General features: G+C 63.6%; 102 protein-coding genes, 1 tRNA gene and 1 pseudogene (1 of these 104 cut by a window edge). 54 read left to right on the plus strand and 50 right to left on the minus strand.

Annotated elements, in window-relative coordinates:
* Positions 1-1,576, plus strand: partial view of a helicase-related protein gene (locus I4X03_RS03395; protein WP_223465629.1) — the 3' portion only. It extends 434 nt beyond the left edge of the window; only the last 1,576 of its 2,010 coding nucleotides appear in the window; its start codon lies off the left edge, out of view; the stop codon is at positions 1,574-1,576.
* 32 nt (positions 1,577-1,608) lie between these two features.
* The gene (locus I4X03_RS03400) at positions 1,609-2,031 is read left to right on the plus strand and encodes a PaaI family thioesterase (RefSeq protein ID WP_223465631.1); all 423 of its coding nucleotides are present in this window, start codon (positions 1,609-1,611) and stop codon (positions 2,029-2,031) included.
* 15 nt (positions 2,032-2,046) lie between these two features.
* Here the strand turns inward: I4X03_RS03400 and I4X03_RS03405 are convergent, their stop codons facing one another.
* Genes I4X03_RS03405 through I4X03_RS03425 form a run of 5 tightly spaced genes read right to left on the minus strand, consistent with a single transcriptional unit; the run spans position 2,047 to position 5,465 of the window.
* Positions 2,047-2,562: a peroxiredoxin family protein gene (locus tag I4X03_RS03405; protein ID WP_223465633.1), complete on the minus strand. Its 516-nt coding sequence runs from the start codon at positions 2,560-2,562 to the stop codon at positions 2,047-2,049.
* 10 nt (positions 2,563-2,572) lie between these two features.
* Entirely contained in the window at positions 2,573-3,211 is a 639-nt protein-coding gene (locus I4X03_RS03410; protein ID WP_223465635.1) for a BON domain-containing protein, read from the minus strand.
* Complete coding sequence (locus I4X03_RS03415; RefSeq protein ID WP_223465637.1) at positions 3,204-3,800, minus strand: phosphoheptose isomerase; 597 nt, start codon at positions 3,798-3,800, stop codon at positions 3,204-3,206. Before I4X03_RS03415 ends, I4X03_RS03410 begins: the two co-directional genes overlap by 8 nt.
* Before the next feature lie 56 nt (positions 3,801-3,856).
* Positions 3,857-4,216 (minus strand): YraN family protein, encoded by a 360-nt coding sequence (locus tag I4X03_RS03420; RefSeq protein WP_223465639.1) that lies wholly within the window; start codon positions 4,214-4,216, stop codon positions 3,857-3,859.
* A 1-nt stretch (position 4,217) separates the two neighbouring features.
* Positions 4,218-5,465, minus strand: coding sequence for a penicillin-binding protein activator (locus tag I4X03_RS03425; protein WP_223465641.1), 1,248 nt, complete (start codon positions 5,463-5,465; stop codon positions 4,218-4,220).
* A gap of 11 nt (positions 5,466-5,476) precedes the next feature.
* Between I4X03_RS03425 and rsmI the strand changes: the two genes are divergently transcribed.
* Positions 5,477-6,388, plus strand: a complete 912-nt coding sequence (rsmI, locus tag I4X03_RS03430; RefSeq protein ID WP_223465651.1) for a 16S rRNA (cytidine(1402)-2'-O)-methyltransferase — start codon at positions 5,477-5,479, stop codon at positions 6,386-6,388.
* A gap of 127 nt (positions 6,389-6,515) precedes the next feature.
* Here the strand turns inward: rsmI and I4X03_RS03435 are convergent, their stop codons facing one another.
* Entirely contained in the window at positions 6,516-7,163 is a 648-nt protein-coding gene (locus tag I4X03_RS03435) for a hypothetical protein (protein ID WP_223465653.1), read from the minus strand.
* Positions 7,164-7,346: 183 nt separating this feature from the next.
* Here I4X03_RS03435 and I4X03_RS03440 point away from each other — a divergent pair.
* Positions 7,347-7,423 (plus strand) — tRNA-Pro (locus I4X03_RS03440).
* A 249-nt stretch (positions 7,424-7,672) separates the two neighbouring features.
* The gene (locus I4X03_RS03445) at positions 7,673-8,293 is read left to right on the plus strand and encodes a PEP-CTERM sorting domain-containing protein (RefSeq protein WP_223465655.1); all 621 of its coding nucleotides are present in this window, start codon (positions 7,673-7,675) and stop codon (positions 8,291-8,293) included.
* Here the strand turns inward: I4X03_RS03445 and I4X03_RS03450 are convergent, their stop codons facing one another.
* The 13 genes from I4X03_RS03450 to I4X03_RS03510 form a co-directional block, all read right to left on the minus strand.
* Complete coding sequence (locus tag I4X03_RS03450) at positions 8,294-9,214, minus strand: hydroxymethylglutaryl-CoA lyase (protein ID WP_223465657.1); 921 nt, start codon at positions 9,212-9,214, stop codon at positions 8,294-8,296.
* Between the two features lie 13 nt (positions 9,215-9,227).
* A complete protein-coding gene (locus I4X03_RS03455) occupies positions 9,228-10,157 on the minus strand; it encodes a 2-hydroxyacid dehydrogenase (RefSeq protein ID WP_223465659.1) in 930 nt (309 codons plus the stop codon).
* A 5-nt stretch (positions 10,158-10,162) separates the two neighbouring features.
* Positions 10,163-12,205: an acetyl/propionyl/methylcrotonyl-CoA carboxylase subunit alpha gene (locus I4X03_RS03460; RefSeq protein WP_223465660.1), complete on the minus strand. Its 2,043-nt coding sequence runs from the start codon at positions 12,203-12,205 to the stop codon at positions 10,163-10,165.
* Positions 12,206-12,239: 34 nt separating this feature from the next.
* Positions 12,240-13,274 carry a biotin synthase BioB gene (gene bioB, locus I4X03_RS03465; protein ID WP_223465662.1) on the minus strand — a complete coding sequence of 345 codons (1,035 nt, stop codon included), beginning with the start codon at positions 13,272-13,274 and terminating at the stop codon, positions 12,240-12,242.
* A gap of 20 nt (positions 13,275-13,294) precedes the next feature.
* Positions 13,295-14,086, minus strand: coding sequence for a dethiobiotin synthase (bioD, locus tag I4X03_RS03470; protein ID WP_223465663.1), 792 nt, complete (start codon positions 14,084-14,086; stop codon positions 13,295-13,297).
* Positions 14,073-15,269: an 8-amino-7-oxononanoate synthase gene (bioF, locus tag I4X03_RS03475; RefSeq protein WP_223465664.1), complete on the minus strand. Its 1,197-nt coding sequence runs from the start codon at positions 15,267-15,269 to the stop codon at positions 14,073-14,075. The genes bioD and bioF overlap by 14 nt, the downstream gene beginning before the upstream one ends.
* A gap of 2 nt (positions 15,270-15,271) precedes the next feature.
* Positions 15,272-16,600: an adenosylmethionine--8-amino-7-oxononanoate transaminase gene (gene bioA / locus I4X03_RS03480; RefSeq protein WP_223465665.1), complete on the minus strand. Its 1,329-nt coding sequence runs from the start codon at positions 16,598-16,600 to the stop codon at positions 15,272-15,274.
* A 12-nt stretch (positions 16,601-16,612) separates the two neighbouring features.
* Positions 16,613-17,401: an enoyl-CoA hydratase/isomerase family protein gene (locus tag I4X03_RS03485; protein ID WP_223465666.1), complete on the minus strand. Its 789-nt coding sequence runs from the start codon at positions 17,399-17,401 to the stop codon at positions 16,613-16,615.
* Positions 17,402-17,411: 10 nt separating this feature from the next.
* Positions 17,412-19,019: a carboxyl transferase domain-containing protein gene (locus tag I4X03_RS03490; RefSeq protein ID WP_223465667.1), complete on the minus strand. Its 1,608-nt coding sequence runs from the start codon at positions 19,017-19,019 to the stop codon at positions 17,412-17,414.
* A 24-nt stretch (positions 19,020-19,043) separates the two neighbouring features.
* Complete coding sequence (locus I4X03_RS03495) at positions 19,044-19,484, minus strand: YchJ family protein (RefSeq protein ID WP_370660477.1); 441 nt, start codon at positions 19,482-19,484, stop codon at positions 19,044-19,046.
* A gap of 27 nt (positions 19,485-19,511) precedes the next feature.
* Positions 19,512-20,909 (minus strand): APC family permease, encoded by a 1,398-nt coding sequence (locus tag I4X03_RS03500; RefSeq protein ID WP_223465669.1) that lies wholly within the window; start codon positions 20,907-20,909, stop codon positions 19,512-19,514.
* Positions 20,910-21,164: 255 nt separating this feature from the next.
* On the minus strand, positions 21,165-22,403 hold the full coding sequence (locus I4X03_RS03505) for a D-amino acid dehydrogenase (protein WP_223465670.1): 1,239 nt from the start codon (positions 22,401-22,403) through the stop codon (positions 21,165-21,167).
* 119 nt (positions 22,404-22,522) lie between these two features.
* Positions 22,523-23,869 (minus strand): serine hydrolase domain-containing protein, encoded by a 1,347-nt coding sequence (locus I4X03_RS03510; protein ID WP_223465671.1) that lies wholly within the window; start codon positions 23,867-23,869, stop codon positions 22,523-22,525.
* Positions 23,870-24,068: 199 nt separating this feature from the next.
* Between I4X03_RS03510 and I4X03_RS03515 the strand changes: the two genes are divergently transcribed.
* From I4X03_RS03515 to I4X03_RS03555, 9 genes are all read left to right on the plus strand, one after another.
* Entirely contained in the window at positions 24,069-24,809 is a 741-nt protein-coding gene (locus tag I4X03_RS03515) for a GntR family transcriptional regulator (RefSeq protein ID WP_223465680.1), read from the plus strand.
* Between the two features lie 119 nt (positions 24,810-24,928).
* On the plus strand, positions 24,929-25,828 hold the full coding sequence (murQ, locus tag I4X03_RS03520) for an N-acetylmuramic acid 6-phosphate etherase (RefSeq protein WP_223465690.1): 900 nt from the start codon (positions 24,929-24,931) through the stop codon (positions 25,826-25,828).
* A 39-nt stretch (positions 25,829-25,867) separates the two neighbouring features.
* Positions 25,868-27,136, plus strand: a complete 1,269-nt coding sequence (locus I4X03_RS03525; protein ID WP_223465692.1) for an AmpG family muropeptide MFS transporter — start codon at positions 25,868-25,870, stop codon at positions 27,134-27,136.
* A 3-nt stretch (positions 27,137-27,139) separates the two neighbouring features.
* Entirely contained in the window at positions 27,140-28,279 is a 1,140-nt protein-coding gene (locus I4X03_RS03530) for an acyltransferase family protein (protein ID WP_223465695.1), read from the plus strand.
* A gap of 38 nt (positions 28,280-28,317) precedes the next feature.
* Positions 28,318-29,961, plus strand: a complete 1,644-nt coding sequence (locus tag I4X03_RS03535; RefSeq protein WP_307735330.1) for a glycoside hydrolase family 10-like protein — start codon at positions 28,318-28,320, stop codon at positions 29,959-29,961.
* Positions 29,962-30,034: 73 nt separating this feature from the next.
* The gene (locus tag I4X03_RS03540; RefSeq protein ID WP_223465697.1) at positions 30,035-30,934 is read left to right on the plus strand and encodes an N-acetylglucosamine kinase; all 900 of its coding nucleotides are present in this window, start codon (positions 30,035-30,037) and stop codon (positions 30,932-30,934) included.
* Between the two features lie 17 nt (positions 30,935-30,951).
* Positions 30,952-31,809: an N-acetylmuramoyl-L-alanine amidase gene (locus I4X03_RS03545; protein ID WP_223465698.1), complete on the plus strand. Its 858-nt coding sequence runs from the start codon at positions 30,952-30,954 to the stop codon at positions 31,807-31,809.
* A gap of 21 nt (positions 31,810-31,830) precedes the next feature.
* Positions 31,831-32,733: a LysR family transcriptional regulator gene (locus I4X03_RS03550; protein ID WP_223465700.1), complete on the plus strand. Its 903-nt coding sequence runs from the start codon at positions 31,831-31,833 to the stop codon at positions 32,731-32,733.
* Positions 32,730-33,341 (plus strand): M15 family metallopeptidase, encoded by a 612-nt coding sequence (locus I4X03_RS03555; protein ID WP_370660478.1) that lies wholly within the window; start codon positions 32,730-32,732, stop codon positions 33,339-33,341. Before I4X03_RS03550 ends, I4X03_RS03555 begins: the two co-directional genes overlap by 4 nt.
* A 4-nt stretch (positions 33,342-33,345) precedes the next feature.
* Here I4X03_RS03555 and I4X03_RS03560 read toward each other — a convergent pair whose 3' ends face one another.
* The 9 genes from I4X03_RS03560 to I4X03_RS03600 form a co-directional block, all read right to left on the minus strand.
* A complete protein-coding gene (locus I4X03_RS03560; RefSeq protein WP_223465713.1) occupies positions 33,346-33,687 on the minus strand; it encodes a YciI family protein in 342 nt (113 codons plus the stop codon).
* Positions 33,684-34,094, minus strand: coding sequence for an NUDIX domain-containing protein (locus I4X03_RS03565; RefSeq protein ID WP_223465715.1), 411 nt, complete (start codon positions 34,092-34,094; stop codon positions 33,684-33,686). The genes I4X03_RS03560 and I4X03_RS03565 overlap by 4 nt, the downstream gene beginning before the upstream one ends.
* Before the next feature lies 1 nt (position 34,095).
* Positions 34,096-34,605, minus strand: a complete 510-nt coding sequence (locus I4X03_RS03570) for a DUF1697 domain-containing protein (RefSeq protein ID WP_223465717.1) — start codon at positions 34,603-34,605, stop codon at positions 34,096-34,098.
* Positions 34,602-35,096, minus strand: a complete 495-nt coding sequence (locus I4X03_RS03575; RefSeq protein WP_223465720.1) for a GNAT family N-acetyltransferase — start codon at positions 35,094-35,096, stop codon at positions 34,602-34,604. The genes I4X03_RS03570 and I4X03_RS03575 overlap by 4 nt, the downstream gene beginning before the upstream one ends.
* A gap of 82 nt (positions 35,097-35,178) precedes the next feature.
* Positions 35,179-36,606: an efflux transporter outer membrane subunit gene (locus I4X03_RS03580; protein WP_223465722.1), complete on the minus strand. Its 1,428-nt coding sequence runs from the start codon at positions 36,604-36,606 to the stop codon at positions 35,179-35,181.
* On the minus strand, positions 36,606-39,785 hold the full coding sequence (locus tag I4X03_RS03585; protein WP_223465724.1) for an efflux RND transporter permease subunit: 3,180 nt from the start codon (positions 39,783-39,785) through the stop codon (positions 36,606-36,608). The genes I4X03_RS03580 and I4X03_RS03585 overlap by 1 nt, the downstream gene beginning before the upstream one ends.
* 3 nt (positions 39,786-39,788) lie before the next feature.
* Positions 39,789-40,991, minus strand: coding sequence for an efflux RND transporter periplasmic adaptor subunit (locus I4X03_RS03590; protein WP_223465726.1), 1,203 nt, complete (start codon positions 40,989-40,991; stop codon positions 39,789-39,791).
* Between the two features lie 128 nt (positions 40,992-41,119).
* A complete protein-coding gene (locus tag I4X03_RS03595) occupies positions 41,120-41,965 on the minus strand; it encodes an alpha/beta hydrolase (protein ID WP_223465728.1) in 846 nt (281 codons plus the stop codon).
* Positions 41,965-42,159: a hypothetical protein gene (locus I4X03_RS03600; RefSeq protein WP_223465730.1), complete on the minus strand. Its 195-nt coding sequence runs from the start codon at positions 42,157-42,159 to the stop codon at positions 41,965-41,967. The genes I4X03_RS03595 and I4X03_RS03600 overlap by 1 nt, the downstream gene beginning before the upstream one ends.
* A gap of 130 nt (positions 42,160-42,289) precedes the next feature.
* Between I4X03_RS03600 and I4X03_RS03605 the strand changes: the two genes are divergently transcribed.
* The gene (locus I4X03_RS03605) at positions 42,290-43,201 is read left to right on the plus strand and encodes a LysR family transcriptional regulator (RefSeq protein WP_223465732.1); all 912 of its coding nucleotides are present in this window, start codon (positions 42,290-42,292) and stop codon (positions 43,199-43,201) included.
* Here the strand turns inward: I4X03_RS03605 and I4X03_RS03610 are convergent.
* The 3 genes from I4X03_RS03610 to I4X03_RS03620 are packed head-to-tail and all read right to left on the minus strand — an operon-like array spanning position 43,198 to position 46,251.
* Positions 43,198-43,554 (minus strand): translation initiation factor Sui1, encoded by a 357-nt coding sequence (locus tag I4X03_RS03610; protein WP_223465734.1) that lies wholly within the window; start codon positions 43,552-43,554, stop codon positions 43,198-43,200. The genes I4X03_RS03605 and I4X03_RS03610 overlap by 4 nt on opposite strands.
* Positions 43,544-45,007 (minus strand): D-alanyl-D-alanine carboxypeptidase/D-alanyl-D-alanine endopeptidase, encoded by a 1,464-nt coding sequence (dacB, locus tag I4X03_RS03615; protein WP_223465739.1) that lies wholly within the window; start codon positions 45,005-45,007, stop codon positions 43,544-43,546. Before dacB ends, I4X03_RS03610 begins: the two co-directional genes overlap by 11 nt.
* A gap of 8 nt (positions 45,008-45,015) precedes the next feature.
* Positions 45,016-46,251 carry a spore maturation protein gene (locus tag I4X03_RS03620; RefSeq protein ID WP_223465740.1) on the minus strand — a complete coding sequence of 412 codons (1,236 nt, stop codon included), beginning with the start codon at positions 46,249-46,251 and terminating at the stop codon, positions 45,016-45,018.
* Positions 46,252-46,446: 195 nt separating this feature from the next.
* Between I4X03_RS03620 and I4X03_RS03625 the strand changes: the two genes are divergently transcribed.
* The 3 genes from I4X03_RS03625 to I4X03_RS03635 all read left to right on the plus strand — a co-directional run bounded on the left by I4X03_RS03625 (position 46,447) and on the right by I4X03_RS03635 (position 52,400).
* A complete protein-coding gene (locus tag I4X03_RS03625) occupies positions 46,447-48,237 on the plus strand; it encodes an ABC transporter substrate-binding protein (RefSeq protein ID WP_223465743.1) in 1,791 nt (596 codons plus the stop codon).
* 169 nt (positions 48,238-48,406) lie between these two features.
* Positions 48,407-51,250, plus strand: a complete 2,844-nt coding sequence (locus I4X03_RS03630; protein WP_223465748.1) for a TonB-dependent receptor domain-containing protein — start codon at positions 48,407-48,409, stop codon at positions 51,248-51,250.
* A gap of 190 nt (positions 51,251-51,440) precedes the next feature.
* Positions 51,441-52,400 carry a S66 peptidase family protein gene (locus I4X03_RS03635; RefSeq protein ID WP_223465750.1) on the plus strand — a complete coding sequence of 320 codons (960 nt, stop codon included), beginning with the start codon at positions 51,441-51,443 and terminating at the stop codon, positions 52,398-52,400.
* Here I4X03_RS03635 and I4X03_RS03640 read toward each other — a convergent pair whose 3' ends face one another.
* Positions 52,401-53,060 carry a hypothetical protein gene (locus I4X03_RS03640; RefSeq protein ID WP_223465752.1) on the minus strand — a complete coding sequence of 220 codons (660 nt, stop codon included), beginning with the start codon at positions 53,058-53,060 and terminating at the stop codon, positions 52,401-52,403. It lies immediately after the preceding gene.
* 350 nt (positions 53,061-53,410) lie between these two features.
* Here I4X03_RS03640 and I4X03_RS03645 point away from each other — a divergent pair, with 350 nt between their 5' ends.
* The gene (locus I4X03_RS03645) at positions 53,411-53,803 is read left to right on the plus strand and encodes a YciI family protein (RefSeq protein WP_223465760.1); all 393 of its coding nucleotides are present in this window, start codon (positions 53,411-53,413) and stop codon (positions 53,801-53,803) included.
* Between the two features lie 3 nt (positions 53,804-53,806).
* On the opposite strand, the gene I4X03_RS03650 is transcribed toward I4X03_RS03645, so the two are convergent.
* The 7 genes from I4X03_RS03650 to I4X03_RS03680 form a co-directional block, all read right to left on the minus strand.
* Complete coding sequence (locus tag I4X03_RS03650; protein WP_223465762.1) at positions 53,807-54,346, minus strand: GNAT family N-acetyltransferase; 540 nt, start codon at positions 54,344-54,346, stop codon at positions 53,807-53,809.
* Entirely contained in the window at positions 54,346-55,473 is a 1,128-nt protein-coding gene (locus I4X03_RS03655) for an acyl-CoA dehydrogenase family protein (RefSeq protein ID WP_223465769.1), read from the minus strand. The genes I4X03_RS03650 and I4X03_RS03655 overlap by 1 nt, the downstream gene beginning before the upstream one ends.
* A 21-nt stretch (positions 55,474-55,494) precedes the next feature.
* Entirely contained in the window at positions 55,495-56,163 is a 669-nt protein-coding gene (locus tag I4X03_RS03660) for an SDR family oxidoreductase (RefSeq protein ID WP_223465771.1), read from the minus strand.
* Positions 56,164-56,221: 58 nt separating this feature from the next.
* Positions 56,222-57,421: an acetyl-CoA C-acyltransferase gene (locus I4X03_RS03665; RefSeq protein WP_223465773.1), complete on the minus strand. Its 1,200-nt coding sequence runs from the start codon at positions 57,419-57,421 to the stop codon at positions 56,222-56,224.
* Complete coding sequence (gene aceK / locus I4X03_RS03670; RefSeq protein WP_223465776.1) at positions 57,414-59,237, minus strand: bifunctional isocitrate dehydrogenase kinase/phosphatase; 1,824 nt, start codon at positions 59,235-59,237, stop codon at positions 57,414-57,416. The genes I4X03_RS03665 and aceK overlap by 8 nt, the downstream gene beginning before the upstream one ends.
* A gap of 105 nt (positions 59,238-59,342) precedes the next feature.
* On the minus strand, positions 59,343-60,527 hold the full coding sequence (locus I4X03_RS03675; RefSeq protein ID WP_223465778.1) for an isovaleryl-CoA dehydrogenase: 1,185 nt from the start codon (positions 60,525-60,527) through the stop codon (positions 59,343-59,345).
* A gap of 81 nt (positions 60,528-60,608) precedes the next feature.
* Entirely contained in the window at positions 60,609-61,001 is a 393-nt protein-coding gene (locus I4X03_RS03680) for a MerR family transcriptional regulator (protein WP_223465780.1), read from the minus strand.
* 127 nt (positions 61,002-61,128) lie between these two features.
* On the opposite strand from I4X03_RS03680, the gene I4X03_RS03685 reads away from it, so the two are divergent.
* From I4X03_RS03685 to I4X03_RS03695, 3 genes are all read left to right on the plus strand, one after another.
* A complete protein-coding gene (locus I4X03_RS03685) occupies positions 61,129-62,181 on the plus strand; it encodes an MBL fold metallo-hydrolase (protein WP_223465790.1) in 1,053 nt (350 codons plus the stop codon).
* Between the two features lie 261 nt (positions 62,182-62,442).
* Entirely contained in the window at positions 62,443-62,853 is a 411-nt protein-coding gene (locus I4X03_RS03690) for a hypothetical protein (RefSeq protein ID WP_223465792.1), read from the plus strand.
* A 324-nt stretch (positions 62,854-63,177) separates the two neighbouring features.
* Positions 63,178-63,348, plus strand: coding sequence for a hypothetical protein (locus I4X03_RS03695; RefSeq protein ID WP_223465794.1), 171 nt, complete (start codon positions 63,178-63,180; stop codon positions 63,346-63,348).
* Between the two features lie 236 nt (positions 63,349-63,584).
* Here the strand turns inward: I4X03_RS03695 and grxD are convergent, their stop codons facing one another.
* Positions 63,585-63,896 carry a Grx4 family monothiol glutaredoxin gene (gene grxD, locus I4X03_RS03700; protein ID WP_223465796.1) on the minus strand — a complete coding sequence of 104 codons (312 nt, stop codon included), beginning with the start codon at positions 63,894-63,896 and terminating at the stop codon, positions 63,585-63,587.
* A 155-nt stretch (positions 63,897-64,051) separates the two neighbouring features.
* Entirely contained in the window at positions 64,052-66,394 is a 2,343-nt protein-coding gene (locus tag I4X03_RS03705) for a Tex family protein (RefSeq protein ID WP_223465798.1), read from the minus strand.
* A 267-nt stretch (positions 66,395-66,661) separates the two neighbouring features.
* Here I4X03_RS03705 and I4X03_RS03710 point away from each other — a divergent pair, with 267 nt between their 5' ends.
* The 7 genes from I4X03_RS03710 (at position 66,662) to I4X03_RS03740 (ending at position 80,317) form a co-directional block, all read left to right on the plus strand.
* Positions 66,662-69,769 (plus strand): DEAD/DEAH box helicase, encoded by a 3,108-nt coding sequence (locus I4X03_RS03710; protein WP_223465801.1) that lies wholly within the window; start codon positions 66,662-66,664, stop codon positions 69,767-69,769.
* An 84-nt stretch (positions 69,770-69,853) separates the two neighbouring features.
* The gene (locus I4X03_RS03715; protein WP_223465802.1) at positions 69,854-70,948 is read left to right on the plus strand and encodes a PAS domain-containing sensor histidine kinase; all 1,095 of its coding nucleotides are present in this window, start codon (positions 69,854-69,856) and stop codon (positions 70,946-70,948) included.
* A gap of 94 nt (positions 70,949-71,042) precedes the next feature.
* Positions 71,043-71,732: a response regulator transcription factor gene (locus I4X03_RS03720; protein ID WP_223465803.1), complete on the plus strand. Its 690-nt coding sequence runs from the start codon at positions 71,043-71,045 to the stop codon at positions 71,730-71,732.
* A gap of 146 nt (positions 71,733-71,878) precedes the next feature.
* Positions 71,879-72,577, plus strand: coding sequence for a transposase (locus I4X03_RS03725; RefSeq protein WP_223465807.1), 699 nt, complete (start codon positions 71,879-71,881; stop codon positions 72,575-72,577).
* Between the two features lie 111 nt (positions 72,578-72,688).
* The gene (locus I4X03_RS03730; RefSeq protein WP_223465809.1) at positions 72,689-73,834 is read left to right on the plus strand and encodes a sensor histidine kinase; all 1,146 of its coding nucleotides are present in this window, start codon (positions 72,689-72,691) and stop codon (positions 73,832-73,834) included.
* 227 nt (positions 73,835-74,061) lie between these two features.
* Positions 74,062-78,777 (plus strand): glutamate synthase-related protein, encoded by a 4,716-nt coding sequence (locus tag I4X03_RS03735; RefSeq protein ID WP_223465811.1) that lies wholly within the window; start codon positions 74,062-74,064, stop codon positions 78,775-78,777.
* Positions 78,778-78,853: 76 nt separating this feature from the next.
* A complete protein-coding gene (locus I4X03_RS03740; protein WP_223465813.1) occupies positions 78,854-80,317 on the plus strand; it encodes a glutamate synthase subunit beta in 1,464 nt (487 codons plus the stop codon).
* Positions 80,318-80,421: 104 nt separating this feature from the next.
* Here the strand turns inward: I4X03_RS03740 and I4X03_RS23255 are convergent.
* From I4X03_RS23255 to I4X03_RS03760, 4 genes and pseudogenes are all read right to left on the minus strand, one after another.
* Positions 80,422-80,598: pseudogene (locus I4X03_RS23255) on the minus strand (hypothetical protein); the annotation flags it as partial.
* A 269-nt stretch (positions 80,599-80,867) separates the two neighbouring features.
* Positions 80,868-81,314, minus strand: a complete 447-nt coding sequence (locus I4X03_RS03750) for a hypothetical protein (protein ID WP_223465815.1) — start codon at positions 81,312-81,314, stop codon at positions 80,868-80,870.
* Entirely contained in the window at positions 81,311-82,861 is a 1,551-nt protein-coding gene (locus I4X03_RS03755; RefSeq protein ID WP_223465817.1) for an RHS repeat-associated core domain-containing protein, read from the minus strand. Before I4X03_RS03755 ends, I4X03_RS03750 begins: the two co-directional genes overlap by 4 nt.
* Positions 82,862-83,224: 363 nt before the next feature.
* Entirely contained in the window at positions 83,225-83,590 is a 366-nt protein-coding gene (locus I4X03_RS03760) for a DUF1493 family protein (protein WP_223465818.1), read from the minus strand.
* Positions 83,591-84,350: 760 nt separating this feature from the next.
* Here I4X03_RS03760 and I4X03_RS03765 point away from each other — a divergent pair.
* From I4X03_RS03765 to tatC, 24 genes are all read left to right on the plus strand, one after another.
* On the plus strand, positions 84,351-85,154 hold the full coding sequence (locus I4X03_RS03765; RefSeq protein ID WP_223465819.1) for an ABC transporter ATP-binding protein: 804 nt from the start codon (positions 84,351-84,353) through the stop codon (positions 85,152-85,154).
* An 8-nt stretch (positions 85,155-85,162) separates the two neighbouring features.
* Positions 85,163-85,951 (plus strand): lipid asymmetry maintenance ABC transporter permease subunit MlaE, encoded by a 789-nt coding sequence (gene mlaE, locus I4X03_RS03770; RefSeq protein WP_370660486.1) that lies wholly within the window; start codon positions 85,163-85,165, stop codon positions 85,949-85,951.
* A 53-nt stretch (positions 85,952-86,004) separates the two neighbouring features.
* A complete protein-coding gene (gene mlaD / locus I4X03_RS03775; protein ID WP_223465820.1) occupies positions 86,005-86,481 on the plus strand; it encodes an outer membrane lipid asymmetry maintenance protein MlaD in 477 nt (158 codons plus the stop codon).
* A complete protein-coding gene (locus I4X03_RS03780; RefSeq protein WP_223465821.1) occupies positions 86,478-87,323 on the plus strand; it encodes an MlaA family lipoprotein in 846 nt (281 codons plus the stop codon). The genes mlaD and I4X03_RS03780 overlap by 4 nt, the downstream gene beginning before the upstream one ends.
* Positions 87,324-87,404: 81 nt before the next feature.
* Positions 87,405-88,037: an MlaC/ttg2D family ABC transporter substrate-binding protein gene (locus I4X03_RS03785; RefSeq protein ID WP_223465822.1), complete on the plus strand. Its 633-nt coding sequence runs from the start codon at positions 87,405-87,407 to the stop codon at positions 88,035-88,037.
* Positions 88,038-88,056: 19 nt separating this feature from the next.
* Positions 88,057-88,335 (plus strand): STAS domain-containing protein, encoded by a 279-nt coding sequence (locus tag I4X03_RS03790; protein ID WP_223465824.1) that lies wholly within the window; start codon positions 88,057-88,059, stop codon positions 88,333-88,335.
* Positions 88,336-88,505: 170 nt separating this feature from the next.
* Positions 88,506-89,417 carry an ABC transporter ATP-binding protein gene (locus I4X03_RS03795; RefSeq protein ID WP_223465826.1) on the plus strand — a complete coding sequence of 304 codons (912 nt, stop codon included), beginning with the start codon at positions 88,506-88,508 and terminating at the stop codon, positions 89,415-89,417.
* The gene (locus I4X03_RS03800) at positions 89,414-90,181 is read left to right on the plus strand and encodes an ABC transporter permease (protein WP_223465828.1); all 768 of its coding nucleotides are present in this window, start codon (positions 89,414-89,416) and stop codon (positions 90,179-90,181) included. The genes I4X03_RS03795 and I4X03_RS03800 overlap by 4 nt, the downstream gene beginning before the upstream one ends.
* A 17-nt stretch (positions 90,182-90,198) precedes the next feature.
* Positions 90,199-90,435, plus strand: coding sequence for a BolA family protein (locus I4X03_RS03805; protein ID WP_223465830.1), 237 nt, complete (start codon positions 90,199-90,201; stop codon positions 90,433-90,435).
* A gap of 4 nt (positions 90,436-90,439) precedes the next feature.
* Positions 90,440-91,690 (plus strand): UDP-N-acetylglucosamine 1-carboxyvinyltransferase, encoded by a 1,251-nt coding sequence (gene murA, locus I4X03_RS03810; protein WP_223465838.1) that lies wholly within the window; start codon positions 90,440-90,442, stop codon positions 91,688-91,690.
* Positions 91,691-92,365 carry an ATP phosphoribosyltransferase gene (gene hisG, locus I4X03_RS03815; RefSeq protein ID WP_223465848.1) on the plus strand — a complete coding sequence of 225 codons (675 nt, stop codon included), beginning with the start codon at positions 91,691-91,693 and terminating at the stop codon, positions 92,363-92,365.
* A 2-nt stretch (positions 92,366-92,367) separates the two neighbouring features.
* Complete coding sequence (gene hisD / locus I4X03_RS03820; RefSeq protein ID WP_223465850.1) at positions 92,368-93,684, plus strand: histidinol dehydrogenase; 1,317 nt, start codon at positions 92,368-92,370, stop codon at positions 93,682-93,684.
* Complete coding sequence (locus tag I4X03_RS03825) at positions 93,681-94,505, plus strand: DNA-methyltransferase (RefSeq protein ID WP_223465852.1); 825 nt, start codon at positions 93,681-93,683, stop codon at positions 94,503-94,505. Before hisD ends, I4X03_RS03825 begins: the two co-directional genes overlap by 4 nt.
* On the plus strand, positions 94,502-95,593 hold the full coding sequence (gene hisC / locus I4X03_RS03830; protein ID WP_223465854.1) for a histidinol-phosphate transaminase: 1,092 nt from the start codon (positions 94,502-94,504) through the stop codon (positions 95,591-95,593). Before I4X03_RS03825 ends, hisC begins: the two co-directional genes overlap by 4 nt.
* 45 nt (positions 95,594-95,638) lie before the next feature.
* Positions 95,639-96,229, plus strand: coding sequence for an imidazoleglycerol-phosphate dehydratase HisB (gene hisB / locus I4X03_RS03835; RefSeq protein ID WP_223465856.1), 591 nt, complete (start codon positions 95,639-95,641; stop codon positions 96,227-96,229).
* A 20-nt stretch (positions 96,230-96,249) separates the two neighbouring features.
* Positions 96,250-96,888: an imidazole glycerol phosphate synthase subunit HisH gene (gene hisH, locus I4X03_RS03840; protein WP_223465866.1), complete on the plus strand. Its 639-nt coding sequence runs from the start codon at positions 96,250-96,252 to the stop codon at positions 96,886-96,888.
* A 30-nt stretch (positions 96,889-96,918) separates the two neighbouring features.
* Positions 96,919-97,698, plus strand: coding sequence for a 1-(5-phosphoribosyl)-5-[(5-phosphoribosylamino)methylideneamino]imidazole-4-carboxamide isomerase (gene hisA / locus I4X03_RS03845; protein WP_223465868.1), 780 nt, complete (start codon positions 96,919-96,921; stop codon positions 97,696-97,698).
* Positions 97,688-98,449, plus strand: a complete 762-nt coding sequence (gene hisF / locus I4X03_RS03850; RefSeq protein WP_223465873.1) for an imidazole glycerol phosphate synthase subunit HisF — start codon at positions 97,688-97,690, stop codon at positions 98,447-98,449. Before hisA ends, hisF begins: the two co-directional genes overlap by 11 nt.
* A 26-nt stretch (positions 98,450-98,475) precedes the next feature.
* On the plus strand, positions 98,476-98,910 hold the full coding sequence (hisI, locus tag I4X03_RS03855; protein WP_223465875.1) for a phosphoribosyl-AMP cyclohydrolase: 435 nt from the start codon (positions 98,476-98,478) through the stop codon (positions 98,908-98,910).
* A 4-nt stretch (positions 98,911-98,914) separates the two neighbouring features.
* On the plus strand, positions 98,915-99,253 hold the full coding sequence (locus I4X03_RS03860; RefSeq protein WP_223465877.1) for a phosphoribosyl-ATP diphosphatase: 339 nt from the start codon (positions 98,915-98,917) through the stop codon (positions 99,251-99,253).
* Between the two features lie 107 nt (positions 99,254-99,360).
* Positions 99,361-99,732 carry a histidine triad nucleotide-binding protein gene (locus tag I4X03_RS03865; RefSeq protein WP_223465879.1) on the plus strand — a complete coding sequence of 124 codons (372 nt, stop codon included), beginning with the start codon at positions 99,361-99,363 and terminating at the stop codon, positions 99,730-99,732.
* A gap of 81 nt (positions 99,733-99,813) precedes the next feature.
* Complete coding sequence (tatA, locus tag I4X03_RS03870) at positions 99,814-100,038, plus strand: Sec-independent protein translocase subunit TatA (protein ID WP_223465884.1); 225 nt, start codon at positions 99,814-99,816, stop codon at positions 100,036-100,038.
* 51 nt (positions 100,039-100,089) lie between these two features.
* Complete coding sequence (tatB, locus tag I4X03_RS03875) at positions 100,090-100,575, plus strand: Sec-independent protein translocase protein TatB (protein WP_223465890.1); 486 nt, start codon at positions 100,090-100,092, stop codon at positions 100,573-100,575.
* Entirely contained in the window at positions 100,576-101,331 is a 756-nt protein-coding gene (gene tatC, locus I4X03_RS03880; protein ID WP_223465898.1) for a twin-arginine translocase subunit TatC, read from the plus strand.
* 1 nt (position 101,332) lies between these two features.
* Here tatC and I4X03_RS03885 read toward each other — a convergent pair whose 3' ends face one another.
* The 5 genes from I4X03_RS03885 to I4X03_RS03905 all read right to left on the minus strand — a co-directional run bounded on the left by I4X03_RS03885 (position 101,333) and on the right by I4X03_RS03905 (position 112,362).
* Positions 101,333-103,075 carry an extracellular catalytic domain type 1 short-chain-length polyhydroxyalkanoate depolymerase gene (locus I4X03_RS03885; RefSeq protein WP_370660479.1) on the minus strand — a complete coding sequence of 581 codons (1,743 nt, stop codon included), beginning with the start codon at positions 103,073-103,075 and terminating at the stop codon, positions 101,333-101,335.
* 271 nt (positions 103,076-103,346) lie between these two features.
* Positions 103,347-104,147, minus strand: a complete 801-nt coding sequence (locus tag I4X03_RS03890) for a CsgG/HfaB family protein (RefSeq protein WP_223465900.1) — start codon at positions 104,145-104,147, stop codon at positions 103,347-103,349.
* 197 nt (positions 104,148-104,344) lie between these two features.
* On the minus strand, positions 104,345-106,210 hold the full coding sequence (locus I4X03_RS03895; protein WP_223465902.1) for a DUF885 domain-containing protein: 1,866 nt from the start codon (positions 106,208-106,210) through the stop codon (positions 104,345-104,347).
* Positions 106,211-106,324: 114 nt separating this feature from the next.
* Entirely contained in the window at positions 106,325-110,428 is a 4,104-nt protein-coding gene (locus tag I4X03_RS03900; protein WP_223465904.1) for a DEAD/DEAH box helicase, read from the minus strand.
* Positions 110,425-112,362 (minus strand): prolyl oligopeptidase family serine peptidase, encoded by a 1,938-nt coding sequence (locus I4X03_RS03905; protein WP_223465905.1) that lies wholly within the window; start codon positions 112,360-112,362, stop codon positions 110,425-110,427. Before I4X03_RS03905 ends, I4X03_RS03900 begins: the two co-directional genes overlap by 4 nt.
* A 135-nt stretch (positions 112,363-112,497) precedes the next feature.
* Here I4X03_RS03905 and hemE point away from each other — a divergent pair, with 135 nt between their 5' ends.
* The gene (hemE, locus tag I4X03_RS03910) at positions 112,498-113,577 is read left to right on the plus strand and encodes a uroporphyrinogen decarboxylase (protein ID WP_223465906.1); all 1,080 of its coding nucleotides are present in this window, start codon (positions 112,498-112,500) and stop codon (positions 113,575-113,577) included.
* Positions 113,578-114,054 lie beyond the last annotated feature (477 nt).

Raw genomic sequence — 114,054 nt, forward strand, 5'->3', positions numbered from 1 at the left:
CCTGGCCCACGCGGTCGAGCGCGAGCAGGAAGAACGCCACGCCGCGCGCACCAAGGAAAGCATCAACCTGGCCGAGTATCCGGCCACGTTTGAGGTGGCCAGCCGCATGCGGCGCCGCTTCATCGCCCTGCTCGGGCCGACCAATTCGGGCAAGACCCACAAGGCGATGGAAGCGCTGGCCAAGGCCCGAAGCGGCGTGTACCTGGCGCCCCTGCGCCTGCTGGCGCTGGAAAACTACGAGCGCCTGCTGGGTGTCGAACAGGCGGGCGAAGACCTCAAGGTCAGCCTGATCACCGGCGAGGAGCGGCGCGTGGTCGAAGGCGCGACCCACGTCGCCAGCACGGTCGAAATGCTCGATACCCGCAACGCGGTCGATGTGGCGGTCATCGACGAGATCCAGATGCTGGCCGACCGCGACCGCGGCGCGGCCTGGACGGCGGCCGTGTGCGGAGCGCCTGCCAATGTGGTGTACCTGGTCGGCGCGCCGGAAGCGCGGCGCGCGATCGAAGCGCTGGCCGAGCGCCTCGAATGCGAGCTGGAAGTGCATGTCCTGAAGCGCAAGGCGCCGCTGTCGATGGAGCCGGGCGCGGTGCGCAAGCTGCGCAACCTGCAGCGCGGCGACGCCGTGATCGCGTTCTCGCGCCGCGAAGTGCTGAAATGGCGCGACATGATCACCGACATGGGCCTGTCGGTCGCCACCGTCTACGGCAACCTGTCGCCGGAGGTGCGGCGCGCGCAGGCCGAGCGCTTTCGCGATGGCAGCGCCGACGTGGTGGTCGGCACCGACGCGCTGGCGATGGGCCTGAACCTGCCGATCTCGCGCATCGTGATGACCACCACGGTCAAGTTCAACGGCGTCGACGAAGAAGAAATTCCGGCCGCGCTGGCGCGCCAGATCGCCGGCCGCGCCGGCCGCTACGGCGTGCACGAGGAAGGCTTCGTGGCCGGCTACGACGACGAGACCCACGAGGTGATGCGCTCGCTGCTGAAGGAGAAGATCCCGCAGGTTGGCACCAGCGGTTTCGCGGTGGCGCCGTCGATCGAGCACCTGCACCGCATCGCTTCGGTCACCGGCGAGACCTCGCTGGTCAAGCTGCTCAAGCGCTTCGTGCACAACATCGACGTGCCGGACGGCTTCTTCTACCCGCGCATCACCGAGGAGCAGTCCGAGCGCGCGCTGTGGCTCGACACGCTGACCCTGTCGCTGGCCGAAAAATTCATGCTGTCGCTGGTGCCGGTCTCGACCAAGGTGCCGACGCTGCAAAGCGCATGGGAACACTGGTCGTATTCGCTGGCCAAGAAGAAGGTCTGCAAGCTGCAGCCGCATCCGAACGACCTGCTGGTCCAGAACCTGCAGGAGGTCGAGGACACCTGCCGCATGTATTCGGCATACGCGTGGCTCAGCTACCGGGTGCCCGAGTATTTCCCGAGTATCGCCCTGGCGCAGGACCTGGCGCGCGCGGCCTCGGAGCGGGTCGACTCGATCCTGCATGCGCAGAACGCGGCGGCGCGCAAGAAGCACAGCGGCGCCGTGAAACCGGGGGCGCACAAGCACGGTGGCGGCAAGCGGCGTTAAAATGCTGGCAATTCATCTACTCGGACCACGCCATGACCGCATCAGCCTTCACCGTCGACTTCGCCAACAAATTCGGCGCCAAGCGCCTGCCTGGCTACCTGGGCATCGAAATCACCCGCGTTGAAGGCGGCGAAGTCGGCGCCCGCATCGAGATCGGGCCGCATCACCTGGCGCCGAACGAGTTCCTGCACGCCGGCACCGTGGTCACGCTGGCCGATACCGCCGCCGGCTACGCCTGCATGGCCAACCTGCCGGAAGGCGCCAACAGCTTCACCACCATCGAACTGAAATCGAACCACCTGGGCACCGCGCGCGACGGCGCGATCGCGGCCCTGGCCAAGCCAGTGCACCTCGGCAGGACAACGCAGGTATGGGATGTGGTGGTGACGAATGAGGCGAACGGCAAGACGATCGCCTTGTTCCGTTGCACCCAGATGATTCTGTACCCGAAGTAAGCAACAAGCCGGCGCTTAGCCGGCCAGTTCTTTCTCCAGCAGCTTGTGGAGGTCGGCAAACTTCGGCTCGCCGACGTAGCGCTTGATGATCTTGCCGCTCTTGTCGATGACGAAGGTGGTCGGGGTCAGGGTGACGTCGCCGAACGACTTGGCGATATCGCCGCCCGAATCGAGCGCCACCGTGAACGGCAGCTTGCGCGTCTCGGTGAAGTTGACGACGTAGTCGGCGCGGTCATACTGCATCGCCACGGCCACGAATTCCAGCCCCTGTCCCTTGTACTTGTTGTACGTGTCGACCATCTGCGGCATTTCCTTGACGCAGGTGACGCAGGACGTCGCCCAGAAATTGACCATCACGACCTTGCCGCGCAGGCTTTCGGTGCTGACCTTCTGCCCCTTGAGGTCGATGAAGGTCACATCCGGCGCCGGCGTGGTCCGGGTCATGGCGACATAGCCGGCGACGGCCAGCGCGCCGATCAGCGCGCCAATGATCGGTGCCTTGCTGAAGCGGCGGGAACTGGTGTTGGCCATTGGCGGTGCCTTAAGAGCCAGTCGCGTTGGTGACCGGCGGCAATGCGCGCAGGTCGACGTCGTTGATGTACTCGAACACCTTGACGACTTTCAGGACGCCCGACACGCCGCGTGCGACATCGGTGCCGATCTGCGCTTCGCGCGGGGTGACGATGCCCATCAGGTAGACATTGCCGCGCTCGGTGACAACCTTGAACGAGTTGGCCGAAATGGTTTGCATGTCGACCAGGCTGGCCTTGACCTTGGCGGTGATCAGCGCGTCATTCGAGCGGGTGGTGTACTTGGTTGGCGCAGCGATTTCCAGTTCGTTGACCAGGCTGGTGACGCCGCCGACCGCGCGCACTTCGCGCTCGACCGCAGCCTTCATGCCTTCATCGCGCACTTCGCCCGACAGCAGTACCTTGCGGTTGAAGCTGCTGACGTTGACGTGGCCTTGTTCGCCGACGATGCTGCGGGCACGCGATTCGCCCTTCAGTGCGATCGCCTTGTCTTCGGTCTGCGCGCCGAGGGTACGGCGGTCGTTGGCGGAGACCGCCGTCATGACGGCGCCGCCGGCCACCAGGCCGACGCAACCGCTCAGTGTGGACAACAGCGCGACGCAGGCAAGGGCTTTCGCCACCGGACGCATCAGGGAACCAGGCTTATTCATTTACATCTCCTCCAAACAGGGCGACATCGATACCGTCGCAAATACAGTGAATCGTGAGCAGGTGGACTTCCTGCACGCGACAGGTACGGGAGTGCGACACGTTGATGTGCACGTCCGCGTCGGTGAGCATCTTGGCCAGTGCGCCGCCGTCCTTGCCGGTCATGGCAACGACACGCATTTCGCGCTCCAGCGCCGCTTCGACGGCGGCCAGCACGTTGGCCGAATTGCCCGAGGTCGAAATGGCCAGCAGCACGTCGCCGGCCTGGCCGAAGGCCTGCACCTGCTTGGAAAAGATTTCCTTGTAGCTGTAATCATTGCCGACGGCGGTCATGATCGAGGTGTCGGTGGTCAAGGCCAGTGCCGGCAGCGGGAAGCGTTCGCGCTCGAAACGGCCAACCAGTTCGGCCGCGAAGTGCTGGCAGTCGGCGGCCGAGCCGCCATTGCCGCAGGCGAGAATCTTGTTGCCGTTCGACAAAGCGCCGAACATCAGTTCGACGGCCTGCGAGATCGGTTGGGCGAGGGTGGTTGCCGATTGGAGCTTCAGGTCGGCGCTTTCCTGGAAGTGTGCAAGGATGCGTTGAGTATTCATAAGTGCCGATTATAGTGCAGCTAGAAAAAAAACCGGGCAAGTGCGGTTAAAAATGCTTACACCTCTATGGCGTCAGGCAACCATTCCAGGACCTCGCCATCGATGGTCACAACATCGATGCGGCACGCGGGCATGCGCGCAAAGCGCGTTAAATACAGCTGGGCCGCGCGGATGATGCGGCGTTTCTTGGCGGGCGTGATGCTTTCGGCGGCAGCGCCCGGCACCACGCCGCTGCGCTTGCGCACTTCGACGAACACCAGCGTGTCGCGCTCGCGCATGATCAGGTCGATTTCGCCAGCCTTGCAGCTGAAATTGGTATCGACCAGCGCCAGCCCCTGCTGCTGCAGGTAAGCGAGCGCTTGCTGTTCGCCCACCCGGCCCTGCTGCTGCTTCGCGCTGAGCCGGGCGGAGCACATGTTACTGGGTCAGGATGGCGCGGGTGGTGCCGGCCTGGAACACGGCGGCTGGGATGACTCGGGTGAACTGGGTGCTGCCGTCGCCGAACCTGGCCTTGAGCCTGCCGGTGACGCCGTCCAGTTCAAACGCGGTGCGGCCCAGGGCAACTTCCTTGGCTACACGGAAGGCATCGATGCCGAGGGCGTACAGGCGCTCCATGTCCAGTCCCAGCGGGGCGCCGGTCCAGCGCGGATACGCCATGACCGTGGCATTGTCGCTTTGCACGACCCATGGCAGGTCGAGCATGCGCATGCCGTCCAGTTCGGGCAGCGTATCGCCGGCCGCGACGCGCGAATTGACCGACGAGGCGCCGTAGAACGGCACGTGATTGCCGATGACACCGCGCACCTGGCGGGTCTGGAACGGATCGAGCGCGGCAAAAATCAGGCTCGGCGACTCGTTCTGGACCTTTGCGTTGAGCTTGCCGACGGCCATTTCGGTGTCGTAGGCGCTGCCCGACGCAAGTTCCACCAGCTGCGATTCGTGCCCAAGCTTGGCCCACGCGTCGGCAAACGCGGTGGCGATGCGGCGCTGCCATGCCGAGGCGCCTGACACGATCAGGGCGTTGGCGCCGGGCTGCTCCCTGCTGACCCAGGCTGCGGCCTGGCGCGCTTCGTCTTCGATCGACAGGCCGATGACCAGCATGTTGGGCGGTACCGGCGTGCCGGCATCGGGGTGGTTCAGCGCAATGGTCGGCTTGCGCGCGGCGGCGCTGCCGGCCACCGCATTGACGGCCGGGCGCGACAGCGGTCCGACGATGATGTCGCTATCCTGCGCCGCGCGCAGGTAGTCGTCGAGCGCTTCCTGGGCCCCGCCGTCGCCGGTTTCGATCAGGTTGACGGCGAAGCCGGCGCCCTCGAGCGCATGGGCGGCCATGAAGCCGGCGCGCAGGATCTCGGCCGGCTGCGCCAGCGTTGCCGAGCGCAGCGGCAGCATCAATCCCAGCGTGACCTGCCTGCCGGACGGCAGCGCCGGCTGGAGCGGCTGCGCGGACTGGCTGTCGGGCGAATCGATCGGCATGGTCTGCACGTCCGCTTCCTGGACTGCGGGCTGGACAGGTGGCGCAACGGCCGGCTGGGCCAGCGGCGCCCTTGTATTTGAATCAATTGGCGCGCACAATCGCCCCGACACGTCGCAAGGCGTACTGCAGGCGCCCAGCAGCGTCACGGCCATGGCGGCCAGCACGCCTTTCAGACTTTTTATTAGCATTTCATCCCCAAATGACAGAACCTCACGCAAGCAAGATTGCACAACTTCCAGTTTTCGCCGAAGCGGCTTTACAGTCCTATCCTACCGCAACCCTGTATGTCGTGGCGACACCGATTGGCAATGTCACCGACATAACGCTGCGCGCGCTGCACCTGCTGTCGATTGCCGACGTGATCGCCTGCGAAGATACCCGCAACAGTTCAAAACTGATGAGCCGGTTCGGCTTGTCGGTGCCGATGATCGCCGCCCACCAGCACAACGAGCGCGAAGTGGCCGACAAGCTGATCGCGCGCCTGCTCAAGGGCGAGCGGGTGGCGCTGATCTCCGACGCCGGCACGCCGGCCGTGTCCGACCCGGGCGCGCGCATCGTCGACGCGGTGCTGGCGGCCGGCCTGCGCGTGCTGCCGCTGCCGGGCCCGTCGGCCGCGATCACCGCCTTGTCTGCCAGCGGCCTGGTCAATGACCGGTTCTCGTTCATCGGTTTCTTGCCAGCCAAGGCCAAGCAGCGCGAGAACATGCTGCGCGGCCTGCTGACCGAAAGCGCCACCATGGTGTTCTACGAGGCGCCGCACCGCATTCTCGACTGCGTCGGCGCGCTGGCGGAGGTGTTCGAGCCGACCCGGCAGGTGGTGTTCGCGCGCGAGCTGACCAAGCTGTTCGAAGAAATCCACCGCTGCCCGTTGTCGGACGCGATTGCCTGGGTGAAGGCCGATGCCAACCGCGAGCGCGGCGAATTCGTCGTGCTGCTCGAAGGCGCGGCCGAGAGCAGCGACGCCCAGCAAGTCGAAGCCGAGCGCGTGTTGAACATCCTGCTGTCCGAATGCACGGTCAAGCAGGCGGCCAGCCTTGCCGCCCAGATCACCGGCATGAAGAAAAACGCGCTGTACGACCGCGCGCTGGAAATCAAGGGCCAGCAGGACTGACGGCAAGCCGCACTGTCGCCGCCTTGCACGGTCTAACCGAGGCGCAGGCGGCGGCGGGAAGCCCGGCAGCAGTGGCAAAATCGGGGGCCACGGTTGCAGGCGTCCGGGCGCCACCTGCGTACCTGCATTACCACTTGCAGCCGCTGTCCTTCTTGTCCATCAGCAGGATCAGCGGCGCCAGCAGGCCTCCCGGTATCCCATCCTTGCAGTCGCGCCGCTTGGCGCCGGCGATGGCGCGCGCCATCTTGGTCTCGGTTGCGTACGGTTTGGGCGGAATCTGGCCAACCGCGGTGCCGGCCTTGGCGGGATCGGGGTCGTCCGCCATCTCGCGCGCCATGCGCAGCGCGGCGTCGCGGTCGAAGCGCTTGCCGCCGGCCGGGTCCTTCCGGGGCTCGACCGAAAACACAGCGTCTGGTTCGGCTTGCGCTGGGCTTGGATCGGGGATCGCGATCAGTTCGGTGGCGCGGGCAGGCTTGTCGCGCCCGGCGGTACTGGCCGTTTGTGGCCTCTCCTTGACTGGTTTTGGACGCGCCTTGCTGGTTTCGGGCGCGGGTTGCGGCGTTGGCTTGGGCTCGGGCGACGGCGGGCGCAGCCACACGGCAATGGTGGTGCTGGCGGGTTGGCTGTCCAGCACAGGGCTGGCAGGCTGCTGGTGACGCCAGGCGAACAGCAACGCCGCATGCAGGGCCAGCGAGACCCCGATGCCTACGGCGAGCCGGTACGGGCGCTTCGGCGCCCAACTGCCGGCTGGATTCGGTGCTGTATTCGCGTTCACTGGCTTCCCATTCGTCGCAGCGTCATATGGTGCCATGGATGCTTTTCTGCCAATAGCGCGCTTACAAATTCTTATATTTGCGGCTTGGGCAAGGCCCGGCGTTGGCGTCGTCCCCGCGTCGGGGAGCTATATTTTCATACCCCCTTGACGGCTGCTGAGCCAACCGTTATTATCTTGCCTCTTCGGAGTGTGGCGCAGTCCGGTAGCGCACCTGGTTTGGGACCAGGGGGTCCAAGGTTCGAATCCTTGTACTCCGACCAGTTTTCAGCATGCAGGCTGACGAGTTTATTCTCGTCGGCCTGTTTTGTTTTGTGCGGCAACTTCTTATATCGCCTGCCAGCCGCGCACGCCGCCCGCGACGCGGAACGATTGCTGCGGCGCACTCATTCGTGACAAGCCTGAGCAAGTGCAAGCCGTGCTCCCCCGCCGCTTGATCTATCTCGGCGTCAACTTTCTTCGCGGCAAATATCATCACCCTGCGTGATTCGCCAACCGCTTGCGAGGAAACCATGATCCAGACAGCACGACACTTCGCCGCCGCCGCCGTCCTGTGCCTGATGGCGCTGCCGGCGGCGGCAACGCCGATCAACATCGTCCGCAACCCGGGGTTCGAGCAAGGAACGGCGTTCTGGAACTCCGCCTTTTTCGTCATCGGCAACGATCCGCTGTGGGCCCATACCGACCCCGGCATGGCGCGCACCAGCTGCACCGGGCTGCACTGCGTCGATTCGCTGATGTCAGGCGCTTATATCAGCCAGCTGCTGCCCACGGTCGCGGGAGCCGAGTACGATCTCAGCTTCTGGATCCGCAGCTTCAAGGGCAAGGGCCAGTATTCGGTGTTCTGGGATGGGGTGCTGCTGGACGATATTTTGCTGGCGGCGAACGGCCCGATGTCGCAGGCGACGTTTTCCGGCCTGTACGCGAGCGCCAACGCGACGCTGCTGGAGATCCACGGCCGCAATGACGCGCACTCGATCTCATTTGACGACTTCAACGTCGTCACGGCGAAGCTGTCCGATATCCCGGCCAGCGTGCCGCCGCCGGACCAGGTTTTTCAAGTCAATGAACCGGCCACGTTCGCGCTGGTGCTGGCCGGCCTCGCGCTCGCTGGCCTGTCGCGCCGGCGCTAGTTATCCGGCGCGCTTGGCGATCAGCGCATTGCCCGCGCGGCTGGCGCCCTTGCGGCCGAGGTGCTGCGAGATGAAATGGCCGGCGTCGACCACCATGTCGATGTCGATGCCGGTCTCGATCCCCAGCCCGTTCATCAGGAACAGCACATCCTCGGTAGCCACGTTGCCGGTGGCGCCCTTGGCGTACGGACAGCCGCCCAACCCAGAGACCGAGGAGTGGAAGATCGACACGCCCACTTCAAGGCTGGCGTAGATGTTGGCCAGCGCCTGGCCGTAGGTATCGTGGAAGTGGCCGGAGATGCGGTCGACATGGAACTCCTGCGCCGCCACCTGCATCACCGCCTGGGTCTTGCGCGCGGTCGACACGCCGATGGTGTCGGCGATGTCGATCTCGTCGCAGCCCAGGTCGCGCATGCGCCGCACCACGTCGGCCACCGCGTCGAGCGGCACCTCGCCCTGGTATGGGCAGCCGAACGCGCAGCTGATGCTGCCGCGCAGGCGCAGGCCGTTATCCTTGGCTGCTTTGGCGACGCTTTCAAAGCGCGCGATCGATTCCGCGATCGAGCAGTTGATGTTCTTTTGCGAGAACGCCTCGGATGCCGATCCGAAGATCACCACCTCGTCGGCGCGGCTGGCCAGCGCGGCCTCGAAGCCCTGCATGTTGGGCGTCAGCGCGGAGTAGATGGTGCCCTCGCGGCGCGTGATATTGGCCATCACCTCGGCGCTGGTCGCCATCTGCGGCACCCATTTCGGCGACACGAACGACGCCGCCTCGATATTGCTGAAGCCTGCGCGCGACAGGCGGTTCACCAGCTCGACCTTGACGTCGGCCGGCACAGCTTCCTTTTCGTTCTGCAGGCCGTCGCGCGGACCGACTTCAATGATCTTTACCTTCTTCGGCAGTTCTGGCTGGGTGCTCATATTCGTCCTCGTCTCAATAACCTCGGGTGCGGTCGACTACGTCGGCCACAGGCTCGCCGTTCTCCAGCGCGCGGATCTTGCCGGCCATCTGGCGGATGCTTTCGGTACGGATCGTCAGCGCCGAGATGTGCGGCGTGATGCCGATGCGCGGCTCATCCCAGAACGGATGAGCTGCCGGCAGCGGCTCTTCGCTAAACACATCGAGCGCGGCGCCGGCGATATGCCCCGATCTTACCAGTGCCAGCAAATCGGGCTCGGCCACGTGGCCGCCGCGCGCGACGTTGATCAGGTAAGCGCCCTGCGGCAGCAGCGACAGGCGCGCACGGTCCAGCAGATTGTGGGTGTCGGGCGTCAGCGGCAGCATGCACACCAGCACCCGCGTCCCGGACAGGAACTCGCCCAGACTCTCGGCGCCGCTGAAGCACTGCACGCCATCGACCTGCTTGGGCGAGCGGCTCCAGCCCCGCACCGGGAAGCCGAACGGCAGCAACGCATCGATGACGCCCATGCCCAGCACGCCCATGCCCATCACACCGATTGAAAAATCCTCCTTGCGGTGCTGAGCGAGCTGCGCCCAGGTGCCGCTGCGGGCCTGTTGTTCATAGTCGTCGAAACGGCGGAAATAGCGCAGGACGAAGTACGTCACGTACTCCGCCATTTGTATCGCCATGCCGGCGTCGCCCAGGCGGATGATCGGCACAGGCGGCAGCGCGTCGCCGTATTTGAGGATGGCGTCGGCGCCGGCGCCGGTCAGGAAGATCGCCTTGACCTGCGCCAGTTCGGCCAGCAGGGCTTCGGGCGGCATCCACAGCACCGCGTAATCGCACGGTGCGATGCTGGCGCCTTCCTGCCACACCACGACTTCCGCTTCCGGAAGCAGCTCGGCGAAGTCGCGAACCCAGGGCTCGGTGACGCCGTCGGCGCGGTGCAGAAGGATGCGCATGGCGCTTACGCGGCCTTGAAGGCCAGCAGCGGCGCGCCGTCGGAGACCTGGTCGCCGACCGCGTACAGCACTTCCTCGACCAGCCCGTCGGATGGCGCGGCGATGGTGTGCTCCATCTTCATCGCTTCCATGATCACCAGCGCGTCGCCCTTCTTGACTTCCTGGCCGGCCTTGGCCAGCACCGCGACCACCTTGCCTGGCATCGGCGCGGTCAGGCGGCCGCCGGTGGCTTCGGTTTCGCCGGCATGCGCCATCGGGTCGTTGTAGGCCAGCGTGAAGTGGCGCCCGCCGGTGAAGACGTGGAATACGTCGCCGTCGCGGCGCACGTTGCCGTGGATCGAGGTGGCGCCGAGCTTGATCGACACTTCCGAGCCCGCGCGGGCGGTGACGGAGAGGTCGGCGTCGACACCGCCCACGTCAAGGTGCCAGCCGCCCGGATGGTAGGTCAGGCCGACCGCGTAGGCCTTGGTGTCGGTGGCGGCGCTGTAGTCGTCGCTGAACGAGAGCTGGCGCTGGTAGGCGCTGTTCAGGCGCCAGCCGCGTGCATTGCCCCAAGGGTCGTCCGGGTTGGCCGATGCGGCCGCCGACTTGTGGGTTTCTTCGCCGATCAGCGCCACGGCCGCAAGTGCCAGCGCGCCCACTGGGGCGGCGCGCGAACGCGGGAACAAAGTGTCGGCATTACGTTCGATCAGGCCGGTATCGAGGTCGGCGCTGGAAAACGCCGCGCCTTCGACCAGCCGCTTGAGGAAGGCAATGTTGGTCGCCAGGCCGACGATCTGGAATTCCGCCAGCGCCTGCGACATGCGTGCCAGCGCCTGGTTGCGGTCCGCTCCCCAGACGATCAGCTTGGCGATCATCGGATCGTAGAACGGCGAAATCGCATCGCCCTCGCGTACGCCCGAATCGATACGCACCGCCGCTGGCGCGCCTCCCGGCGTACCGCCAAGCTCAAACGACACGGCGCCCGGCGTATCCATGTGGCGCAGCGTGCCGATCGACGGCAGGAAGCCCTTCTCAGGGTTCTCCGCATAGATGCGCGCTTCGATCGAGTGGCCGTTGATCGCCAGTTCGTCCTGGGTTTTCGGCAGCGGCTGGCCGGCTGCCACGCGCAGCTGCCATTCCACCAGGTCGGTACCGGTGATCATTTCGGTGACCGGGTGCTCGACCTGCAGGCGGGTGTTCATCTCCATGAAGTAGAACGAACCGTCCTGGTTGGCGATGAATTCAACGGTACCGGCACCGACGTAGCCTACCGCCTTCGCCGCGGCTACCGCGGCCTCGCCCATTTCGTTGCGGCGCTTGGCCGACATGCCCGGCGCAGGCGCTTCTTCCAGCACTTTCTGGTGGCGGCGCTGCACCGAGCAGTCGCGCTCGTGCAGGTAGACGCAATTGCCATGGGTATCGGCGAACACCTGGATCTCGATGTGGCGCGGGCGGGTCAGGTATTTTTCAGCCAGCACCTTGTCGTCGCCGAAGGAGCTGATCGCCTCGCGCTTGCACGAGTCCAGTGCCGCCTTGAAGTCTTCCGCGCGCTCGATCACGCGCATGCCCTTGCCGCCGCCGCCGGCGCTGGCCTTGAGCAGCACCGGGTAGCCGATGCGGTCGGCCTGTTCCTGCAAGAAGTCCGCTTCCTGGCGCTCGCCATGGTAGCCCGGCACCAGCGGCACATTCGCCGTTTCCATCAGCGACTTGGCGGCCGACTTCGATCCCATCGCGCGCATCGCCGAGCCCGGAGGGCCGATGAACACCAGGCCCGCTTCGGCACAGGCGTCGGCGAATTCGGCGTTCTCCGACAGGAAGCCGTAGCCCGGGTGGATCGCCTGCGCGCCGGTCGCCATCGCGACGGCGATGATGCGCTCGCCCACCAGGTAGCTTTCCTTGGCCGCCGCGGGCCCGATCAGCACGGCCTCATCGCATACCGCCACGTGCTTCGAGTTGGCATCGGCCTCCGAATACACGGCGACTGTCTTGATGCCCATGCGGCGCGCGGTCGCGGCAACCCGGCAAGCGATTTCGCCGCGGTTGGCGATGAGGATTTTTGTGAACATGTGGTATCCGATCGGTTTTTATACAGTTATTGGATTAGCCGCCGCAGCTTGCCTTCGGCGCGGAGTCGAGGGTAGCGGCGCGGGTTACCAGGCCAAGCTTGTTCAGCAGCGCGCGGTCGTCCTCGGCTTCCGGGTTGTCGGTCGTGAGCAGCTTGTCGCCGTAGAAGATCGAATTGGCGCCAGCCAGGAAGCACATCGACTGCACCGCTTCGCCCATCTGGCGACGGCCTGCGGACAGGCGCACGCGCGCCTGCGGCATGGTGATGCGCGCAACGGCGATGGTGCGCACAAATTCAAACGGGTCCAGCGGGTCGAGGCCGTGCAGCGGCGTGCCTTCCACCTGCACCAGGTGGTTGACCGGCACCGATTCCGGATACGGGTTCAGGTTGGCCAGCTGGGCGATCAGGCCGGCGCGCTGCTGGCGCGATTCGCCCATGCCGACGATGCCGCCGCAGCAGACCTTCAGGCCCGCGTTGCGCACCTGGCCCAGCGTGTCCAGGCGGTCCTGGTATTCGCGGGTCGAGATCACGTTGTTGTAGAACTCTGGCGCGGTGTCGAGGTTGTGGTTGTAGAAGTCGAGGCCGGCCTTCTTCAGGCGTTGGGCCTGGCCTTCTTCGAGCATGCCGAGGGTCGCGCAGGTTTCGAGGCCAAGCGCCTTTACTTCGCGCACCATCTCTTCGACCTTCTCCATGTCGCGCTCTTTCGGGCTGCGCCATGCGGCGCCCATGCAGAATCGGGTGGCGCCGTTGGCCTTGGCCTGGCGCGCCGCGTCGAGCACCGTCTCGATGCCGAGGATTTTCTTGGCTTCGACGCCGGTGTCGTAGCGTGCCGCCTGCGGGCAGTAGCTGCAGTCTTCCTCGCAGCCGCCGGTCTTGATCGACAACAGCGTCGCCAGTTCGACATCGCCAGCCGGGAAGTTCGCGCGGTGCACGGTCTGGGCGCGGAACATCAGGTCGTTGAACGGCAGCTCGAACAGCGCCAGCACGTCGGCCAGCGGCCAGGTTGCTTCTTTTGGCAGGCCGATCGGGTCCGCTGGCGGATGGAAGGAGACGGCGGTTACTTGGGTCATTGTGATTCCTTGTTCGTGGTTCAGTCGCGCACGGGCGGCCAGCCTGGCATGCCCGCGAGTTCGATAAAATCAGCGGCCGCTGCGGCCGTCGGATTCGATAGGTGAGGCACGCACCCCAGCATTGGCGCTGGAATACGTCGTGCAAGTGCTTCAAGATTCTCGTCAAAGTACGCCATGTCGGGATCGACCTCGTTGGCCACCCAGCCCGCCAGCACCAGGCCGCGCGCGACGATCGCTTCGATCGTCAGCAGCGTGTGGCTGATGCAGCCAAGGCGCATGCCCACCACCAGGATCACCGGCAGGTTGAGCTGTTGGGCCATGTCGGCGCTGTCGAAATCATCCGAAAACGGGACGACGAAACCGCCGACCCCTTCCACCACGACGGCATCGGCGGCAGCGGCGATTTCGGCATACGCGGCGATGATCGGCACCGGCGTGATGTCGACGCCGTCGAGCTTTGCCGCAATGTGCGGTGCGCACGCTTCGCGCAGCAGGAACGGGGTGGTGATGCTCGATAACAGGTGCACGTTGCCGGCCGCTGCCAGCATGTCGGCGTCGTCGTTATGCAGTTCGCCGTCGCGCATCTCGGCGCCCGCCGCCACCGGCTTCATGCCGCAGGCGCGCACGCCGTTCGACACCAGCTTGTGCAGCAGGGCTGCCGATACCAGCGTTTTGCCGATCTCGGTATCGGTGCCGGTAACGAAGCAGCAGAAGCGCGACGGCAACCGCTCATGTGCGGGCGCCGGTTCGGCTTCGGCCACCAGCACCGGTTTGGTGGAAGCTACCGTTTCAAGCGGATCATTGAGACTCATCCCATGTCCTTTCCATTTCGTTGAGCGCACCGGCCAGCAGCGCGACTTCGTCGAGCGTGTGGGCTGCCGACAGCGTGATGCGCAGGCGCGCGGTATCCACAGGCACGGTGGGCGGGCGGATCGCAGCCACCCACAGTCCGCGCTGGTACAAGCCTGCGCCAATGCGCATGGCTTCGTCGTTCCTGCCGATGATAACTGGCTGGATGGCGGTCGTCGACACGGGACGTTCCCAGCGCGACAGCCGCAGATCGGCGTCGAGCCGGGCAATCAGCGCTTGCAGGTGGGCGCGGCGCTCGGCGCCCTCGCCGCCACCGATGATATCCAGGCTGGCAAGCAGCGCATGCGCCAGCGCCGGCGGGGCGGCGGTGGTGAAGATGTAAGGGCGGGCCTTCTGGATCATCAGCTCGATGACGCTGGCGTGGGCAGCGACGAATGCGCCGCCGACGCCGGCCGCCTTGCCGAGCGTGCCCATATAAACCAGGTTGGGCGACTTCAGGCCGAAGTGTTCGAGCGCGCCGCGTCCGTGCTGGCCGAGCGTGCCGAAACCGTGCGCGTCGTCGATCACCAGCCATGCGCCGTGCTTCTCGCACAGCGCCAGCATCTGCGGCAGCGGCGCCAGGTCGCCATCCATGCTGAAGACGCTGTCGGTGACCACCAGCTTGGTGCTGGCGCGGCTGGCCTCCAGCAGCGCGGCGAGCGCTTCGACGTCAGCATGCTGATATACCTTGACGCTGGCGCGTGCAAGGCGGGCGCCGTCGATCAGCGACGCATGGTTCAGCGACTCCGAAAAAATCTCGGCATCGGCATCGGCGCCCAGCGCAGTGAGCATCGCCAGGTTGGCCATGTAGCCGGTGCAGAACGACAGCGCGCGTGCCGATTCAAGGTGCGGGCTGAGGAAGTCGGCCAGGCGCTCTTCAAGCACGTCATGCGCGCGGGTGTGACCGCTGATCAGGTGCGATGCCCCGCTGCCGGCGCCGTAAAGCGATGCGCCTTCGCGCAGTGCTTCGATCACCAGCGGATGCGCCGCCAGGCCAAGATAGTCGTTGCTGCAGAACGCCAGCATCGGGCGGCCATCGACCACCAGCCTCGGTGCCGACGGCGTATCGACGACGCGGCGGCGGCGCGTCAGGCTCTGCTCGTCGAGCGCCTTCAGCTTCCGGTCAAGGGATGCGATCAGTTCCATGGTCAGCCTGCAATCACGGACTCGAACACGGTACGCGTGCGCGCCGCCAGTCCGTCGATCTCGCCGTCGTTCAGCACGTACGGCGGCATCAGGTACACGGTGCCGCCGATCGGGCGCAGCAGCAGTTCGTTTTCCACCGCGCTGGCAAAGAAGCGGCGCGAGAAGGTGGAAGCGCGCCCGGCGTCCGGCTCGATCGCGTCAAACGCCCAGATCATTCCGCGCTGGCGGAAGTTCTTCACGCGCTCATGGTTGGCGAGCGGCGCCAGCGCGGCCGTCAGGCGTTCGGCGCGAACGCGGTTGCGGTTCAATACGTCGTCTTCGCTGAAGATCGCCAAGGTCGCCAGCGCAGCGCGGCAGGCCAGCGGATTGCCGGTGTACGAGTGCGAGTGCAAGAAGCCGCGGCGCACATCGGTACTGTAGAAGGCCTGGTAGACCTGTTCGCGGGTCAGTACCAGCGACAACGGCAGGTAGCCGCCGCTGATGCCTTTGGAAAGGCACAGGAAGTCGGGCCAGATGCCAGCCTGTTCGCAGGCGAAGAAGGTGCCGGTGCGCCCGCAGCCCACGGCGATTTCGTCGAGGATCATGTGCACCTGGTGGCGGTCGCACAGCTCGCGCACCAGCGTCAGGTACAGCGGGTCGTGCATTGCCATGCCGCCGGCGCACTGCACCAGCGGCTCGATGATGATGGCGGCGATCTTGCCGGCGCGTTCTTCGAACAGGCGCTGCACGTCCGCGGCCGCGCGCCTCGCCACGTCCTGCGCGGTTTCGCCTTCGCGGGCGTTGCGCGCATCCGGCGAAGCGACGGTGCGGGCGGCGCGCAGCAGCGGGCCGTAGGCGTCCTTGAACAGCGCGACATCGGTAACGGCCAGCGCGCCGATGGTCTCGCCGTGGTAGCTGCCTTCCAGGCAGACGAACTCCTGCTTGTCGGCCTGGCCTCCGTTGCGCCAGGCGTGGAAGCTCATCTTCAGCGCGATCTCCACCGCCGATGCGCCGTCCGAGGCATAGAACGCGTGGCCGAGCACATTGCCGGTCATGTCGGAGAGCTGCTCCGACAACTGGACCACAGGTTCGTGCGTAAACCCGGCCAGCATCGCGTGCTCCAGCATGTCCAGCTGGTCTTTCAATGCGGCGTTGATGCGCGGGTTGGCGTGGCCGAACAGGTTGACCCACCAGGAGCTGATCGCATCGAGATAGCGCTTGCCGTCATGGTCGTACAGCCACGCGCCGCGGCCGTGGCTGACCGGGATCAGTGGCACGGTTTCGTGGTGCTGCATCTGGGTGCATGGGTGCCAGACACTCTTCAGGCTACGGGCGACCCAATCTTGTGACATGCGTGATTCCAATCAGTTCAGCCAGGACGGTTTGCGTTTGTCGAGGAACGACGCGACGCCCTCGCGGCCTTCCGGCGACGAGCGGATCTGCGCGATGCGCTCGGCGGTATCAAGCACCAGCGCGTCGGTGACCGGCTTGCCGGCGATATCGCGCACCAGCACCTTGGCCTCGGCAACCGCGTTCGGGCTGTTGGTGACGAGCGCCTTGACGATGGCGGCGACCTGCTCATCGAGCTTGTCGGCGGCCACCACCTGGTGCGCGAAGCCGATGCGGTGCGCTTCCTGCGCGCCGAAGCGTTCCGCGGTCAGGAAGTAGCGGCGCGCGGCGTTCTCGCCCATCGCCTTGATCACGTAGGGAGAAATGGTTGCCGGGATCAGGCCAAGCTTCACTTCGGACAGGCAGAAGTTTGCTTCCTCGACCGCGACGACGATGTCGCATGCGGCCACCAGGCCCATGCCACCGGCGTAGCAGTCGCCCTGCACCTTGGCGACGACCGGCTTCGGGCACAGGTAGATCGTGCGCAGCATGTCGGCCAGGCGGGTGGCGTCATCGAGGTTTTCGGCGTGCGAATAGCCCGCCATCTTCTTCATCCAGTTCAGGTCAGCGCCAGCGCAGAAAGCCACGCCATTGGCGGCGAGGACAATCGCGCGCACGTCGTCGCGGCGGCCCAGTTCATCGAAGGCCAGCGCCAGCTCGGTGATGGTGGTCTCGTTGAACGCGTTGCGCACGTCCGGGCGGTTAAGCGTGACGGTGGCGACGCGGTTGTCGACCGCGACGTCGAGGGTTTGATGCGTATTCAAGGTGCTCTCCTTACATCCGGAAGACGCCGAACTTCGTCTCCGGGATTTCGGCGTTCAGCGCTGCCGACAGGCCCAGGCCCAGCACCATGCGGGTGTCGGCCGGATCGATCACGCCGTCGTCCCACAGGCGCGCGGTGGCGTAGTAAGGGTGGCCCTGGTGCTCGTACTGGTCCTTGATCGGCTGCTTGAACGCCGCTTCTTCCTCGGCGCTCCACTGGCCGCCCTTGCCTTCGATGCCGTCGCGCTTGACGGTAGCGAGCACCGACGCGGCCTGGTCGCCACCCATCACCGAGATGCGCGCGTTTGGCCACATCCACATGAAGCGCGGCGAAAACGCGCGGCCGCACATGCCGTAGTTACCGGCGCCGAAGCTGCCGCCGATGATGACGGTGAACTTCGGCACGGCAGCGGTGGCCACTGCCGTCACCATCTTGGCGCCGTTGCGGGCGATGCCCTCGTTTTCGTATTTGCGCCCGACCATGAAGCCGGTGATATTTTGCAGGAACACCAGCGGGATCTTGCGCTGGCAGCACAGCTCGATGAAGTGGGTGCCCTTGAGCGCCGATTCCGAGAACAGGATGCCGTTGTTGGCGATGATGCCGACCTTGACCCCGTAGATATGGGCGAAGCCGCACACCAGCGTGGTGCCGTAGCGCGCCTTGAACTCGTCGAACTCGCTGCCGTCGACGATGCGCGCGATGACTTCGCGGACATCGAAAGGCTTGCGGGTGTCGACCGGGATCACGCCATACAGTTCTTCGGCGGCGTACTTCGGCTCGCTTGACTCGCGCAGCGCCATCTGCTGCGGCTTGGTGCGGTTCAGGTTGGAGACGATGGTGCGCGCCAGCGACAGCGCGTGCAGGTCGTTCTGGGCCAGGTGGTCGACCACGCCGGACAGGCGCGTGTGGACGTCGCCGCCGCCCAGGTCTTCGGCCGTGACCACTTCGCCGGTAGCCGCCTTCACCAGTGGCGGGCCGCCCAGGAAGATGGTGCCCTGTTCCTTGACGATGATCGACTCGTCGCTCATGGCCGGCACGTAGGCGCCGCCGGCGGTGCACGACCCCATCACCACGGCGATCTGCGGGATGCCCTTGGCCGACAGATTGGCCTGGTTGTAGAAGATGCGGCCGAAGTGGTCGCGGTCGGGGAACACGTCGTCCTGGTTCGGCAGGTTGGCGCCGCCCGAATCGACCAGGTAGATGCACGGCAGGTTGTTCTGGTCGGCGATCTCCTGCGCGCGCAGGTGCTTCTTGACCGTCATCGGGTAGTAGGTGCCGCCCTTGACGGTGGCGTCGTTACAGACGATCACGCACTCCTGGCCGGCCACCCGGCCGATGCCGGTGATGATGCCGGCCGCAGGGGCGGCGTTGTCGTACATCTCGTAGGCCGCCAGTTGCGACAGCTCGAGGAAGGGCGTGCCGGGATCAAGCAGCATCTGCACGCGGTCGCGCGGCAGCAATTTGCCGCGTGCGACGTGCTTGGCGCTGGCGGCAGCGCCGCCGCCAGCGGACGCCGCCGCCACTTTGGCGCGCAGGTCGTCGACGATGCGCTGCATCGCAGCGGCGTTCGCTTTGAAGTCGTCACCGCGCGGATTGAGTTTGCTGTCGATATGGGGCATTGCGATCCTTTTCTGACCTGCGTCTTATTCGGGGAAACTGCCGTCAAGGTAATACCAGCGCGGCACATCGCCGCCGGCGGCCTCGCGCACGAAGCGGCTGACCTCATGCAAGCGGTGGGCGCGCCCGCCGATCTTGTAGCGGGCGACAAATTCCACAGTGTCGGCCTGTTCTGTATTTACTTTACGTTGACGTAAACGTAAAGCAGATTTTACCTCAAGTCCCAGCCAGTGCAATCTTTCGTTTTCATTGACGATGGGTTCCGCGGGGCGGGTGCTGGGGTGCCAGGTCGCGCGCAGATAGCTCTCGTTGCCGAGGGTATAGGCGGTGTAGCGCGAGCGCATCAGTGCTTCAGCGGTCTGGGGGACCGCCGCACCGGACAGATACGGCCCGCAGCAGCTGGCAAATGACGGGCCGCCGCAGGGGCAGGACGCTGATATTTTTGGCATGGCGACATTATCCGCCATTACGTCAGTGTTGACACCCGGTACGACTCATTCGGGCGGCGCCGGCACGATGATGGGTTCGGCTGGCTTCTGGCCGGTAGCGCGGTTGAGCAGGACGGTGACGAGCCACAGCGCCACGCCGATGCCCAGCAGGACGCCGGCAACCTTGTACTGGACCTGATCGCGCCCGGTCCATGGACCCGCGAGAAAAGCGCAGCACAGCGCGCCGAGCAAGGGCAGGAAGACCGGGGTCTTGAAATGCTGATGCGCGACTGGATCGCGCCGCAGCACCAGCACGGCGACGTTTACCACGGCGAACACGCACAGCAACAGCAAGGCGGTGGTGCCGCCCAGCGCGGGTACCTCGCCGACAAAGGTGATCAGGCCGAACGCCAGCAGCGTTGTGAACAGGATTGCAATATAGGGCGTGCGCCGCTTGAGATGGACCTTGCCGAAGAGCGGTGGCAGCACGTGCACATTGCTCATGCCATACAACAGGCGGCTGGCCATCAGCATATTGATCAGGGCGCTGTTGGCGACCGCGAACATGGTGATGATGCCAAACACCCACAGCGGAAAGTCGGGCGCCCCGGCGGCAACCACCTGCAGCAGGGGAGTCTCGCCCTCGCCGAGCTTATCGGCGGGCACGAGGGTGATGGCGGCCACCGACACGGCGACATAGATCACGCCGGTGATCACCAGTCCGGCCAGCAGCACTTTCGGGAAGTGGCGCACCGGGTCCTTGCACTCCTCGGCCATGTTAACGGAATCCTCGAAGCCGACCATGGCGAAGAACGCCAGCGTGGTACCGGCGATCACCGGCCAGAACATACCGCCGTCGTCGGCCCGTTTGAACTCGAGGGCGCGCGCGACGTCGCCTTCGCCGGCGGAGATCGCCATCAGGCCGATGACGACGATGATCAGCAGGCCGCTCAGTTCGACGCAGGTGAGGACGACATTGAACTTGACGCTCTCGCTCACCCCGCGAAAGTTAATCGCGGCCACCGCGGCCATGAAGACCAGCCCGGCCACGGTGATGCCGATGCCGGCCAGGTTCAGATCGAAGGCGTTCGACATGTTTGCCGCGAACGCCCGCGACGCCGTCGACGCCGAGGTAATGCCCGAGCACATGACGGCGAAGGCGACGATGAAGGTAATAAAGTGGACGCCGAAGGCTTTGTGGGTGTACAACGCGGCGCCGGCCGCCCGCGGGTACTTGGTCACCAGTTCGAGATAGCTGAACGCGGTCATCAGCGCGACGGCGAACGCCACGAGGAAAGGCAGCCACACCACACCGCCGACTTGCTTGGCGACCTGGCCGGTGAGTGCGTAGATGCCGGTGCCGAGAATGTCGCCGACGATAAACAGCAACAGCAGCCCGGGGCCCATGACGCGGCGAAGACTCGGCTGGCCCGGCTGAGCTTCGGCAGAGGAAGGAGTACTCACTAAGGCTCCCGGCATCAATTGATCAAGTACAGAATACGTTTAGCCGCCGTCGCATTCAATCAGCCGAATCTGAACCACCGCAGCCCAAAGTTGACCGCATGAATTCTTCCAAAATCGGGGACAGACCGGGGCGCGCAGACCACCATTTTGTGAAGTCTTCCAAAATCGGGGACAGACCACCATTTTGGAATGTTCCAAAATGGTGGTCTGTCCCCGATTTTGGAACATTGGATTTGGAACATCTCTCTTTTCTTGTTAGAGCGTCAGGCCGGCGAGGGGGATCGGGGCGGGTTTGCCGCTGATCAGGTCGGCCAGGATGCTGGCGGTGCCGCAGGCGAACGTGAAGCCAAGCGGGCCGTGGCCGACGTTGAGCCAGAGGTTCGGATATTTGGTCGCGCCGACGATCGGGGCGCTGTTCGGCGTGGCCGGCCGCAGGCCTGCCCAGGTTTCAATGTGGTCGTAGTCGGCCGCGCGCGGCATCGTCGCGCGTACTTGCCGCGTCAGCCCGGCAATGCGCCTGGCGTTGATCGTGGTGTCTTCGCCGACCATGTCGACCATCGCCGCCACCCGCAGCTTGTCGCCGATGCGCGCGTACAGTACCTTGCGCTCGAAGTCGGTCACGCTTACTTCCGGGGCGCGGTCGGTGGCGCGGATCGGCGCCGTCAGGCTGTAGCCCTTGAGCGGGTACAGCGGCAGGTAGATGCCGGCGCTGTCGGCCAGCGTGCGGCTCTGGATGCCGGCGGCCAGCACGTAGCTGTCGGCCGAGAGCTTGCCGGCGGTGGTGTCGAGCCCGGTCACCTTGCCGTTTTCAATCATGAAGCCGTTCGCCGCGCCGTGGATCACGCCGCGAAAGCGCGGGCTGGCGGCGAGCCGGTCTTCGAGCGCACGGCAGAAGGCGTGGCAGTCGGCCACCGCTTCGCCACTGTTGAAGATGCCGCCGGCCAGCACGCCTTCGGCGTCGGCCAGCGCCGGTTCGCGCGCCACGCATTCGGCCGGCGAGAGCACCTGGCGCGATTCTTCCGAGTCGGGACGGCCGACCGCGGCGTCGAACACGCCGCGCGAGCGGTACACCACCAGCTTGCCGGCGTCGCGCCAGGAAAAATCGTCCAGCGGCAGCGCGACTTCGAGCTCGCCCATCTTCTTGCGGCTCAGCTCTCCGAGCTTGAGCAGCCGGGCGGTGGTTGTGGCGTTGGCGCCGGCCGTGCAGTTGGCCAGGAAGCTGGCCAGCCAGCGCCATTGGCGCAGGTCGGCTTCGGGACGGAAGCGCAGCGGGCCGTCGTCTTGCATCAGCCATTGCAGCGCCTTGAGCGGCACACCGGCATCGGCCAGCGGGGCGACGTAACGGTAGCTGAGCTGGCCGCCATTGCGGTAGCTCGCGGCGGTGCCGACCGCATTTTCGCGTTCCAGCAGCGTGACGGCATAGCCGGCCTCCAGCAGCCACCAGGCTGACGTGAGGCCAACGACACCGCCACCGATTACGATCACATGCTGCATTTCCGGCCCAGTAGTTACAATTTAGTGCATGAGCTTAGGCGCTGGCCCTTGTTCGAGCCAATGAATGTAGATCGAAGGGCCATAACCACCACTCATGCACCGCCAGGGAGCGTCGGCCATCAGTTTTCCTTGCCAACAATGACGTGGCGGTGCATGGCGGTGAGGATCTGTTCCTCGAAGCGCGCCATGGCCGACGACTTGCTCTTGTAGGCGGCCGGGTCGGATGATACCCCGCCGACCAGCACGATCATGCCGTTTTTGGCGGCCAGGTCGGCCGCGAACACCGACATCAGCCCATACGCTTCGCCGAGGTGGCCGACGCCGGCAAACCCGCCGCCTTCGACCATTTGCATGCCCGGCTGGTCGACGAAGTGCTGGTTGCCCAGCCCCCAGTAGTTGAACAGCCCCTTGTCGGTGTCGCCATTACTGCCGTCGAACGACCACTGGCGCGAGAACATCGTGGCCAGGGTGTCGGCGCGCAGGATCTGGCGCCCTTCGTGCTTGCCCTCGTTCATCAGCATCAGCATGACCTTGCCCATGCCGCGCGCCGACATGCGCATGCCGCCCGTCGGGCTGAACGGGGTGGCGTTGGTGCCGATGACATAGCTGTCGATGCCAGCCGGCTTGGCCGGCGGCCGCTTGCTGTAGTCGTCGACCTGGGCGATCCACGGGCCGGCAGAATGCCAGATCTCGGTGTCGGTGGTGCGCTTGCGGTACAGCGTGGCCAGGTTGGACAGGTCTTCGGCCGAGAATTCCGACGGGTTATAGCCGCCGTGCAGGCCCATCGGGTCGAGCAGCAGGCGCTTCATCAGGCGGTCGAAACGCTCGCCCGACACCCGTTCCATGATCGTGCCGATGACGCCCCAGTTCAGGTTCGAATAAGTGAAATAGCGGCCGGGCGGCGCAGTGGGCGCCCACATCGCGCCATTTCCATACAGTTCGCCGCCAGCCAGCAGCAGCGATTTCAGCGAGGTGGCCGCGGGGAAGGAATAGCCGAGGTCGTCGCGCAGCGTCGACGTGTGGTTCAGCAGGGTGCGCAGCGTGATGGGCTGGTTCGGGAAGTGCGGATTGCGCAGCGGATAGCCCAGATAGTCGCCGGCGTCGGCGTCGAGCGCCAGCTTGCCGTCTTCCACCAGGCGCATCACGCCCAGCGTCGTCATCATCTTGGAAATCGACGCCATCCGGTACAGGGTGCGCTCGTTGGCCGCTTTCGAGGGCGCGCCGTGGACCCCGATGGAGCGCATGCCGGTCTGGAATTCGTAGGCGATCTTGCCGTCGCGGATCGCCAGCACCGACATGCTCGCCAGCTGCAGTGCCGGCGCCCGCGAGATCGCCGTCAGCGCGGTATCGAGTTCGCCGTATGGCGCCGGCGGCACCGCCACCGAGGTCTTGGCCGAACCGCCGAACACCTGGCCTACGCCGCCCAGCAACGCCATGCCCAGTACCGCCCGTCTGCCTTGTTTCATGCTGTCTCCGTCATTTGTTGTTCACCGAGCATAGTTTGGCGCCCTCGCCGCTGCCAATGAAATGTACATCGCGCGCCATAACCTTTTAGTATATTCGTGGGCCTTTCTTTCATGCGCCGCGAATATTCAGCGTTAAATATTGCAATTACACTGGGCTCGCAGCACCATTACCGGACTCGTCAGCATAAGCGGAATCGCAATGAGCAACAGCATCACCGACTTCAGGGTCGACCTGAACGACAATTCACCCTTGTATATGCAGGTCGCGCGCAAGCTGATCCAGGATGTGCGCGAGGGCCGCTATCGGGTCGACCAGGCGCTGCCGTCCGAGCGCCTGCTGTCGGACCAGCTCGATATTTCCCGCGTCACCGCGCGCAAGGCGATCGACCAGCTGGTCGAGCAGGGCCTGGTGGTGCGCCGCCGCGGCTCCGGCAATTATGTCGCGCCGCGCATCGAGCAGCCGCTGTCGAACCTGTCCAGTTTCTCCGAGCAGCTGGAGCTGCGCGGCTACCGTGCCGGCTCGCGCTGGCTCAAGCGCGCCATCGCCATCGCCGCCGCCGACGAGCAGCTGAGCCTCGGATTGCCGTCGAACACCCGGGTGGCGCGGCTGGAACGCCTGCGCCTGGCGGACGACATCGTGATGGCCTATGAGGTGAGCGTGATTCCCGCTACCGTCCTGCCGCGCCCGGAAAGCGTCGGCGACTCCCTGTATGCGCACCTGGACAAGACCGGCCACATGCCGGTGCGCGCCCTGCAGCACATCCGCGCGATGAACGCGCCGGCTACCCTGGCCGAGCAGCTCGGCATCCCGGAAGGCAAGGCCGTGCTGTTCATCACCCGCGTCGGCTACCTCGACTCGGGCCAGGCGGTCGAGCTGACCCATTCGTATTGCCGCAGCGATCATTACGATTTCGTGGCCGAGATGAGGCGTGTTTCATAACTTTTCGGAATAACTACGGGCAATCCTTTCATGGGGCGCCCCGCAAATTTGGTATTACACTGGTTTTATCGGATTGCTATCGGGCGGTAGTCGCTTGCGCAGTCCCTCCGACGAATGCGATGCGCAGCGAGCCCCAGATGCTAAAAACCGAAACCCCCGACCAGCAGCACGCCGAACTCGACCAGTATCCGACCGTTGAGCTGGTCAATACCCTGGTCGATGACCAGATCAACGCCGTCAACGCGGTCCGTGCGGCCGCGCCGCGCATTGCCGCGGCGGTCACCGCCGCGCTGCCGCGTATCGAAGCGGGCGGACGGCTGATTTATGTGGGCGCCGGCACCTCGGGCCGCCTTGGCGTGCTCGACAGCGTCGAACTGTACCCGACCTTCTCATGGCCGACCGAGCGCGCCGTCGCGCTGCTGGCCGGCGGCCACAAGGCGATGTTCGTCGCGGTCGAGGGCGCCGAAGACGACGTGGCCCAGGGCGAAGCCGACTTGCTCGCCGTCAACGCCGGACCGAACGACGTGGTGTTGCTGATCGCGGCATCGGGCGGCACCCCGTATGTACTGGGCGCGCTGCGCGCCGCGCGCCGGCTTGGCGCGCTGACGGTCGGCTTTGCCAACAACACCGACGCGCCGGTCGCCAACGAAGCGGAGATCGGCGTCACGCTCGATACCGGATCGGAGATCATTTCCGGCAGCACGCGCCTGAAGGCGGGCACCTCGCAAAAGATCGCGCTGAACACGTTCTCCAGCGCTTTAATGGTGCGTTTGAACAAGGTTTACGGCAACCTGATGGTAGACTTGAAGCCCACCAACGCCAAGCTGATCCGGCGCGCGGTCCGCCTGACCATGATTGCCACAGGCGCCGACGAAACGGCAGCGCGGGCGGTGCTGGAACAATGCGATTTCCATGTCAAGGTTGCCGTCGTGGCCCTGAAGCGGAACACCGATGTACCACAGGCCAGGGCCTTGCTCGATACGGCGCGCGGCAGCGTGCGCCGGGCACTCGCCGCATAAGATGCGGGGGGCCTCCGCCTCCCTCGTTCAGAAAGAATTATGCAAAACGCGCAAGTGAGAAATCCGTGGGCATGGATTCCGACGCTGTATTTCGGCCAGGCCATCCCCTACGTTGTTGTGATGACCTTGTCGGTCACCATGTACAAGAACCTCGGCATTTCGAATGCCGACATTGCGCTGTATACCAGCTGGCTGTACCTGCCATGGGTCATCAAGCCGCTGTGGTCTCCCTTCATCGACATGTTCCGCACCAAGCGCTGGTGGGTGGTCGGCCTGCAAGGCCTGATTGCCGCGTCGCTGGCGCTGGTGGCATTCACGATCGAGATGCCGTCGTTCTTCCAGATCAGCCTTGCCGTGCTGTGGCTGATGGCGTTCAGTTCCGCCACCCATGACATTGCCGCCGACGGCTTCTACATGCTTGGGCTCAAGCAGCACGAGCAGGCCGCGTTCGTCGGCGTGCGCAGCACCTTCTACCGGCTGGCCAATATCGCCGGCCAGGGCTTGCTGGTCTATCTCGCAGGCGAACTGATCAAGTCGACCGGCGACGTCGCCTACGCCTGGTCGGCGGTGTTCTTCGTGCTGGCCGCGATGTTCATCGCGCTGTTCGTGTACCACCATTTCATCCTGCCGCGTCCGCCATCGGACCACGCCGTGGTGCAAGGCGACAATTACCTGAAAGAGTTCTTCGCCACCTTCGCCAGCTTCTTCCGGCGCAAGGATATCTGGATGATCCTCGGCTTCATCCTGACGTACCGGCTGGGCGAGGCGCAGCTGATCAAGCTGGTGACGCCGTTCCTGATGGACCCGGTCACCGAGGGCGGCCTCGGCCTGACCACCTCGCAGGTCGGCATCGCCTACGGCACCGTCGGCGTCACCGCGCTGACCCTCGGCGGCCTGGCCGGCGGCTTCCTGATCTCGCGCCTGGGCCTGAAGCGCTGCCTGTGGCTGATGGTGTTCTCGGTGCACTTGCCCGACCTGGTGTTCGTCTACCTCGCCAGCGAGCAGCCGCAAAGCATCTATGTGGTGTCGGCGGCGCTGGCGATCGAGCAGTTCGGCTACGGCTTCGGCTTCACCGCCATGCTGCTGTACATGATCATGGTGTCGGAAGGCGCCCACAAGACCGCGCACTACGCGATCTGCACCGGCCTGATGGCGCTCGGAATGATGGTGCCGGGCATGTTCAGCGGCCGTATCCAGGAATACCTGGGCTACCAAAACTTCTTCATCTGGGTTTGCGTGGCGACGATTCCGGCATTCATCATGGCAGCCTTGGTCAAGATCGATCCGGAATTCGGGAAGAAGCAATAAGGGATGGCACCGGCAGGCAGGCTCACGTCGCTCGACGCATTCCGCGGTTTCACCATCGCCGCCATGGTGCTGGTGAATAACCCGGGCGACTGGTCCAGCCTGTATCCGCAACTGGCGCATGCCAAGTGGCACGGCTGGACCTTCACCGACCTGATCTTCCCGTTTTTCCTGTTCATCGGCGGCGTCTCGATGGCGCTGTCGCTGGGGCGGCTCGCCGCCGCCGGCGCCGACAAGCCGCAGCTGCTGGCCAAGCTGGCCAGGCGGGCCGCGCTGATCTTCCTGATCGGCTTCCTGCTCAACCTGATTCCCAATTTTAATTTCGACACCGTGCGGATTCCTGGCGTGCTGCAGCGCATTGCCCTGTGCACCCTGCTGGCCGCGCCGATCGTCGTGTATTTCAGCTGGCGCGCCCAGCTGGTGTGGATCGCCGGATTGTATGCGTTCTACAGCGTGCTGATGCTGGCCGTGCCGGTACCCGGCATTGGCGCCGGCGTGCTCGAACCCGGGCAGGACTTCGGCGCCTATCTCGACCGCATGCTGCTCGACGGCCACATGTGGGTGCAATCCAGGACCTGGGATCCGGAAGGCATGCTCAGCACCCTCCCTGCCGTCGCCAGCCAGCTGCTGGGCGTGCTTGTGGGGCGCTGGTTGCTGGCGCGCCAGCCGCGCACCGACCAGACCGTCTGGATGCTGCTCGGCGGCCTGTTGCTGGTGTGGCTGGGGCTGATCTTCGACAGCATTCTCATGCCGATCAACAAAAGCCTGTGGACACCGTCGTACAGCCTGCTGGCGGCCGGCTGGGCCACCGTGCTGTTCGCCGCGTTCTACTGGCTGCTCGATGTCAATCCGCATGCCGCCGTGCGCGCGGCGGCAGCGCGCTGGACCAAGCCGTTCGTCATCTACGGCATGAACGCGCTGTTCATTTTCGCGTTCTCCGGCCTGGTGGCAAAGATGTTTGGCTTCATCAAATTCGCCCAAGCCGACGGCACCACTGTGTCGCTCGGCAAGAGCCTGTATGCACCGATTCGCGCACTGCCGATCGCGCCGGTGAACACGTCTTTGCTTTATGCTTTGCTGTTTAACGCAGGCATGTTCGCGCTCGCATGGTGCATGTGGCGCAAGAAGTGGTTTGTAAAAGTTTAATAAATAGAATATTGAGGGGAACGATAGTGCAGCCTGATTTGAAAAAACGCGCCTTTGCGCTTGCGGGAATTGCCGGCGCGATGGCGATGGGCGGACTGCTCACCAGCTGCACCTCGGTGCGCCCGGCAGCGCCGGGCGTCGCCACGCCGGGCGCCGACATGCCGGTCGCCAAAGCGCCGCTGACGGTGCCGGCGGTGGGCAAGCAGAGCGAACCGCCAGCGGCGCCGCGCGAATTCCGAGCGGCATGGGTGTCGACGGTGGCCAATATCGACTGGCCGACAAAACAAAACCTGAGCGCCGCGCAGCAGCAGGCTGAAGCCATCGCCATCCTCGACCGCGCCAAGGCCATGAACATGAACGCGATCGTGCTGCAGGTGCGTCCGAGCGCCGACGCGATCTACCCGTCGAAGCTGGAGCCATGGACCGAGTACCTGAACGGTGCGCAAGGCGAAGCGCCGAAACCGTGGTACGACCCGCTCAAGTTCTGGGTGACCGAAGCGCATGCCCGCGGCCTCGAGCTGCATGCCTGGTTCAACCCCTACCGCGCGCGCCATGCGACCGCCAAATCGCCCAATGTCGCTTCGCACATTTCGCGCAGCAACCCAACCGCGGTAAAAACCTACGGCAAGTTCCTGTGGATGGATCCGGCCGAGGAATCGGCCTCGAAGCAGACACTCGACGTCATTCTCGACGTGGTGCGCCGCTACGACATCGACGGCGTGCATCTCGACGACTATTTCTATCCGTACCCGATCGAAGCGCCCGGCCAGACCGGCGCCGAAGCGGCTGCGCTGGATGGCTCCGCGCCGAAGACCGAACTCGATTTCCCGGACCAGCCGGCCTGGGACCGCTATGTGCGCGGCGGCGGCAAGCTCGACCGCGCCCACTGGCGCCGCGACAACGTCAACCGCCTGATCAAGGAGATCTACGCGGGCGTGCACCGCGAGAAGAGCTGGGTTCGCTTCGGCATCAGCCCGTTCGGCATCGCCCGTCCGGACCGCCGCCCACCGACGATTTCCGGCTTCAGCCAGTACGACAAGCTGTACGCCGACGCCGAGCTGTGGCTCGAAAACGGCTGGGTCGATTATTTCGTGCCGCAGCTGTACTGGCCGATTTCGCAAACGCCGCAGGCGTATGACACGCTGCTTGACTATTGGCTGGCGCAAAATCCGAAAGGCCGCCACGTCTGGCCAGGCCTGTTCACCAGCCGGATTGGCGCGGCGACACGGTCGTATGCGCCGGCCGAGGTGCTCAAGCAGATCCAGGTCACGCGCGAGCGCCCTGCCGCCACCGGCCACGTGCATTTCAGCATGGCCGCGATCATGCAGAACCGCGAAGGCATTGCCGACCAATTGCACGCGGTGCACTACACGGTGCCTGCGCTGGTGCCGGCGACGCCATGGCTGGGTAACATGGCCCCTGGCACGCCAACCGTGCGCGCCACCCGCGCCGCTGGCGGCGTCAAGCTGAAGATGGCCCCGGGAAAGGCCGCCGCCCAGTATGCAATCTGGTCGCGCCATGGCGACCAGTGGAAATTCGCGGTCGCGCCAGGCGCGGCAACGGAGTTCACGGTGGCTGATGATGCGACGTTGGGACCAGCGAGCGCCGTCTTCGTGAGCGCGGTGGACCGCCTCGGCAATGAAGGCAAGCGCGTGTCGGTGTCCGGCATCGCAGCGAAATGATGCAGCGCCGATGCGCCCATGGGCGTAACCGCCCTACCTATAGTTGATGTTGAGATTTAAAGCGGAACAAAAGATGAATAAGCTCGGCCTTGGCATCGATGCAGGCGGGACGCAGACGCGTTGGGCCTTGGCACGTCGCGACGGCAGCATCGTTGCCGAAGGCCAGGTCGCGGGCCTGTCCGCCCTGCAGATGGGCAGCACCGACGGCCGCGACCGCGTGCACGCCAGTTTCAGCGAACTGGCCGCCGCCGCGCTGGCGCACGGCCGTCCCGGCCGCGTGTCCGCCGGCCTGACCGGCTTCGGCGGCGATGGCGCGGTGCTGCAAGCCTGGCTCGGCGACCTGTTCGGCATCGCGCCGTCCGCAGTGACCCTCTGCAACGACATCGAAATCGCTTATCTCGACAGTTTCAAGCCCGGCGAAGGCTACCTGGTCTACGCCGGCACCGGCTCGATTGGGGCCTGGATCGACGGCGCCGGCGAGTTCCACCGCGCCGGCGGGCGCGGCGTGATGCTCGACGACGGCGGCGGCGGTTTCTGGATCGCCCGCGAAGCGCTGCGCCACATCTGGCGCGCCGAGGACGAAGACCCGGGCTGCTGGGAAAAATCGCCAATGGCGCGCGCCGCCTTCGACCACATCGGCGGCAGCGACTGGTCGCTGTCGCGCCAGTTCATCTACGGCCAGGAACGCGGCGAGGTCGGCAAGCTGGCGCTGGCGGTCGCCGCGACCGCCGGGCAAGACCCGGTTGCCGCCCGCATCCTTGACGAAGCTGGCCGCGAACTGGCCCGCCTGGCCAGCGCACTGACGCGCCGCTTCGGCCCGCGCCCGGTGGTGCTGGCCGGCCGCGCCTCGGCACTGCACCCGTCGATCGCCGCGTCGATGCGCGCGGCATTGCCGGCCAACATACAAATGACCCACACGGTCGGGCGCGCGCACCACGCCGCTGCCCGCATCGCCGCACGCGCCAACGATTAACTTTACGGAATCGACACATGAAGAAGCTGCTCTCCCTCTCCCTGATTGCCCTGCTCGCGGGCTGCGCCACCGGGCCGCGCATCGACAAGTCGCTGACGGCCAAAGGCCAGAGCAGCCGGGTCAAGTTTGTCGTACTGCACTACACCGTGGCCAACCTGCCAAGCTCGATCAAGATCCTGACCCAACAGGTGGTCAGCAGCCACTACCTGCTGACCGACGAGAAAAAGCCGGTCATCTACGGCTTGGTCGACGAAACGCGCCAGGCCAACCACGCCGGCGTGTCGAACTGGAAGAACTACAGCTTGCTCAACACCAGCTCGATCGGCATTGAAATCGTGAACCCGGGCTTTACCGAGACCGCCGATGGCAAGCGCATCTGGTACCCGTTCCCGAAAGAACAGATCGACGAGCTGATCCCGCTGCTGAAAAAAATCGTCAAGGACCACAATATCCCGCCGGAAAACATCATCGGCCACGCCGACATCGCGCCGCAGCGTAAGCAGGACCCGGGCCCGATGTTCCCATGGCATGAACTGGCGAAGCACGGCCTGACCGTATGGCCGGACGCCGCCAAGGTCGCCGCCGCCAAGCCTGGCTTCGAGCAGTTGCTGCCCGACGCGCTGTGGTTCCAGGAAAAGCTCGGTACCTTCGGCTACGCGGTGGCGCGCACCGGCCTGCTCGACAAGGAAACACGCAACGTGATCACGGCGTTCCAGATGCGCTTCCGTCCGATGACCATCGACGGCAACCCGGACGCCGAAACCGCGGCAATGCTGGAAGCGCTGGTGCCATCGCCGCCTGTTGCGGCGCCTGCGCCAGTGCCCGTGCCGGCGGTTCCTGCGGTGCCAGAGCCGGTCGTTCCGCCCCAAACCTGATATCGACACGAGGATCACGCCATGCGGCTGCGCCATATAGAAGTATTCCACGCCATCATGCAGGTCGGCACCATCAGTGGCGCCGCCCAGGTCCTGCACATCTCGCAACCGGCGGTGACCAAGGTGCTGCAGCATGCCGAACTCCAGCTCGGCATGCCGCTGTTCGAACGGGTGCGCGGCAAGCTGTACCCGAAGCCGGAAGCGCACCGCCTGTTCGTCGAAACCGAAAAGCTTCACCGCGACCTGCAGGGCATTCGCCGCCTCGCCGCCAGCCTCAAGGGCCGCGCGCTCGAAACCGTGCGGCTGGTATCGACGCCGACCATCGCGATCAGCGTGCTGCCCGAGGCGATGACCATGTGGCGGCGCGAGTATCCGGAAACCCGCTGCGAGCTTGGCACCCACCACACCAGCGAGATCGTCAACACCTTGCGCCTTGGCGAAGCCGACCTCGCGCTGTCGTTGCAAGACCCGCGCCACCCGGGTATCGTGGCCGAACCGATCGCCCAGGGCGTGCTGACCGTGATCGCGCCCGCGCGCACCTGGACTGACGAAGAATGCCTTCAGCCGCTCTCGGCTGAAGGGCTCACAGGTGAGCTGATCGGCATGACCGACAACGACCCGCTCGGCGAGCTGCTGGTTGCCTCTTGCGAAGCGCAGGGCATCCACCCGGTGTTCAACACCGTGGTGCAGACTTACCAGATCGCCCGCTCGCTGGTCGAGGCCGGCGCGGGCATGGCGGTGGTCGACCCGTTCACCGCTGCTTCTGCCAGCGACAAGCTGCAGCGCCGCGCGTGGGCGCCGGCGATTCCGGTGCAGCTTTATCTGCTGACCGCCAGCCATTCGCCGCTGTCGCACGTCGCGCGCGAACTGGCCAACAGTATCGGCGCGACCGCGCGCAAATGTATTGAGAGGGGATGTTCGTGATTCAAGGTATTGCCAGCGAAGATATCGAAAGCAGCCAGGAGTTCCGCCACCTGTCGACGATTGAAGGAATCGCTGTTGAACTACGTTATGGCACGCCGAACAATTTCGTCGGCCGTGATTTGTATTCGCCGTTCGACTGTGCATGGCTGCACCGCGACGCCGCGGCCGGGCTGGAAAAAGTGGTCGCATGGCTGGCCGGCAGGCGGCCGGGATACAAGCCGCTGATCCTCGACGCGTTGCGCCCGCAGCGCGTACAGCAGCAGCTGTGGGACGCGCTCGACGGCACCGACCTGCGCATGTACCTGGCCAATCCCGAACGCGGCTCGATTCATTCGTTCGGCATGGCGCTGGACCTGACGATTCTCGACGAGCAAGGCCGCGAGCTGGATATGGGGACCGGTTTCGATGACCTGAGCGAAAAATCGCATCCGGCGCTGGAAGCGCAGCTGCTGGAACGCGGCGAGCTCACGGCCGAGCAGATCGCCAACCGCCAGCTGCTGCGCGACGCGATGGCCCACGCCGGGTTCATGGGGATCAACAGCGAATGGTGGCATTTCGATTGCGGCGACCGCGAACAAGTGCGCCGCACCTTCAGGCGCGTGCTCTAACGACTCAGCTTTCGGGATCGTAGCCGAATTCCCGGAGCTCTTGCGCGCAGCGGCAGGCTGCGGCAATCTTTGCGGCCCATTCAATCGCAGCTTCCCTCGATGGAAGCTCGAGCACACAGAAGCCTCCGTCAAGCTCCCTGGTTTCGCGGTATGTCTCGGCGGTGCAGCGTCGATCCGCTGCGACCATGGCTGGCGCGACGTCGCTGTTGATTCCTCCGCCAAACACATACACGCCAGCGGCCTTCGCCTGTCGAATCACCGCATGCGCGGCTTCGCTGACCGCAGGCAGGTCCTCAGCAGTCACATCCATCGCGCTGGCAGGGAAAGAAATGAGAAACTTAGTCATAAGTCGTTGCTCCTTAGTGAACGGTGAGTGCGTCGTTTACCCCACGCCGATATTGACGATCGGTACCCAGTCGGAAGCTGATCAGGCAGGGCGTCGGGCATGAACAAACCGATCCGCACATGCTCTTCGCTTATGCGCGGCACAAAGTCGCTGGTCAGCACGCATGCATAGGTCTCGATGAACACATGCTTTCCCGGTATGACCTCAAACAGGTAACTGTCCAATAATTCGCCGGCCTTCACGGCGACATCAAGTTCCTCGCGCACCTCGCGCTCGACGCATTGGCGCGGCGTCTCGCCGATTTCGATCCGTCCGCCCGGAAGCTCCCATTCGTCGCGTTCGTTCATCAGCAGCACCACTTCACCAGATGGCGTCGCGAAAACGCCTTTGATCGAGACCGTAAACATCCTATGCGCCCGCCATCTCGGCCAGCTTGGCGATGGTATTCATGTTGCGCGCGGTGCCGCTTGCCGCAGCCGGGATCTTGAGCTTGGACGTGCCACTGCCGCCCGGATACGTGACATAGATCTCGCGCTTGCCCAGGGCCAGCAATTCGTCCCGCTGCCCGCGTGTGGCGTCGATGGCGTCGGCGGGCGGGGCGGCATCGAGAAAGATCGCGAACGTCAGATTGGGAGCGCACTCCCTGAACGGATTGCCGTTGAGCACTGCGGCCATTTCCGGCCCGGTGCGGATCATGACACCGACCGGCTTCCCGGCATAGTCTTCGAGGCTGGCCGCGAGCTTTTTCGCGACCGCTTTCTCGCTCAAGGCGCTGTCGAAAACCACGTTGCCGCTTGCGATATAGGTGCGCACATTGGTCAATCCGGCCGCTTCGCACATCGTGGTCAATTCGCTCATCGGCAGTTTTCCGGTTCCGCCGACATTCACGGCGCGCAGCAGGGCGATATAGGTGGTCATGCGTGTGCCTTGTCGAGTTCTTTGAGATAGATGCCGTAGCTGACGCCATGGATATCCGGTGCCGCGGCGAGCCAGGTGAAATCCATGCGCTGGTACATCGGCAGCGCCACCTTCATCAGTTCACTGGTGTGCAGGGCAAAGCTGCGTGCGCCATCGCGCCGCGCGCGCGCCAGGCATTCCTCGGCTAGCGCCCTGCCCACACCATGCCCGCGTGCCGCCGGCGCCACCACCAGCATGCGCATGACGGGCCATTCAGGACGGAAGAAAGGGGCCTTTTGCTTGAAGGGGCCGAGATAGGCGACTGCACCGACGATGTCGCCGGCCAGTTCGGCCACGATGATTTCGCCGGTTTCGGACAGGTCCGACATAGTGGAGATTTTGGCGGAGAAAACCGGCCAATCGGTGTAGGCGTCCCGGAATTGCGAAAACGCCGAGACGGCGAGTTCGTCGATGCGCCGGGCATCGCCGGGATGGTAATTCCGAAGGTTCAACGCAGGCCCCTTTTTAGCCGATTTGGTATGTCAGGTTAACATACTGCGGCGGCTAAAAGGGGGGAGCCAATGTCGTGGGAGATTACTCCCAGCCGCCGCCCAGCGAGCGAATCAGCGCCACGGTGGTGACGGCGCGGTCGCCGCGCAGCAGCACCGCGTTGCGTTCGACGGCCGACAGGTTGCGCTGCGCATCGAGCAGGTCGAGGTAGCTCGAACGTCCGGCGTCGTACAGCTTTTGCGCCAGGTCCGCCGAGCGGCGCGCCGATACCACGGCGGCGTCGATCTGCGCGGCCTGTCCGGCCAGGATGCGCAGGCCGGCCAGATTGTCTTCGACCTCCGCGAACGCCACCAGCACGCTCTGGCGATACGAGGCCACCGACTCTTCCAGCACCGCCTCGCTGCGCGCGATGTTGGCCTTGTTGCGGCCACCGTCGAGGATTGGCGCCGACAGCAGCGCGCCAACCACCCACGAACGGCTGCTCCACTTGAAGACATCGGACAGGCTGGCCGACTCGCCGCCGCCGCTGCCGGTCAGCGCCAGTACCGGGAACATCGCCGACTTGGCGACGCCGATGCGGGCGTTCGATGCGATCATCGCGCGCTGCGCGGCGGTGATGTCGGGACGGCGCTCCAGCAGCTTCGATGGCAGGCCAGCTGGAATCGAAGGCAGTCCGGCGTCGGCCAGCGGCTTGTCTTCCGCCGTAAAGGACGACGCAGGCTTGCCCAGCAAGACAGCCAGCGCGTGCTCGTTCTGCGTGCGCTTGCGCTGCACGCCAATGGCTTCGGCCTTCGCAGTGGCCAGCTCGGTCCTGGCGCGGGCCAGGTCGAATTCACCGATGTCGCCGTTGTCGTAGCGGCTCTGGTTGACCTTGACGCTTTGCGTGCGCAGTTCCACCGCCCGGTTCAAGGTCGCCAGCTCGGCGTTCGCGGCCTGCAGCCTGAACCAGGTTTGCGCCACGTCCGCCTGCAGTGCCAGCAGCACCGATTTGTAGGTCGCTTCGGATGCCTGCGCATCGGCCTGCGATGCGCTGCTGCCGGCGGCGAGGCGGCCGAACAGGTCAACCTCGTAGCTGGCGGTCAGCGCCGCCTGGTACGAGGTGCTTGCTGCCACCGGCGTGCCTTCGGGCAGGCCGAGCGATACTGCCGATGGGCGGCCGCGCTGGCCGCCGACACCCACGCCCAGCTGGAAGCCGCGTTCCGCATCGGTGATGCCGGCGATGGCGCGCGCCTGCTTCACGCGCGCCGCCGCCACCGCCAGGCTGGCGTTGGCGCGGGTGGCTTCGTCGATCATGCTGGTGAGCGTCTGGTCGTCGAAGGCGAGCCACCACTGGCCGCGCGCCTGCGCTTCGGCCGGCTGCGCCGGCTTCCACTGGGTGCCATCGGGCGCTTGTACTTCTTTGAACGCCTGCGGAACATCCACCTGCGGCTGTTTCAGTTCCGGCACCGTGGAACACGCAACCAGCAGCAGGGCGAGCAGCAGCGGCGAGAGTCGTCGAGTGAGCTTGTTCATTACACGGTTCCTTCCAGTTTCGCGGCGACTGCCACAGGTGTTTTCTTCTTGCCCAGGCCATCGGCGAAGGTACGCAGGATGACGTAGAACACCGGCGTCAGGAACAGGCCGAAGAAGGTCACGCCAAGCATGCCGCCAAATACCGCGACACCCATCGCATGGCGCATTTCCGAACCGGCACCGGTGGAGAACACCAGCGGCACGACGCCCATGATGAAAGCGATCGATGTCATCAGGATTGGACGCAGGCGCAGGCGGCAGGCTTCCAGCGCGGCTTCGACGATGGTACGGCCATGGTCTTCCAGTTCACGCGCAAATTCGACGATCAGGATCGCGTTTTTCGACGCCAGTCCCACCAGGACGAACAGGGCAATCTGGGTGAAGATGTTGTTGTCGCCGCCAGTCAGCTTCACGCCGATCAGCGCGCACAAGATCGACATCGGCACGATCAGGATCACCGCCAGCGGCAGGGTCCAGCTTTCGTATTGGGCAGCCAGTACCAGGAACACCAGCAGCACGCACAGCGGGAACACCAGGACCATCGTGTTACCGGACAAAATCTCCTGGTAGGTCAGTTCGGTCCATTCGAAGCTCACGCCTTTCGGCAGCACTTCAGCGGCGATCTTCTCGAGCGCGGCTTGCGCCTGTCCGGACGACACGCCAGGGGCCGGGCCGCCGTTGATGTCAGCCGATACGTAAGCGTTGTAGCGCTGTACGCGGTCCGGGCCATAGCTGTCTTTCACCGTCATCAGGGACGACAGCGGAATCATCTCGCCCTTGTCGTTGCGGACTTTCAGCTGGGCGATCTGCTCCGGCTGCGAGCGGAACTGCGCGTCGGCCTGCACCCGCACCTGGTAGGTGCGGCCGAACTGGTTGAAGTCGTTCACGTACAGCGAGCCGAGGTTGATCTGCAAGGTCTGGTAGATCGTCGCCAGCGGCACGCCGAGCTGCTTGGCCTTGACGCGGTCGACATCGGCGAACAGCTGCGGCACGTTGATCTGGAAGCTCGAGAACACGCCTGCCAGCTGCGGGTCCTGCCAGGCCTTGCCCTGCAGCGCCTGTACCGATTTATACAGCTCGTCGTAACCGACGTTGCCGCGGTCCTCGACCATCATCTTGAAGCCGCCGATGGTGCCAAGGCCGTTTACTGGCGGCGGCGGGAACACCATGATGAAGGCGTCCTGGATCTCGCCCATGCGCTTGTTGATCTCCTGCGCGATCTCCGGGCCGGACAGGCCTTTGCCGGTGCGCTGGTCGAACGGCTTGAGCGCGGTGAACACGATGCCGGCGTTTGGCGCGTTGGTAAAGCCGTTGATCGACAGGCCCGGGAAGGCAATCGAGGACTCGACGCCAGGTACCGTCGCGGCGATGTCGGACATGCGGCGGATGACCGCTTCCGTACGGTCCAGCGAGGCCGCGTCAGGCAGCTGGGCGAAGCCGACCAGGTACTGCTTGTCCTGCGCCGGAACGAAGCCGCTTGGCACAGCCTTGAACATGAATACCGCGGCGACGGTCAGCAGCACGTACACCGCCACCGAGATGCCTTTGCGCTTCAGGACCACATTGACGCCGCCTTCGTAGCGGGTCGATGCGCGCCCGAAGAAGCGGTTGAACCAGGCGAAGAAGCGGCCAAATACCTTGTCCATGCCACGGGTCAGCGCGTCTTTCGGCGCACCGTGCGGCTTGAGCAGGGCGGCGGCCAGTGCCGGCGACAGGGTCAGCGAGCTGAATGCCGAGATCACGGTCGAAATTGCAATGGTCAGTGCGAACTGGCGGTAGAACTGGCCGGTGAGGCCGGCGACGAAGGCAATCGGCACGAACACGGCGCACAGGACCAGCGCGATGGCGATGATCGGGCCGCTGACTTCCTTCATTGCCTGTACCGTCGCTTCACGCGGGGTCAGGCCGGCTTCGATATTACGTTCAACGTTTTCGACCACCACGATCGCATCATCGACCACGATACCGATGGCCAGCACAAGGCCGAACAGCGACAGCGTGTTAATCGAGAAGCCAAGGCCCAGCATCACCGCGAAGGTGCCGACGATGGATACCGGCACTGCCAGCAGTGGAATAATCGATGCGCGCCACGTCTGCAGGAAAACGATCACCACCAGCACCACCAGCGCGACGGCTTCAAGCAAGGTGATGATGACCGCGTTGATCGATTCACGCACGAATTGGGTAGGATCGTAGACGACGCTGTAGTCCACGCCTTCCGGGAAGTTCTTCTTCAGTTCGGCCATGGTGGCGCGCACGTCTGCCGAGAGCTGCAGTGCGTTGGCGCCAGGGGCTTCGAACACCGCGATTGCGGCTGCCGATTTGTTATTGAGCAGCGAGCGCAGTGCGTACGAGTTCGAGCCCAGCTCGAGGCGGGCGACATCCTTCAGGTAGGTGATCGCGCCATCGGTGCCGGTACGGACCACGATCGCACCGAATTCTTCGACCGAGGTAAGGCGGCCCTGGGTGTTCACGGTGAGCTGGAAGTCGGCATCTTTCGATGGCGACGCGCCGATCACACCGGCGGCGACCTGCACGTTCTGTTCGCGGATCGCGCCAACGACATCGGACGCGGTCATGCCGCGCGCGGCGACTTTCTGCGGATCGAGCCAGACGCGCATGGCGTAGTCGCCGGCGCCGAACAGCTGGACTTCGCCCATGCCGTTGATGCGCGCCATCTGGTCTTTGACGTTCAGCACCGCGTAGTTGCGCAGGTAGACGTCGTCGTAGCGGCCGTTTGGCGAAACAAGGTGGACCACCATCGTCAGGTTGGGCGAGCTCTTGACCGCGGTGACGCCGATCTGGCGCACCTCTTCGGGCAAGCGAGGCAGGGCGCGCTGGATGCGGTTCTGCACCTGCGACTCGGCCTGCTCGACGTCGGTGCCGACCTTGAAGGTGACGGTCAGCGCCAGCGAACCGTCGGAGGTCGACTGCGACGACATGTACAGCATGTTTTCGATGCCGTTGATCTGCTCTTCGAGTGGATTGGCGACGGTTTCGGCGATCACCTTCGGGTTCGCGCCAGGGAACTGCGCGCGCACCACCACCGATGGCGGCACCACGTCGGGGTATTCCGAGATTGGCAGGTTGAAGATCGACAGCAGGCCGGCGACGAAAATGATGATCGACAGGACGGCCGCGAAAATCGGCCGGTCGATGAAGAATCTGGAAAAGTTCATGATTTATTCCTTGGCTGCGGCAGCCGTTGCGGCCACTTTCAGTTCTGTCTTGCGGCTCGCTTCCATGGTCACCAGCTGCGCATTGACGGTCGCACCTGGCATCACGCGCTGCAGGCCGTTGACCACGATCTTCTCGCCTGGCTTGACGCCGCTACGGACGATACGCAGGCCGTCAATCGTCGGACCCAGCACCACAGGGCGGTATTCAGCCTTGTTGGCGGCGCTGATCACGTAGACGAACTTGCGGTTCTGGTCGGTGCCCACCGCGCGGTCGTTGATCAGGATCGCGTTCGACTGGCTGCCGGCGCTGCCGCCCAGCTGGACGCGTGCGAACAGGCCCGGCACCAGAAGGTTGTCGTCGTTGTTGAACGTGGCGCGCATGCGTACGCTGCCGGTTTCGGAGTCGAGGCGGTTGTCGACGAATTCAAGCTTGCCTTCATGCGGGAAACCGGTTTCGTTGGCCAGGCCGACCTTGACCGCTACCGGCGCGCCTTTGTGGGCGTCGCGGCCGACCCGCAGGTAGGTCGCTTCATCGCCGTCGAAGGTCGCGTAGATCGGATTGTTCGAGACGACCGAAGTCAGGATCGCGGTCGGATCAACCAGGTTACCGGTGGTGATCTCGGCTTTCGATACACGCCCGGTGATCGGCGACTGCACCTTGGTGTAGGCGATATTCAGGCGCGCGGCTTGCAGCGATGCCTGGGCGGCGCGCACATTGGCGTCCAGTTCCTTCAGCGACGAGGCCTTCTCGTCGAACTCGCGCTGCGCGATGGCCCTGTCGGCCAGCAGGCGCTCGGCGCGGTCAAGTTCAAGCTTGGCCAGGTCGGCGCGCGCCTTCGCCGAATTGGCGGCAGCTTCGGCGCGGCTGGCTTCAGCCTGGAATGGGCGCGGATCGATTTCAAACAGCAGGTCGCCTTTCTTGACCAGGCTGCCCGGCTTGAAATAGACCTGGGTGATGAAGCCGCCGACGCGGGCGCGGATGTCGACGCGCTCGACCGCTTCCAGGCGGCCGGAGAACTCCTGCGTTTCGGTGACCGGCTTTTCGATGACCAGGGCGGCAGTGATTGGCGGGGCCGCCGGTGCCGCGCCAGCGGTGTTGGCGGTTGCGTTGTCGCAGCCGGAAAGCACCGCGGCTGCCAGGCCGGCGATGGCCAGGGCGGCAGTCAGCGGCTTGGCAAGGACGGAGATTCGATGCGCTGGTTTCATGATGTTTCCTTTTTTTAGTCGAAAAGTGGCCCCGGCCCGGCCGTGTGAAGGGCTGAACGCAAAGTCGAAGGTAAAGCGGTCCCCGGACGCCTTGATAAAGGCGTCGCAGGGGTGAAAGTGGAGTTACGTCAGGAGGTGCTCAGGGGGCCGTCGAGGGTTCCCAGGAAGCGTGATATTTCGGTAAGCGCGGCGCCCTCGCACGCGCACTCGTTACGGGCGGCTGCGTCCTGGACCGATACCGGCACCAGCCGCTTCATCGTGGTCGACACGCCGCAGCTGGTGAGCTTGGCGCCGTATTGTTCAGCCTCGTCGCGCAATGGGTCGTCTTCGGCGGACAGGATCAACGCCGGCGGCAGGTTGCGCAGGCGGCTCGACTGCAGCGGCGACGCGTATGGGTGGCTGCGGTCTGCCGCATTCGGCAGGTAGCCGCGGTAGCTGGCGGCGCAGCTGTTGGCCACGTCGAGCGTGTCGGCGCCGGGCGCCACTTCGCGCATCGAGCAGGTCGACAGGCCAGGGTCAAGCATCGGCATCACGAGCACCTGGCCGACCAAGGCCGGCGCGCCGCGGTCGCGCGACATCAGCGTGCAGACGGCTGCCAGGTTGGCGCCTGCTTCGATACCGGCGACCACCATGCTCTTGCCGGTCCAGCCGATACTGCTCTTGTTCTTTTTTGCCCACTTCAGCACCGCATGCGCATCTTCGACCGCGGCCGGGAATGGCTTTTCGCCTGCCAGCGTGTAGCGCGATGCCAGTACGGCATAGTCAGGCACGCATTCCACCAGGCGGCAGAGGAACTGATCGCTCTCATCGAGATCGCCTTCGACAAAGCCGCCGCTATGGAAAAACACCATCAGCCGGTCGACCTTCTTGCGCGCGCCGCTCGAATACACGCGCGCTTCGAGCGGACCCTCGGCGCCCTGCACCTGGATTTCGCGGCGCGCGACGTTGATGCAGGCTTCAACTGGCTTGTTCATTACAGTGCCTTCTTGTTGTTGCTGCCCTGCTCGGCGGCGGGCGCGACAGCGAACAGGTCATGTGCGAGTGCATCAAATCCGATCGCCTCGGCGCGTGTCGCCTGTGGGAAATGGCCGGTGAACAAAGTACCAGTCAACATCAATACGCCCAACAGGACGGTTGCTACAGCAACGATTCCATTTTGATAACGCATGATCATATTCCTTCGGCTTGGATTTATCTGGATCAACTGACACAGTACGTACACTGTATATTCAGATTAGAATCTGATAAAGATGGCAAAACCGAATTGATTGTTCAGAAATCGGAACAATGAGGGATTTATGAATAAATTGCAGGCGATGGAAGTGTTTGTACAGGTGGTCGATGCGGGCGGATTCACGCGTGCCGCGGAGAACCTCCAGATGCCGAAAGCGACCGTTTCAACCTTGGTTCAAGGGTTGGAGCAAGCGCTGGCCGTCAAGTTGTTGCACCGCACAACGCGACAGGTGCATGTCACGACCGATGGTGCCGCATATTATGAACGATGCCTGCGAATCTTGTCGGACGTGAAGGAAGCGGAGGAGTCGCTGTCGCGCAACCGCGCCAGTCCCAGTGGACGGCTGCGCATCGACGTGTCGACCGGCATGGCCAGCCAGCTGCTGATTCCCGCGCTGCCGTCGTTTTTCGAGCGCTATCCCGACATCCTCCTCGACATGGGCTGCAGCGACCGCCCGGTGGACCTGATCGAAGAAAACGTCGATTGCGCGATCCGCGGCGGCGAGTTGCCCGATTCCGGTCTGATCGCGCGCCGGCTCGGCCTGATGGAGTTTGTCACCTGCGCCAGCCCCGCCTACCTCGAGCGGTTCGGACGCCCGCTTCATCCGCAGGACCTGGTCGCGCATCGCTGCGTCAATTACTTCTCGTCCAAGACCGGCAAGGTGTTCGAGTGGGATTTCATCCGCGACGGAGAAACCGTCAAGATTGCCGGGCAGGGCAACCTGGCGGTCAACGATTCGACCGCTTACCACAGCGCCGGCATGGCGGGGCTGGGCATCGTACAGATGGGAACCTTCACCGCCGAGCCTTACCTTGCATCCGGCCAGCTCGAACTTGTCTTGCCAGGCTGGACGACTGCGCCACTGCCGATCAGCGCGGTGTATCCGCAAAACCGCCATTTGTCGGCCAAGGTGCGCGTGTTTGTCGAGTGGGCCGCCGACCTGTTCCTCACGATGCCGACTCTGGCGCCGCGCTAGCCGCCGGCGCGTTTGGGCTTGAAGCCGCGGGTTTCGAGCTCGGCCACGATGCGCTCGCAGTGGTCGCCCTGCACTTCCAGCACGCCATCCTTGACGGTGCCGCCCGAGCCGCAGGCCGAGCGCAGTTGCTTGCCCAGCGCGTTCAGGGCGCCGGCATCGAGCGCCAGGCCTTTTACGAGCGTGACGGCCTTGCCGCCACGGCCTTTGGTTTGCAGCATCACGCGCACCTGGCCGTCGCCCACGGGCTTTGATGCCGCCTTGCAGGTGCAGTCGGCGAGCGGCTTGCGGCATGCCGGGCACATGCGGCCGGTTTCCGTCGAATAGACCAGGCCGCCAATCGCGCTACGTGCCATTCGCCGCGCCCGAACGTGCCACCCAGTCGACCAGCGCGTCAAGCGCGGCGCGGCCCTTGCCGTCCTTGACTTCGTCGCTGTTGATCATCGCCACCACGATGCACAGCTGGCCTGTGGCGTCGGGCACGTAGCCCGCCAGCGCGACGACATCGCGCAGGGTGCCGGTCTTCATGCGCGCGCGGGTGGCGGCCGGGCTGTCCGGCAGGCGCCGGCGCAGGGTGCCGTCGACCGCGGCGATCGGCAGGCTGGCCTGGAACTCGGGCGCCCATTTGCTGCGCAGGCCCGCTTGCAGCAAGCCGGCCATTTGCTGCGGCGTGATGCGCTCCAGGCGCGACAGGCCGGAGCCATTTTCCATCACCAGCCCGGTATCGTTGATGCCTTGCCCGCGCATCCAGTCGCGCACCGCCAGGTCGGAACGGACGAACGTGGTCTGGGTGTTGACGCCGGCGATCGGGCGGCTGCCGAGCACGGTGTCGGCTTGCAGCGTGCCCAGGCTCAGGAACACCGTGCGCGCCAGCGCGTTGTCGGACGGCTTGTTGATGTCGCGAATCACTTCCGGCAGCGCGCGCGAGAGGTGCGCGGCCAATACCTTGGCGTCAAGGGGCGCGCTGCCTTCGATGACCGGCCCTTTCAGGCCGCCGCCCAGCTGCTTCCAGGTGAGGCGGAACAGGCGCTCGACGTAATCCTGGCGGTCGAGCACATTGATGCTGTTGGTGCGCGCGCAGTCTTTCGGGAAAGTGCCATTGAGTACGATGCGGATGCGCCCGTCGTTGTCCTTCTTTACTTCCGGCTGCTTCCAGCCATCTTCCCACTTGGCGCAGTCGCCGTCGATCAAGGTCATCGCCGATTCGATGCCGACCCGGTCGAGCGCCGGTTCCATCGCCAGCTTGATGCCCTTGGCGGTGGAGCGCATGTCGATTTGCAGCATGTTCTTGTTGACCAGCAGCGCGTCGGGAATGACGTTGTAATACGCTTCGGGCGATTCGTCGAACGGCGGCACGCCGACATCCAGGCGCGATGGATTGAACAGGCTGCGGTCGAGGATGACTTTGCCGTCGATCTTGCGGATGCCCTGGTTGCGCAGCGCCTGCAGCATGCGGCGCAGCACGTCGCCATCAAGGTCGGCGTCGGCGCCGCCGCGCAGCACCAGGTCGCCCTTCAGGTGGCCCGCGACGATCTCGCCGTTGCTGAGCAGTTCGGTGCGGCCCCGGAACACCGGGCCCAGCTGTTCCAGTCCGACCAGCGTGGTTACCAGCTTCATCGTCGAGGCCGGGGCCATCGGGCGTTCAGGCTGCTGCGACACCATGATGGTGTTGCCGCGGATGACCAGCGCGCTCATCGCGCTTTCCGGAATGCCGTTGGTGGCAAGCACGCTGCTGACCGGTTGCGGCAGTTGGGCGTGGGCGGCAACGCTCCACGCGAGCAGGGTAACGAAGGCGGTGCGACGCAGCATGGGGCTCCTTAACCGAAGAAGAGATAGGCGACGAATACGGCGGCGACCATGCCGGCGACATCGGCGATCATGCCGGCCGAGATCGCATAGCGGGTCTTGCGGATGCCGACCGAGCCGAAGTACAGGGCGATGATGTAGAAGGTCGTGTCGGCCGCGCCTTGCATGATGCTGGACAGGCGGCCGACGAAGGAGTCGACGCCGTAGGTTTTCATCGCATCGATCATCATGGCGCGCGAACCGCTGCCCGACAGCGGCTTCATCAGTGCAGTCGGCAGCGCGCCGGTCCAGTCGTTGCGCAGGCCGAGCGAGGCGAGTACCCAGTTGACGCCGTCGACGATCATGCCCAGCACACCGGAATTGCGCACCACGCTGATGGCGACGAGCATGCCGACCAGGTAGGGAATGATGTTCAGCGAGGTCTGGATGCCGCCCTTGGCGCCTTCGATGAAAGCCTCGTACACATTGACCCGCTTGCGCAGCGCAGCGAAAATGAACGTGACGATGATCGAGAACAGGATCAGGTTGGCCGTGACCTTCGAGAACAGTTCGATTTCAGGCTTGGTCATGAATTCGGCGATGTACCAGACCAGCGCGCCGATGAGCGCGGTGCCGCCGCCCAGCCAGCCAAGCACCACCGGATGGAGCAGGTTGAGGCGCTGGCGCAGGCCGACCGTGATGATGCCGACCAGGGTGGCCACATAGGTCGCGATCAGGCAGGGAATAAAGATGTCGGACGGGTCGGCGGCGCCGAGGATGGCGCGCTGGGCCATGATCGACAGCGGAATCACGGTCAGGCCCGAGGTCTGGATCACCAGGAACATGATCTGCGCGTCGCTGGCTTCGTCCTTTTGCGGGTTGATTTCCTGCAGGCTCTCCATCGCCTTGAGGCCGAACGGCGTTGCCGCATTATCGAGGCCAAGCATGTTCGCCGAGAAATTCATTACCATGTGGCCGGTGGCCGGATGGTCTTTCGGCACCCCGGGGAAGATGCGCGAGAAGAAGGGGGCGATGATGCGCGCGATGAAACCGACCGCGCCGGCTTTTTCGCCGATGTTCATGATGCCCAGCCACAGGGTCATGATGCCGGCCAGGGGCAAGGCAATGTCCATCACGCTGCTCTTGGCCGAGTCGAACGTGCCGTCGATGACACGCTTGAAGATCTCCGTGTCGCCCATGAAAATCCACTGGGCCAATGCAGCAAGGAAACCTACAAGAAAAAATCCGGACCAGATGTAATTCAGCATGAGTACTCTTCTTGCGTGTGGGATAGATGAAGATTGTGCAGCGAGAGTATAGGCGCAGGCCGGGGCGAAATGATGAAAGAATGCACCATGACTATGCAAAAAAGTTATGCAGCAAGCAGCGCATTTCATTGACGCGGGCGATCACGGTGGCGCTGGCTCGCATATGATACGCATCGACCAACCCGGACTATCCCGATGAAATTGCGCAAAACCGTCGTCGCCGCCCTGCTTGCAGCCTGCTGTGCCGGCGCCCCGGCCACCGCGGCGCCGCAGCCCCAGGTGCTGCATACCTTCCTGTCCACCAGCGAGACCGGGCTGGACCCCGCCGTGGCGTCCGATATCGCCACGCTCAGCCTGCTGGAAAACCTGTTCGACCCGCTGCTGCGCTACGACTACCTGGCGCGCCCGCTCAAGCTGCGCGAAAACACGCTGACGGCCATGCCGGCGGTATCGGCGGACGGCTTGACCTACACGTTCAAGATTCGCCCAGGGATCTTCTTCACGCCCGATCCCGCGTTCAAAGGGAAGAAACGCGAGATGACGGCGGCCGACTATGTTTACAGCTTCACGCGCCTGTACGATCCGGCGCTGAAATCGCCGTGGCTATTTTTATTTGAAGGAAAAATCGCCGGGGATACGGAGCTGAAGAAAAACTTCAGCTATGCCAAGGGCATTCCCGGCCTGCGGGCGCTCGACCGCTACACCTTGCAGATTCGCCTGAGCGCGCCGGACAACAATTTCCTGCTGTACCTGACCACCCCGGCGTCCGGGGTGGTGGCGCGCGAAGTCGTCGACGCCTATCCGGGCCAGGTCGGCAATCACCCGGTCGGCACCGGCCCGTTCATGATCGGCGAATGGAAGCGCAGCGACCGCATCGTGCTGCTGGCGAACCCGGACTCGACCGCCGTGTTCAAGGGCACGCCGGGCGACAACCCGCAGGACCAGGCGATCGCCGCGGCGCTCAACGGCAAGCGCTTGCCGCTGCTCGACCGGGTCGAAGTGAAGATCGCCGAGGAATTCCAGGGCCGCATGCTCGGTTTCCTCAGCGGCGAATACGATTACATCGAGCAGGTGCCCGAATCGATGACCGACATGGTTATCGACAATGCCAGGCTGAAGGAATCGCTGGTCGAGCGCGGCATGGAACTGACCCGTTTCCCGGTGCTGCAAACCTATTACATGTGGATGAATACCGAAGACCCGGTGATCGGCGGCTATACAAAAGAGAAGGTTGCCCTGCGACGCGCCATTTCCCTCAGTTATAACGGCGCGGAAGACATCGCCCTGCTGAAGAAGGGTTTCGCGATCCGTGCCGAGTCGCCGCTGCCGCCCAACGTGCTCGGCTACGATCCCGCCTACCGCAGCCCGGTCGCCTATAACCCGGTGCTGGCCAACGCCCTGCTCGACCGCTTCGGCTATGGCAAGCGCGACCCCGATGGCTTTCGGCGACAGCCGAACGGGCGCGATACTGCCCCGCTGACCCTGACGATGCACAGCGAAGCCACGGTGGGCGGGCGCCTGCGCGACGAGCTATGGCGCAAGAACCTGACCGCCATCGGCCTGCGCACTGTGTTCCGCAGCGACAAGAAGACCGAGATCATCAAGGCGTCTCGCCTGGGCAAAGTGCAGATGTTTGAAAGTAACTGGATCGCCGACTTTCCGGACGGCGACAATTTCTATCAATTGCTCTACGGTCCCAACAGCGGGCGCGCCAATTACGCGCGCTTCAACCTGCCGGCCTACAACCAACGCTACGAGCAGGCCCGCAAGCTGGCCGATTCGCCCGAACGCCAGCGCCTGTACCGCGAGATGAACCAGCTGATCCATGCGTATAACCCATGGGTGCCGCTGACGCACCCGATTTCGGCCGATATCCGCCACCCGTGGCTTAAAAACTACAAGCGCCACCCTGTCGAGTTCACTACCTGGCGCTATCTGCAGCTAGACCTTGCACTGCGCGAGCGCCTCGGTAGAATAGCCCGGTAATGTTGTAAGGCAATACATTCCCGTAAGTTATGGTTGCCGCCGGAATTTTCATTGGCACGCCTTGTCTTGCTGCGCGTACTCTGAAATCACCAATAGCGTAATGCCAAGCACATTACCCGATATGCATACCTGCACAGTCAGGTTGCTAGACCCCCAAGAGGAGAGAACCGTGAAGTTGAAGAAGATTGCGCATTTGATCGCCCTGATCGGCGTTGTAGGCCCGGCGCTCGCGCAGGATGTACCGCAGCAGGTCATCCAGCGTGTAGAAATCACAGGTAGTAGCATCAAGCGCATCGCCAAGGAAGGCGCACTGCCGGTTGAAGTCATTTCCCGCAAGCAGCTTGAAGAGCAGGGCATCGTCAACGCCGAGCAACTCATCGCCACCTTGAACGTCAACGGCAACGGTTCGGATAACCTGGCCAGTAACGCCGACGTCACTTCCGGTTCGCAGCGCGGCAACAACGGCGCGTCCTCGGCCAACCTGCGCGGCCAGGGCGCCGACAGCACGCTGGTCTTGCTGAACGGCCGCCGCATCGCAACCCACGGCATGAAGGGCTCGGCGGTCGACCTGAACTCGATTCCGTTTGCCGCGGTTGACCGGGTTGAAGTGCTCAAGGACGGCGCATCGGCGATCTACGGTACCGACGCGATCGGCGGCGTGATCAACTTCATCCTCAAGAACAACTACAAGGGCCTGGAAGCACAGGTCTTCACCGACGTCACCGAAGCCGGCGGCGCGGAAATCGGCCGCCTGCAGATCACCGGCGGCTTCGGCGACCTGGCCGAGCAGGGCTACAACGTCCTGATCGCCGCGTCGACCAGCGAGAACAAGGCGCTGCGCGGCGACCAGCGCGACTTCGTCAACACCTTCCAGCCGAATCGCGGCCTGTCGGTCGACACCCGCGGCGCACCGCACGCGAACGTGTTCGCCACCTCGCTGGGCGACACCATCCTGAGCCGCCGCAGCAATACGGGGCCTATCCTGCCTGGCACGACCCAGGCCTACAGCGGCATCAGCATCCTCGACTTGCCTGGCGGCCCGGGCTGCAACTCGATCGATGGCATGGGCGCCTACGACGAGAAGCTGTGGGATACCGCCACCGCCGGATTCGGCTGCGCATGGGATACCGGCCGCGCCGCAGTGCTGCAGCAGCCAGTTGAAAACAGCAATTTCGTCGCACGCGCCACTTTCCGCCGCGGCAACCACGAGATGTTCGCCGAAGCGGTGGGCTCGAAGACCGAAGTGGCAAAGCGCTTCTCGCCGAACCAGATTTCGCCGAGCGCCAGCACCTTCGACGCGCGCGCCTTCTACCCAGCCACTGGCGCGGCCTACAACGAAGTATTCAACAGCATCGCCAAGGTGTTCCCGAGCATTGAAGCGAACCGCGGCCTGCCGATCGCTTACCGCTGGCGCTGCATGGAATGCGGCAACCGCGAAATCGTTACCGAGAGCAAGGCTGGTCGCCTTCAGCTGGGCGCCGACGGCCCCCTGGCCATCGGCAACTATGCGTTCGACTACAAGATCGGCCTGTCGCGCGCCTTCAGCGAATCCGAATCGCAGCTCGGCAGCGGCTACCAGTACACCGCGGCACTGCGCGATGCACTCGGCAGCGGCATCATCAACCCATTCCTGAAGGCTGGCGAAACCCAGTCGCAGGCCGCGCTTGACCTCATCAAAGGCGCGTCGGCGGCTGGTGTCGTGCTGTACGGCGGCAAGACCATCCTGACCGCGTTCGATGCATCGATGTCGGGCGAGGTGTACAGCCTGCCGGCTGGCCCGCTGCTGGTTGCGCTCGGCACCGACCTGCGCAAGGAAGAGTACGAATTCAACGGCGACCGCCGCGCCGCTTCCGAGCGTCCGGCCATCCTGAACGCCGCCTTCGACGATGCCAATGCACTGGCCAACGTCAGCCGCGACGTCAAGGCAATCTATGCCGAAGCGATCATCCCGGTCACCAAGGCGCTGGAAGTGAACGTGGCAGTACGCCGCGACGACTACGATGGCTTCGGCAATACCGTCAACCCGAAAGTGTCGTTCCGCTACCAGCCAGTCGAACAGCTGCTGTTCCGCGGTTCGTACAACGAAGGTTTCCGTGCGCCGTCGTTCAACCAGCTGTACAACGGCATCACCGAGTCGCCTTACACCGGCAAGGACCTGGTCGATCCGCTCAAGTGCCCTACCGGCAAGGTTGACAGCGCACGTCCTGGCTGCGAATCGGTTACCCCGAACACCCTTACCGGCGGCAAGCCTGACCTCGGTCCAGAGACCGCCAAGCAGGCTTCGCTCGGTGTGGTATTCGAGCCGATGCGCAACTTCTCGGCCAACCTCGACATCTGGGAAATCCGTCGCTACGACACCATCAAGTCGGTCGGCCTGACCGACATGCTGGCGAACTACAGCCTGTTCACCGACCGCTTCCTGCGCGATCCAAGTGGCAACCTGGCGTTCATCGACCAGCGCTGGGTCAACGCGGGCGAATCGATCACCCGCGGCATCGAAGCGGGCGCACGCACCAACGGCAAGCTGTGGGAAGGCAACTGGACCGCCGGTATCGACGGCTCCTACCTGCTGGAGAAGAAGAGCCGCGCGCTGGAAAGCGCACCGTTCGGCAAGAGCGAAGTCGGCCTGTTCACCTTCACCGGCGACCTTGGCCTGAAGTGGAAGCACACCGCCTACGTCAGCTACAAGAAGGGTGACTGGAGCGGTTTGTTCCAGAACATCTATCGTCATGGCTACCTCGACCAGGTGCTGCCAGGCGTTGCAAGCGGCAAAGTCACGCCGAGCAACTACAACGCGAAGGTAGATCCATACTCGATCTTCCATGCCAGCCTGTCTTACTCGGGTATCAAGAACCTGACGCTGACGGCCGGTATCAAGAATATCTTCGATGAAGATCCGCCGTTCGCGATCACCTACGACAGCAACACCGGCGCAGGCAGCTCGTGGGAGCCACGTGTAGCCGATCCACGCGGCCGTTCGTTCACCTTCACCGCGAACTACAAGTTCCTCTGATAACGGCGGCGTAGCGGCCCGTTGCGGGGAGGCGTAAGCTTCCCCTCAGCGGGCCTTTTTTATCACTGGATTCCTCAAACACATGCCCCCAAGCGACAAGATCAGCCGGCGACATTTCGGCGCATTGATGGCCGCGGCCGTCGCGTTGCCGGCCTCGGCGCACGAACGGGGCAAGCGTGCATCTCGACCCATGAAACACACCCTGATCAAACCGCCGCGCCTGCACCAGGGCGACCTGGTCGGCCTGATCGCGCCGGGCGGGCGCACCAACGACGCCTCGATCGAAAAGGCGGTCCGCAATATCGAAGCGCTGGGCTTCCGCGTCAAGCTGGGCGCCAACCTGCGCGCGGTGCATGGCAATTACGCCGGGTCGGTGCAGCAGCGCGTGGCCGACCTGCACGCGATGATCCAGGACCCGGAAGTGAAGGCGATGTGGTGCATTCGCGGCGGCTCGGGCTGCATCTCGCTCCTGTCGTCGCTCGACTACAAGCTGGTGCGCGCGAACCCGAAGGTGTTGCTCGGCTACTCCGACATCACGGCGCTGCACCTGGCGTTCTACCGCCACGCAGGACTGGTGACCTTCCACGGCCCGGTGGCGATCTCGGGCCAATCCGACTACGCGCGCGAGCACCTGCTGGCGGTGCTGATGGATCCGCAGCCGAACTACACCATACCGATGGCGCTGGAAAACAGCCGACGCGCGCTTGAAGAGCCGCATTTCGCCATGCGCACCGCGACGCACGGGCAGGCCACCGGACCGCTGATCGGCGGGAACCTGAGCCTGGTCAGCGCGCTGGCCGGTACGCCGTACGCGGCCGATTTCAGGGATGCCATCCTGTACCTCGAAGAAGTCAACGAGGAGCCTTACCGCATCGACCGCTGGATGACCCAGCTCGATCTGGCCGTCGGCTTCAAGAACGCCGCCGCGCTGATGGTCGGGATCTGCGACGACTGCGTTCCGGAAGACCCGGAGCTGTCACTGACCCTGCAGGAGACGCTCGACCTGCACCTGAAGCCCCTGATCGTGCCGGCCGTGAGCGGCTATTCGTTCGGGCATATCCGCCACCAGTTCACGATTCCGGTCGGCGTGATGGCGCGCCTCGATACCGAGCGCCAGACCCTGACCCTGCTGGAGCCGGCGGTCGCCTAGTCAGTGCGAGACGATCTTCGACAGCACCGAAAACGCCGGCGCCGTCTGCGACTGCTCGAGCAGGATGGTCAGCTCGGAGAACGTGCACATCATGTTGGTTACGCTGATCTTGTCCCATGCGAGCTTCTTGAGCACCGCGTGGTAGATCCCGGGGGTTTTCTGGGTGTCGGGATTCAGGCGCAAGGTCAGCGCGGTCAGGTTGTTCACCCGCGCCAGCAGGCGTTCGCCGCCGAACGCTTCCTCGACGATGGGCAGCAGCGAACCGCTGCTTACCACCAGCACTTCATGCACGCCGCGCGTGACGGTGACGAACATTCCGGGGAACGGCTCGGCCAGGGCCAACAGCTGGCGCTGGCATTCATTGCTGTTGTCCGACAGGCGGTAGGTCGAGATGGTCAGCTCGGTGCGTGTGGTCAGCTCGCCCGAACGCGGCGCGATCATGATCGGGTGCGCCTTGTCCAGCGGCGGCAGGCGATCGGACACCCGCCGCAGCGCCATCACCACGGCAGCCTGGCCGACCGGCTTCCACAGGTCCGCTTCGATCTGCGGCCGCAGCTGGCGGGCCAGCTCGGACAGGTTGATCAAGCCGAGCGACATCCCTTCGGTAAGGAACGGCGACTCGGCGACGAGTTGTTCTACTCTGGTCGCGATGGAAAGCATACGGCCCCTTCTGCTGGCGCGCGGCTTACGCGATCGAACTGACGCGGGGTGCCGAAGGGCGGGACGTGCCGGGTGGAGAATGGGCGAATGCCAGGTGCGGATACGACGTCATGTTTTTTTTCCCGTGAGCTTAGCGTGCTGTCTCCGGGGTAAGCGGGATGCACTTTTTTGTCGATGTCACCTGGTCTTCATGCCGGTAACTTGAATCAAGTGTAGAACGCTTTTTACCAAAAGTGCAACAATAAGCAGAAGCAATTCTATCGAATTGTTTCATTTTTGCTGCACCCACAATCGCTCGCTGCTATGGCAAGATGAGCGCTGACTAACGGACAACTGGAACGGGAATCGACATGCAGCTTCGGAATCAACTACTGGCGGCCATGCTCGCAGCGGCACTGATCGCGCCGGGCGCCGCGGCGGAGACCCCGGTGCCTTCGAAGCCACAGCAATTCGTGTACATGCTGCGCGTGGCGCCGCATCTGCACGACGACAGCAAGTGGAGCGAGAAGGACAAGGCGGCGACCTCGCGCCACTTCGAGCGGCTCAAGAAGGCGACGGCGGAGGGCAAGGTGATCCTGGCCGGCCGCACCACCGAGCAGCTGGACAAGACCTTTGGCCTGGTGGTGTTTGAAGCCGACAACGAGAAGGCCGCGCGGGCCTTCATGGAATCCGATCCGGCCGTGGTGGCCGGGGTGATGACCGCAACCTTGCACCCGTATGCGGTGGCGCTGCAGCGCAAATAGCGCTTACGGCCTGCGCGTCATGAAGGTGTAGGCAAGCGCTTCGCCATCGATGCGGAACATGTCGGCGATTTCGCCGACGATGGTAAAGCCGCAGCGTTCGTACAGGCCGCGTGCGGGGCGGTTCGACGACAGCACCTCAAGGTCGATCCAGTCGATGCCCGCCTCCGCGCGGGCCCAGTCCATCGCCGCCTCGATCAAGCGCGCGCCAAGTCCAAGCCGGCGCTGGTCGCGGTGCACGCCCATGCCAAGCAGGGCGCGATGCGCTGCGGGCTTTTCAAGCCGCGCGCGAAGGTCGATATGGCCGGCGATGGCGCCCGTGCCATCGAACGCCAGCCAGACCCTGCGCCAGCCGGGTTCGCCGACCGGCGTCCCCAGTCCGGTGATAAAGCCTGCCTCTTTTTCGGGCGGCAGGCGCGACTCGCTGCGCGCCATTGGCTGAAACAGCGGCGCGCCGTCCTTGCCGTTGTCGGCAAGGTGATCGTTGAGGTAGGCGAACAGCGCCGCCAGGTCGGTGTGGACCGCGCGGCGGATCGTCAGTGCCATTACAGCGCGCGGGCGATCAGGATCTTCTGGATGTCGCTGGTGCCTTCGTAGATCTGGCACACGCGCACGTCGCGGTAGATGCGCTCGACCGGGAAGTCGCTGACGTAGCCGTAGCCGCCCAGGACCTGCATCGCGTCGGACACGACCCGTTCAGCCATCTCCGAGGCGAACAGCTTGGCCATCGCAGCCTCTTTCAGGCATGGCAGGCCGGCATCCTTCATCGACGCGGCGTGCAGGATCAGCTGGCGCGCCGCTTCGATCCTGGTCGCCATGTCGGACAGCTTGAACTGCACCGCCTGGTGTTCGAAGATCGGCTTGCCGAAGCTTTCGCGGTCCTTCGAATACGCCAGCGCGGCTTCAAACGCGGCGCGTGCCATGCCGACCGACTGCGAAGCGATGCCGATACGGCCGCCTTCGAGGCCGGACAGCGCGATCTTGTAGCCCTGGCCTTCGGCGCCGATCAGGTTCTCGGCCGGGATGCGGCAGTTCTCGAACAGGATCTGCGCGGTATCCGACGAGTGCTGGCCCATCTTGTGCTCGACGCCGGTGACGATGTAGCCCGGCGTGGTGGTCGGTACCCAGAACGCGCTGATGCCGCGCTTGCCGGCCGCCTTGTCGGTGACCGCCATGACGATCGCCACGTCGCCGTTCTTGCCGCTGGTGATGAACTGCTTGGTGCCGTTGATGACGTAATGGTCGCCGTCGCGGGTGGCGGTGGTGCGCAGCGCCGAGGCATCGCTGCCGGTGTGCGGTTCGGTCAGCGCGAAGGCGCCCAGCATCTTGCCCTGCGCGAGCGGGCGCAGCCACTGTTCCTTCTGGGCGTCGTTCGCATACATCATCGCGATGCTGCACACCGGGCAGTTGTTGACCGAGATGATGGTCGACGTGCCGCCGTCGCCGGCCGCAATCTCCTCGAGCACCAGCGCCAGCGACACGTAGTCGAGGCCCGCGCCGCCCAGTTCTTCAGGGACGGCCACGCCGAAGGCGCCGAGTTCGGCCAGCTCTTTCAGTTCCTGTTTCGGGAAGTGGGCCTCCTTGTCCCAGCGCGCGGCGTTGGGCGCCAGGCGCTCTTGCGAGAAGGCGCGCAGGGCGTCGCGGATCATCTGGTGTTCTTCGTTCAGTATCATGGTCGCAGGAGGTTGGACGGCTTACCAGGCAAGCGGCGCGCCGTCGTAGTTCAGGAATCTGCCGTTATCGGCAGCACTAAGTGAGGCAAGCGTGGCGCGCATGCCGGCGACGCTGTCTTCGACCGCCAGGTCGGCGCCTTCGCCGCCCATGTCGGTCCTGACCCAGCCCGGGTGGAGCGACACGCAGGTCGCGCCTTGCGGGCCGAAGGTGAGCGCGGTATCGGCCAGCACCGAGTTCAGTGCGGCCTTGCTGGCGCGGTACAGCGTGCCGATCGCGCTGTGGCGCTGGCCGATCGAGCCCATGAGCGACGAGATCACGGCCAGCTTGCCATGCGTGGACGCGACCAGCGGGCCGATGATCGGCAGCAGGCGCATCGCGGCCAGCACATTGGTGTGCATGACCGCGTCGAAATCGGCTTCGGTGGGGAAGCCGTCGTGGCGCGGGCCGTACAGGCCTGCGCCGAGGATGGCCACGTCGATGCGTTCATCGTCGAGTTTCCAGCCGATGGCGGCGATCGCGTCGGCGCTGGTGACGTCGAGCTGGTGCGGCTCGGCACCCATCGCGGCGAGCGAGGCGCAGTCGTCAGGCTTGCGGGCGGTGGCGATCACGCGCCAGCCGTCGGCCAGGTATTGGCGGGCCAGTTCGCGGCCAATGCCGCGCGAGGCGCCGATGATGAGGGCTGTTGGCATATCGGGTTCCGAATGTGGCAGCGGTGGAGGGGTTCCCGCTTTCGCGGGAACGACGGTATTACGCCAGCTCGATCGCCATCGCGGTCGCTTCGCCGCCGCCGATGCACAGCGAGGCGATGCCGCGCTTGCCGCCGGTGGCCTTCAGCGCGCCAAGCAGGGTCACGATGATGCGCGCGCCCGATGCGCCAATCGGGTGGCCCAGCGCGCATGCGCCGCCGTGGATGTTGACTTTGCTGTGCGGGATATCCAGCTCGTGCATCGCCGCCATCGGCACCGCCGCGAAGGCCTCGTTGATCTCGAACAGGTCGACATCCTTGGCAGTCCAGCCGGTCTTCTTCATCAGCTTGTTCATCGCGCCGATCGGTGCGGTCGTGAACAGGTTCGGCTCCTGCGCGTGGGTCGCGTGGCCGAGGATCCTGGCAATCACGGTCAGGCCGAGTTCACGCGCCTTCGATTCGCGCATCATGACCAGTGCGGCGGCGCCGTCGTTGATCGACGACGATGAGGCGGCGGTGATGGTGCCGTCTTTCTTGAACGCGGCGCGCAGGGTCGGGATCTTGTCCAGCTTGGCCTTGAGCGGGCCTTCATCCTTTTCGACGACGGTGTCGCCGAGCCGGGTGGTGACGGTGACCGGCGCGACTTCCCACTTGAAGTGGCCTTCATTGGTGGCGTTCTGCGCGCGCTTGACCGATTCGATCGCGAACGCGTCCTGCGCTTCGCGGGTAAACGAGTAGGTCGCCACGCATTCTTCCGCGAAGGTGCCCATCGAACGGCCTTCGCCGGTCTTCTCGTTGCGCGAGTAGGCGTCTTCCAGGCCGTCGTACATCATGTGGTCGAGCATCTGCCCGTGGCCGATGCGGTAGCCGCCGCGCGCCTTCGGAATCAGGTAGGGCGCATTGGTCATCGACTCCATGCCGCCGGCGATGACGACGTCGGCGCTGCCGGCCATCAGCGTGTCGTGCGCGAAGATCGCCGACTGCATCGCCGAACCGCACATCTTCGACAGGGTGACGGCGGCGGTCGACATGGGCAGGCCGCCCTTGAGCGCAGCCTGGCGCGCTGGCGCCTGGCCCTGGCCGGCCATCAGGCAGTTACCGAAGTAGACATGCTCGACCAGCTTCGGATCGATGCCCGCGCGCTCGACCGCGGCGGCGATCGCCACGGCACCCAGGTCGCTGGCGGTCTTGGAAGAAAAATCGCCCTGGAAGGCGCCCATCGGAGTGCGCGCGGCGCCGACGATTACGACTGGATCATTCATGATGTAAGTTCTCCAAATGAGGTGAGGGTGTGGCGGGCGCGGAGGCCGGTGCCTGATGACGGAAACGGATGTGCTGCGGATACGGGTACACGTCTTCGATGAAACCATCCATGATGCGCTGCTTGCGCGACTGCCAGAAGTCTTTGGTCAACAGTTCGGCATGGTGCTGCATGAAGTACTTTTTAATCTTCGCGTTGCCCAGCAAGAAAGCGCCGAACTGCTCGGGGAACACGTCGTGCTTGCCGATCGAATACCACGGCTCGGCCGACATTTCTTCTTCCTCGTTGCGCGGCTGCGGAATGTCGCGGAAATTGCAATCGGTGATGTATTCGATCTCGTCGTAATCGTAGAACACCACCCGGCCCTGGCGCGTCACGCCGAAGTTCTTGTATAGCATATCGCCGGGGAAAATGTTGGCGGCGACCAGTTCGCGGATGGCGTTGCCGTATTCGACGACGCCGTGTTCGATCAGCGCGTCGTTGCCGGCCGCTTCCGCGTTCGCCAGGAACATATTGAGCGGCACCATGCGGCGTTCGATGTACAGGTGGCGGATGATGATGCGGTCGCCTTCGAACTCGACCAGCGACGGCGCGTGATGCATCAGCTCGGCGATCAGCGCTTCCGAGAAACGCCCGGCCGGGAAGGCGACGTTGGAATACTCCAGCGTATCGGCCATGCGGCCGACGCGGTCGTGGTGCTTCACCAGCAGGTATTTTTCCTTGATCTGCGCGCGCGTGGTTTCCTTGGGTGCGGGGTAGAAATCCTTGATCACCTTGAACACGTAGGGAAACGACGGCAGCGCGAAGACCAGCATCACCAGGCCACGGATGCCGGGCGCGATTTCGAAGCGGTCGGCGGTGTGCTTGAGGTGCTGAAGGAAATCGCGGTAGAACAGGGTCTTGCCCTGTTTCTGCAGGCCGAGGATGGTGTAGATCTCGCTGCGCGGCTTGCGCGGCAACAGCGTGCGCAGGAACTGCACGTAGGCCGACGGCACCTCCATGTCGACCATGAAGTAAGCGCGCGTAAACGAGAACAGGATCGTGATCTGCGCGTGGTCGAGCAGCACCGCATCGAGCACCAGCTGGCCATGCCGGTTGTGCAGGATGGGTACGACGAACGGAAATTCCTGGATACCGTTAATGATTTTGCCGACGACGTAAGCCCCCTTGTTCCGGAAGAACAAGTTGGACAACACCTGGATCTGATAGTTCGGCTCGGGCGGCTCGCCGCCCAGCTTCTGCAGCAGGCAGGCTTCGACCTGGGCGATATCGCGGTCGAGGCCGGCGAATTCGCAGTCGAGCTGAAAGTTGGTAACGATGCGCTTGAGCGCCACATGCAGGCCGTCGGCCGCCGGGTAGTACACGCGATAGGTCGGCAGCAGCTCGTCGGTATCGATGTACTCGGTGGAGATCACCGGGCGCACGAAGATGAAATCGTTATGGAAATACGTCCGGTGCAAGATATTGCAGCACACGGAATTAAAGAAGGTTTCGGCCAGCTCGGGCTGCTTATGGCCCGACAACATGCCGATGTAATGCAGCTTGGTTTCGCGCCAGACGCTATCGGTCAGTTCGCTGCCGTCGTACTCGTCTTCGAGCACCTGCACGCACTCCTGCACGCGCTTGTCGTAAAAGCCGATGCGCTCGCGCGCGGCCTGCTGCGCGGCGGGCCACTCGGCCGATTCAAAGTAGCGGCGCGCGGCCTGGCTAGCCTGGCGAAACAAGCGATAGTGCTTATCGAAGCCATCGAGGATCGTGCGCGCGATATCGAACGCGATCTGCGAAGACAGCAGCTTGGGAAACGCAGCTTGTTTCATCGTAAGCGTGCCAAAAATCAGACTTCCAAAATCGGGGACAGACCACCATTTTAGAATCTTCCAAAATGGTGGTCTGCGCGCCCCGGTCTGTCCCCGATTTTGGAATTACTTGGTTTCGGAGAACAGTTCGCGGCCGATCAGCATGCGGCGGATTTCGCTGGTGCCGGCGCCAATCTCGTAGAGCTTGGCGTCGCGCCACAGGCGGCCTACCGGGTATTCGTTGATGTAGCCGTTGCCGCCCAGCGTCTGGATCGCTTCGCCCGCCATCCAGGTCGCTTTCTCGGCGCTGTACAGAATCGCGCCGGCGGCGTCCTTGCGCAGGTTGCGGATCTGCTCCGGCGAGGTGGCGCGGTCGCAGGCCTGGCCGACCGCGTAGACGTAGGCTTTGCAGGCCATCATCGTCGAGTACATGTCGGCAAGCTTGCCTTGCATGAGCTGGAATTCGCCGATCGGCTGGCCGAATTGCTTGCGGTCGTGGACGTAGGGAACGACCGAGTCCATGCACGCCGCCATGATGCCGAGCGGACCGCCCGACAGCACCGTGCGCTCGAAGTCGAGGCCGGACATCAGTACATTGACGCCCTTGCCCAGGCCGCCAAGCACGTTTTCGGCCGGGACTTCGCAGTCCTGGAATACCAGCTCGCCGGTGTGCGAGCCGCGCATGCCGAGCTTGTCGAGCTTTTGCGCGATCGAGAAGCCTTTGAAGCCTTTTTCGATCAGGAAGGCGGTCATGCCGCGCGGGCCTGCTTCGAGGTCGTTCTTGGCGTACACCACCAGCACGTCGGCGTCAGGGCCGTTGGTGATCCACATCTTGGTGCCGTTGAGCACCCAGCGGTCGCCCTTGAATTCGGCCTTGAGCTTCATGCTGACCACGTCGGAGCCGGCGTTCGGCTCGGACATCGCCAGCGCGCCGATGTGCTCGCCGGAGATCAGCTTCGGCAGGTACTTTTGCTTTTGTTCTTCGGTGCCGTTGCGCTTGATCTGGTTGACGCACAGGTTCGAGTGGGCGCCGTACGACAGGCCGACCGAGGCCGAGGCGCGCGAGATTTCTTCCATGGCGATGATGTGGGCCAGGTAGCCCATGCCGGCGCCGCCGTATTCTTCGCCGACCGTGATGCCGAGCACGCCCAGGTCGCCCATCTTGCGCCACAGGTCCATCGGGAACTGGTCGCTGCGGTCGATCTCGGCAGCGCGCGGCGCGATTTCGGCAGCTGCAAATTGTTGGACTGCTTCGCGCAGCGCGGCAATGTCGTCGCCGTGGTCAAAGGTCAAGCCTGGAAGATGCAGCATGTCGTCCTCGTGGAAAAGTGCGGAATGGAAGCGTCAATCATACGCATGTTTGACGTTTACGTAAACGTAAGGTAGCCTCGGTTAAACGGTTTCGGTGCTCTGCGCCAGCATGCGGCGGCATTCGTCTTCGTGCGCGGCCACTTCGGCCAGCGCCATGTCGATGTCGGCGCGTTGTTGTTCCAGCGTTTCGCGCTGGTGCGCGAGCACCGCGAGGAAGCGGTTCATCTGGGCGACCGTGTCCTTCGGCGATTCGTACATGTCGACGATGCTTTTGATTTCGGACAGGGTGAGCCCCAGGCGCTTGCCGCGCAGGGTCAGTTTGAGGCGGGTGCGGTCGCGCGCGGTGTAGACACGGTTGCGTCCGCCCACGCCTTCGCGCGAGGGGCTGAGCAAGCCATGGTCTTCGTAGAAGCGGATGGCGCGCGCGGTGACGTCGAATTCACGCGCCAGCTCGGCAATCGTATAGGTAACCATGATCGGGTTTCTGTGTGCGGTTGGTAAAATGCGCCACCCGAATCGCGGATAGCGCAGTAGTTTCCGTTTACGTCAACGTAAAGTGCATTGTAGCGCGCCACCGGCCCAAGGGCCATGAAAGAGCTTGATGAATCAACTTGAATCCCAGCTGGACTATCCCCTCGGCGACCTGCTGCCGGCGCCGGGCGCGCTCGCCGAACTGGCGCCGGGCCTGCAGTGGCTGCGCATGCCGCTGCCATTCGCCCTCGACCATATCAACCTGTGGCTGTTGCGCGATCGCTTCGATGGCCGCAGCGGCTGGGCCAGCGTCGATTGCGGCGTGGCCAACGATACCACCCGCGCCAACTGGGACCAGGTGCTGGCCGATGGCATCGGCTCCGCGCCCTTGCTGCGCGTGTTCGCCACCCATTGTCATCCTGATCACATGGGTTTGTCCGACTGGCTGTGCCGGCGCTTCGACGCGCCGCTGTGGATGACCACCGGAGAGTATGCGTTCGCACGCATGATGGCGGCCGCGCTGCCGGGCGTGGACGGGCCGGCCGCGCTGCCGCATTTCCAGCGCCACGGCCTGGCCGACCCGGAGCTGGTGGCGCGTATCGGCGAACGCCGGAATTACTACCCATCGCTGGTACCAGCGGTACCTCATGCTTACACGCGGATGCAGGACGGCGACCTGATCGCCGTGGGCGAGCAGCATTGGCGGGTGATCACCGGTTTTGGCCATTCCCCGGAGCATGCCTCGCTGTATTGCGAGGCCTTGAAGGTGCTGATCTCGGGCGACATGGTGTTGCCGCGTATTTCCACCAACGTGTCGGTGTTTGCGGTCGAGCCAGAGGGGAATCCCCTGGCGCAGTACCTCGATTCGCTGGGCAAATTTGCCGGTTTGCCTTCCGACACCCTGGTGCTGCCATCGCACGGGCGCCCGTTCCGCGGTTTGCATATCCGAATCGCACAGCTGCGGGAGCACCATGCCGCGCGCCTGGCCGAGGTGATCGAGGCGTGCCGCGAGCCGCAGTCGGCAGCCGATATCGTACCGATCATGTTCCGCCGCAAGCTCGACGCCCACCAGCTCACATTTGCCCTGGGTGAGGCACTGGCCCACCTGCACTATCTTTGGCATGCCGGGACCGTGCAGCGCAGCGCAGGTGCGGACGGCGTGCTGCGTTTTCATCTGACCTAGGCCAATGATCGGCATGGCGTGCGGCACTGCGGCGGATATAGTATGCTATTTCGACATCGATCCTTGAACGGAAGCAGCACGCATCGGATGTGTTAACGGCAATATTGTTTTCGGGTAATTAACATTTTGTCGCATAAACTGCGACAGAGGCGGGTTGGGTGACCGCAGGTATAAATGTTACGCACCTTGTTCAATATCGTCACATTTGGTCTCATCTTGCAAGAGACTGACTTTCATGGCTTAGCATGAAATAGTGCCATAATGAATTCATCTAACGAACGGGAAAGCTTCAGCGAACGCCTTCAACAAGCCCTGAAGAACGCCCATTATTCTCCCGACAGTCCCACCCGCCTCGCACGCGAATTTAACATTCGCTTCGAAGGACGCCCTATTACAGTGCACGCAGCGCGCAAGTGGCTGGTGGGCGAAGCCATTCCGACGCAAGAAAAGTTACGAATGATCGCGCACTGGCTTGGCGTTCCGGCCGAGTGGCTGCGCTTTGGCGGCACCGATGGCGACCTCAACGGCCATGGCGAAACGACCAACGGCACCGCCCGTTTCGAGTCCGCAGACGTAAAATTAATTGCCGATCTGCAGAGATTGGATGAGCATCACCGCCAGATTGCGCGAGAATTCATCCGGATGCTGGTCCGAATGAATAACCAAAAGTAGCATTTTCCTCATTATTGCACTGGCTGCCGCGCACGTTGGCGGCTTGTCGGCGACCCCACTGCGCGTTTTTTAACGCGCGCCTCCTCCGAAATCGACCCGTCAAATAAGTCTCGGTTAGCACACTCGCCGGGCCAGGGTATTGGCATTTGTCATGCTCAAATCGCCGTCTTCATGCACACTGTCGGAGTCATCCGCTTGTCGTAAATACTGTCAGGCAATTTTTTGCGCGTAGAAAACGCACAGAATCGCGATAGTGGCTCATAATCAGCGAGCACCGCGCCGTATTTTCACCTGTTCTGAAACAAAGCCGAGGATCAGCTGTCTATGAAAAGTAACTACGCCAATACCGCGCAATTGAAAGACCTGATGACTGCTCCGCCGATGACCGCCCAGCAGCACGCGGAAGTGATGCGCAAGCGCATCCAGCATCGCCGCATGCTTGAAGAAGCGAAAGAATTGAAAAAAGCGGAGGCTTGGCAGTACGACAAACGCTAACAGCACCAGCCCGCAGCGGCCTGGCACGGTTTGATCGGGTTCGCCCGACGCTTTCAGTCCGCCCCAGCGCGGCGCGAGGCCGTGCTCAAGGCCCAAACAGGTCGATGACCCGTCCCACGGCGTGGTCGACCATTTCCTCGATGCCCGCCGGCTTGCAAGAGCGCGGCAGCGGCGGGAAGACGATCCCCCATCTCCGCTACCGCCGTCATGTTGCGCAACTGCGCCTTATGTGGCGATCAGCCGTCGATCAGGGACTTGAGTTCACCGGAGGCGAACATCTCGTTCATGATGTCGGAACCGCCGATGAATTCGCCCTTGATGTAAAGCTGGGGAATGGTTGGCCAGTTCGAGTATTCCTTGATGCCCTGGCGGACTTCAGGATCTTCCAGCACGTTGACGGTGGCGATGTTCTCGACGCCGCAGGCCTTCAGGATCTGGATCGCGCGGCCGGAAAAGCCGCACTGCGGGAACTGGGCGGTGCCCTTCATGAACAGCACCACAGGGGTGCTGGACACGGTTTCTTTAATCCAGGTTTGTACGTCGCTCATGGCTGCCTCAGTGAAAAAATGAATGGATGGCGTGCATTTTATAAGAAATCGACGCTGAAGGCCGGGCGGGCGTCGTTCCCGCGAAAGCGGGAACCCATGCATTGCTATCTTGAACACGTTGGATGGGTTCCCGCCTGCGCGGGAACGACGTGGTGTTATCCCTTCAACTTGGCGAACGCCGCCGCCATGCTGCCGCCAATCGGCGCCGGCTGCTTGTTCTGGTGCTGGGCCAGGCGTTTGCCGTCGGTGCGGTCGCCGCGCTGCTCCGGTTTCGAGCCAGCCTGGGGCGCGCTGTCGGTCAGGCGCATCGTCAGCGCGATGCGCTTGCGTTTCGGATCGACTTCCAGCACCTTGACCCTGACCACCTGCCCCGCCTTGACCACCGTGTGCGGGTCCTTGACGAAGGTGTTCGACAGCGCCGAAATATGCACCAGCCCGTCCTGGTGCACGCCGATATCGACAAACGCGCCGAACGCCGCGACGTTGGTCACCACGCCTTCCAGGATCATGTCCGGACGCAGGTCGCTGATTTCCTCGACACCTTCCTTGAAGGTCGCGGTGGTAAATTCCGGACGCGGGTCGCGGCCCGGCTTTTCCAGTTCCTTGATGATGTCGGTAATCGTCGGCACGCCGAATTTCTCGTCCGCATAACGCGACGGCGTCAGCGTCTTGAGCAGCGACGCGTCGCCGATCACCGCCTTCATGTCCTTCTTGATGTCGGCCAGGATCTTCTCGACCACGGGATACGATTCCGGGTGCACCGCCGATGCGTCCAGCGGGTTGTCGCCGTTCATCACGCGCAGGAAGCCGGCGGCTTGCTCGAAGGTCTTGTCGCCCAGCCGCGGCACCGACTTGAGCGCCGCGCGCGAGGTGAACGCGCCCTTCATGTCGCGGTACGACACGATTGCTTGCGCAACGCTGGCCGATAGGCCGGACACGCGCGCCAGCAGCGGCGCCGATGCCGTATTGACGTCGACGCCGACCGCGTTGACGCAATCCTCGACGACGGCATCGAGCGAGCGCGCCAGCTGGGTTTGCGACACATCGTGCTGGTACTGGCCCACGCCGATCGATTTCGGATCGATCTTCACCAGTTCGGCCAGCGGGTCTTGCAGGCGGCGCGCGATCGATACCGCGCCGCGCAGCGAGACATCCATGTCCGGCAGTTCGCGCGAAGCGAATTCGGACGCCGAGTAGACCGACGCGCCCGCTTCGGAGACGACAATCTTGGTCAGCTTCAGTTCCGGCCGCTGCTTGATCAGGTCCTGTGCCAGCTTGTCGGTTTCGCGCGAAGCCGTGCCGTTACCGATCGAGATCAGCGACACATTGTGCTCTGCCGCCAGGTTACCCAGCAGATGGAGCGCGCCGTCCCAGTCGTTTTTCGGCTGGTGCGGGTAAATGACGGCCGTGTCGACCACCTTGCCGGTGGCGTCGACCACGGCTACCTTGACGCCGGTGCGCAGGCCCGGGTCGAGGCCCATGGTGGCGCGCGGGCCGGCCGGGGCCGCCAGCAGCAGCGCTTTCAGGTTGAGCGCGAACACATTGATGGCGTCGAGCTCGGACTTTTCGCGCAGCGCGCCCATCAGCTCGGTTTCGAGGTGCATGAAGCTTTTTACGCGCCAGGTCCAGCGGGCCGTGTCGGCCAGCCATTTGTCGGCCGGGCGGCCCAGGTTCTTGATGCCGGCGGCGGCCGCGATGCGCCCTTCGCACGGGTTGTGCGGCGCGTCCCACTTCGGCTTTTCGGCTTCGGTGTCGAGGCGCATGATTACGTCGAGCACGCCTTCGCGGCGGCCGCGCAGCAGCGCCAGCGCACGGTGCGAAGGAATCGTGGAAATGGTTTCGGAGTAATCGAAGTAATCGGCGAACTTCTCGCCTTCGTCCTGCTTGCCTTCGACCACTTTCGACTCGACGATCGCGTGATCCTTGACGTATTCACGCAACGATTGCAGCAGGGCCGCGTCTTCGGCGAAACGTTCCATCAGGATCTGGCGCGCGCCGTCGAGGGCCGCCTTGGTATCGGGCACGCCCGGGTTGTTGCCGTCGTCGGTGGTAAACGCGTCGCGCAGGAACTTGCCCGCTTCGGTTTCCGGCGTCAGGGCCGGATCGGCAAGCAGCGCTTCGGCCAGCGGCGCCAGGCCGGCTTCGATGGCGATTTGCGCCTTGGTGCGGCGTTTCTGCTTGTAGGGCAGGTACAAGTCTTCAAGGCGGGTCTTGTCTTCGGCCATGGCGATCGCCTGCATCAGCGCCGGGGTCATCTTGTTTTGCTCGGTGATCGACGCGATGATCGCGGCGCGCCGGTCTTCCAGCTCGCGCAGGTAGCGCAGGCGCTCTTCGAGCAGGCGCAGCTGGATGTCGTCCAGTCCGCCGGTCGCTTCCTTGCGATAGCGTGCGATAAAAGGCACAGTGGCGCCTTCGTCGAGCAGGGCGATGGCGGCGGCGACCTGCACCGGCTTGGCGGCAAGTTCGAGGGCGAGACGTTGTTCGATAGAAGGCAGCATGGGGTCAATCTGAGGTGAGTCGAGCCCGTGATGATTACGCAATCAGGGCGAATGCGCCAGTCTTGACAGCCACAGGTGCGTGTGCACGGTTGTCAATCGGGCAACACGATGGGCCGGATTTGATTTAACATCGATTGATCAAAGGCAAGGAATCACCCGCGCCGACGATTTATAGGTGTGAAAGAGAACAGACCACGACAGCGCGAATGTTAGATAATATCGGTTGTTGTCGTTTTTGATACGGCCTTTACAGAACAAGTACAGACGATGGAATTTACGCGCGAAGAACACCGCGAAATAGCGACGGCGGCGCCCCGCCCCGCCAGCCCTGCGCCCGCCCTTCCTGCGCCCGTGGCGAGCTGGCTGCAGCGTGTCGAGGCGGCAGCGCACCCGCAGCCGCGGCTCACGGCCGAGATCAAAGACCCGAAAATTACCCAGTACCGCTTCGTGTACGTGCTCGCCCCGACCAGCGGCGGCCGCCACGTGGCCCTGTGCCTGTGCAAGGCGCGCCTGCGCCCGACCGGCGACGTGGCCGCGGCCAGCCCGGTCAGCGAAGTGTTTTCGCTGCTGTCGGCGCCGCCGACCTACCTGGAAGGCGACGACGAAGACCTGGTACGGTTCTTTATTGCCATGCGCAGCGGCGCGGCCTCGGCCGGCGGCGGCGCCACCGAACCGAAGGGCAAGGTTGGCGCGATCCTGCTGCAAATGTTGCTGGAACAAGACAAACTGCTGTGGGCAAATTCGTGGGCCGACATGGCCAACGGCCTGATTTACCCGCTCAAGGCCGGCGCCGAGCGCGCCGCGAACCTGGTGTGGCGCGACGAGGGCCGCACGGCCCGCCTCGGCTGGCAAGTGCAGCCGCCCAACGGCGCGACCCATACCGCCGCCGACCAGATCGATTACATGTTGCCGACCGACCCGCCGTGGTACATCGACAACTTGTCATGCGGTCCGCTGGCGCTGAACCGCGGCGGCGTCGACATCTCGCTGGCCGAGCTGCAGGCGCTGGTGGCCCAGGCCCCCGCCCTGACCGGCAACGACAAGAAGCGTGTTTCCCAGTTGCTGCTGGCGCATGGCCTGCAGCAGCTGATGCCGCTGCCGCAGCCGCTGACCCAGCGCCTGCGCGATGACGTCGCGCCGCGTCCGGTATTGCTGCTCGATAGCGTGTCGCTTCCTGACGGCAACACCACCCGTTGGCACGACTTCGCGGTGCTCTCCTATGACTACGATGGCGAGCGGGTGTCGTTCGACCCGGCGCAGCGGGTGGTGCGCCAGATCGGCGACGTTACCGAAATCATCGCCCGCGATAGTGCCGCCGAAGCGGCGGCGCTGGCCCAGCTGGCCGAACTCGGCTTCCACAAGCCTGCCACCGCGCCATTGAACGGCCTGGCCGGCGCGCTGCAGCTGGAAAGCCAGGCGCACTGGCTGCGCTTCGCCGCCGACGGCCTCGACACGCTCCCGGATCACGGCTGGCAGCTGGTCAAGTCGCCGAAATACCGCTACGACGTGGTCGCGGTCGAGGACTGGTACGCCGACATCGACGAGCCGGCCGAAGCCGGCAACGCCTGGTTCGAACTTGAGCTGGGCATCGTGGTCAACCAGAAGCGGGTGCCGCTGTTGCCGGTGCTGGTGCAGCTGATCCGCGGCGCGCCAAGCGACTTCGACGCCGAGGTGCTGGCTGCGCACGCCGATGTCGACCAGATGCTGGCCACCCTGCCCGATGGCTTGCGCGTGGCGCTGCCGTGGGGCCGCCTCAAGCCGATCCTCGGCACGCTGGGCGAGCTGTATTTCAACGACAAGATCAAGAACAAGGTCCGCCTGTCGACGCTGGATGCGGCACGGCTGGAAGAACTGGCGCGCGGCACCGAGCTGCGCTGGACCGGCGGCGAACAGTTGCGCGAAACCGGCCGCAAGCTGAGCCAGTTTGGCTCGGTGCAGAAAGTGCCAACCCCGGCCAGCCTGCAAGCGACGCTGCGCGACTACCAGGCCGACGGCCTGGCGTGGATGCAGTTCCTGCGCGAATACAACCTCGCCGGCATCCTCGCCGATGACATGGGCCTGGGAAAAACCGTGCAGACCCTCGCCCATATCCTGATCGAGAAGGAATCGGGCCGCATGACCAAGCCGGCGCTGGTGATCGCGCCGACCAGCCTGATGACCAACTGGCAGGAAGAGTCCGCCCGCTTCGCGCCCAGCCTGCGCGTGCTGCTGCTGCAGGGCAAAGAGCGGATGGACCTGTTCGACAAGATCGAAGAATACGACCTGGTCTTGACCACTTACGCGCTGTTGCCGCGCGACGAGGAAAAGCTGCGCGAGCACGAATACCACCTGGTCATCCTCGACGAATCGCACTACATCAAGAACACCCGGTCGAAGGCGGCGCAAAGCGCCGGCCTGCTCAATGCGCGCCACCGCCTGTGCCTGTCGGGCACGCCGCTGGAGAACCACCTGGGCGAGCTGTGGTCGCAGTTCCATTTCCTGCTGCCTGGCCTGCTGGGCGACGAGAAGACCTTCAACACCCAGTTCCGCCACCCGATCGAACGCCAGGACGATCCGCTGCGCCGCGCGCTGCTGAACCGCCGGATCCGACCGTTCCTGCTGCGCCGTACCAAGGACAATGTGGCCAAGGAACTGCCGCCGAAGACGGAGATGGTGCGCAAGGTCGAGTTGTCGGGCGCCCAGCGCGACCTGTACGAAACCGTGCGCCTGGCCATGGACAAGAAAGTACGCGAGGAAATCGACAAGAAGGGCGTGGCGCGCAGCCAGATCGTCATCCTCGAGGCGCTGCTCAAGCTGCGCCAGGTGTGCTGCGACCCGCGCCTGGTCAAGGCCCTGCCAGCCCGCAAGAAAGACAGCGGCTCGGCCAAGCTGATCGACTTGCTGCAGATGGTCGACGACCTGCTCGAAGAAGGCCGCAAGATCCTAGTGTTCTCGCAGTTCACCAGCATGCTGGCGCTGATCCAGGCCGAGCTCGACGCGCGCCGCATCCCGTACGCGCTGCTGACCGGCGAAACGCGCGACCGCGCCGCCCAGGTGGCGGCGTTCCAGCAAGGCGCGGTGCCGATCTTCCTGATCAGCCTGAAGGCAGGCGGTGTCGGCCTGAACCTGACCGCTGCCGACACCGTGATCCATTACGATCCGTGGTGGAATCCGGCGGCCGAGAACCAGGCCACCGACCGCGCCTGGCGTATCGGGCAGGACAAGCCAGTGTTCGTCTACAAGCTGATCGCCAAGGGCACGCTGGAAGAAAAGATCCAGCTGCTGCAGCAGAAAAAGTCGGACCTGGCCAATTCCGTCCTGGCCGAGGGCGAATCGCACAAGCTGGCACTGACCCAGGAAGACCTGCAAGCGATCTTCGCGCCGCTGGAAGAATAAGCACCCAGCATAGACCTCGGTAATATATGCAGGAGAGCAATACTCCGCTTATACTCACCAGGTCAGTGTCTTTGGAAGTGCGTCATGCCCAGCAGTTTTACGATGGCCGATTGCTTCCGCACGATTGCCGAACTGCATGGCGACATCGTGTGGATCGTCGATTGCAGCACCGGGGTGTTGGAGTACATCAGCCCGTCTGCTGCCGGCTTGCTCGGCTATCCGGCTACCCAGCTCAGGGAACAATGGTTGAATGGCGGCGACGGGCCGCTGGCCCAGCTGGGCGATGGCCTCGGCCAGCGCCTGCAGCGCTTTGCCGATGGCGATGCATCGCGCCTACGCGTCGTGCGCGAGTTTGATGTTCCGCACGGCACCCAGGGCCGCATGGTGCCGGTCGAAGTCGCCTCGATGCTGCTGGTCACCGATGGCGGCAACGCCCATAGCGTGGTTGGCACCATCCGCGATCTGAGCGCCCGGCGCGAGGCCGCCGCGGCCGAACGGCGCTTCGCCAGCATGCTCAATCATGAGTTCCGCACGCCGCTGTCGACCATCGACGGCGCCATCCAGCGCCTTGAGGCCACCGGCAGCAATGCCGACGACGCGACGCGCCAGCGCTACCGCAAGATTGGCGCCGCCGTCGACCGGATGATCGAGATGCTCGACGATTACCTGTCGCCCGACCGCCTTGATGAGACGGGACACAAATCCAGGGAACATCATGCCCGGCCTCAGCAGCTGCTGGACGAAGCGGCCGGCATTGTCCGGGCCGCCAACCGCGCGGTGACGGTGCATGCGGCCGGCTTGCCCGCGCAGATTCGCTGCGCGCCCGATGGCTTGCGGCTGGCGCTGAAGGTATTGATTGACAATGCCATTCAATATTCTCCGGAAACGACCGTTATCGAGCTGTCCGGCGTGCCTGACGCCGGCGGCCTGGCCTTGCAGGTGCGCGACATGGGCACCGGGGTACCGGTCGGCGAGCTCGACCGCGTCTTCGACAAGTTTTACCGCGGCACTAACGCCGGCAGCCGCGCTGGATCGGGGCTGGGCTTATACATGGCGCGCTCGGTGGTCGAGGTTCACGGCGGCAGCCTGACCGCGGCCAACCATGACGAGTGTGGTGCGGTGTTCAAAATATGGTTGCCGCACCAGCAATTAGCCGGGAAAAAGGTTGCACCGGGATAGGGCAGCAGTGATAATTCACCGGCTGTACAAAGGGTATGCGCTCGAAAGTAAGCAATACTAGCTTGACCAATAGAACACCAACAATGGCGCGCCCATGACGCAAATTTTGATCGTTGAAGACAACGGCGACTACGCCGCTGATATGGCGGAGTTCCTGCTGGGACTGGACCATCAGGTGGAAGTTGCCACCTCCGCAGGTGAGATGTGGGCCGCGCTGACGCGCAATCCGCATGCCGTCGTGGTACTCGACCTTGGCCTGCCTGACGAAGATGGCTTCAATGTCATACCGCGGATGCGCCAGCTGTATCCGGAAATCGGCCTGCTGGTGCTGACCGGCCGGGTGGCGTTCGACAGCCGCATCCTGGGCCTGCGCCTCGGCGCCGACCATTACCTGACCAAGCCGATCAAGTTCCCGGAGCTGGCCGCGCACATCGAGGCGCTCGATCGCCGCATGCGTCCGCATTCCCAAGAGCCGAGCCCGGCGGTCAGCAAGTGGACCCTGAAAGTCACCGCGCGCCAGCTGGAAGTGATGGGCGTGTCGATCGACCTGACCGAAAAGGAATGCAATTTCCTGCATCTTCTGACCATGAATACCAGGCCGGTGCCACGCCAGGTCATCGTTGCTCGGATGGGCGGCGAAGATCCCGATGCCAGCCGCCGCGTGGATATGCTGGTGTACCGCTTGCGCAAGAAGGCGCGGCTGGGGCTGGGACAGGATCTGCCGCTGCGTAGCGCGTATGGCGAGGGATACAGCTTGTCGGCGGGGTTCTATCTGGCGTCGTGATAGCGCCTGCGATCGGGCGGACCGCGCGCTGAACGCGGCCCTGGGGACAGAGTCGGGCGGCAGTCGGTTTTTGCCGCGATTAAATGGGGACGGAGTGGCGGCGATCCGTTAAAATAGGCGCATCGTTACCTTGCCTCCCTTTGTTTATGGCCCGCCTTCCCCGTCTTGTCTTGCCCGGTCATCCGCACCACATCATCCAGGAAGGCAATGACCGGCAGCTGATCTTCCGCGAGGATGAGGATTACCAGCGCTTTCTCGGCTGGCTGAAGGAAAGCGCGCGCGAATTCAAGGTGGCCGTCCACGCTTACGTGCTGATGCCCAATCACCTGCACCTGCTGGCGTCGCCATCGACCGAGGAGGGGCTGGCGCGCATGATGCAGCGGGTCGGACGCTACTACGTGCCGTGGTTTAACCAGAAATACCAGCGTCTTGGCGGCCTGTTCCGTGGACGCTTCAAAACCTCGTTGATCGATTCCGATCGCTATTTCATGATGTGCAGCCGCTACATCGAGTTCAATCCGGTGCGCAGCGGTGCCGTTGGCGACCCGACCGACTATCCATGGTCCAGCTACGCCCATCATGCCGGCGTTCGCCAGGAGTCCCTGATCATCGATCACGCGCTTTACTGGGGTTTGGGAAACACGCCGTTCCAGCGTGAAGCCGCATATATCGAACTGGCGCGCCAGCCGCTGTCGGCCGCTGAGCTCGACAACATCAACCAGGCGGTGCTGAAGGGATGGCCGCTCGGGTCGGATGCATTCAAGACCCAGCTGCAGCTGAAAGCCAAGCGCCAGGTACTGCCTGCAAAGCGCGGCCGGCCGTTCAAGGCGAGGCCGGACACCTGATCCGATTGTTGCTTTCCATCCTTCTATTATGTTCATCCGCAAGTCTGAACCAGCTATGGTGGTAAGCTGGGTTGATCCATAAGCGATCGCTGGTGGATTAACTAGGGATATATGCAACAAAATACTGAAGTACGGCTGTCTGATTTCATACTTGCCAACATGGAAGTGATTCTCCAGGCATGGGAAGAATTTGCGCGAACCATCGAGCCGCCGGCGCTGACGATGGACGACGTCGAACTGCGCGACCATGCGCGCCAGATGCTGCAGGTTATCGCTGCGGACTTGCAGACGCCACAGAGCGATCATCAGCAGGCGGAGAAATCCAAGGGAAACGCGCCGCGCACCGTCCACGACACCGCGTCTGAAATCCATGCCGAGGCGCGCCTGCAGTCGGGCTATACGGTCGAGCAGCTGGTGTCCGAATACCGGGCCCTGCGTTCCAGCGTGCTGCGCCTGTGGGCGGAAAGCGCCAAGACGGGCATCCTCACCGACATGGACGACGTGACGCGTTTCAACGAAGCGATCGACCAGGCCCTGGCCGAGTCGGTGGCGCGCTATGCCAAGCTGGTCAAGCGCTCGCAAAACATGTTTCTTGCGATCCTGGGCCATGACCTGCGCAACCCGCTGGGCACGGTCATCACCGGGGCCAGTTTCATCACCCAGGCAACCGACATACCGTCGAAGTTCATCGTCGTTGCCTCGCGCATCTATAACAGTGGCCAGCGCATGACCAAGCTGATCAATGATCTGATCGACTTCACGCGTACCCACCTGGGCTCCGGCTTGCCAGTGCGCCCGAAGCCCGGCGATCTTGCCCAGCTGGCCGCAAACGTTGTCGATGAGTTGCGCACCTATCACTCGGAACGGGTGATTCGCCTGTCCAGCCCCAGCGCCCTGATGGCGGTGTTCGACAACGACCGTATCGCCCAGGTGCTGTCGAATGTGATCGGCAACGCGATCCAGTACGGCGCCGGCGACGGCGATGTCAACGTGACCCTTGCCGAAGTGGACGCGACAGTCACGATCACGGTGAATAACCTCGGTCCGCTGATTGAGCCGAAACAGCTTGGTTCGATATTTGAACCGCTGGTGCGACTGGCGCGCACGAATGGGGACGAATATCCGGCACACGGCAGCCTCGGCATCGGGCTGTTTATCGCCCGCGAAATCGTTCATGCCCACAAGGGCAGCATCGGCGTGGAATCGGCCGAGGGAATCGGCACGACTTTCAGCATACACCTGCCACAGCACAACTAGCCTGAATCATCTGTAACAGGTCAAGAATGCCCGCAAGGGCATTTTTTTCGTCCATCAATTCATAAGCCTTTTCATTTAATCCAAACTCGTCCCACTATGTCCCTATTTAAAAATTGGAGCGACGCAGCGCAATTTAATCTGACTCCGACCCTAATTGTTTCCATTGATGTTTCTTGTGCATTGCACTAATCTTGTCCCTCGACTTCAAAAAGCTGCGGAGAACGCTCATGATTGCCCAAGGTTTATACGACCCGTCCAACGAACACGATGCCTGCGGCGTCGGCTTCATCGCCCACATCAAGGGCAACAAGAGCCATTCGATCATTGAACAGGGCCTGTTGATCCTGAAGAACCTCGACCACCGGGGCGCTGTCGGCGCCGACGTGCTGATGGGCGATGGCGCGGGCATCCTGATCCAGATTCCCGACCAGTACTTCCGCGATGAAATGGCGAAGCAGGGCGTCGAATTGCCGCCGCCTGGCGAATACGGCGTCGGCATGGTGTTCCTGCCGAAAGAAAACGCGTCTCGCATCGCCTGCGAGCAGGAAATCGAGCGCGCCGTGCGCATCGAAGGCCAGGTCGTGCTCGGCTGGCGCAATGTGCCGCTGGACGAAACCATGCCGATGTCGCCCACCGTGCGCGACAAGGAGCCGGTGATCCGCCAGATCTTCATCGGCCGCGGCCCGGACATCATGGTGACCGACGCGCTGGAGCGTAAGCTGTATGTGATCCGCAAGTCGTCCGGCCACGCGATCCAGGCCCTCAAGCTGATCCACGGTAAGGAATTTTTCGTGCCGTCGATGTCGGCGCGCACCATTGTCTACAAGGGCCTGTTGCTGGCCGACCAGGTCGGCGTGTACTACAAGGACCTGCAGGATCCGCGCTGCATCTCGGCGCTGGCGCTGGTGCACCAGCGTTTTTCGACCAACACCTTCCCGGAGTGGCCGCTGGCCCACCCGTACCGCCTGATCGCCCACAACGGCGAGATCAACACCGTCAAGGGCAACTTCAACTGGATGCGCGCGCGCGAAGGCGTGATGAAGTCCGCCGTGCTGGGTGAAGACCTGCAAAAGCTGTTCCCGCTGATCTATGAAGGCCAGTCCGACACCGCCTGTTTCGACAATGCGCTCGAACTGTTGATCATGTCGGGCTACCCGATCGCCCAGGCCATGATGATGATGATTCCCGAAGCATGGGAAAACCACACCATGATGGACGACAACCGCAAGGCGTTCTACGAGTACTATGCGTCGATGATGGAGCCATGGGACGGCCCGGCCGCGATGGCCTTCACCGATGGCCGCCACATCGGCGGCACGCTGGACCGTAACGGCCTGCGCCCTGCCCGCTACATCGTCACCGACGACGACCTGGTGGTGATGGCGTCGGAATCGGGCGTGCTGCCAATTCCGGAATCGCGCATCGTCCAGAAATGGCGCCTGCAGCCGGGCAAGATGTTCCTGATCGACCTGGAAGCGGGCCGCATCATCGACGACAAGGAACTCAAGGACACCTACGCCAACGCCAAGCCGTACAAGGCATGGATTAATTCCGTGCGCATCAAGCTGGGCGAAATCAAGCTGGCCGAAAGCGAACTGCAGCGCAACCAGGGCAAGGACCTGGCCGCGCAGGGCGAAAAGAAAATGGCCTCCGTGCTGGACCGCCAGCAAGCGTTCGGCTACACCCAGGAAGACCTGAAGTTCCTGATGGCGCCGATGGCGCTGCTGGGCGAAGAAGTGACCGGCTCGATGGGCAACGATTCGCCGCTGGCCGTCACCTCCAACAAGCTCAAGCCGCTGTACAACTATTTCAAGCAGCTGTTCGCGCAGGTGACCAACCCGCCGATCGACCCGATCCGCGAAAGCATGGTGATGTCGCTGGTGTCGTTCATCGGGCCGAAGCCGAACCTGCTCGACACTAACAACGTCAACCCGCCAATGCGCCTCGAAGTGTCGCAGCCGGTGCTGGGCTTCAACGACATGGTCCGCCTGCGCAATATCAGCCAGCACACCGGCGGCAAGTTCAAGTCGTATGAGCTGAACATCTGCTACCCGGTCGCTTGGGGCAAGGAAGGCATCGAGGCATCGCTGGCGTCGCTGTGCGCCGAAGCCGTCGACGCGGTCAAGTCCGGCCATAACATCCTGATCGTGTCGGACCGTAATGTGTCGGAAGTGCAGGTAGCGATTCCCGCCCTGCTCGCGACCTCGACCGTGCACCAGCACCTGGTGATGCGCGGCCTGCGCGCGTCCACCGGCCTGGTCGTCGAGACTGGCTCGGCCCGCGAAACCCATCACTTCGCGCTGCTGGCAGGCTACGGCGCCGAAGCCGTGCACCCGTACCTGGCGATGGAAACCCTGGTCGAACTGGCGCAGGGCATGACCGGCGACATGTCGGGCGAGACCGCGATCTACAACTACACCAAGGCAGTCGGCAAAGGCCTGATGAAGGTCATGTCCAAGATGGGCATTTCGACCTACATGTCGTACTGCGGCGCGCAGATCTTCGAGGTGGTGGGCCTGAACAAGTCGCTGGTCGACAAGTATTTCAAGGGCACCTCGTCGAATGTGGAGGGCATCGGCCTGTTCGACGTGGCCGACGAAGCGCTGCGCCTGCACGCGCTGGCGTTCGGCGACGACCCGCTGCTGCTCGACGCGCTCGATACCGGCGGCGAATATGCGTTCCGCGTGCGCGGCGAAGACCACATGTGGACACCGGATGCGATCGCCAAGCTGCAGCACTCGACCCGCAGCAACAACTTCTCGACCTATAAAGAGTACGCGCAGCTGATCAACGACCAAAGCCGCCGTCACCTGACCCTGCGCGGCCTGTTCGAATTCAAGCTCGACCCGAGCAAGGCAATTCCGCTCGAGGAAGTGGAGTCGGCGAAGGACATCGTCAAGCGTTTCGCCACCGGCGCCATGTCGCTCGGCTCGATCAGCACCGAGGCCCACGCCACGCTGGCGGTCGCGATGAACCGCATCGGCGGCAAATCGAACACCGGCGAAGGCGGCGAAGACCCGGCGCGCTACACCCAAGAGCTGAAAGGCATCCCGATCAAGCAGGGCGAGACGATGGCATCGGTGCTCGGCGCCAATCGCGTCATGGTCGACATCCCGCTGCAGGAAGGCGACTCGCTGCGCTCGCGCATCAAGCAAGTGGCCTCCGGCCGCTTTGGCGTCACCGCCGAATACCTGAACTCGGCCGACCAGATCCAGATCAAGATGGCGCAGGGCGCCAAGCCCGGCGAGGGCGGCCAGCTGCCTGGTCACAAGGTCTCGGAATACATTGCCAGCCTGCGTTTCTCGGTGCCGGGTGTCGGCCTGATTTCGCCGCCGCCGCACCACGACATTTATTCGATTGAAGACCTGGCCCAGCTGATCCACGACTTGAAGAACGCCAATCCGGCAGCCTCGATCTCGGTCAAGCTGGTGTCGGAAGTGGGCATCGGCACGGTTGCCGCAGGCGTCACCAAGGCCAAGGCCGACCACGTGGTGGTGGCCGGCCATGACGGCGGCACCGGCGCCTCGCCGCTGTCGTCGGTCAAGCACGCCGGCACCCCGTGGGAGCTTGGCCTGGCTGAAACCCAGCAGACCTTGGTGCTCAATGGCTTGCGCAGCCGGATCCGCGTGCAGGCCGACGGCCAGATGAAGACCGGCCGCGACGTGGTGATTGCCGCCATGCTCGGCGCCGACGAGATCGGTTTCGCGACGGCGCCGCTGGTCGTCGAAGGCTGCATCATGATGCGCAAATGCCACCTGAACACTTGCCCGGTCGGCGTCGCCACGCAAGACCCGGTGCTGCGCGCCAAGTTCTCCGGCAAACCCGAGCACGTGGTGAACTACTTCTTCTTTGTTGCCGAAGAAGCGCGCCAGCTGATGGCGCAGCTGGGCATCCGCACCTTCCAGGAGCTGATCGGCCGCTCCGACCTGCTCGACAAGTCGAAAGCCGTCACCCACTGGAAAGCCCGCGGCCTCGATTTCAGCAACATCTTCTACCAGCCGAAAACCGACGTGGCGCTGGCGCTGTACCACAACGAGTTCCAGGACCACGGCCTGGTCAAGGCGCTCGACAACAAGCTGATCACGCAGGCCAAAGCGGCGCTGGAAAAAGGCGAGCGGGTGTCGTTCATCTCGCCGGTACGCAACGTCAACCGCACGGTCGGCACCATGCTGTCGGGCGAAGTGGCCAAGCGCTACGGCCACGCCGGACTGCCGGATGACACCATCCACATCCAGCTGCAGGGCACGGCGGGCCAGTCGGCCGCGGCCTTCCTCGCGGCGGGCATCACGATCGACCTGGTCGGCGAAGGCAACGACTACGTCGGCAAGGGCTTGTCGGGCGGCCGCATCATCGTGCGTCCTAACACCGAGTTCCGCGGCTGGGCGGTGGACAACATCATCGTCGGCAACACCGTGCTGTACGGCGCGATATCCGGCGAGGCGTTCTTCAACGGCGTGGCGGGCGAACGCTTTGCAGTGCGCAACTCCGGCGCCACCGCGGTGGTGGAAGGCTGCGGCGACCACGGCTGTGAATACATGACCGGCGGCACCGTCGTCGTCCTCGGCGATACCGGGCGCAACTTCGCGGCCGGCATGTCGGGCGGCGTGGCATTTGTCTACGACCCGCAAGGCGACTTCGAGAAGAAGTGCAACATGGCGATGGTCAACCTGGAGCGTGTACTGAGTTCCAAGGAACAGTCGGACAAATCCGGTTGGCACAGCCAGACCCGCAACGGCGAGCGCGAATGCGACGAAGCGATTCTGCGCCGCTTGATCGAGCGCCACTTCAAGCACACCGGCAGCACGCGCGCGCGCAACCTGCTCGACGACTGGGCCAGCTGCCGCGGCAAGTTCGTCAAGGTCTTCCCGACCGAGTACAAGCGCGCGCTGGAAGAAATGCACAACAGCAGCATGGAAGAAGCTGCCGAGCAAATCCCTGCCTGACGCCGTCATTCCCGCCTACGCGGGAACGACGACGGGATTTGGGTACCGCCAAGAAGAATATTTGTGAAGGATTATCGTGGGTAAAATCACCGGTTTCATGGAATTTGAGCGCCAGGAAGAAGCGCATATCGAACCTGCCATTCGGGTCAAGAACTACAAGGAATTCGTAGTTCACCTCAGTGACGGGCAAGCCAAGGTACAAACGGCGCGCTGCATGGATTGCGGCATTCCGTTTTGCCACAGCGGCTGCCCGGTCAACAACCTGATTCCCGACTGGAACGACCTGGTCTACCACGGCCACTACCGCGCCGCGCTCGACAACCTTCACTCGACCAACAACTTCCCCGAGTTCACTGGCCGCGTCTGCCCGGCGCCGTGCGAATCCGCCTGTACCCTCGGCATTAACGACGACCCGGTCGGCATCAAGTCGGTCGAGCACAAGATCATCGACACCGGCTGGGAGCACGGCTGGGTAGTACCGCAACCGCCGGAAGCGCTGACCGGCAAGACGGTCGCGGTGGTCGGCTCGGGCCCGGCCGGCCTGGCGGCGGCTCAGCAACTGGCGCGTGCCGGCCACAAGGTGACCGTCTTTGAGAAGAGCGACCGCATCGGTGGCCTGCTGCGCTATGGCATTCCCGACTTCAAGATGGAAAAGTCCCACATCGACCGCCGCGTCGAGCAGATGCAGGCCGAAGGCGTCACGTTCCGCACCAGCGTACTGATCGGCAAGGACTTCCCTGCCAGCGTCAATAACTGGGCCAAGGAAACGATCTTCCCGGAAGACCTGGAAAATGATTTCGACGCCGTGATTCTGGCCGGCGGCGCCGAGCAGCCGCGCGACCTGCCGGTGCCGGGCCGCGAGCTCAAGGGCGTGCATTTCGCGATGGACTTCCTGCCGCTGCAAAACAAGGTCAACGCCGGCGACAAGGTGAAGGACCAGATCAAGGCCACCGGCAAGCATGTGGTGGTGATCGGCGGCGGCGATACCGGCTCGGACTGTGTTGGCACCTCGAACCGCCATGGCGCTTTGTCGGTAACCCAGTTCGAACTGATGCCGATGCCGCCGGAACAGGAAAATAAGCCGCTGGTGTGGCCATACTGGCCGACCAAGCTGCGCACCTCGTCCTCGCACGAAGAAGGCTGCGAGCGCGATTTCGCGGTGGCGACCAAGCGCTTCGAAGGCAAGGGCGGCAAGGTCGAGAAGCTGATCGCCTGCCGTGTCGAATGGAAAGACGGCAAGATGGTCGAAGTGCCGGACTCGGAATTCGAGATGAAGGCCGACCTGGTGCTGCTGGCGATGGGCTTTGTCGCGCCGGTGGGCTCGGTGCTCGATGCCTTCGGCGTCGAGAAGGATGGCCGCGGCAACGCGCGCGCCACGACCGATGGCGATGGCTGCTACAAGACCTCGGCGCCTAACGTATTCGCAGCGGGCGATATGCGCCGCGGGCAGTCGCTGGTGGTGTGGGCGATCCGCGAAGGGCGCCAGGCTGCGCGTGCGGTCGATGAATTCCTGATGGGATCGTCAGTACTGCCGCGATAAGTGTCATAACGGAGGATGCGCGTAAGCGCGCATCCTCCGATTTTGCGAGCACCGTGATAGCACAACACTTCCCGCTTGCAGTGCGCAGGCAACTTTGAATGCGACAAATGAGTAATTGCATCGCTTGCACGATCGATGTGATTCGTGAAGTGTCCGCCGAAATATGGAACACCGCGATCAGCCGGTGTGCTTCCTTCAACTATGCACGTGCGCTCCCTTTGCGCAATTCTGAACGGTTTCTGTCTGCGTATCTCGCTGGCATCGTAAATCGGCGCTAGCACAGCTTCGGTGATGATTTTGGGTCGGATTTCCCTCGCAGTTCAGCGACCACCGCTATCTGGCATAGAGGTTTTCTCAACGCGGGCTCAGAACTCGCGCGCGGCAAGTAACGCTGATGCATTCTATGACTCGTCAAGATGAGAAAAGAACGGGAAACAAGCCTTTTTTCCGGGGAATTGACGAGGTTCTTCCAATTTTGTACTGGTCCGTGATCTTGCACAGCCACACAATTTTGTTCATGATACATGACGCTTCGATTTCACTTTTCCGCTTACCGGCTTCTTAACCGTTCGTCACGGCGAAGCCCGATTTCGGTTTCGGCTCGTTTTGCTAGTTCAGGGTCAATTTTGGCAAGTGTCGTCAAGGCTTGATCGACTTCTTCATCAAACTCTTGGCGACCTGCGAGCAGCGTAATTAAACTGGCATACGCATCTGGATTCTTGCACTTTGCGGCTATTCGGAAAAAAGTAACCGCTAGGTGATCGTCCAGAGAAAAATACAAATGATGCAGGCCAACCTGATAGGCCGAAATACAATTACCCTTTAGCCCTTTCGCGCTAAGTATTGATAGCTCATTAGTGTCCAACTCTCTGACTTGGGGTCGCGATTCGTTTGTACTTTGCGACGAGTTCAACGCAGAAAATCCGGCACCAAAAATAACGCCCACAGCTGTGATTATTGCTAAAAGCTCGAACGGTGATTTACCGAAATTTTTCAAAATCTGGGCCCCTTGTACGTTGCTTGTGGATATATTGTTATCCAAAGTCCTCCATTTCCGCCGCTCGGAATTTGTTCGAGATCTCCTCTTGGAGGATAGGTGAGGTCGGTGGGCCCAGTAACGGGCACCCCGAGATAGTTGGCGAGTCGTTGTGCAAAATTCGGCTCGCCTGGGACGCCAGTGGGCCTAGTAGTTGAGCAGGATCCAAGAACGATTCGTTGCCCGTGGAAGTTGGGATGCGCACGGATCATTTTTGCGAGATCATGAGGCCATACAATGCGACCTTGTCTATCCGACATGTTACGGAAGTTTCCATGACCTGCAACTGAGAACACGCCTTTCGGGTTCCAAGCCTCTGCAGGACCATGGAAGCGGGGTTGATATGGCGAGAACAGGTTTATATCTGCGAGGCCAAGTACGTCAGTGCGGCTGATGGGGTTCCCCCGAACGTAGGCATATGTATTTATTCCCCCGTTCTGTCCAATCGGATCCGATTGGATATACCGTCCCGTCTGCGGATCATAATCCCGATAGTAGTTATAGTGGTTGTTCGTTTCCTTGTCGTACACCTGCCCTGGGAAGCGCGGGTTATAAGTGAATTCTCCAGCTCCGCTAGGATTTTCGTTTGGCTGCTGTAGGCCGAACGGATCGGCTTGGTCCCAGCGCCATGCGATAGTGTTGTCAGTCGCACGGGTAATCACACGCGGAGTTTGAAGGTGATCTGCGAACACGTAGTGGACCGACGGCGGCAGCGCCCCTACCCCCGGTTTGATCACTGCTATCGGCAAGTCGCCAAAATAGACGGTTTCTTGCACAGGTAGGCCTGCACCGTCATATTCACCTAGTAAGTGGCCTTGGTCGTCGTACACGTAATGTGCGATCGGGCGTCCTTGCACAGACTTGGCCACCCGCTGCCCGAGGCCGTTGTAGTGATATGTCGTTGTAATGCCGCCTGCGAGGGCGCTCGCTAGGCGACCATTGGCACCGTACGAATATTTGATATTGCCGTCGGAGATAAGGTTCCCTGCAGCGTCGTGTGCGTTAACCTTCGCCGGTGCAGGCCCGGTCGTACTGTTCAGTCGGTTGCTGGTCGTACTGATCGTATATTTGTACGTGTTACTGCCGAACTTTGCGCTCGTTCGATTCCCGTTTGCGTCGTAGCTGAAACTTTGATTGACGCTTGCCGAGTCAAACCCGGTAAGCCGATCGAGGTCGTCATAGAAATACTTTTGGTCCAGGCTTGCCGCCGTCGCCGTTCCAGCGTGACGCGCCGTGGCAATCCGGTCGACGGCGTCATAACCCAGCGTGCGCGCCACACCATTCTTGCCTGGGAAACCCAGCGGGAAACCGGTGATCTTTCCCTCTGCGTCAAACTTTCTCGCGTACAGATTGGGTTTTGAGGATGTGCTGTTACCCCAAGTCCAGCTTTCAACATCCCCAAATGGGCGGTAGGCAATCGTTTTGATCAGGGCGATTGGGGCTGCCTTGTCTGGTGCATCAAACGACAGACTGGCCGGTTGGCCGTCGCTGCCATACGTGATGTCCACGCGGTTGCCGCTGGGAAAGGTAATAGACTTTACATGTCCAGTGCTCGTTCCTTTGGTTCCGTAAGTATATGTCAAGTTAAATCGCCGAGAACTAATCGCGATGGCGACAAGTTGGCTGGTTGTCGCCAACCTGCCGAAGCCGTCATACCCAAACGAGGTGTGCCCCGAGTCGTCACTCATTTTTACTAATTTGCCGGTGGAGCTCGTCCCCGGGCAAATGCAGTAATCGCATTCCCAACACAGGGCATTTACTGGTAGCTATCTGACACATTACTAAACCCTGTCCTTTTGAAGAACCTTGGTTAAGCCCTCGCTGTGCCAGTCGCAATTACCGTTACCGGACACGGAAAGTGAGCGTACTTGTCATAAGCGCTCCACCGCGCGCCACTGCTTGGTGCGCAAAACGTCCTCCATCATTCTCAACGTCAGCGGCAAGTACTTACCGCGTTGCCTGACTACATAGCTAGCAAACGGTACGACTGAGAGCAATGCGCCAATAAATGCATTCTTTCCAGCAAACTCAGGTGGAAAGAACTTATCGAACTCGAAGCCGCTAAGGTCAACGTGATAGTGATCTACCAATTCTTGCATGAAGGCTTCAGCGATATCGCCGTAAAGGCCAAGATCATGATACATCCGCGTATTACCACTACATCGCGAAATCTTGCGTTCAGACAGGCCACAGCGCTTGAGGTATTGGCGCAATTCGTTCGACAGGTCGCTTGCCATCGAGATCACTCGCAAGAAAAGGCGTCATAGGCCTGGTACGCGGCCACGGCAACGCCGACGTACGGCACCTTCCGCAGAACTTTGGTGATCCGATTTCGTGTGGCAACTGAGTACCCCCACCGTTTTGCCGCAGCATGGTTCATTAGGCTAAAAGTTGATGTCCCGGTACCGGAGCGCCCTCCACCATCAATACCTGCTCTCGGTTTGCTCGCAAACCTGCCAGTCCCCCAACTGCGCCACCAACTGCTGCGTTGCCGGCAGCACCAACGGGCGCGCTTTGGCACATGCAGTGCTCCTGCTTATAGCGCTCAAGCGCATAGTCAAAGGCGTATCCGAACATTCTTAACGATTTTCGGCAGTCGGCGCACAGCAATGAGCATTTCATCGGTTTCCTCGCAGTAATCGATATCAGCGACAAGCTATGAATGTTATCGATACCGCAGAGATCACAATTGGGGTTACGCAACGTTCGTCGAACAGTCCACTCCGGACACCGCACTAAAATTCTAAGCCGAAGTCCAAGCGTTGCTTTTCAAAATGGATTGGCACTTCGAGATCGATAGAGACGCCTAATATGCATACATGCGTGTCTGTCAGTATATTTCCCAGTAAAAACAATTACTTACACTTGGAAATATCTGACTCCTCGTTCAGTAGTGTTGTATTATCACGTCGCGCCCCCGGCCAGAAATGGGGGGCCGCCAGCAGAGCTTGACCTTTCTGCACTACAATACCGGATTCCCAAATCTGAACTGCCGCCGTGCCAAATCTTGTTGAAATCCGCGATCTTCACTTCGCCTACGGTAAACGCTCCATCCTTTCTGACCTGCAGATGGACTTTCCACGTGGGAAAGTCGTGGCTGTCATGGGTGGTTCAGGTTGCGGCAAAACCACGGTTCTGCGCCTGATCGGCGGCCAGTTGCGCCCCCAGCGCGGCACCGTGTCGGTCAACGGCGAAGTGGTCCACCAGCTCAATACCGCCGGCCTGTACCGCATGCGCCGCAAGATGGGCATGCTGTTCCAGTTCGGCGCACTGTTCACCGACCTGAGCGTATTCGACAACGTGGCCTTCCCGATGCGCGAGCATACCGACCTGCCGCAGGAACTGATCCGCGACCTGGTGCTGCTCAAGCTCAACGCGGTTGGCCTGCGCAACGCCGCCAAGCTCAAGCCGTCAGAAATCTCGGGCGGCATGGCACGCCGCGTCGCGGTGGCCCGCGCCGTCGCGCTCGACCCGGAACTGATCATGTACGACGAGCCGTTCGCCGGCCTCGACCCGATCTCGATGGGCGTGACCGCCAACCTGATCCGCCGCCTGAACGATGTGCTCGGCTCGACCTCGATCCTCGTGTCGCACGACGTCCACGAGTGCTTCGCGATCGCCGACTACGTTTACTTTATGTCTGCCGGCAAGATCGTGGCCCAGGGAACTCCTGCGGAGCTGCGCGTGTCGGAAGACCCATACGTCAAGCAGTTCGTCAACGCGGCGCCGGACGGCCCGGTTCCTTTCCATTACCCTGGCAAGTCGTTCGCCGAAGACCTTGGCCTCGGAGAAGTGAAATGAACGCCGTGATGAATATCTTCCTGAACGTGCTCGAGGCCATTGGCCGCTACGTGCGCGAAAGCATGGAGAACGTCGGCTTTGCCACGCGTTCGTTCCTGACCCTGTTGCGCTTGTCGCCAGGCGCGTTCGCGCGCCCTTCGCTGATCTCCGAGCAGATCCACTTTATCGGTAATTACTCGCTGGTGATCATCATCGTGTCCGGCTTGTTCGTCGGCATGGTGCTGGGCCTGCAGGGCTACATCACCCTGACGCCGTACGGCGCCGAGCAAAAGCTTGGCCAGGTGGTGGCGCTGTCGCTGGTGCGCGAGCTGGGCCCGGTCGTGACCGCGCTGCTGTTCGCCGGCCGCGCAGGCACCTCGCTGACCGCGCAAATCGGCTTGATGAAGGCTGGCGAGCAATTGTCCGCCATGGAAATGATGGCGATTAACCCGATCCAGCGCGTGCTGGCCCCGCGTTTCTGGGCTGGCGTGATTGCGATGCCGGTGCTGGCGACCATCTTCAGCGCCGTTGGCGTCATGGGCGGCTACCTGGTCGGCGTGCAGCTAATCGGCGTCGACGAAGGCGCATTCTGGTCGCAAATGCAGGCCAACGTCGATGTGCGGGCCGACATCCTGAACGGCGTGCTCAAGAGCTTTATCTTCGGCATCGCCGTGACGTTCACGGCGCTGTTCCAGGGCTACCACGCGCAGCCGACGCCGGAAGACGTCTCGCGCGCCACCACCCGCACCGTCGTCATCGCTTCGCTATTGGTATGGGGGCTCGACTTCGTGCTTACCGCCCTGATGTTCAACAACTGATTTTGAATCCGGCCAAGCTGTGCCGGCGAATAACAAGAGTTAGGAAATAAATCATGCATCGTAAAACCATCGACGTCTGGGTTGGCCTGTTTGTCATTCTGGGATTGGCTGCCCTCGTGTTCCTGGCGCTCAAGGCCGGCAACATGTCGACCATTTCGTTCGAAAAGACCTATGCGGTCAACGCCAAGTTCGACAACATCGGCGGACTGAAGCCGCAGGCGCCGGTCAAAAGCGCCGGCGTCGTGGTCGGCCGCGTGGGCGGCATCCAATTCGACGACAAGACTTACCAGGCTTTGGTAACCTTGGAGCTCGAGTCGGGCTACAAGTTCCCAAAAGATAGCTCCCTGAAGATCCTCACTGCCGGCCTGCTGGGCGAGCAGTACATCGGAATTGAACCGGGTGGCGACCTGAATAACCTCGCCAATGGCGATCGCATTTTGCGCACCCAATCGGCAACCGTGCTGGAAGACCTGATCAATCGCTTTATCTACAGCAAGGCTGCTGAAGGCCCAGAAGAAAGCAAAGAATGACCAACAAGACCAATAACATCGCATTGCGCACTGTCGCGCTGGCCACCGCAGCCCTGCTGCTGGCCGGCTGCGCCACCAAAGGCAGCACTCCCGGCGATCCGCTCGAGTCGTACAACCGCGCTGTCTTCAAGTTCAACGACACCGTCGACAATGTCGCGCTCAAGCCGGCGGCCACCGCCTACAAGCAGGTACTGCCGCAGTTCGTGCAAACCGGCGTCAACAATTTCTTCGGCAACCTGGGCGATGTCTGGAGCGCGGCGAATAACTTGATGCAAGGCAAGGGCGAAGCAGGCATGAGCGATTTCACCCGCTTCACCCTGAACACCACCTTCGGCCTGGGCGGCCTGCTGGACATCGCGTCCGAAGCCGGCTTGCAGAAGCACAACGAAGATTTCGGCCAGACCCTCGGTTACTGGGGCATGCCGTCGGGACCGTATTTTGTCTTGCCGCTGCTGGGACCGTCGACCGTGCGTGACGCCGCCGCCACCCCGCTCGACATGGCCGCCGACCCGTGGACCTACGTTGACCCGACCTCGACCCGCAGCTGGGGTACCGCGGTGCGCATCGTCGACAAGCGCGCGCAGTACCTCGATGCATCGAACCTGGTCGAAGGCGCCGCCCTCGACCGCTACGTGTTCATCCGCGACGGCTACCTGCAGCGCCGCGAGAGCCAGGTGTTCGACGGTGAAGGTTCGCGCAAGCCGATGGGCAAGGCCAAGGCCGACGACGCGCCGATGGACGCCAAGAGCATCCGCGACGCCTACGCCGACGATCCAGGCCCGACCGCGGAGCCGGCAGCACCGGCAACGCAACCCGTGTCATCCGAAAAGCCCTCGAAGTAGTTAACCATTGTAACTGTCGTCTGCAAATCGCCAGATGACGGCTAGACTGGTACGCACTTAACCTATTTAAGAAGAGAGCCTATGAAACTCGTACAACAAATTTTCGCCGCAGCAACTTTCGCGTTCGCTGCCGCTGGCGCCAGCGCCCAGACCGAGGCGCCAGACGCGCTGATCAAGCGCATCAGCACCGATGTGATCGAAACGGCCAAGGCCGACAAGGAAATCCAGGCCGGCAACCAGCAACGCGTGATGAGCCTCGTCGAGACGAAGATCTTGCCGCACGTTGATTTCCAGCGCATGACCGCACTGGCAGCCGGCCGCTTCTGGCGCCAGGCGACCCCTGCCCAGCAGCAACAGCTGGCGGCCGAGTTCAAGACGCTGCTGATCTTCACCTACTCGGGTGCGCTGGCGCAGATCAAGAATGAAACCGTCGAGTTCAAGCCGCTGCGCGCCGATCCTGCCGACCAGGAAGTCGAAGTGCGTTCGCAGGTCAACGTCACCCGCGGCGAGCCGATCCAGCTGAACTACCGGCTGGCCAAGTCGGGCACCGGCTGGAAGATTTTCGACATCAACGTGCTGGGCGCGTGGCTGGTGGAAACTTACAAGGGTACCTTCGCTGCCGAGATCAACAAATCGGGCATCGATGGCTTGATCAAGGCCCTGGCCGAGCGTAACAAGAAGCTCGCCAAGCAGCCAATCAAAGCCGCCAAGTAACCAGGCAGCGGAGACGACATTGGAATCGTTTGAAACCTTGACTGTTGAAAACGCCACGGCCGCGCTCGAGCGCGGCCTGGCGGCGATCAAGAACGGCCAGACCGTGTTTGATCTGGGCTGTATCAAGACAGCGGATTCGTCCGCCGTCGCGGTGCTGCTGGCGTGGCATCGCGCCGCACGCAAGAATGGCACCACCCTGGCATACACCAATATGCCGGACAGCCTTAAAGGCCTCACCTCGCTTTACGGCGTCGACGACTTCCTGTGCGACAGCCCTGCCGACCTGCATCACCATTGACCTTGCTGTCATAACGCCGGCCCCGTGCCGGCGGTTTCCCCGGGCTGCAATTGCCGCCCAACTCGCCAGACCCCGATTTCCCCTATAATTGCCTGTTTCCCCAAGCGGGCTTCGAAGCGCGCCCGCCGTTACAGGGCATGCTGTCTATACAGGCTAAGAACAAAAAACGCATGAGTGCTATCCAGATCACCAACGTCGAGAAAAGTTACAAGTCGCTCAAGGCCTTGGGCGGCGTGTCCCTGACCATCGAGCAAGGCGAGTTTTTCGGCCTGCTCGGCCCCAACGGCGCCGGCAAGACCACCCTGATTTCCACCATCGCCGGCCTGATCCGGCCGGACGCGGGCAGCGTGTCGATCCACGGCCATGACGTCGTCACCGACTTTCGCGCCGCCCGCCGCAACCTCGGCGTGGTGCCGCAGGAGCTGGTATTCGACCCGTTCTTCACGGTACGCGAAACGCTGCGCCTCCAGTCGGGTTATTTCGGCCTGAAGAACAACGACAAGTGGATCGACGAGGTCATGGAAAACCTCGACCTGACCAACAAGGCCGACGCCAACATGCGCGCCCTGTCCGGCGGCATGAAGCGGCGCGTGCTGGTCGCCCAGGCGCTGGTGCACAAGCCGCCCGTCATCGTGCTCGATGAACCGACCGCCGGCGTCGACGTCGAACTGCGCCAGACCCTGTGGAAGTTCATCTCGCGCCTGAACCGCGAGGGCCACACCATCGTGCTGACCACCCACTACCTCGAAGAAGCGCAGGCCATGTGCCAGCGCGTGGCGATGCTCAAGGGCGGCAAGGTGGTCGCGCTCGAGAAAATGTCGACGCTGCTGCGCCGTATCTCGGGTTCGCAGCTGAATGTCCACCTGTCCAGCGGCGACCTGCCGGAAAGCCTGCGCCACCTGGTGTCGCACGACGAACACCAGGACGGCAACAAGTACAGCCTGCGCGTCAATGAGTACAGCGAGGTCGAAGGCATCCTGGCGCGCCTGCGCGAATCGGGCGCGGTCATCGACGACATGCAGCTGCAGCAGGCCGATTTGGAAGACATCTTTTTGCAGATTATGGATAAGGGTACCGTATGAGTTTGTTTTCCGTAGGCTTCCAGACCCTGTTCTACAAGGAGTCGCTGCGCTTCTGGAAGGTCGCCACCCAGACCATCGGCGCGCCGATCCTGACCGCCATGCTGTACCTGCTGATCTTCGGCCACGTGCTCGAAGGCCGCGTCGAGGTCTATCCGGGCGTGAGCTATACCGCCTTCCTGGTGCCCGGCCTGGTGATGATGAGCGTGCTGCAAAACGCGTTCGCCAATTCGTCGTCCTCGCTGATCCAGTCGAAAATCACGGGTAACCTGGTGTTCATCCTGCTGCCGCCGCTGTCGCACTGGGAAATCATCTCGGCTTACGTGCTGGCCTCGGTCACGCGCGGCCTGGTGGTTGGCGCCGGCGTGTTCGCCATCACCGCCTGGTTCGCCGACCTGCACTTCGCGCAGCCGGTATGGATCGCCGTGTTCGCGCTGATCGGCGCCGCCATTCTCGGCACCATGGGCGTCATCGCCGGCATCTGGGCCGAGAAGTTCGACCAGCTGGCCGCTTTCCAGAACTTCCTGATCGTGCCGGCCACCTTCCTGGCCGGGGTGTTCTATTCGATCCACTCGCTGCCGCCGTTCTGGCAGGCGGTCTCGCATTTCAACCCGTTCTTTTATATGATTGACGGGTTCCGCCACGGTTTCTTCGGCGTGTCGGATGTGTCGCCATGGACCAGCCTGGGCATCGCCCTGGTGTTCTTCGCGGTGCTGTCGGCGTTCGCTGTTAACATGCTTTCGCGCGGCTACAAGCTGCGCCACTAAATTCAATAGGACTTCACGTGGAAACTACGCCAGAACTCATTCATAGCTACCTCAGCAACGGGCTCGTTTGCACCCACCTCGAAGTGGATGGCGACGGCCGCCATTTCACGGCCCTGATCGTATCGCCAGCCTTCGAAGGCAAGCGCCTGATCCAGCGCCACCAGCTGGTTTATGCCGCACTCGGCGACCGCATGCGTGAAGAGATCCACGCGCTGTCGATGAAGACCCTTACCCCTGCTGAATACCAAGGATAAAAATATGGACAAGCTCCAGATTGTCGGCGGCAAGCGCCTCAATGGCGACATCAAAATCTCCGGCGCCAAGAACGCCGCATTGCCGATCCTGTGCGCCGGCCTGCTGACCGCAGGCGACCTCGAACTGTCGAACGTGCCGCGCCTGCACGATGTCAAGACCATGCTCAAGCTGCTCGAACAGACCGGCCTGACGGTCGACCAGGACGACGAGCGCGTAACGCTGAACGGCAGCCGCATCGACAAGCTGGAAGCGCCGTACGAGCTGGTGAAGACGATGCGCGCCTCGATCCTGGTGCTGGGCCCCTTGCTGGCGCGCTTCGGCGAAGCCAAGGTCTCGCTGCCGGGCGGCTGCGCGATCGGTTCGCGTCCGGTCGACCAGCACATCATGGGCCTGCGCGCGCTGGGCGCGGAGATCTCGATCGAAGGCGGCTACATCCACGCCAAGTGCAAAAACCTCAAGGGCGCGCGCATCCGCACCGAGATGATCACCGTGACCGGCACCGAAAACCTGCTGATGGCCGCGACCCTGGCCGAAGGCGAGACCGTGCTTGAGAACGCGGCGCGCGAGCCTGAAGTCACCGACCTGGCCAACCTGCTGGTGGCCATGGGCGCGAAGATCGACGGCATCGGCACCGACCGCCTGGTCATCCAGGGCGTGGCCGAACTGCACGGCGCCAAGCACGCGGTGATTTCCGACCGCATCGAAGCGGCTACTTTCCTGTGCGCGGTTGCTGCCACCGGCGGCGACATCAACATCACCAACACCCGCACCGACATTTTTGATGTCGCGCTCGACAAGCTGCGCGAGCTGGGCCTGCAGATGACCGTCAGCGAGAACGCGATCCGCGCGCAGATGAACAGCCGCCCGCACCCGGTATCGTTCCGCACCACCGAATATCCTGGCTTCCCGACCGACATGCAGGCGCAGTTCATGGCGGTGAACATCATCGCCGGCGGCGCCAGCCGCGTGACCGAGACCATCTTCGAAAACCGCTTCATGCACGTCCAGGAGATGAACCGCCTTGGCGCGATGATCCAGACCGACGGCAATACCGCCTTCATCAAGGGCGTCGACCGCCTGGTTGGCGCGCCCGTGATGGCGACCGACCTACGCGCATCGGCCTCTCTGGTGATCGCCGCGATGGCGGCCGAAGGCACCACCGTCATCGACCGCATCTATCACCTCGACCGCGGCTACGACCGCATGGAAGCGAAGCTGTCTGCGGTTGGCGCCGACGTCGTGCGGATCAAATAAATGAGCGGCGTATTCAAACCGGCCACGCGCCAGCTGATCCTGGCGCTGTCCAAAGGCCGGATTTTCGAAGACACGCTGCCGCTGCTGGAAGCGGCGGGCATCCGCGTCACCGAAAATCCGGAGACCTCGCGCAAGCTGATCCTCGACACCAGCGACCCTGATGTGCGCGTGATCATCGTGCGCGCCAGCGACGTGCCGACCTATGTCCAGTATGGCGCGGCCGACTTTGGCGTGGCCGGCAAGGATGTCCTGCTCGAGCACGGCGGCGAAGGCCTGTACCAGCCGATCGACCTGAATATCGCGCGCTGCCGCATGTCGGTGGCGGTGCATGCCGGCTTCGACTACGAGACCGCGGTGCGCCAGGGCGCGCGCCTGCGCGTGGCCACCAAGTTCGTCCAGACCGCGCGCGAGCACTTTGCAGCCAAGGGCGTGCACGTCGACCTGATCAAGCTGTATGGCTCGATGGAGCTGGCGCCGCTGGTCGGCCTGTCTGACGCCATCGTCGACGTGGTCTCCACCGGTAGCACGCTGCGCGCCAACAACCTGGTCGAAGTCGAAAAGATCATGGATATCTCGTCGCGCCTTGTCGTCAACCAGGCCGCGCTGAAACTCAAGCGCGAGCGCCTGCAACCAATCCTGGCGGCGTTCGAACGCGCCTCCCGCATCGAAAAGTAACCATGACCATCCAGATCCGCAAACTCGACTCTTCAAGTGCAGGCTTCAAGCAGCAGCTCGACACCCTGCTGGCATTCGAGGCGTCGACCGACGACGCGATCGAAAGCGCGGTGGCGACGATTTTGCAGGATGTGAAAGCGCGCGGCGACGCCGCCGTGCTGGAATACACCAACCGTTTCGACCGCGTCAGCGCGTCCAGCATGGCCGCCTTCGATATCGGCCAGGATCAACTGCAGGCGGCGCTCGACAGCCTGCCGCAGGCGCAGCGCGAAGCATTGCAGGTAGCCGCCGAGCGCATCCGCGTGTTCCACGAGCGCCAGAAGCAGGAACTCGGCGGCTTCAGCTACACCGAACCTGACGGCACCGTGCTTGGCCAGCGCATCACGCCGCTCGACCGGGTCGGCATCTATGTCCCGGGTGGCAAGGCGACCTATCCGTCATCGGTACTGATGAACGCGATACCGGCCAAGGTGGCTGGCGTCGCCGAGATCATCATGGTGGTGCCGACCCCCGACGGCGTCAAGAACCAGATCGTGCTGGCGGCCGCCGCGATTGCCGGCGTGACCCGCGTGATCACCATTGGCGGCGCCCAGGCGGTCGGCGCGCTGGCCTACGGCACCGAGACCATCGCCGCGGTCGACAAGATCGTCGGCCCCGGCAACGCCTACGTGGCAGCGGCCAAGCGCCGCGTATTCGGCACCGTCGGCATCGACATGATCGCCGGTCCGTCCGAGATCCTGGTGCTGTGCGACGGCACCACCGACCCCGACTGGGTCGCGATGGACCTGTTCTCGCAGGCCGAGCACGACGAGCTGGCCCAGGCCATCATGCTGTGCCCGGACGCCGACTACATCGCCCAGGTCGAGGCCAGCATCCACAAGCTGCTGCCGACGATGACGCGCCAGGACACCATCCGCACCTCGATGACCGATCGCGGCGCGCTGGTCAAGGTGCGCGACATGGAGGAAGCCTGCGATCTCGCCAACGCGATCGCCGCTGAGCACCTCGAAATCTCGGCCGACAACCCGCAGCAGTGGGCCGACAAGATCCGCCATGCCGGCGCGATCTTCCTCGGCCGCTTCTCGTCAGAATCGCTCGGCGACTACTGCTGCGGCCCCAACCACGTGCTGCCGACCTCGCGCACCGCGCGCTTCTCGTCGCCGCTGGGCGTGTACGACTTCCAGAAGCGCTCGTCGATCCTGTTCGTCAGCGAAGCCGGTGCGCAAACGCTGGGCAAGGTGGCGGCCGAACTGGCCTATGGCGAAGGCTTGCAGGCGCACGCCCGTAGCGCCGAACTGCGCATGACGAAGCCAGCATGACTTCCTGGGTCAACCAGGTGTTCTGCGAGGACGCGTTGACGGGCCTCGCGCGCATCCCGGACGGATCGGTGGACCTGATCCTGACTGACCCGCCGTACAACCTCGGCAAGGACTATGGCAACGCGTCCGACCAGCAAACGGTCGACGCCTACCTGGCCTGGACCGAGCAGTGGATCGACGCCGCGCTGCCCAAGCTCAAAGCCAACGGCAGCCTGTACATCTTCCTGACCTGGCGCTTTTCGCCGGAGATCTTCGTGATGCTGAAAAAGCGCATGACGATGATGAACGAGATTATCTGGGACCGCCGGGTGCCGTCGATGGGCGGCAGCGTGCGCAGCTATTCGTCGGTGCACGACACCATCGGCTTCTTCGTCAATCGCAAGGACTACTACTTCGACCTCGACGCCGTGCGCATCCCGTATGACGCGGCCACCAAGAAGGCCCGTTCGCGCTCGATCTTCATCGGCGCGAAGTGGCTCGAAGTGGGCTACAACCCGAAAGACCTGTGGAGCGTCTCGCGCCTGCACCGCGAGCACCCGGAGCGTGCCGACCATCCGACCCAGAAGCCGCTCGAAATCATCGAGCGCATGATCAAGGCGTCGTGCCCGCCGGGCGGCGTCGTGCTCGACCCGTTCATGGGCAGCGGCACCACCGCCCTGGCGGCCCAGCGCTGCGAGCGCAACTTCGTCGGCTTCGAGCTCAATCCCGATTACTGCGCGATTATCGAGAGCCGCCTGGCCGCACCAAAGCTGGAACCGACCCGCAAGGCCGCCAAACGCAAGAGCGCCGCCACCGCCGTGGCCACCGAGGAGCAAGCATGACCAGCAAGCTGATTGAAAACACCATTCGCCCCGACGTGCGCGCGCTGTCGTCGTACCACGTGCCCGACGCCAGCGGCTACATCAAGCTTGACGCGATGGAGAACCCGTACCAGCTGCCGGAGCGCCTGCGCAACGAACTGGCGATGCGCCTGGCCGACGCGGTGCTGAACCGCTACCCGGTCCCGACCTACGCGACGCTCAAGCAGAAAATCCGCGCCACCCTCGGTGTGCCTGAAGGCTTCGACGTCATCCTCGGTAACGGCTCCGACGAAATCATCAGCATCGTCATCAGCGCGGTGGCGCGTACCGACAGGCGCACCGTCATCATGGCGCCGGTCCCGGCCTTCGTGATGTTCGCGCGCTCGGCCCAGATGGCCGGCTGCGACTTTGTCGGCGTGCCGCTGACAGCCGATTTCTCGCTCGATCGCGAAGCGATGCTGGCGGCGATCGCCGAACACCAGCCAGCCGTGGTGTTCCTCGCGTATCCGAACAACCCGACCGGCAACCTGTTCGACGAAGCGGACATCGAAGCGATCGTCGAAGCGCTGGGCGATACCGGCATCGCCGTGGTGGACGAGGCCTATGGACCGTTCGCCAAGGCCAGTTTCATGGACCGCCTGCCGCGCTACCCGAACCTGGTGGTGATGCGTACCTTGTCGAAGCTGGGCCTGGCCGGGATTCGCCTCGGCTACCTGGCCGCCGGCGCCGAGCTGCTGGAGCAGTTCGACAAGGTGCGCCCGCCCTACAACGTCAACGTGCTGACCCAGGTCGCGGCCGAATTTGCGCTCGATCATATCGATGTGCTCAACGCCCAGGCCGACGCGATCAACGCCGAACGCAGCGGGCTTGCCGCTGCCCTGTCCGCGCTGCCTGGCGTAACCGTTTTCCCGTCGCGCGCGAACTTTTTGCTGGTGCGCGTGCCCGATGCTGATAGTGCTTGCTCGCAACTCCTGGCGGACAAGATCATGATCAAAAATATGAGTAAAATGCACGGACTGCTGGCGAATTGCATCCGTGTTACCGTGAGTACTCCAGAAGAAAATACCGCCTTCGTCGATGCCCTGCGGGCCTCGCTCGAAACGCGATAGATTCTTCGACGAGTTTGCATTGATGTCGTATAACCGAGCCATTTCATGACCCGCACCGCAGAAATAACGCGCAATACCAACGAGACGAAAATCCGCGTCGCGATCAACCTGGACGGCACCGGCCAGCAAAAGCTGAACACCGGGGTGCCCTTCCTCGACCACATGCTCGACCAGATCGCGCGCCATGGCCTGATCGACCTCGATATCGAGTGCATCGGCGACCTGCATATCGACGCCCACCACTCGGTGGAGGACACCGGCATCACGCTCGGCATGGCGGTCGCCCAGGCGATCGGCGACAAGAAGGGCATCCGCCGCTACGGCCACGCCTACGTGCCGCTGGACGAGGCGCTGTCGCGCGTGGTGATCGATTTTTCGGGCCGCCCGGGGCTGGAGATGCACGTGCCATGGAAGCGCGCCATGATCGGCAATTTCGACGTCGACCTGGCGCACGAATTCTTCCAGGGCTTCGTCAACCACGCGCTGGTGTCGCTGCACATCGATAACCTGCGCGGCGAGAACGCCCACCACCAGTGCGAGACCGTGTTCAAGGCCTTCGGCCGCGCGCTGCGCATGGCCGCCGAGCTGGACGACCGCGCGGCCGGCACCATCCCGTCGACCAAAGGCAGCCTGTAACCACCTGACTGCTCACTCTCATGAATAAAATCGTAGTAGTCGATTACGGCATGGGCAACCTGCGCTCCGTTGCGCAGGCGCTGCGCGCCGTGGCGCCGGAGGCCGACGTGCTCATTTCCGGCGAAGTGGCCGACATCGACAGCGCCGACCGCATTGTGCTGCCGGGCCAGGGCGCGATGCGCGACTGCATGCGCAGCCTGCGCGAATCCGGTGTGAAGGAAGCGCTGCTGCGCGCCGCCAAAACCCGCCCGATGATGGGCGTATGCGTGGGCGAGCAAATGCTGTTCGACGTCAGCGAGGAAGGCGACACGCCTGGCCTCGGCCTGTTGCCGGGCAAAGTAGTACGCTTCCAGCTTGACGGGCGCCTGCAGAACGACGGTTCGCGCTTCAAGGTGCCGCAGATGGGCTGGAACCGCGTGCGCCAGGTAGCGCAGCATCCGCTGTGGACCGGCATCGAGGACAACAGCTACTTCTATTTTGTGCACAGTTACTATGCGCAGCCAGAGCAGGCGTCAAGCGTGATCGGCGAGACCGATTACGGCGGCGATTTCTGCTGCGCGGTCGCGCGCGACAACATCGTCGCAACCCAGTTCCACCCGGAGAAAAGTGCGGCGGCAGGCCTGACGCTGTACAAGAATTTCGTCCACTGGAATCCCTGACTCAACCACTCACCCATTAAGAACATCGCCATGCTGCTCATTCCTGCCATCGACCTCAAGGACGGTCACTGCGTCCGCCTGAAACAAGGCGATATGGAACTCGCCACCGTATTTTCCGAAGATCCCGCCGAGATGGCGCTGCACTGGCTCAAGCAGGGCGCGCGTCGCCTGCACCTCGTCGACCTGAACGGCGCCTTCGCCGGCAAGCCGAAGAACGAGGCCGCCGTGAAATCCATTTTGCAGGTGGTGCAGGACTTCGCGATCGATAACGACATCGACGAGATCCCGGTGCAGCTGGGCGGCGGCATCCGCGACCTCGACACCATCGAGCGCTACCTGGACGCCGGCATCAGCTACATCATCGTCGGCACCGCCGCGGTCAAGAATCCGGGCTTTTTGCATGATGCCTGCGGCGCCTTCCCGGGCCACATCATCGTCGGCCTCGACGCCAAGGACGGCAAGGTCGCCACCGACGGCTGGAGCAAGATGTCCGGCCACGAAGTGATCGACCTGGCCAAGAAGTTCGAAGCCTACGGCGTCGAATCGATCATCTACACCGACATCGGCCGCGACGGCATGATGGGCGGGGTGAACATCGAGGCGACCGTCAAGCTGGCGCAGGCCGTGAAAATCCCGGTCATCGCCTCCGGCGGCCTGCACAACCTGGCCGACATCGAAGCGCTGTGCGCGGTGCAGGACGAGGGCATCGAAGGCGTGATCTGCGGGCGCTCGATCTACGAAGGCACCATCAACCTGCAGGAAGCGCAGGATCGCGCCGACGAACTGACCGAAAGCGGCAATGCTAGCTAAACGTATCATTCCCTGCCTCGACGTGACCGACGGCCGCGTCGTCAAGGGCGTCAACTTCACCGAGCTGCGCGACGCCGGCGACCCGGTGGAGATCGCGCGCCGCTACGACGGGCAGGGCGCCGACGAAATCACCTTCCTCGACATCACCGCGTCGAGCGACGACCGCGACCTCATTTTGCATATCATCGAGGAGGTCGCCTCCAGCGTGTTCATCCCGCTGACGGTCGGCGGCGGCGTGCGCAAGGTCGAGGACGTGCGGCGCCTGCTCAACGCGGGCGCCGACAAGGTCAGCATGAACACCTCGGCCGTCACCAACCCGCAGCTGGTGTTCGACGCCTCGCAGAAGCACGGTTCGCAGTGCATCGTGGTGGCGATCGACGCCAAGCAGGTCGCGCCGGGCAAGTGGGAAGTGTTCACCCACGGCGGGCGCAACGCCACCGGCCTTGACGCGGTCGACTGGGCGCGCAGGCTCGAAACCCTGGGCGCCGGCGAGATCCTGCTGACCAGCATGGACCGCGACGGCACCAAGTCGGGCTTCGACCTTGGCCTGACGCGCGCGGTCTCGGACGCCATCGGCATTCCGGTGATCGCATCGGGCGGCGTGGGCGGCCTGCAGGACCTGGCCGACGGCATCAAGCAAGGCCATGCCGATGCGGTACTGGCGGCCAGCATCTTCCACTACGGGCATCATACGGTCGGCGAAGCCAAGCGTTTCATGGCCGCGCAGGGCATTCCGATGCGCCTCGCATGACCGTCCAGGGACAACAGGAACAGCGTATGGTTACTACTGTAGCGACAACGGCGCCAAACGCCAAATGGCTCAAGAAGATCAAGTGGGATGAACACGGCCTGGTGCCGGTGATCGCACAGGAAGCCGGCAGCGGCGACGTGCTGATGTTCGCCTGGATGAACCGCGACGCCCTGTGCAAGACCGTGGAGCTGGGCGAGGCGGTGTACTGGAGCCGCTCGCGCAAGAAGCTGTGGCACAAGGGCGAAGAATCGGGCCATGTGCAAAAGGTGCTCGAGGTCCGCCTCGACTGCGACGAAGACGTGGTGCTGCTCAAGATCGAACAGGCTGGCGGCATCGCCTGCCATACCGGGCGCCACTCGTGCTTCTTCCACAAGTTCGACGGCGACGTCATGACCGGCGACTGGCAGGCCGTCGACCCGGTGCTGCAGGACCCGGCCACCATTTATACCAAACCGAAATAAAAAAATGAGCCAGACTTTAGCCCGCGTGGCCGAGACCATCGAAGCGCGCAAACCTGAAAACGGCGGCGACCCCGCCACCTCGTATGTCGCCAAGCTGATGGCCAAGGGCGACGACGCGATCCTGAAAAAAATCGGCGAGGAAGCCACCGAGCTGGTGATGGCCGCCAAGGATGTGCGCGCCGGCGCCGACCGCTCGAAGGTGCTGTACGAGTGCGCCGACCTGTGGTTCCACTCGATGGTGCTGCTGGCCCGCTTCGATCTCAGCCCGCAGCAGGTGCTCAACGAGCTGGCGCGCCGCGAGGGCTTGTCGGGTATCGACGAAAAAGCCTCCCGCAAAGAATAAGACTCCGTCGTTCCCGCGAAAGCGGGAACCCATGCAAGTGCCAGCGGGATATAGGTTCCCGCCTGCGCGGGAACGACGAGAATGAATAACCGACCCTGGACGCCACCATGACCAACTGTATTTTCTGCAAGATCGCTGCAAAACAGATTCCAGCCGACATTGTCTATGAAGACGACGAGTTGCTTGTGTTTAAGGACATCCACCCGGCCGCGCCGGTGCACCTGCTGGTGATTCCAAAGGAGCACGTGGCCACTTTGTCGGAATGTAACGGCAGCCATGCTGCGATGCTGGGCCGCATGATGACCCTGGTACCGCAGCTTGCCGCTGAACATGGTTGCGCCGTCAGCTATGATGAGCAGGGCCAGCCGGGCGGCGGCTACAAGACGCTGATTAACAGCGGCCCGGACGGGGGCCAGGAGGTGTACCATCTGCACTTGCACATGTACGGCGGTCCGCGCCCCTGGAAGGGCCAGCGCTAATTCTGACGTAGCCAAAGCGCATCGCGTAAAATACCGCAGGTTTCATGGATATGGGCCGTTGTCGCCCGCAAGGAGAAAATGATGGGTTCAATGAGTATTTGGCACTGGCTGATCGTGCTGGTCGTAATTCTGCTGGTGTTCGGCACTAAAAAGCTGGGCAATATGGGTGGTGATATCGGCAAGGCAGTCAAGGGTTTCAAGGACGGCGTCAAGGGCGAGGAAGACAAGCCTGCGGCAACCACAACCCAGCACGTCGCTGACAAGTCCACCATCGACGTCGACACGAAAGAGAAGACGAAGCTGTAAGCCGGCGCGGCGTGTGTCGTCACACGCCTGCCAGCCCAGGTTTCACCCTCAATGATCGATCTCGGACTCTCCAAACTCGCCATTATCGGCGTGGTCGCACTGGTAGTCATCGGCCCCGAAAAGCTGCCCAAAGTAGCGCGCATGGCCGGGACCCTGTACGGCCGTGCCCAGCGCTACCTGCACGACATCAAATCCGAAGTCAGCCGCGAAATCGAGCTCGACGAACTGCGCAACCTGCAGAAGGAAGTGGAAGAAACCGCCCACTCCATCAAGGAAAATGTCGAGCACAGCCTGGCCGAGAGCCGCGACGACGTCGAGGCCGCATGGCGCGGCCACGAGATGTCGCCCGGCGTTGCCGCTACCATGGAAGACCTCGAGCGCAAGGCGCGCGACTTCCGGCGCAAGAAGCTGGTGCGCAATTCCGCCGTGCCCGGCTGGTACAAAAAACGCCATGGCGGCAAGACCCACATCATGTCGGGCGCGGCCCGCGTGCGCAAGTTCCGCCCCGGCGTTCAATCCAAATCTTCGTTCTTCTAAATGACTGAAAAATCTGCGGGCGAAGAGACCTTCATCTCCCACCTGATCGAACTGCGCGACCGCCTGGTCAAGGCCTCGATCGGCATTGCCCTGGTGTTCGGCGTGCTGGCCATGTGGCCCGGCCCGGCCGCGATCTACGACATCATTGCCGCGCCGATGATCGCCGCGTTGCCGGTCGGATCGAAAATGATCGCCACCGGCGTGATTTCGCCGTTCCTGGTACCGATGAAGGTGACGCTGCTGCTGGCCTTCATGCTGGCATTGCCCTGGGTGTTCTACCAGGTCTGGGCGTTCATCGCGCCCGGCTTGTATGCCCACGAGAAAAAACTGGTGCTGCCGCTGGTGGTCTCGTCCTCGCTGCTGTTCGTCGGCGGCGTCGCGTTTTGTTATTTCTTTGTGTTCGGGCGCGTATTCGCGTTCATCTCGGGCTTCTCGCCCGAATCGATCGCGGTCACGCCGGACATTGAAAACTATCTCGATTTCGTGATGTCGATGTGCCTGGCCTTCGGCGTGACCTTCGAGGTGCCGGTGGTCGTCGTGATCCTGGTGCGCATGGGCATCGTCAGCGTCGCCAAGCTGAAGGAAATCCGGTCGTACGTGATTGTTGGCGCGTTTGTGATTGCCGCCATCGTCACGCCGCCGGACGTGGTCAGCCAGCTGGCGCTGGCCATCCCGATGTGCCTGCTCTACGAGCTGGGCCTGCTGCTGGCGCCGATTTTCGTGCGCGCAACGCAGGCCCCGGAAGAGCCGGTCTGACTTACGGACAATTGCCGATCACGTAATACCCGGCCGAGGTCTGCGCCAGCGTGTTCGTGTAGAAAGTGTTGTTCAATCCCATATTCTGGTTAGAACCGGTCGCCAGCGCGTAGCCGCCGCTGTTGTACGCCCGTCCCGCCTGCACGTGGGCGTAGTTGCTGGAGTTGGTCGTGGTGCAGGTGAACGAGGAATTGGTCGTGCCCTGCACCGCGCCCGACAGCCCGCTTTCCGACGTGCCCGCCAAGGTCGACGCCTGGTAGCTGTAGGTGGTGCTGGCGGCCAGGCCGGTGTCGGTGAAAGCGGTGCCCGCCACCGGCGAGGCGTTGACCTTCACGCCATTGCGGTACACGTTGTAGCCGGTGGCGCCGGAGGCGGCGCTCCACGACAGCGCGATCGAACTGGCGGTCTTGGTGCCGATCGCCAGCCCGGACGGCGGCAGCACCGCCGGCGGCGAGCCGACCAGGAAGCCCGGAATGTTGCACACCGCCGAGGTCAAGCCCTTGACGCTGTCGGTCGCCGTCACGGTGCCGCTGTAGTTGCCGTCGGCGCGCGAAGCATACTGCTTGCTGAAGCTGGCGCTGCTGCCTGCGGCCGCATCATTGACCGGCGTCGGCCCGTTCAGCACCACCTTGTAGCTGGTGACCGAACCGCCGACGCTGCTGCCGGCGCCCATCACCGTCACCGTGCTGCCCGACACCGTCGCGCTGCACGACGCCATCACCGGCGCTGGCACCTGCGCCACCCGCAGGTTGTTGGTGGACCAGAAGTTCATCAGGAACATCGGGTAGTTGACCTTGGTGGCATCGACGTAACTGGCGTTCTGCCCGCCCGTGCCGGCCGGCCAGGCGTGCGCCATGCCGGTCACGGTGATTTGCGACGTGCGTACCTTGCCATTGCTGTCCTTGTACTGGATATCGCTGCCGCCGGTGGCCACCGGGACCGCCGCGCTCTGGGTGAAGCTGCCGCCATAGCTCAGGCGCATGGCAGCGGCGTCCATCGGACCGTACGCCTGCGCCACCGTATAGTCGGTGGTGCCCCAGATCACGCTGGCAATCTGCGTGCTGAAGCTGGGCGCATAGCTGCCGGCCCACTGGGTGCACTTGTTTGAGGCCGTGGTGGCGGTGAAGCCAGCCGGGACGTAACCGATCTGGGCGGTCGTGGTGCCGGGCGGCGGACCGGCGTTGATGCCGGTGCCGGCAAAGATGTCCGGTGCAATACAGCCAAGCGCCATCGTCTGGCCGCCGCCCGACGACAGGCCGGTGATGTAGACCTGTTTCGGGTCGATCGCATACTGGGTGTTGTTGACGAAGCGGTTGACCAGGTCGAGCAGGATGCCGTCATGGCCGGTGCTGCGGTTGCGCGTGGTGCGCGCGTAATCCCAGCAATGCGAGCCGTACACGTTGCCGGTGGCGTTAGGCGCGACCACCACCGCGCCGTACTGGTCGGCCGCGGCTTTCCAGTTGAAGCCGCCATCGGTGGCGCTGTTGATCACGTCGCCCGCCGCCGTCTGGGCGCAGCCGTGCAGCACGATGACCAGCGCGCGCTTGCCCGCCAGTGCGGGCTGGGTCGCCGGCCAGTAGTAGTAGCCGGTCAGGGCGCCGCCATTGACGGTGTCGTTCGCCCATGTCTGGTTCGCGCTCCAGGTGCCGGGGCCGGCCTGGACCTGGGCCTGGGCGGCGCCAGGCGCCAACAGCGCAAGTGTCGCGCCCCATGCTGCCAGTGTCGGTGTCATTCTGAATGCCATGTCCTGTCTCCGTTCTTGTATATATAAAGTGTGGTGCGGCGTCCACGAGGAGGACAGGCGAAGCGATGCCGCCGCATCCGGAACGTGGTTGTGTGGAATGGTGAAGATGATGACCGCGCGGGGAGGCATTGGCGGCCGGGCAATATACGCAGAAAATCACAGCCCGGAGCAAGTGTACTGCGATTGTTTGGAAGAAAAACGGATGTTCGCGGTTCGTTCTGGCACGCCGCGTGTGCGTAAATGCACACGCGGGTGAAACCGCTGGCCTGCCTTAATTGGTTTTGAGAACGCCGCCGGTGCCCAGGCCGCCCTCGACGGACTGCGCCTTGTAGGTGCGCACCGCCTTGACCATCTGGTTGTACGAGTCCATGAAAGCGGCCGTCAGCACCTTGCCTTGCGGGGTCTTCGAGAAGCCGCCGCCGCCCGCGCCGGCGCCATTGAACAGCGCGCCGACCACGCCGAAGTCCCAGTTGCTGGCGCTGCCTTCCGCCGCCGCCAGCTGGATGCCGGAGCGGTTGTCGGTCAACAGCAACATGGCCGACGCTTCGTTCGAGGTCATCGACCCGCCGATCAGCGAGGCCACCGCGCCGATCCGCCCGCCCACCAGGCCGCCCAGCCCGCGCGTGCCCTTCGCAGCGAACGACACCGACGGCGTGGCGGTGTAGTCGGCCGCCACCATCATGCCCTTGCCCAGGTTGCTGCTCTTGCGCAGCTCGCCCGACTGCATCAGTTCGCGCTCGCCCTGCATATTGTTGAAGGCGCGGCCGCGTTCGACGATCACAAAGCAGTTGGACTGCTGGATGATCAGGCGCAGCAGCGGCACCGTGCTCTGGATGCGGTATTCGGCGGTGAGCTGGTGCAGCCATGGCTGGTTGGCCTCCTCCACGATGGCCAGCGTGCCGAGCGTTTTGTCGCAGCGCTCGAGCTGGCTGTTGGCGTTCTGCGCTGTGGCGCCGCCGGCCGAGCCGGTGGCCACGGTCTTGGCGGACGGATCGCCCAGGCTGGGCTGCATGTTGGCGCATGCGCTCAGCAGCAGCGGCAGGAGGATGACAATGGCGCTTGCGTTCTTCATCGGCTGGTTCCTGTGGTCAAGTTGATCGGACTTCGGTGTGCCAGCTATCGTAGCGCTGTGCCCGGCGAGCAACTTGTCTGGGGTCAAGCGAGGGTGAAGATAAAAAACGCCTCAGTGTGGGATCCAGCGTCATCCCCGCGCACGACGCGTGTAAAAAAAGGCGCCGCAGCGCCTTTTCTTATCTTCTTCCCGTCGCTTTATCGCATCAGCTCGCGGATCACCCGCACCGGCGCGCTGCCGTAACTGAGGAACTGCTGGTGGAAGTCCTTCAGGTCGAAGCGCGCGCCGAGCGCCTGCTTGCGCTCCTCGCGCAGCTCCATGATGTCGCTGTAGCCGCTGAAATAGCTGGTCAGCTGCACCGAACTGACCTTGGCGCGGTGCCACTTTTCGGTCGCTTCGCTGCGGGTCTGGAAGGCCTGGCGTTCCAGCATGTCCACCGCCTGCGCTTCGTTCGCGCCCAGCACGTGCACGCTGTAGTCGAGGATCGTGTTGGTGACCACGCGCAGGTTCCACTTCGACCACATCAGCCACATCTCCGGCGTGTTGTCGCCGTAGCCCGATTCGAGCATCATGCGCTCGCCGTAGACGGCCCAGCCCTCGATCATCGCGCCATTACCGAACAGCGACTTGACCAGCGACGGCGACTTGTTCGCGTACACCAGCTGCGCGTAGTGGCCCGGGATCGCTTCGTGGATATTCAGGATCTGCAGCATCCAGTGGTTATATTCGCGCAGGTTGCTTTCTGCCTGCTCCGCACTCAGGCCATCGAGCGGTGTGACATTGTAGAAGGTGCGGTCCTGCGGACGGTACGGGCCGGGCGCCTCGATGCTGGCGCCGGCCACGCCGCGCTGGTACATCGGCGTCTCGCGCACTTCCAGCGGCTTGTCGGGATCTAGCGTCAGCAGGTTTTTGCTGGTGACCCATTCCTGCAGCACCGGGATCTGGCGGCGGATCTCGGCGAAGAACTGGTCGCGCGGCACGTGGTTGGCCGACAGGCGGTCGATCACCATGCCGATTTTCCTGATGCGGTCGGCCGGCTTCGGCGTCGCGCCCATGACCTTCGGCCACAGCTCGTCGGACAGCGCGTTCATGCGGGCGTGCAGTTCGTCGCGGGCGGCCAATGCCTTGCGGTAGGTCTGTTCGGCCGAATTGCCGGACTGGATATCGTACTTGAACTTCTGTTCGTACAGCGCTTTGCCGATGCGGAATGGGCGCGCGTTGCCTGCTGTCTGCTGCTGCCGGTCGAGCGCGATCAGGAAGTCGACGTAGCCGAGCAGCGCGGTGCCGGCATTGGCGATGCGCGAGGCAAACAGGTTCTTTTCCGCGGTCGTCAGGATCGATTCCTGCGCGGCCTTGCCAAGTTCGGCCAGCACCGCCAGAGTGCCGGGCGCCTGGGTCAGCGCCAGCTGCAGGTGTTCATGCGTCGGGTTCTTGATGCTCGATTGCGCGGCGGCGAAGTAGGCCGGTACGTGGGTGATCCGCTTGAGCAGGGTGCGCAGGCGCTGCGGCTTGGAGGCGTACGGGGTATTCAGGACCACATCGATGGGCTGCGCGATGTTGTACAGCGAGGGATTCCACTCGTATTCCTTGAACGTGGTCAGGTACCAGCGGTCGCTTTCGAGCTTGTTGACCAGGAGGGCGAGGTCGGTGCGCTGCTTGTCCGACAGCTTGTTCGGATCGAGCCTGCCGAATTTTTCCAGCCACTCGCTGGTGAACGCCAGGTACTGCGTGCGCATCGCCGCGCTCGGGATGGTCAGGTTGGCGGCGCCTTCATATTTGCCGACGGTGATCGCGGACTCGGGATCGATCTTCCACAGCGCGACCAAAAACTGCATGCTGCGGGTATTGAAGGTGCGGTCCTGCGCCTTGTCGGTGGATGCCGGCTGCGCCGCCGCGGCTGCCACTGCCTTCTTCTTCGCCACTGGCGCCTTGGCCTTGGCGGTCTTTCCCTTGATCGTCTTGGTGGCCTTGGCCTTGCCCTGCTTTTTTGGCTTGGCCGCGCCGGCAGGCGCAAGGGCGAAGGAAGTTAGCAGGATAGCCAGGGCTATTTTGGTTTTAATCATGTGTATGGCCTCGTAAATACTTGGGCGTGAAGCGTGATGATGCGCACGCGCGACGGGCCGTCAGATTAGCATTAATCGCTAAAGCGGAGCCCGTTTTGTAACATCGCCCGGACGTCAATGTCCCAGTCCTTCCTGCAGCATGCGCATCATGTCCGCCGGGGACATGCGCGCCGCCGCGTCGCTGCCGTCGAGCAGGCTGTCGGCCAGGTCGCGCTTGTGCTTGTGCAGGTCGACGATGCCTTCCTCGATGGTGTTTTTCGCCACCAGCCGGTAGATCGTCACGGGCCGCTGCTGGCCCATGCGGTGGGCGCGGTCCGAAGCCTGGTCTTCGACCGCCGGATTCCACCACGGGTCCATATGGATCACGTAGTCGGCCGCCGTCAGGTTGATGCCTACCCCGCCCGCCTTCAGGCTGATCAGGAAAACATCGCCCTGGCCGGCCTGGAAGGCATCCACGCGCTCCTTGCGGGCCTGCATCGGGGTCGCGCCGTCGAGGTACTGGTAGCCGATGCCGCGCGCATCGAGGTGCTTGCGGATCAGGGTCAGGTGATCGACGAACTGGCTGAACACCAGCACCTTGTGGCGGTTTTCCAGCAGGTCGTCGAGCAGGCCGCCGAACACGGTCAGCTTGCTGCTCTGGAGGCCCAGCTCGGGCGCCACCAGCTGCGGATTGCAGCAGGCGCGGCGCAGCTTCATCATCTCGGCCAGGATCTGGATCGATTTCTGGTTCTCCGGGCCTTCCATCGATGCCAGCTTGGCCAGCGCGTCGCGCCGCAGCGATTCGTACAGCGCCGCTTCGTCTTCGGTCAGTTCGACCGGCAGCACGATCTCGGTGCGCGGCGGCAGTTCGGACAGCACCTGCGCCTTGGTGCGGCGCAGGATGAACGGCTGGATCAGGCGCTTGAGGCGGGCGCGCGCGCCGGCGGCCGCGCGCTTGTCCTGGGCCCGTTCGATCGGACCGGCGAACTTCAGGTTGAACTGGTCGCTGGTGCCGAGCAAGCCCGGATTAATAAAGCGGAACAGGTTCCACAGCTCGCCCAGGTGGTTCTCCAGCGGCGTGCCGGTGGCCACCATGCGGAATTCGCCTTGCAGCGCCATGACCGCGTGCGAGCGCTTGGTGGCCGTATTCTTGATCGCCTGGGCTTCATCGAGCACGATGGTGTTCCATTTGACCTTGGCGAAGCGGTCCGCCTCGAGCTGCAGCAGGCCATAGCTGACGATCACCAGGTCGAATGGCGCGACGTCGTCCAGCATCGCGCCGCGGTCGCCGGCGCCAAACAGCTTGACGTTCAGGGTCGGCGCGAAACGCGCCGCCTCGCTCATCCAGTTCATGCACACCGAGGTCGGCGCCACCACCAGGGTTGGCCCGCCTGGCGCCCGCAGCAAGATCAGCGCGAGCGCCTGCAGGGTTTTGCCAAGGCCCATATCGTCGGCCAGGCAGGCGCCGACGCCCCAGTGGGCCAGCCGTGCCAGCCACTCGAAGCCTTCGACCTGGTAGTCGCGCAGGTCGGCTTGCAGCGTCGACGGCAGCGTCGGCGTGTAGACGGCGCTGGCGTCGATGCGTGCCAGGTGTTCCTTCCACAGCTTGTCGGCCTTGACGCCGCCGGCATCGGCCGCCAGTTCCTGCAGCGCGAAGCTGGCCAGCGGGTGCACGCGCACGTCGTCGCCGTGCTGCTCGCCGAACGAGGCCAGCTCCATCAGGCGGCGGTGCAGTTCCGAGCTGAGCGCCACGAACTGGTTGTCGGCCAGTTCGACGAAACGTCCCTTGCTGGACTTGAGCATCTCCAGCAGGGTGCGCAGGTCGAGCACCTTGTCCTCATCGACCTGCACTTCGCCGTCGGCGGCAAACCAGTCCTTGTCGCGCTTGATCGAGATGCGCACCGATTTCGAATCGACCTTGCGCGTCACCCTGAACGACTGGCCCTCCGGCCAGGCGATGGTCACCTGCGCGGGGTCCAGTTCCTGCAATTGGGCGAGCAGTTCCAGGCACGCCACCGGCTGCCCAAGCAGCCATTCGCCGTGATCCGATTCCGCCTCTTCCAGCGCGGTGCAGGCGCCGATCAGCTGGCGCTCCGCCTCGCGCTCGGCGTTCAGGTCGCGCCTGGCTTCGGTGCGCACGCCATCGACGTCGGCGATCACGCCTTCAGCGCCGCTGCCCGGCGCGTAATAGGCGCCTGTGTCGGGCAGGGGGCGCACCAGCACCTGCATCTTCAGGCCATGCTGGTAGGGCAGCAGGTGCACGTGCATGCGGCCGTCGGCCGCCACCTGGGCGATGTCGGCGGCGCTGCTGCCGATGTCGGACTGCACGGTGACGATCGAGGAAATGGCGCTGATCGCCTTGAGTACCTGCTTTTCCGCGTGCAGCGGCACTTCCAGGCCCTGCCCGATGATGGCGCCGACGCTGCGGTGCTCGGGCCTGACCCGCACAACCCGCAGCCGCGTCGGCGTTTCGCGCGTGACGCATACATCGTCTTCGCCTGCGCCGATAGGCGGCTGCATGGTGATCGTGACGGTGTCGCGGTTGGCGCGCACCAGCAGTTCCGGTTCGCCCGGCAGGACCTCGACCCGGGTGCCGGGCGCGCTTTTCCAGAACAGCAGCGGATGGCCAACCAGTTCCAGCACGGCTTTGTGGGCGTCGAGCAGGTATTGATTGCCGCCGTAGAAGCGGTGCGTCTCGATCAGGGCGATCGCGGCCAGGTCGTGCGCGCTGACGAATTCGAGTTGCTTCGCCTCGCTGTGGAGCCGCTTGAGGCTGACCGGGCGGCCCTTGCTCCAGCCGCCGCGCGCGTCGCGGCGCTGCTCCAGCGGCTCGACGTCGCGCACGCCGTAGTTGGCGTCGTAGTCGATCAGCCAGGCCAGCCGTCCTTCCTTGACCACCTCGGTGGTGGTTGCCGGCTGCAGGTTGATCAGCGCGTTCAGCTGGCGCTGCCATGCTTCCTCGCGCTCGAACCATGCCGTCATGTCGGGCAGGCGATGGCGCTGGCGCAGCGCGATGGCGCGCTGTTCATGGACGATGCTGCCCAGCTGCCCGAGCAGCGCGGCCAGTTGCGCCGAAATCAGGTCGAAGCCGGCCAGCTCGGACTGTTCCAGCATCTGTTCGAGGCCGGCGCGGCGCTCGGCCAGCTGCGGCAGCGACAGCCAGTAGTGCATCAGCGCGCGGAACATGAAAGGCTGCATCGCCGCTTCCCAGTTCCGTGACGGCAGCACGTCGACATCGACGGTGCCGCCGCGAATCCGCCGCAGCATGCTCAGTTGTTCGTAGACCGCGGTGTCGTGGCTCTGCACGGCGCGGGTGGCGGTATCGAGGTAGCTCTCGGCGAGCTTGTCGCATTTCGGGTCGCCTGAGCGGATCAGCGCCAGCACGTACAGATGGCCGCCAATGCCGGAGAAGCACATCTTGCGCTTGCCGGTTTCGCGGCGCAGCAGCTTGAGGGCCTGCTCGAAGCCGGCCAGCGCAGGGGCGTGGCCGTCGCGCAGCAGTTCGATGACGCTGCGGAAGAACAGCGCCAGCGAGGCGTCGAGATCGGACAGCAGCGCGCCGGCGTCGTCCAGCCGGCCGCACAGGATCAGGTGTTCGGCCAGCACGATGCGCAAGCTCATCGAGGCGGCGTGCTGCGCCACGTGGCGCTCGGCGCAGGCGCGCACCGCGCTGGCGCTGGCCGGGTCGCGCTGGACATGGCAGACCACCACCGTGAGCACCTCGTCCACCAGTTGCGGATGGATGTAGCCGATCAGCTCCGCATCGAACGGACGGGCGCAGATGTCGACCAGCGGGTGCAGGTAGGCCGCTTCGTGGCATTCAAGGCAGGCCGCCAGCAGCATCGCGATGTGGCGCGGGTCGTCGCGGCCGAACAGCGCCATGCGCAACAGCGCGACGCCCTGGCGATAGCTGCGCAGGATGAGAAAACCTTGCCAGTTCTTGCGCAGCGGCGTGCACTCCTCGTAAGCCCGGCGCAGCGCAAGCAGGGTGCGGCTGTTGATCGCATGCCTGATGGCGGGCCAGGCGGCGTCAAGCGCGACCGCATGGCCGCGTCCTGTGATGGTGCTGGCCAGTTCCGCCTTGCGCAGGCGCGCAATGCTGTCTTCCACGTCAAAGGCGGGCAGGCCTGCTGCCGTCAGGTGTTCCTTGATGCGGACCGCGCCCATCGGCTCGCCCGCCAGGGCCAGCAGGGCGAGCAGCAGCTTGTCTTCGTCCCTGAGTGAATCGAATACCGTCATTCAGTTTCCGGCATGTTCTCGATTTCCACCGGCGCCACCGCGCCGGGCCCTGCAAGGCCGAAGATGCGCTGGTAGAAGTACAGCTCCGCCTCCAGCGTGCGGACGATGCTGTCGGCCTTGCGGAAGCCATGGCCTTCGCCTTCCAGCGTCATGTAGGCCACCGGTACGCCGCTGGCGCGCAGGGCGTCGACCATCATCGACGACTGCTGCGGCGGCACCACCTTGTCGTCCAGGCCCTGGAAGAAGATCATCGGGCGCTTCAGCTGGGCGGTGTGGTTGATCGGCGAGCGCAGCATGTACAGCGCTTCCGATTCCGGCTTGGGGGCGATCAGGTATTCGTTGTAGTGCGATTCGAACTTGTGCGAGTCCAGGTCCAGTCCTTTGAGGTCGGACACGCCGTAATAGCTGGCGCCGGCCTTGAACACGTCATGGAAGGTCAGCGCGCACAGCGTGGTGAGGCCGCCCGCGCTGGAGCCGCGGATGACCAGCCGGTCCGGGTCGGCCAGGCCGCGCATGGCCAGGTAGCGCGCGCCGGCGACGCAGTCTTCGACATCGACGATGCCCCACTGGCCCTTGAGCGCATCGCGGTAGTCGCGTCCGAAGCCGGTGCTGCCGCCGTAGTTCACGTCGAGCACCGCGAAGCCGCGGCTGGTCCAGAACTGGGTCGCCAGCTTCAGCGTGCTGGTCGCCATGCCGGTCGGGCCGCCGTGGCCGATCACGATCAGCGGCGGCTTGCCGCCATCGGCCGGCTGCACGCCGGCATTGCACGGCGGGTAGTGGAACGCGTGCGCGGTGCGCCCGCCGGTGCTGGTGTAGCTGATGCTCTCGGGGACCGACAGGTAGGCCGCCGGCGGCAGCTCGGTGATCGAATGGGCCAGCACCTCGCGGCGGCCGCTGGCCAGGTCGATGCGCGCCAGTTCGAGCGGAATGGCCGGGGCCCCGCCAAGCAGCGCGACGCTGTCGCCGAAGACGCGCAGCTCGCGGATCTCCTGGTACGGGTTGGCGATGGATTCCAGCTTGCCGCTGTCCCTCGATAGCCGCGCCAGGCGGCTGACGCCATTCTCAATGTAGGTGCAGACGATCTCGTCGCTTGAACGGAAGCCGTACATCGAACCGCCGAAATTCCAGTGCGGCGCGCCGAATTCGGCCGCGCGCTTGCACAGCGCCTGTGCGCTGCCGCCCGCGAGGCGGTACAGGTTCCACCAGCCGCTGCGGTCCGATACAAAATGCAGCAGGCCGGCCGGCGACCATTCTGGCTGGCAGATCGATTCTTCAGGCCCGCCAGCGACCAGGCGCGGGTTCGACACGGCGCCGTCCGCGCCAAGGTCGGCCAGCCACAGCTCGGTGCCCTGCCACGGCATGCGTGGGTGGTTCCAGCTCAGCCAGGCCAGCGAGCGGCCGTCCGGCGACAGCCGCGGCGCGGCGTAAAAGTCGCTGCCCTGCACCAGCACCGTTTCGCTGCCGTCGAAGCCGACCGCGCATACCGTGTTGACGGGGTAAGCGCCGCCCGCGCTGTGGTCTTCGCGCACCGTGACCAGCCGCGAGCGCGCCGTGTCGGCGACGAAGTCGGCGTAGCGCATCGCGCCTTCTGGCGTCAGCGGCACGGGCGCGGCGCCGTCGGCGGCAACATACAGGCGGTTGTCGGCGAAGTGGGAGAACCACACCGTGCCGCCCGCGACCAGGCATGCGCCGCCGCCATACTCGTGCACCCGCGAGCGCACATTGAACGGCGCCGGGGTGACCTCGGTGACGGATTCGCCGCGCTGGCGCATCAGTGTCGTGCGCCCGCCTTCGCTGGCACGGCCGACCAGCCAGTAGCAGTCAAGGCCATCGAGCGCGACCTGCGACAGCGGGGCGGCGCCGGCGGCGACCATGCTGGCGCTGATGGGGGATGGCCAGGCGCCGAATGGCGCTGTGTGTTCAGGTGTGGTCATGGGGGATTTTGCGCAGGTTGGGGGCAGGCCAGCATGATAAAGAATACACCGGCGCGCCGCAACGCGCCCTGTGCATGCGCTTGGCCGGGCCGGGGAATGCGATAATAACGCCTTTCCCCTGCCTTATTGTCTGCCATGCCACAATTCGCCCCGCTCCAGAACGACACTTTCCTGCGCGCGCTCCTGCGCCAGCCGACTGACTACACCCCGGTGTGGCTGATGCGCCAGGCGGGGCGCTATCTTCCCGAATACCGCGCCACCCGCGCACGCGCCGGCTCCTTCCTGGGCCTGGCCAAGAACCCTGACTACGCCACCGAAGTGACGCTGCAGCCGATCGACCGTTATCCGCTGGATGCGTCGATCCTGTTCTCGGACATCCTGACGGTGCCCGATGCGATGGGCCTGGGCCTGTATTTCGCCGATGGCGAAGGCCCCAAGTTCGAGCGTCCGCTGCGCACCGAAGCCGATGTGCTGGCGCTGCGCGAGCCGGACCTCGGTTCGCTCGACTACGTGTTCAACGCCGTTACCCAGATCCGCACGGCGCTGAACGGCCGCGTGCCGCTGATCGGCTTCTCGGGCAGTCCATGGACGCTGGCCTGCTACATGGTCGAAGGCGGCGGCTCCAAGGAATGGCACACCATCAAAAAGATGCTGTACAGCCGTCCTGACCTGATGCACCACATCCTGAAGATCAACGCGGCGGCTGTGGCCGACTACCTGAACGCCCAGATCGATGCGGGCGCGCAGGCGGTGATGATCTTCGACTCGTGGGGCGGCGCGCTGGCCGATGGCGCCTACCAGGAGTTCTCGCTCAGCTATATGCAGCAGGTCGTGAGCCGCCTGAAGCGCGAAAAGGACGGCGTGCGCATTCCGGCCGTCGTGTTCACCAAGGGCGGCGGCCTGTGGCTCGACCAGATCGCCGGTATCGGCGCCGACGCGGTGGGCCTCGACTGGACCGTCAACCTGGGCCGCGCCCGCGCGCAGGTCGGCGACAAGGTCGCGCTGCAGGGCAACCTGGACCCGGCCATCCTGTTTGCCAACCCTGACCAGATCCGCGCCGAAGTCGAACGCTCGCTGACCGCCTACGGCACGCCGTCGGACGGCCATGGCCACGTGTTCAACCTGGGCCACGGCATTTCGCAATTTACGCCGCCCGAGTCGGTCACCGCGATGGTCGATGCGGTCCATAGCTTCAGCCGCAAACAGCGCGGTTGATGTAGTTCTGCTACAAAAAGGGCTGGCTGGCAGGTTTGCCGGCCCTTTCCAGGCTCCGCGCCGAAACGATGAAAATCACACTTATTCACATATTGCAGCTTAAGCACTATTTTCGCTGCCCAGACGTTGCGCTCTTGTAAGTGAATTTGCAAGTGATTGAAAACAAAGAAGTTTTTATTTTTTGCCTGGGCGCTCAGCTGTATTGAAATTAAGCATTTCCCCTGTAAGAATCGGCGTTTTTCAACATTGTCCACAAAGTTATCAACAGGTTTTGTGGATAAGGGAAGAATGTTCAGCGTTTACGGGGACTTAGCGGAAAAGCTCATGCAACAGATGAACTGTGTGTTGCGCCGCATGATATATATCTGGCGCGGGATCGGCGGACAGTTGAGGCTTCAACTACATATCTCGCCGGTGCGCGGCGTTCGGGCTAGTGCGGCACGGCAAACTAGAAAATAGCGCGCAAACGACTACAAA

The organism is Massilia soli (genome assembly GCF_016809835.1).
GTDB lineage: Bacteria > Pseudomonadota > Gammaproteobacteria > Burkholderiales > Burkholderiaceae_D > Telluria_A > Telluria_A soli.

What these genes read in the sequence shown, in the direction of transcription:
- I4X03_RS03400 (WP_223465631.1), top strand. Translation starts at nt 1,609, where the DNA reads ATGACCGCATCAGCCTTCACCGTCGACTTCGCCAACAAATTCGGCGCC.
- I4X03_RS03405 (WP_223465633.1), bottom strand. Translation starts at nt 2,562, where the DNA reads ATGGCCAACACCAGTTCCCGCCGCTTCAGCAAGGCACCGATCATTGGC.
- I4X03_RS03410 (WP_223465635.1), bottom strand. Translation starts at nt 3,211, where the DNA reads ATGAATAAGCCTGGTTCCCTGATGCGTCCGGTGGCGAAAGCCCTTGCC.
- I4X03_RS03415 (WP_223465637.1), bottom strand. Translation starts at nt 3,800, where the DNA reads ATGAATACTCAACGCATCCTTGCACACTTCCAGGAAAGCGCCGACCTG.
- I4X03_RS03420 (WP_223465639.1), bottom strand. Translation starts at nt 4,216, where the DNA reads ATGTGCTCCGCCCGGCTCAGCGCGAAGCAGCAGCAGGGCCGGGTGGGC.
- I4X03_RS03425 (WP_223465641.1), bottom strand. Translation starts at nt 5,465, where the DNA reads ATGCTAATAAAAAGTCTGAAAGGCGTGCTGGCCGCCATGGCCGTGACG.
- rsmI (WP_223465651.1), top strand. Translation starts at nt 5,477, where the DNA reads ATGACAGAACCTCACGCAAGCAAGATTGCACAACTTCCAGTTTTCGCC.
- I4X03_RS03445 (WP_223465655.1), top strand. Translation starts at nt 7,673, where the DNA reads ATGATCCAGACAGCACGACACTTCGCCGCCGCCGCCGTCCTGTGCCTG.
- I4X03_RS03450 (WP_223465657.1), bottom strand. Translation starts at nt 9,214, where the DNA reads ATGAGCACCCAGCCAGAACTGCCGAAGAAGGTAAAGATCATTGAAGTC.
- I4X03_RS03455 (WP_223465659.1), bottom strand. Translation starts at nt 10,157, where the DNA reads ATGCGCATCCTTCTGCACCGCGCCGACGGCGTCACCGAGCCCTGGGTT.
- I4X03_RS03460 (WP_223465660.1), bottom strand. Translation starts at nt 12,205, where the DNA reads ATGTTCACAAAAATCCTCATCGCCAACCGCGGCGAAATCGCTTGCCGG.
- bioB (WP_223465662.1), bottom strand. Translation starts at nt 13,274, where the DNA reads ATGACCCAAGTAACCGCCGTCTCCTTCCATCCGCCAGCGGACCCGATC.
- bioD (WP_223465663.1), bottom strand. Translation starts at nt 14,086, where the DNA reads ATGAGTCTCAATGATCCGCTTGAAACGGTAGCTTCCACCAAACCGGTG.
- bioF (WP_223465664.1), bottom strand. Translation starts at nt 15,269, where the DNA reads ATGGAACTGATCGCATCCCTTGACCGGAAGCTGAAGGCGCTCGACGAG.
- bioA (WP_223465665.1), bottom strand. Translation starts at nt 16,600, where the DNA reads ATGTCACAAGATTGGGTCGCCCGTAGCCTGAAGAGTGTCTGGCACCCA.
- I4X03_RS03490 (WP_223465667.1), bottom strand. Translation starts at nt 19,019, where the DNA reads ATGCCCCATATCGACAGCAAACTCAATCCGCGCGGTGACGACTTCAAA.
- I4X03_RS03495 (WP_370660477.1), bottom strand. Translation starts at nt 19,484, where the DNA reads ATGGCGGATAATGTCGCCATGCCAAAAATATCAGCGTCCTGCCCCTGC.
- I4X03_RS03505 (WP_223465670.1), bottom strand. Translation starts at nt 22,403, where the DNA reads ATGCAGCATGTGATCGTAATCGGTGGCGGTGTCGTTGGCCTCACGTCA.
- I4X03_RS03510 (WP_223465671.1), bottom strand. Translation starts at nt 23,869, where the DNA reads ATGAAACAAGGCAGACGGGCGGTACTGGGCATGGCGTTGCTGGGCGGC.
- I4X03_RS03515 (WP_223465680.1), top strand. Translation starts at nt 24,069, where the DNA reads ATGAGCAACAGCATCACCGACTTCAGGGTCGACCTGAACGACAATTCA.
- murQ (WP_223465690.1), top strand. Translation starts at nt 24,929, where the DNA reads ATGCGCAGCGAGCCCCAGATGCTAAAAACCGAAACCCCCGACCAGCAG.
- I4X03_RS03525 (WP_223465692.1), top strand. Translation starts at nt 25,868, where the DNA reads ATGCAAAACGCGCAAGTGAGAAATCCGTGGGCATGGATTCCGACGCTG.
- I4X03_RS03530 (WP_223465695.1), top strand. Translation starts at nt 27,140, where the DNA reads ATGGCACCGGCAGGCAGGCTCACGTCGCTCGACGCATTCCGCGGTTTC.
- I4X03_RS03540 (WP_223465697.1), top strand. Translation starts at nt 30,035, where the DNA reads ATGAATAAGCTCGGCCTTGGCATCGATGCAGGCGGGACGCAGACGCGT.
- I4X03_RS03545 (WP_223465698.1), top strand. Translation starts at nt 30,952, where the DNA reads ATGAAGAAGCTGCTCTCCCTCTCCCTGATTGCCCTGCTCGCGGGCTGC.
- I4X03_RS03550 (WP_223465700.1), top strand. Translation starts at nt 31,831, where the DNA reads ATGCGGCTGCGCCATATAGAAGTATTCCACGCCATCATGCAGGTCGGC.
- I4X03_RS03560 (WP_223465713.1), bottom strand. Translation starts at nt 33,687, where the DNA reads ATGACTAAGTTTCTCATTTCTTTCCCTGCCAGCGCGATGGATGTGACT.
- I4X03_RS03565 (WP_223465715.1), bottom strand. Translation starts at nt 34,094, where the DNA reads ATGTTTACGGTCTCGATCAAAGGCGTTTTCGCGACGCCATCTGGTGAA.
- I4X03_RS03570 (WP_223465717.1), bottom strand. Translation starts at nt 34,605, where the DNA reads ATGACCACCTATATCGCCCTGCTGCGCGCCGTGAATGTCGGCGGAACC.
- I4X03_RS03580 (WP_223465722.1), bottom strand. Translation starts at nt 36,606, where the DNA reads ATGAACAAGCTCACTCGACGACTCTCGCCGCTGCTGCTCGCCCTGCTG.
- I4X03_RS03585 (WP_223465724.1), bottom strand. Translation starts at nt 39,785, where the DNA reads ATGAACTTTTCCAGATTCTTCATCGACCGGCCGATTTTCGCGGCCGTC.
- I4X03_RS03590 (WP_223465726.1), bottom strand. Translation starts at nt 40,991, where the DNA reads ATGAAACCAGCGCATCGAATCTCCGTCCTTGCCAAGCCGCTGACTGCC.
- I4X03_RS03595 (WP_223465728.1), bottom strand. Translation starts at nt 41,965, where the DNA reads ATGAACAAGCCAGTTGAAGCCTGCATCAACGTCGCGCGCCGCGAAATC.
- I4X03_RS03600 (WP_223465730.1), bottom strand. Translation starts at nt 42,159, where the DNA reads ATGCGTTATCAAAATGGAATCGTTGCTGTAGCAACCGTCCTGTTGGGC.
- I4X03_RS03605 (WP_223465732.1), top strand. Translation starts at nt 42,290, where the DNA reads ATGAATAAATTGCAGGCGATGGAAGTGTTTGTACAGGTGGTCGATGCG.
- I4X03_RS03610 (WP_223465734.1), bottom strand. Translation starts at nt 43,554, where the DNA reads ATGGCACGTAGCGCGATTGGCGGCCTGGTCTATTCGACGGAAACCGGC.
- dacB (WP_223465739.1), bottom strand. Translation starts at nt 45,007, where the DNA reads ATGCTGCGTCGCACCGCCTTCGTTACCCTGCTCGCGTGGAGCGTTGCC.
- I4X03_RS03620 (WP_223465740.1), bottom strand. Translation starts at nt 46,251, where the DNA reads ATGCTGAATTACATCTGGTCCGGATTTTTTCTTGTAGGTTTCCTTGCT.
- I4X03_RS03625 (WP_223465743.1), top strand. Translation starts at nt 46,447, where the DNA reads ATGAAATTGCGCAAAACCGTCGTCGCCGCCCTGCTTGCAGCCTGCTGT.
- I4X03_RS03635 (WP_223465750.1), top strand. Translation starts at nt 51,441, where the DNA reads ATGAAACACACCCTGATCAAACCGCCGCGCCTGCACCAGGGCGACCTG.
- I4X03_RS03640 (WP_223465752.1), bottom strand. Translation starts at nt 53,060, where the DNA reads ATGCTTTCCATCGCGACCAGAGTAGAACAACTCGTCGCCGAGTCGCCG.
- I4X03_RS03645 (WP_223465760.1), top strand. Translation starts at nt 53,411, where the DNA reads ATGCAGCTTCGGAATCAACTACTGGCGGCCATGCTCGCAGCGGCACTG.
- I4X03_RS03650 (WP_223465762.1), bottom strand. Translation starts at nt 54,346, where the DNA reads ATGGCACTGACGATCCGCCGCGCGGTCCACACCGACCTGGCGGCGCTG.
- I4X03_RS03655 (WP_223465769.1), bottom strand. Translation starts at nt 55,473, where the DNA reads ATGATACTGAACGAAGAACACCAGATGATCCGCGACGCCCTGCGCGCC.
- I4X03_RS03660 (WP_223465771.1), bottom strand. Translation starts at nt 56,163, where the DNA reads ATGCCAACAGCCCTCATCATCGGCGCCTCGCGCGGCATTGGCCGCGAA.
- I4X03_RS03665 (WP_223465773.1), bottom strand. Translation starts at nt 57,421, where the DNA reads ATGAATGATCCAGTCGTAATCGTCGGCGCCGCGCGCACTCCGATGGGC.
- aceK (WP_223465776.1), bottom strand. Translation starts at nt 59,237, where the DNA reads ATGAAACAAGCTGCGTTTCCCAAGCTGCTGTCTTCGCAGATCGCGTTC.
- I4X03_RS03675 (WP_223465778.1), bottom strand. Translation starts at nt 60,527, where the DNA reads ATGCTGCATCTTCCAGGCTTGACCTTTGACCACGGCGACGACATTGCC.
- I4X03_RS03680 (WP_223465780.1), bottom strand. Translation starts at nt 61,001, where the DNA reads ATGGTTACCTATACGATTGCCGAGCTGGCGCGTGAATTCGACGTCACC.
- I4X03_RS03685 (WP_223465790.1), top strand. Translation starts at nt 61,129, where the DNA reads ATGAATCAACTTGAATCCCAGCTGGACTATCCCCTCGGCGACCTGCTG.
- I4X03_RS03690 (WP_223465792.1), top strand. Translation starts at nt 62,443, where the DNA reads ATGAATTCATCTAACGAACGGGAAAGCTTCAGCGAACGCCTTCAACAA.
- I4X03_RS03695 (WP_223465794.1), top strand. Translation starts at nt 63,178, where the DNA reads ATGAAAAGTAACTACGCCAATACCGCGCAATTGAAAGACCTGATGACT.
- grxD (WP_223465796.1), bottom strand. Translation starts at nt 63,896, where the DNA reads ATGAGCGACGTACAAACCTGGATTAAAGAAACCGTGTCCAGCACCCCT.
- I4X03_RS03705 (WP_223465798.1), bottom strand. Translation starts at nt 66,394, where the DNA reads ATGCTGCCTTCTATCGAACAACGTCTCGCCCTCGAACTTGCCGCCAAG.
- I4X03_RS03710 (WP_223465801.1), top strand. Translation starts at nt 66,662, where the DNA reads ATGGAATTTACGCGCGAAGAACACCGCGAAATAGCGACGGCGGCGCCC.
- I4X03_RS03715 (WP_223465802.1), top strand. Translation starts at nt 69,854, where the DNA reads ATGCCCAGCAGTTTTACGATGGCCGATTGCTTCCGCACGATTGCCGAA.
- I4X03_RS03720 (WP_223465803.1), top strand. Translation starts at nt 71,043, where the DNA reads ATGACGCAAATTTTGATCGTTGAAGACAACGGCGACTACGCCGCTGAT.
- I4X03_RS03725 (WP_223465807.1), top strand. Translation starts at nt 71,879, where the DNA reads ATGGCCCGCCTTCCCCGTCTTGTCTTGCCCGGTCATCCGCACCACATC.
- I4X03_RS03730 (WP_223465809.1), top strand. Translation starts at nt 72,689, where the DNA reads ATGCAACAAAATACTGAAGTACGGCTGTCTGATTTCATACTTGCCAAC.
- I4X03_RS03735 (WP_223465811.1), top strand. Translation starts at nt 74,062, where the DNA reads ATGATTGCCCAAGGTTTATACGACCCGTCCAACGAACACGATGCCTGC.
- I4X03_RS03760 (WP_223465818.1), bottom strand. Translation starts at nt 83,590, where the DNA reads ATGGCAAGCGACCTGTCGAACGAATTGCGCCAATACCTCAAGCGCTGT.
- mlaE (WP_370660486.1), top strand. Translation starts at nt 85,163, where the DNA reads ATGAATATCTTCCTGAACGTGCTCGAGGCCATTGGCCGCTACGTGCGC.
- mlaD (WP_223465820.1), top strand. Translation starts at nt 86,005, where the DNA reads ATGCATCGTAAAACCATCGACGTCTGGGTTGGCCTGTTTGTCATTCTG.
- I4X03_RS03780 (WP_223465821.1), top strand. Translation starts at nt 86,478, where the DNA reads ATGACCAACAAGACCAATAACATCGCATTGCGCACTGTCGCGCTGGCC.
- I4X03_RS03785 (WP_223465822.1), top strand. Translation starts at nt 87,405, where the DNA reads ATGAAACTCGTACAACAAATTTTCGCCGCAGCAACTTTCGCGTTCGCT.
- I4X03_RS03795 (WP_223465826.1), top strand. Translation starts at nt 88,506, where the DNA reads ATGAGTGCTATCCAGATCACCAACGTCGAGAAAAGTTACAAGTCGCTC.
- I4X03_RS03800 (WP_223465828.1), top strand. Translation starts at nt 89,414, where the DNA reads ATGAGTTTGTTTTCCGTAGGCTTCCAGACCCTGTTCTACAAGGAGTCG.
- murA (WP_223465838.1), top strand. Translation starts at nt 90,440, where the DNA reads ATGGACAAGCTCCAGATTGTCGGCGGCAAGCGCCTCAATGGCGACATC.
- hisG (WP_223465848.1), top strand. Translation starts at nt 91,691, where the DNA reads ATGAGCGGCGTATTCAAACCGGCCACGCGCCAGCTGATCCTGGCGCTG.
- hisD (WP_223465850.1), top strand. Translation starts at nt 92,368, where the DNA reads ATGACCATCCAGATCCGCAAACTCGACTCTTCAAGTGCAGGCTTCAAG.
- I4X03_RS03825 (WP_223465852.1), top strand. Translation starts at nt 93,681, where the DNA reads ATGACTTCCTGGGTCAACCAGGTGTTCTGCGAGGACGCGTTGACGGGC.
- hisC (WP_223465854.1), top strand. Translation starts at nt 94,502, where the DNA reads ATGACCAGCAAGCTGATTGAAAACACCATTCGCCCCGACGTGCGCGCG.
- hisB (WP_223465856.1), top strand. Translation starts at nt 95,639, where the DNA reads ATGACCCGCACCGCAGAAATAACGCGCAATACCAACGAGACGAAAATC.
- hisH (WP_223465866.1), top strand. Translation starts at nt 96,250, where the DNA reads ATGAATAAAATCGTAGTAGTCGATTACGGCATGGGCAACCTGCGCTCC.
- hisA (WP_223465868.1), top strand. Translation starts at nt 96,919, where the DNA reads ATGCTGCTCATTCCTGCCATCGACCTCAAGGACGGTCACTGCGTCCGC.
- hisF (WP_223465873.1), top strand. Translation starts at nt 97,688, where the DNA reads ATGCTAGCTAAACGTATCATTCCCTGCCTCGACGTGACCGACGGCCGC.
- hisI (WP_223465875.1), top strand. Translation starts at nt 98,476, where the DNA reads ATGGTTACTACTGTAGCGACAACGGCGCCAAACGCCAAATGGCTCAAG.
- I4X03_RS03860 (WP_223465877.1), top strand. Translation starts at nt 98,915, where the DNA reads ATGAGCCAGACTTTAGCCCGCGTGGCCGAGACCATCGAAGCGCGCAAA.
- I4X03_RS03865 (WP_223465879.1), top strand. Translation starts at nt 99,361, where the DNA reads ATGACCAACTGTATTTTCTGCAAGATCGCTGCAAAACAGATTCCAGCC.
- tatA (WP_223465884.1), top strand. Translation starts at nt 99,814, where the DNA reads ATGGGTTCAATGAGTATTTGGCACTGGCTGATCGTGCTGGTCGTAATT.
- tatB (WP_223465890.1), top strand. Translation starts at nt 100,090, where the DNA reads ATGATCGATCTCGGACTCTCCAAACTCGCCATTATCGGCGTGGTCGCA.
- tatC (WP_223465898.1), top strand. Translation starts at nt 100,576, where the DNA reads ATGACTGAAAAATCTGCGGGCGAAGAGACCTTCATCTCCCACCTGATC.
- I4X03_RS03885 (WP_370660479.1), bottom strand. Translation starts at nt 103,075, where the DNA reads ATGGCATTCAGAATGACACCGACACTGGCAGCATGGGGCGCGACACTT.
- I4X03_RS03890 (WP_223465900.1), bottom strand. Translation starts at nt 104,147, where the DNA reads ATGAAGAACGCAAGCGCCATTGTCATCCTCCTGCCGCTGCTGCTGAGC.
- I4X03_RS03895 (WP_223465902.1), bottom strand. Translation starts at nt 106,210, where the DNA reads ATGATTAAAACCAAAATAGCCCTGGCTATCCTGCTAACTTCCTTCGCC.
- I4X03_RS03900 (WP_223465904.1), bottom strand. Translation starts at nt 110,428, where the DNA reads ATGACGGTATTCGATTCACTCAGGGACGAAGACAAGCTGCTGCTCGCC.
- I4X03_RS03905 (WP_223465905.1), bottom strand. Translation starts at nt 112,362, where the DNA reads ATGACCACACCTGAACACACAGCGCCATTCGGCGCCTGGCCATCCCCC.
- hemE (WP_223465906.1), top strand. Translation starts at nt 112,498, where the DNA reads ATGCCACAATTCGCCCCGCTCCAGAACGACACTTTCCTGCGCGCGCTC.